This is a genomic window from Micromonospora sp. DSM 43699 (assembly GCF_055517075.1).
In genome coordinates this window covers 56,557-138,282 of sequence record NZ_JBTMMT010000011.1, presented here as the reverse complement: position 1 = coordinate 138,282, position 81,726 = coordinate 56,557, and the positions used below count along the sequence as shown (strand labels likewise).

Annotated in this window: 67 protein-coding genes, 5 pseudogenes and 1 riboswitch (1 of these 73 only partly in view); of the genes and pseudogenes, 38 read left to right on the top strand and 34 right to left on the bottom strand. The window is 72.8% G+C overall.

The genetic code is table 11. The features are described from left to right. The 3 genes and pseudogenes from AC0AIB_RS08760 to AC0AIB_RS08750 all read left to right on the top strand — a co-directional run. Positions 1 to 308, top strand: a pseudogene (locus tag AC0AIB_RS08760) (2-oxoacid:ferredoxin oxidoreductase subunit beta); the annotation flags it as partial. Beyond that, positions 305 to 943, top strand: a complete 639-nt coding sequence (locus AC0AIB_RS08755) for a 4'-phosphopantetheinyl transferase family protein (protein ID WP_328338384.1) — start codon at positions 305 to 307, stop codon at positions 941 to 943. The pseudogene AC0AIB_RS08760 and the gene AC0AIB_RS08755, both read left to right, overlap by 4 nt. A gap of 49 nt (positions 944 to 992) precedes the next feature. Further along, on the top strand, positions 993 to 1,832 hold the full coding sequence (locus AC0AIB_RS08750; RefSeq protein WP_328338382.1) for a metallophosphoesterase family protein: 840 nt from the start codon (positions 993 to 995) through the stop codon (positions 1,830 to 1,832). Positions 1,833 to 1,836: 4 nt separating this feature from the next. On the opposite strand, the gene AC0AIB_RS08745 is transcribed toward AC0AIB_RS08750, so the two are convergent. Beyond that, entirely contained in the window at positions 1,837 to 3,240 is a 1,404-nt protein-coding gene (locus tag AC0AIB_RS08745) for an acyl-CoA synthetase (protein ID WP_442930829.1), read from the bottom strand. 251 nt (positions 3,241 to 3,491) lie between these two features. Between AC0AIB_RS08745 and AC0AIB_RS08740 the strand changes: the two genes are divergently transcribed. From AC0AIB_RS08740 to AC0AIB_RS08725, 4 genes are all read left to right on the top strand, one after another. Continuing rightward, entirely contained in the window at positions 3,492 to 3,866 is a 375-nt protein-coding gene (locus AC0AIB_RS08740; RefSeq protein WP_328338378.1) for a VOC family protein, read from the top strand. A 131-nt stretch (positions 3,867 to 3,997) separates the two neighbouring features. Then, entirely contained in the window at positions 3,998 to 4,504 is a 507-nt protein-coding gene (locus tag AC0AIB_RS08735; protein WP_328338376.1) for a mycothiol transferase, read from the top strand. 101 nt (positions 4,505 to 4,605) lie between these two features. Next, positions 4,606 to 4,959, top strand: a complete 354-nt coding sequence (locus AC0AIB_RS08730) for an SCP2 sterol-binding domain-containing protein (RefSeq protein WP_328348860.1) — start codon at positions 4,606 to 4,608, stop codon at positions 4,957 to 4,959. Beyond that, positions 4,956 to 7,022, top strand: a complete 2,067-nt coding sequence (locus AC0AIB_RS08725) for an amylo-alpha-1,6-glucosidase (RefSeq protein WP_328338374.1) — start codon at positions 4,956 to 4,958, stop codon at positions 7,020 to 7,022. The genes AC0AIB_RS08730 and AC0AIB_RS08725 overlap by 4 nt, the downstream gene beginning before the upstream one ends. Positions 7,023 to 7,105: 83 nt before the next feature. On the opposite strand, the gene AC0AIB_RS08720 is transcribed toward AC0AIB_RS08725, so the two are convergent. After that, positions 7,106 to 7,369, bottom strand: a complete 264-nt coding sequence (locus AC0AIB_RS08720; RefSeq protein WP_328338372.1) for a hypothetical protein — start codon at positions 7,367 to 7,369, stop codon at positions 7,106 to 7,108. A gap of 184 nt (positions 7,370 to 7,553) precedes the next feature. Here AC0AIB_RS08720 and AC0AIB_RS08715 point away from each other — a divergent pair, with 184 nt between their 5' ends. Both AC0AIB_RS08715 and AC0AIB_RS08710 read left to right on the top strand, forming a co-directional pair. Continuing rightward, positions 7,554 to 8,024: a hypothetical protein gene (locus tag AC0AIB_RS08715; protein ID WP_328338371.1), complete on the top strand. Its 471-nt coding sequence runs from the start codon at positions 7,554 to 7,556 to the stop codon at positions 8,022 to 8,024. Between the two features lie 4 nt (positions 8,025 to 8,028). Beyond that, positions 8,029 to 9,075 carry a polyprenyl synthetase family protein gene (locus AC0AIB_RS08710; protein ID WP_328338370.1) on the top strand — a complete coding sequence of 349 codons (1,047 nt, stop codon included), beginning with the start codon at positions 8,029 to 8,031 and terminating at the stop codon, positions 9,073 to 9,075. A 9-nt stretch (positions 9,076 to 9,084) separates the two neighbouring features. On the opposite strand, the gene AC0AIB_RS08705 is transcribed toward AC0AIB_RS08710, so the two are convergent. Continuing rightward, positions 9,085 to 9,591 (bottom strand): DinB family protein, encoded by a 507-nt coding sequence (locus AC0AIB_RS08705; protein WP_328338368.1) that lies wholly within the window; start codon positions 9,589 to 9,591, stop codon positions 9,085 to 9,087. Between the two features lie 123 nt (positions 9,592 to 9,714). On the opposite strand from AC0AIB_RS08705, the gene AC0AIB_RS08700 reads away from it, so the two are divergent. Beyond that, positions 9,715 to 10,611, top strand: a complete 897-nt coding sequence (locus AC0AIB_RS08700) for a DUF72 domain-containing protein (RefSeq protein ID WP_465096369.1) — start codon at positions 9,715 to 9,717, stop codon at positions 10,609 to 10,611. A gap of 141 nt (positions 10,612 to 10,752) precedes the next feature. Here AC0AIB_RS08700 and AC0AIB_RS08695 read toward each other — a convergent pair whose 3' ends face one another. From AC0AIB_RS08695 to AC0AIB_RS08685, 3 genes and pseudogenes are all read right to left on the bottom strand, one after another. After that, positions 10,753 to 11,376: a hypothetical protein gene (locus AC0AIB_RS08695; RefSeq protein WP_465096368.1), complete on the bottom strand. Its 624-nt coding sequence runs from the start codon at positions 11,374 to 11,376 to the stop codon at positions 10,753 to 10,755. 149 nt (positions 11,377 to 11,525) lie between these two features. After that, positions 11,526 to 12,389, bottom strand: a complete 864-nt coding sequence (locus AC0AIB_RS08690) for an alpha/beta hydrolase family protein (RefSeq protein WP_328338362.1) — start codon at positions 12,387 to 12,389, stop codon at positions 11,526 to 11,528. A 176-nt stretch (positions 12,390 to 12,565) separates the two neighbouring features. Further along, positions 12,566 to 12,947 (bottom strand): annotated as a pseudogene (locus AC0AIB_RS08685) (globin domain-containing protein); the annotation flags it as partial. Between the two features lie 144 nt (positions 12,948 to 13,091). On the opposite strand from AC0AIB_RS08685, the gene AC0AIB_RS08680 reads away from it, so the two are divergent. Then, positions 13,092 to 13,544 carry an RrF2 family transcriptional regulator gene (locus tag AC0AIB_RS08680; protein WP_328338360.1) on the top strand — a complete coding sequence of 151 codons (453 nt, stop codon included), beginning with the start codon at positions 13,092 to 13,094 and terminating at the stop codon, positions 13,542 to 13,544. A 53-nt stretch (positions 13,545 to 13,597) separates the two neighbouring features. Here AC0AIB_RS08680 and AC0AIB_RS08675 read toward each other — a convergent pair whose 3' ends face one another. Next, entirely contained in the window at positions 13,598 to 14,854 is a 1,257-nt protein-coding gene (locus AC0AIB_RS08675) for an SGNH/GDSL hydrolase family protein (protein ID WP_328348859.1), read from the bottom strand. A 215-nt stretch (positions 14,855 to 15,069) separates the two neighbouring features. Between AC0AIB_RS08675 and AC0AIB_RS08670 the strand changes: the two are divergent. The 4 genes and pseudogenes from AC0AIB_RS08670 to AC0AIB_RS08655 form a co-directional block, all read left to right on the top strand. After that, positions 15,070 to 16,585, top strand: a pseudogene (locus tag AC0AIB_RS08670) (ATP-binding protein); the annotation flags it as partial. Then, a pseudogene (locus tag AC0AIB_RS08665) lies at positions 16,562 to 18,031 on the top strand (ATP-binding protein); the annotation flags it as partial. The pseudogenes AC0AIB_RS08670 and AC0AIB_RS08665, both read left to right, overlap by 24 nt. Positions 18,032 to 18,037: 6 nt before the next feature. Beyond that, positions 18,038 to 18,676: pseudogene (locus AC0AIB_RS08660) on the top strand (toprim domain-containing protein); the annotation flags it as partial. A gap of 41 nt (positions 18,677 to 18,717) precedes the next feature. Beyond that, positions 18,718 to 21,207: a DNA gyrase/topoisomerase IV subunit A gene (locus tag AC0AIB_RS08655; RefSeq protein ID WP_465096367.1), complete on the top strand. Its 2,490-nt coding sequence runs from the start codon at positions 18,718 to 18,720 to the stop codon at positions 21,205 to 21,207. Between the two features lie 26 nt (positions 21,208 to 21,233). Here the strand turns inward: AC0AIB_RS08655 and AC0AIB_RS08650 are convergent, their stop codons facing one another. The 7 genes from AC0AIB_RS08650 to pseB form a co-directional block, all read right to left on the bottom strand. Further along, the gene (locus AC0AIB_RS08650; protein ID WP_328338356.1) at positions 21,234 to 21,866 is read right to left on the bottom strand and encodes an alpha-ketoglutarate-dependent dioxygenase AlkB; all 633 of its coding nucleotides are present in this window, start codon (positions 21,864 to 21,866) and stop codon (positions 21,234 to 21,236) included. Between the two features lie 12 nt (positions 21,867 to 21,878). Continuing rightward, positions 21,879 to 23,060: a PseG/SpsG family protein gene (locus AC0AIB_RS08645; RefSeq protein ID WP_328348858.1), complete on the bottom strand. Its 1,182-nt coding sequence runs from the start codon at positions 23,058 to 23,060 to the stop codon at positions 21,879 to 21,881. After that, positions 23,057 to 23,800 carry a glycosyltransferase family protein gene (locus AC0AIB_RS08640; protein WP_328348857.1) on the bottom strand — a complete coding sequence of 248 codons (744 nt, stop codon included), beginning with the start codon at positions 23,798 to 23,800 and terminating at the stop codon, positions 23,057 to 23,059. Before AC0AIB_RS08640 ends, AC0AIB_RS08645 begins: the two co-directional genes overlap by 4 nt. Before the next feature lie 110 nt (positions 23,801 to 23,910). Then, the gene (locus AC0AIB_RS08635; RefSeq protein WP_442930454.1) at positions 23,911 to 25,719 is read right to left on the bottom strand and encodes a class I SAM-dependent methyltransferase; all 1,809 of its coding nucleotides are present in this window, start codon (positions 25,717 to 25,719) and stop codon (positions 23,911 to 23,913) included. Then, the gene (locus AC0AIB_RS08630; protein WP_328338354.1) at positions 25,716 to 26,552 is read right to left on the bottom strand and encodes a hypothetical protein; all 837 of its coding nucleotides are present in this window, start codon (positions 26,550 to 26,552) and stop codon (positions 25,716 to 25,718) included. Before AC0AIB_RS08630 ends, AC0AIB_RS08635 begins: the two co-directional genes overlap by 4 nt. 12 nt (positions 26,553 to 26,564) lie before the next feature. Further along, on the bottom strand, positions 26,565 to 27,722 hold the full coding sequence (locus AC0AIB_RS08625; protein WP_328338352.1) for a DegT/DnrJ/EryC1/StrS family aminotransferase: 1,158 nt from the start codon (positions 27,720 to 27,722) through the stop codon (positions 26,565 to 26,567). Beyond that, positions 27,719 to 28,702, bottom strand: coding sequence for a UDP-N-acetylglucosamine 4,6-dehydratase (inverting) (gene pseB / locus AC0AIB_RS08620; RefSeq protein ID WP_328338350.1), 984 nt, complete (start codon positions 28,700 to 28,702; stop codon positions 27,719 to 27,721). Before pseB ends, AC0AIB_RS08625 begins: the two co-directional genes overlap by 4 nt. A 361-nt stretch (positions 28,703 to 29,063) precedes the next feature. Here pseB and AC0AIB_RS08615 point away from each other — a divergent pair, with 361 nt between their 5' ends. Beyond that, the gene (locus AC0AIB_RS08615; protein ID WP_465096366.1) at positions 29,064 to 30,818 is read left to right on the top strand and encodes a hypothetical protein; all 1,755 of its coding nucleotides are present in this window, start codon (positions 29,064 to 29,066) and stop codon (positions 30,816 to 30,818) included. 113 nt (positions 30,819 to 30,931) lie between these two features. On the opposite strand, the gene AC0AIB_RS08610 is transcribed toward AC0AIB_RS08615, so the two are convergent. Beyond that, positions 30,932 to 31,441 carry a GNAT family N-acetyltransferase gene (locus AC0AIB_RS08610; protein WP_328338346.1) on the bottom strand — a complete coding sequence of 170 codons (510 nt, stop codon included), beginning with the start codon at positions 31,439 to 31,441 and terminating at the stop codon, positions 30,932 to 30,934. Positions 31,442 to 31,529: 88 nt separating this feature from the next. Here AC0AIB_RS08610 and AC0AIB_RS08605 point away from each other — a divergent pair, with 88 nt between their 5' ends. The 4 genes from AC0AIB_RS08605 (at position 31,530) to AC0AIB_RS08590 (ending at position 34,323) form a co-directional block, all read left to right on the top strand. Beyond that, the gene (locus AC0AIB_RS08605) at positions 31,530 to 31,781 is read left to right on the top strand and encodes an acyl carrier protein (protein WP_328338344.1); all 252 of its coding nucleotides are present in this window, start codon (positions 31,530 to 31,532) and stop codon (positions 31,779 to 31,781) included. Then, positions 31,778 to 33,016, top strand: a complete 1,239-nt coding sequence (locus AC0AIB_RS08600; protein ID WP_465096365.1) for an AMP-binding protein — start codon at positions 31,778 to 31,780, stop codon at positions 33,014 to 33,016. Before AC0AIB_RS08605 ends, AC0AIB_RS08600 begins: the two co-directional genes overlap by 4 nt. Next, positions 33,009 to 33,755: an SDR family NAD(P)-dependent oxidoreductase gene (locus tag AC0AIB_RS08595; RefSeq protein ID WP_328348685.1), complete on the top strand. Its 747-nt coding sequence runs from the start codon at positions 33,009 to 33,011 to the stop codon at positions 33,753 to 33,755. The genes AC0AIB_RS08600 and AC0AIB_RS08595 overlap by 8 nt, the downstream gene beginning before the upstream one ends. 193 nt (positions 33,756 to 33,948) lie before the next feature. Next, positions 33,949 to 34,323, top strand: coding sequence for a hypothetical protein (locus tag AC0AIB_RS08590; RefSeq protein WP_465096364.1), 375 nt, complete (start codon positions 33,949 to 33,951; stop codon positions 34,321 to 34,323). Between the two features lie 144 nt (positions 34,324 to 34,467). Here AC0AIB_RS08590 and pseI read toward each other — a convergent pair whose 3' ends face one another. The 3 genes from pseI to AC0AIB_RS08575 form a co-directional block, all read right to left on the bottom strand. Next, a complete protein-coding gene (gene pseI / locus AC0AIB_RS08585) occupies positions 34,468 to 35,520 on the bottom strand; it encodes a pseudaminic acid synthase (RefSeq protein WP_465096363.1) in 1,053 nt (350 codons plus the stop codon). A gap of 69 nt (positions 35,521 to 35,589) precedes the next feature. After that, positions 35,590 to 36,714, bottom strand: coding sequence for a glycosyltransferase family 2 protein (locus AC0AIB_RS08580; protein ID WP_465096362.1), 1,125 nt, complete (start codon positions 36,712 to 36,714; stop codon positions 35,590 to 35,592). Between the two features lie 89 nt (positions 36,715 to 36,803). Beyond that, entirely contained in the window at positions 36,804 to 38,129 is a 1,326-nt protein-coding gene (locus AC0AIB_RS08575; RefSeq protein ID WP_328348681.1) for a polysaccharide pyruvyl transferase family protein, read from the bottom strand. A gap of 179 nt (positions 38,130 to 38,308) precedes the next feature. Here AC0AIB_RS08575 and AC0AIB_RS08570 point away from each other — a divergent pair, with 179 nt between their 5' ends. The 4 genes from AC0AIB_RS08570 to AC0AIB_RS08555 all read left to right on the top strand — a co-directional run bounded on the left by AC0AIB_RS08570 (position 38,309) and on the right by AC0AIB_RS08555 (position 42,863). Beyond that, positions 38,309 to 39,577 carry an acyltransferase family protein gene (locus tag AC0AIB_RS08570; RefSeq protein ID WP_328348680.1) on the top strand — a complete coding sequence of 423 codons (1,269 nt, stop codon included), beginning with the start codon at positions 38,309 to 38,311 and terminating at the stop codon, positions 39,575 to 39,577. 146 nt (positions 39,578 to 39,723) lie between these two features. Further along, the gene (locus tag AC0AIB_RS08565; RefSeq protein WP_328348679.1) at positions 39,724 to 40,140 is read left to right on the top strand and encodes a hypothetical protein; all 417 of its coding nucleotides are present in this window, start codon (positions 39,724 to 39,726) and stop codon (positions 40,138 to 40,140) included. A 136-nt stretch (positions 40,141 to 40,276) separates the two neighbouring features. Then, positions 40,277 to 41,035, top strand: a complete 759-nt coding sequence (locus tag AC0AIB_RS08560; protein ID WP_328348678.1) for a hypothetical protein — start codon at positions 40,277 to 40,279, stop codon at positions 41,033 to 41,035. Between the two features lie 525 nt (positions 41,036 to 41,560). Further along, positions 41,561 to 41,704, top strand: a riboswitch (cyclic di-AMP (ydaO/yuaA leader). A gap of 304 nt (positions 41,705 to 42,008) precedes the next feature. After that, entirely contained in the window at positions 42,009 to 42,863 is an 855-nt protein-coding gene (locus AC0AIB_RS08555; RefSeq protein WP_465096373.1) for a C39 family peptidase, read from the top strand. Between the two features lie 72 nt (positions 42,864 to 42,935). Here the strand turns inward: AC0AIB_RS08555 and AC0AIB_RS08550 are convergent, their stop codons facing one another. The 4 genes from AC0AIB_RS08550 to AC0AIB_RS08535 form a co-directional block, all read right to left on the bottom strand. After that, positions 42,936 to 44,612, bottom strand: a complete 1,677-nt coding sequence (locus tag AC0AIB_RS08550; RefSeq protein ID WP_465096361.1) for a CDP-glycerol glycerophosphotransferase family protein — start codon at positions 44,610 to 44,612, stop codon at positions 42,936 to 42,938. A gap of 23 nt (positions 44,613 to 44,635) precedes the next feature. After that, on the bottom strand, positions 44,636 to 46,144 hold the full coding sequence (locus AC0AIB_RS08545; RefSeq protein ID WP_328348676.1) for a bifunctional cytidylyltransferase/SDR family oxidoreductase: 1,509 nt from the start codon (positions 46,142 to 46,144) through the stop codon (positions 44,636 to 44,638). Positions 46,145 to 46,314: 170 nt separating this feature from the next. Beyond that, the gene (locus AC0AIB_RS08540) at positions 46,315 to 47,133 is read right to left on the bottom strand and encodes an ABC transporter ATP-binding protein (protein WP_067303417.1); all 819 of its coding nucleotides are present in this window, start codon (positions 47,131 to 47,133) and stop codon (positions 46,315 to 46,317) included. Then, positions 47,126 to 48,019: an ABC transporter permease gene (locus AC0AIB_RS08535; protein WP_465096360.1), complete on the bottom strand. Its 894-nt coding sequence runs from the start codon at positions 48,017 to 48,019 to the stop codon at positions 47,126 to 47,128. The genes AC0AIB_RS08540 and AC0AIB_RS08535 overlap by 8 nt, the downstream gene beginning before the upstream one ends. Before the next feature lie 176 nt (positions 48,020 to 48,195). On the opposite strand from AC0AIB_RS08535, the gene AC0AIB_RS08530 reads away from it, so the two are divergent. The 5 genes from AC0AIB_RS08530 to AC0AIB_RS08510 all read left to right on the top strand — a co-directional run bounded on the left by AC0AIB_RS08530 (position 48,196) and on the right by AC0AIB_RS08510 (position 55,395). Continuing rightward, the gene (locus AC0AIB_RS08530; RefSeq protein WP_328348674.1) at positions 48,196 to 48,834 is read left to right on the top strand and encodes a TetR/AcrR family transcriptional regulator; all 639 of its coding nucleotides are present in this window, start codon (positions 48,196 to 48,198) and stop codon (positions 48,832 to 48,834) included. A gap of 179 nt (positions 48,835 to 49,013) precedes the next feature. Next, entirely contained in the window at positions 49,014 to 51,134 is a 2,121-nt protein-coding gene (locus AC0AIB_RS08525) for a DUF6077 domain-containing protein (RefSeq protein WP_328348673.1), read from the top strand. A gap of 212 nt (positions 51,135 to 51,346) precedes the next feature. Next, positions 51,347 to 53,101: a CDP-glycerol glycerophosphotransferase family protein gene (locus AC0AIB_RS08520; RefSeq protein ID WP_328348672.1), complete on the top strand. Its 1,755-nt coding sequence runs from the start codon at positions 51,347 to 51,349 to the stop codon at positions 53,099 to 53,101. Between the two features lie 199 nt (positions 53,102 to 53,300). After that, positions 53,301 to 53,957, top strand: a complete 657-nt coding sequence (locus AC0AIB_RS08515) for a response regulator transcription factor (RefSeq protein ID WP_328348671.1) — start codon at positions 53,301 to 53,303, stop codon at positions 53,955 to 53,957. Between the two features lie 10 nt (positions 53,958 to 53,967). Further along, entirely contained in the window at positions 53,968 to 55,395 is a 1,428-nt protein-coding gene (locus AC0AIB_RS08510) for a sensor histidine kinase (protein WP_328348670.1), read from the top strand. 2 nt (positions 55,396 to 55,397) lie between these two features. On the opposite strand, the gene AC0AIB_RS08505 is transcribed toward AC0AIB_RS08510, so the two are convergent. The 4 genes from AC0AIB_RS08505 to AC0AIB_RS08490 all read right to left on the bottom strand — a co-directional run bounded on the left by AC0AIB_RS08505 (position 55,398) and on the right by AC0AIB_RS08490 (position 59,709). Then, positions 55,398 to 56,300, bottom strand: coding sequence for a TAXI family TRAP transporter solute-binding subunit (locus AC0AIB_RS08505; RefSeq protein ID WP_328348854.1), 903 nt, complete (start codon positions 56,298 to 56,300; stop codon positions 55,398 to 55,400). Between the two features lie 204 nt (positions 56,301 to 56,504). Beyond that, the gene (locus AC0AIB_RS08500) at positions 56,505 to 57,173 is read right to left on the bottom strand and encodes a hypothetical protein (RefSeq protein WP_328348669.1); all 669 of its coding nucleotides are present in this window, start codon (positions 57,171 to 57,173) and stop codon (positions 56,505 to 56,507) included. A 96-nt stretch (positions 57,174 to 57,269) separates the two neighbouring features. Further along, positions 57,270 to 58,061, bottom strand: a complete 792-nt coding sequence (yaaA, locus tag AC0AIB_RS08495; RefSeq protein ID WP_465096359.1) for a peroxide stress protein YaaA — start codon at positions 58,059 to 58,061, stop codon at positions 57,270 to 57,272. Between the two features lie 22 nt (positions 58,062 to 58,083). Then, on the bottom strand, positions 58,084 to 59,709 hold the full coding sequence (locus tag AC0AIB_RS08490; RefSeq protein ID WP_328348667.1) for a hypothetical protein: 1,626 nt from the start codon (positions 59,707 to 59,709) through the stop codon (positions 58,084 to 58,086). A 272-nt stretch (positions 59,710 to 59,981) separates the two neighbouring features. Between AC0AIB_RS08490 and AC0AIB_RS08485 the strand changes: the two genes are divergently transcribed. Beyond that, complete coding sequence (locus AC0AIB_RS08485; RefSeq protein ID WP_328348666.1) at positions 59,982 to 61,025, top strand: App1 family protein; 1,044 nt, start codon at positions 59,982 to 59,984, stop codon at positions 61,023 to 61,025. A gap of 30 nt (positions 61,026 to 61,055) precedes the next feature. Here AC0AIB_RS08485 and glgB read toward each other — a convergent pair whose 3' ends face one another. The 4 genes from glgB to glgA all read right to left on the bottom strand — a co-directional run bounded on the left by glgB (position 61,056) and on the right by glgA (position 67,355). Next, positions 61,056 to 63,158, bottom strand: a complete 2,103-nt coding sequence (gene glgB, locus AC0AIB_RS08480) for a 1,4-alpha-glucan branching protein GlgB (RefSeq protein ID WP_328348665.1) — start codon at positions 63,156 to 63,158, stop codon at positions 61,056 to 61,058. After that, a complete protein-coding gene (locus AC0AIB_RS08475) occupies positions 63,146 to 65,362 on the bottom strand; it encodes an alpha-1,4-glucan--maltose-1-phosphate maltosyltransferase (RefSeq protein ID WP_328348664.1) in 2,217 nt (738 codons plus the stop codon). Before AC0AIB_RS08475 ends, glgB begins: the two co-directional genes overlap by 13 nt. 4 nt (positions 65,363 to 65,366) lie before the next feature. Continuing rightward, positions 65,367 to 65,762, bottom strand: a complete 396-nt coding sequence (locus tag AC0AIB_RS08470) for a hypothetical protein (protein WP_328348663.1) — start codon at positions 65,760 to 65,762, stop codon at positions 65,367 to 65,369. Positions 65,763 to 66,152: 390 nt separating this feature from the next. Next, positions 66,153 to 67,355 (bottom strand): glycogen synthase, encoded by a 1,203-nt coding sequence (glgA, locus tag AC0AIB_RS08465; protein WP_328348662.1) that lies wholly within the window; start codon positions 67,353 to 67,355, stop codon positions 66,153 to 66,155. A 95-nt stretch (positions 67,356 to 67,450) separates the two neighbouring features. Here glgA and glgC point away from each other — a divergent pair, with 95 nt between their 5' ends. The 5 genes from glgC (at position 67,451) to AC0AIB_RS08440 (ending at position 74,379) form a co-directional block, all read left to right on the top strand. Beyond that, positions 67,451 to 68,683, top strand: a complete 1,233-nt coding sequence (glgC, locus tag AC0AIB_RS08460; RefSeq protein ID WP_328348661.1) for a glucose-1-phosphate adenylyltransferase — start codon at positions 67,451 to 67,453, stop codon at positions 68,681 to 68,683. Between the two features lie 114 nt (positions 68,684 to 68,797). Further along, the gene (gene pgm, locus AC0AIB_RS08455; protein ID WP_465096358.1) at positions 68,798 to 70,435 is read left to right on the top strand and encodes a phosphoglucomutase (alpha-D-glucose-1,6-bisphosphate-dependent); all 1,638 of its coding nucleotides are present in this window, start codon (positions 68,798 to 68,800) and stop codon (positions 70,433 to 70,435) included. Positions 70,436 to 70,586: 151 nt separating this feature from the next. Next, positions 70,587 to 71,864, top strand: coding sequence for a hypothetical protein (locus AC0AIB_RS08450; protein ID WP_465096357.1), 1,278 nt, complete (start codon positions 70,587 to 70,589; stop codon positions 71,862 to 71,864). 23 nt (positions 71,865 to 71,887) lie between these two features. Then, a complete protein-coding gene (locus AC0AIB_RS08445; RefSeq protein WP_465096356.1) occupies positions 71,888 to 73,108 on the top strand; it encodes a hypothetical protein in 1,221 nt (406 codons plus the stop codon). After that, complete coding sequence (locus tag AC0AIB_RS08440; protein WP_328348657.1) at positions 73,105 to 74,379, top strand: MATE family efflux transporter; 1,275 nt, start codon at positions 73,105 to 73,107, stop codon at positions 74,377 to 74,379. The genes AC0AIB_RS08445 and AC0AIB_RS08440 overlap by 4 nt, the downstream gene beginning before the upstream one ends. A 73-nt stretch (positions 74,380 to 74,452) precedes the next feature. On the opposite strand, the gene AC0AIB_RS08435 is transcribed toward AC0AIB_RS08440, so the two are convergent. Genes AC0AIB_RS08435 through gmd form a run of 3 tightly spaced genes read right to left on the bottom strand, consistent with a single transcriptional unit; the run spans position 74,453 to position 77,786 of the window. Next, complete coding sequence (locus tag AC0AIB_RS08435) at positions 74,453 to 75,571, bottom strand: DegT/DnrJ/EryC1/StrS family aminotransferase (RefSeq protein WP_328348853.1); 1,119 nt, start codon at positions 75,569 to 75,571, stop codon at positions 74,453 to 74,455. A 2-nt stretch (positions 75,572 to 75,573) separates the two neighbouring features. Further along, positions 75,574 to 76,776, bottom strand: coding sequence for a glycosyltransferase (locus tag AC0AIB_RS08430; protein ID WP_328348656.1), 1,203 nt, complete (start codon positions 76,774 to 76,776; stop codon positions 75,574 to 75,576). Next, positions 76,773 to 77,786, bottom strand: a complete 1,014-nt coding sequence (gene gmd / locus AC0AIB_RS08425) for a GDP-mannose 4,6-dehydratase (RefSeq protein WP_465096372.1) — start codon at positions 77,784 to 77,786, stop codon at positions 76,773 to 76,775. Before gmd ends, AC0AIB_RS08430 begins: the two co-directional genes overlap by 4 nt. Positions 77,787 to 77,966: 180 nt before the next feature. Here gmd and AC0AIB_RS08420 point away from each other — a divergent pair, with 180 nt between their 5' ends. Continuing rightward, positions 77,967 to 79,208 carry a glycosyltransferase gene (locus tag AC0AIB_RS08420; protein WP_328348655.1) on the top strand — a complete coding sequence of 414 codons (1,242 nt, stop codon included), beginning with the start codon at positions 77,967 to 77,969 and terminating at the stop codon, positions 79,206 to 79,208. A gap of 63 nt (positions 79,209 to 79,271) precedes the next feature. After that, positions 79,272 to 80,396 carry a non-hydrolyzing UDP-N-acetylglucosamine 2-epimerase gene (gene wecB, locus AC0AIB_RS08415; protein WP_328348654.1) on the top strand — a complete coding sequence of 375 codons (1,125 nt, stop codon included), beginning with the start codon at positions 79,272 to 79,274 and terminating at the stop codon, positions 80,394 to 80,396. Here wecB and AC0AIB_RS08410 read toward each other — a convergent pair. Beyond that, complete coding sequence (locus tag AC0AIB_RS08410) at positions 80,325 to 81,098, bottom strand: NeuD/PglB/VioB family sugar acetyltransferase (protein WP_328348653.1); 774 nt, start codon at positions 81,096 to 81,098, stop codon at positions 80,325 to 80,327. The genes wecB and AC0AIB_RS08410 overlap by 72 nt on opposite strands. Positions 81,099 to 81,277: 179 nt before the next feature. Here AC0AIB_RS08410 and AC0AIB_RS08405 point away from each other — a divergent pair, with 179 nt between their 5' ends. Next, positions 81,278 to 81,726, top strand: the beginning of a protein-coding gene (locus tag AC0AIB_RS08405) for a glycosyltransferase family 4 protein (RefSeq protein ID WP_465096355.1). It continues 781 nt past the right edge of the window; only the first 449 of its 1,230 coding nucleotides appear in the window; the start codon lies at positions 81,278 to 81,280; the stop codon falls past the right edge of the window.

Sequence of the window (81,726 nt, the reverse complement as noted above, 5' to 3'; positions counted from 1 at the left end):
ACCCACCCCACGCCTTCGGCCTCGAAGTCCGCGACACCGCCACCACCCCACCCGAAGACATCGTCATCCACGACACCACCATCACCGACCCCGCCTACGCCTTCGCCCTCACCCGACTCCCCGGACCCCACCTCCGCAACACCCCCATCGGCGTCTTCCGACAAACCAACCGCCCCACCTACGACAACCTCGTCCAACAACAGATCACCACCGCCAAAGCCACCACCACCCACACCCCCGAACAACAACTCACCGACCTCCTCCACACCGGCGACACCTGGACGATCCGACCGCTGGCCGACGCATGATCGAGCAACTCGCGCCACCCGGAGCGGTCGCCGTCGAGGCGTTCGACGACACCGACACCGAGCCGCTGCACCCCGAGGAGGCCGCCCTGGTGGCCCGCGCCGTGGAGAAGCGGCGGCGGGAGTTCACCACCGCCCGCACCTGTGCCCGCCGCGCCCTGCGCGCCCTCGGCGAGCCATCCACGCCGATTCTCACCGGGGAACGCGGCGCGCCCGTCTGGCCCACCGGCGTGGTCGGCAGCCTCACCCACTGCGACGGTTACCGGGCTGCCGTGGTCGCCCGCCGGGACGACGTCCGGACCATCGGCATCGACGCCGAACCCGACGCACCGCTGCCCGACGGCGTCCTCGACGCGATCGCCCTGACCGACGAGCGGGCCATGGTGCACCGGCTGACCGCCGACACCCCCGGCCCGCACTGGGACCGGCTGCTGTTCAGCGCCAAGGAGGCCCTCTACAAGGCGTGGTTCCCGGTCACCGGCGTCTTCCTCGGCTTCGACGAGGCCCGGATCACCCTTCATCCGACCGCCCGCACCTTCACCGCCCGCGTCCTCGTCCCCGGTCGCGTTCGGGACTTCGAGGGCCGCTACCTGCACGACGCCGGCCTGGCCCTGGCCGTCGTCGCCGTACCGAACTGAGCCGCACCACGGGCACGGCAACCGGACCACCGAACGAGGGGACCAGACGATGAGCGCCGGCATCTACGCGGTAAGCGACCTGCACGTGGCGTACCCGGAGAACCGGAAGATCGTGGAGAGCCTGCGGCCCCACGCAGCCGGCGACTGGCTGATCGTCGCCGGTGACGTCGCCGAACTCTTCGCCGACGTGACCTGGGCGCTGAAGCTGCTCAGCGAACGGTTCGGCAAGGTCATCTGGGCACCCGGAAACCACGAACTGTGGACCCACTCCCAGGACCCCGTCCTGCTGCGCGGCGAGGCCCGCTACCAGGCCATCGTGCGGCAGTGCCGGAACCTGGGCGTGAGCACCCCCGAGGACGAGTACCCGTTGTGGACCGGGGCCGGCGGCCCGCTGCTGGTGGCCCCGCTGTTCGTCGGCTACGACTACTCGTTCCGCGAGCCGGGCGTCACCAGCAAGGAGCAGTCGCTGGCCCGCGCCCACGCCTCCGGGGTGGTCTGCGCCGACGAGGTCTTCCTGCACCCCGACCCGTACCCGAGCCGGGACGCCTGGTGCCGGGCCCGGGTGGCGCTGACCGAGGCCCGGCTCGCCGACTGCGACCCGGCCGTGCCGAAGGTCCTGGTCAACCACTACCCGCTGGTCCGGACGCCCACCGACATCCTGCGCTATCCCGAGTTCGCCCAGTGGTGCGGCACCGAGCTCACCGCCGACTGGCACCGCCGCTTCCACGCCAGCACGGTGATCTACGGCCACCTGCACATCCCCCGGGTCACCTGGCACGACGGGGTGCGGTTCGAGGAGGTCTCCGTCGGCTACCCCCGGGAGTGGCGGCACCGGGCCCGCACCGATTCGTGGCTGCGGCGGGTGCTGCCCGCACCCGCCCAGGTCTGACCGCTCAGCCCTCGACGAGGCGCTTCTTCTGCACCTTGCCCAGCGCGTTGCGGGGCAGGGCGTCGACCAACCGGACCTCACGGGGCCGTTTGTGCACCGACAGTTGCCGGGCGACGAAGTCCACCAGTTCCGCCCCGGTCACCCCGTCGGCGACCACGTACGCGGTGACCTGCTGGCCCAGATCCGGGTGCGGCAGGCCCACCACCGCCGCCTCGCGTACCGCCGGGTGGGTCAGCAGCGCCTCCTCCACCTCACCGGCCCCGATCCGGTAACCACCGCTCTTGATCAGGTCGGTGCTCGCCCGGCCGACGATCCGGTGCCACCCGTCCGGGCCGACGGTGGCGACGTCGCCGGTCCGGAACCAGCCGTCGGCGCTGCGGCTCGCCGCGTCGGCGTCCGGCCGGTTCAGGTAGCCGTCGAACAGGGTCGGGCCGGCGACCAGCAACTCGCCCATCGCCGTACCGTCGGCCGGCAGGTCCCGGCCCTGCTCGTCGACGATCCGGGTGCGGACCCCGGGAAGGGGGACCCCGACGGCACCCGGCCGGCGCGGGCCGTCCGCACGGGCACTCACCGTGATCAGGGTCTCCGTCATGCCGTACCGCTCGACCACCCGGTGCCCGGTCAGCGCCGCGAGGCCGTCGAAGACCGACGTGGGCAGCGCCGCGCTGCCCGACACCAGCAGCCGCGCCGACCGCAACGCCCGCGCGGCAGCCGGCGTCGCACCGATCCGCGACCAGATGGTGGGTACGCCGAAGTACAGTGTCCCGCCGGCTGCGGCGTACCGCTGCGGCTGCGGCCGGCCGACGTGGTGCAGTCGGCTGCCGACCCGCAGTGGACCGAGCACCCCGAGCACCAGCCCGTGTACGTGGAACAGCGGCAGCCCGTGCACCAGCAGGTCGTCGGGGGTCCACCCCCAGGCGTCGGCCAGCCCGTCCAGGCAGGTGGCGATCGCCGCCCGGGAGAGCAACGCCCCCTTCGGGGCCCCGGTGGTCCCACTGGTGTAGAGGATCAGCGCGGTCCGCTCCGGTGCGGGTTCCGGATGCGTGGTCGCCGACGTGCGGCGCAGATCGACCGGGACCACCGGCAGCCCGTCCCTGCCCGACGCGGTGGACCCGCCCGACGCCGCGTCCGCCGGGGCGAGCAGGGCCTGTGCGGCCGAGTCGCGGAGGATGTGCTCCCGCTCCCGGGGCCCCGCGTCCGGCGGCACCGGCACCACCGCCGTACCGGCCAGCAGCGCACCCACCACGGCGACGACGGTCTCCGTCGTGGGTGTGGTCTCGATCGCGACCCGGTCCAGGCCGTGCAGGTCGTCGGCGACCGCGGCGGCCAGCCCCTGCAGCCCGGACCGGGACAGCGACCGGTCACCCACCCGGACCAGGTCCGGGCGGTCGTCCATCGACGATGACATCGCGGCCAGCAGCGACACGATCCACGCCCTTCCGGTCGATCGGCGGGGCGCGGCGCGGCCCCCGTGCCGACGCTAGTGTGGCGAGCGGCCCGTCACCACCCCCCACCTCCGGGGTAGCCGCGCGGCCACCCCGCTGCCGAGCGCCGTCGACGGTCAGGGGTCGGTTAAGGGTGCCGGTACGACCTCCGCACCGCCTACCCTCGACCGAGACGGATCCATCGCCGGTCGACGGGGAAGGTGGCATCGACGTCATGACCTCCGCGCAACCATCAGCCGCGCCGCCGCACCTCGTCGTCACCGACGCGTCCGATGCCATCGCGTTCTACACCCACGTGTTCGGTGCGGTTCCGCAGCGGCAGGAGTGCCTTCCCGACGGACGGGTGCTCACCGCCGACCTCGTCGTCGACGGCCACCGGTTCACCGTCAGCGAGTGGGCCGACCCCGCCGCGGCGACGCCCCGACTGCCGGTGCTCACCGTGGAGTCCGCCGACCCCGACGCGGTGCTGCGCCGCGCCGTCGCGGTGGGTGCCCGGGTCGGTACCGCCAACGGCGTTCCCCACGAGGTGCTGCTGCGCGATCCGTACGGTCGGGGTTGGGCCATCGCCCGACCCGAACCGTCCGCCTGAGCCGGGTACCGCACCGCACGTCGTGCAGGGTCGTGCCGGGGGGCACCGACCACGCCATCACCCCGGAACGCGGTTTGGCGAGGTCCGTCAGCGGTATCTGGATCCGGTACGTCCGCGAGAAGGAGGAACCGGTGAACGTCGACGATCTGCTGACCGAAGCCTACGGGCGGCTGCCCGACCTGGTCCGTGCGGCGGTGGACGGGCTCAGCCCCGACGAGCTGTGCCGGGCGCCCGGCCCGGGTGCCAACCCGGTCGGCTGGCTGGTCTGGCATCTCACCCGGATCCAGGACCAACAGGTCGCCGAGCTGCTCGGGGTCGACCAGGTCTGGGGCACCGGCGGCACGGCGGCCCGGTTCGGGCTTCCCGCCGACCCCGCCGACACCGGTTTCGGCCACACCCCGGAACAGGTCGCCGCGGTACGCCCGGAGAGCGCGGAGGCGCTCGTCGGCTACCACCGGGCGGTGGCGGAGCGTACCCGCGGGTTCCTGACCGGGCTGCGACCGGCGGACCTGGACCGGATCGTCGACGAGAACTGGGATCCGCCGGTGACCCTCGGTGCCCGGCTGGTCAGCATCCTCTCCGACGATCTCCAACACGTCGGCCAGGCCGCCTACCTGCGGGGTCTGCTCCGGCCCTGACCGGGATCTCACCCGCTCCGGGTGACCCGACCTCACCCCGCCGGGCGGCATCCTGGCCGGGTAGGGAACGGCCGGTGGGGGGAGAAGACGTGGGTACGTCGATGGCGGGGTTCCTGGACCGGTGGGTTTCGGGCCGGCGGTCGGACCTGCCGGAGACCACCTCGGGCACCCTGCGCCTGGATGCCGCCGAGGGCGGACAGACCGCCCACTGGCGGCTCACCATCCACGACCAGCGGGTCGAGGTCAGCCGGTCCGCCGAGGACGCCGAGTTGGTCGTCCGTGCCGACCGGGAGGTGTTCGACCGGTTGGCGTCCGGCCGGACCCACCTCGCCACCGCACTGCTGCGCAACGACCTGTCGGTGCAGGGCAACATGCGGTTGCTGATGACGCTCCGACGGATCTTCCCCGGCCCGCCCGACGCCCGGCACCCCCGGGAGCGGGACGGCCGCCGGTGAGGGAGGAACGGGTCCACGTCGTCGCCGGCAACGCCTTCGCGGTCAGCGACGCCCACGGCGACATGGAGGTGGACCCGAGGACGCCGGTGGGGCTCTTCTCCTTCGACACCCGGTTCATCTCCCGCTGGGTGCTCACCATCGACGGGCAGCGGCTGCACGCCCTGTCCCGCGACGACATGACCTACTTCGAGACCCGCTTCTTCCTGGTCCCCGGCAGGGCGAGTCACTACGTCGACGCTGACGTGTCGGTGATCCGGCACCGCTCCATCGACGACAGCTTCACCGAGCAGCTCACCGTGCTGAACCACTCCGCCGTACCCGCCGAGTTCGTCGTCCGGATGGAGGTCGGTGCCGACTTCGCCGACACCTCGGAGATCGGCAGCCCGGTGCCCCGGCGGATCACCAGGGCCGCCCACCCGCCCCACGGGGTGCTACGGCTGCGCTACGAACGGGAGCGGTTCGCCCGGGAGGCGACCGTGTCCAGCACCGCCCCGGCCGACGTCGACGAGGGTGGCTTCACCTACCGGATCACCGTGCCCGGGCACGGAAAGTGGATCACCGACCTGCACGTGGGCATGACCATCCGGGGTGATGGCGGCCACGACCTGCGGAAGAGCCTGGAGTCACATCGGCTGCGGGTCCGCCACGACATGCGGCACGACCTGCGTGACTGGCTGGACCGGGCGCCCCAGTTGGTGACCGAGCAGGAGCGGCTGCCGGCGGTGTACGAGCAGGCGCTGACCGACCTGGCCGCGCTGCGGTACGTCCCGCTGGCGTACACCGGGCGGGTGCCGGTGGGCGGTCTGCCCTGGGCGATGGCGCTGTACGGCCGGGACGCGCTGATCACCTGTCTGCAGACCCTGCCGTTCACCCCCGAACTCACCCCGAGCACGCTGCGCATGCTGGCCCTGCTCCAGGGCGGCCGCCTCGACGACCAGCACGAGGAGGAACCCGGGAAGATCGTCGGTGAGTTGCGGTACGGCGAGTCGGCCGCCTTCGAGGAGCAACCGACCGGGCTCTACTACGGCGCCGCCGACACCACCCCGCTCTTCGTGATCCTGCTCGACGAGTACGAGCGCTGGTCCGGCGACGCGGCGCTGGTCCGGCAACTGCGCCACCCGGCCCGGATGGCGCTGGACTGGATCGACGAGTACGGCGACCTCACCGGCGACGGCTACCTGCGTTACCAGCGGCGCAACCCCCGCAACGGGTTGGTCAACCAGGGCTGGCGGAACTCGCCGGATGCGATCGTGGACGCCGCCGGCCGTCCGCCCGCCGGGCCGAGGGCCACCTGCGAGCTCCAGGGCTACGCCTACGACGCGAAGGTCCGCGGGGCCCGCCTGGCCCGGGAGTTCTGGGCCGACCCGGAGTACGCCGATCAACTGGAACGCGAGGCCGCCGCCCTGAAGGAACGCTTCAACCGGGACTTCTGGCTGCCCCGACGGGAGTACTACGCGCTGGCCCTGGAGCCGGACGGCACGCCGGTGGAGGCGTTGACGTCCAACCTGGGGCACCTGCTGTGGAGCGGGATCGTCCCCGAGGAGCGGTCCGCCGCCGTCGCCGCCCAGCTGCTCGGGCCGCACCTCTTCTCCGGGTGGGGGGTGCGCACCTTCGCCGACGGGCAGTTGGCGTACAACCCGGTGGGTGCGCACCTGGGCGCGGTGTGGCCGTCGGACAACTCGCTGATCGCCGCCGGGTTGCGGCGCTACCACCACGACGAGGAGGCGGCCCGGGTCGCGGCCGGCATCCTGGCGGTGGCGGAGCTGGTCGGCGGATCGGTGCCGGAGGTGATCGCCGGCTATCCACGGACGTCCACCAGGTACCCGGTGCAGTTGCCGATGGCCGGCCGGCCACAGTCGTGGTCCGCCGGGGCCGTGGTGATGCTGCTCGGCACCATCCTCGGGTTGCGGCCCTGCGCCGACAACCTGCTGGTGAATCCGGCGCTGCCCGACGGATTCGGCCGGATCGAGCTGCTGGACGTCCCCGGGCGGTGGGGGCATGCCGACGCGTACGGTCGGGACCGTTCGGCCGCCCACCGGGGCCACCGCCCCCGGCTGCGCTGACGGTGAGACCGGCCGGGTGGCGGGGCCGGAGCGCGATGCGCCCGATCCCGGGCACGGCACCCGGATCCCGGCCGGCACGCTGATCACGACGGCTCGGCGGGGAGCGCACCGCCGGGCAGGGACGGGGACCCGTCGGCCGGGGCGCGAGGTGTGGACGATGTCGCCCGGAGGAGGCCGGCCCGAGCTGCCCGGAACGCCGACATCGCGGCCGGCTCCCCGCGCAGTTCGGCCGGGTGCGGTGCGGCGCGGACCGCCGCCAGGAGTGCCCCGAGGTCGTCCGCCGGCCCGGCGACCGGCCCGCTGAGCAGCCGCTCGGCGGTCTCCGGGTCCAGGGGATGTCGGGTCATCTCGTGTTCCTCAGCGCCACCCCCGGGTGGGGCGTCACGCCGGCACGGGTGCCGGTGGCCCCGATCACACCAGGCCCGGGTGGTAACGGCGAAAAGTCCGTCGGCATCCCTACAGTAAGTGACGGTCCGGTTCGTTTCGGTGTCAGACTCCGCTGGACACGCTGCATCGAGGGAGGCTGACACCATGCCAGGACGCGACACGCACAGTGACGAGCGTTTTGATCAGGTCGGCGACGAGATGTCCGCCGCCGTCACCCGGGCGGCGTCGGTGCTGGAGGAGGAGCTGTCCGCCGGCATCGCCAGCGCCCGCCGCCTCCAGGAGAAGCTCACCGCCGACCGGCGGGTCGACCCGGCCGCCTTCGACGAGGTGTCCGGCCGGGTCCGCAAGGACACCCACTCGCTCATCGACATGGTGGTCGCCCAACTGCCGGCCGACGGTGAGCGCGGCGAGCTGACCCGCCGCTACGCCGCCGACGCGCACGACGTGCTGGACAGCCTGATCGACCTGGCCCGGCTCGCCCCGGAACTGGCCAACGGGCTGATCGAGCGGGTGTCCCAGCAGGGCCACCCGACGGCCTCCGGTGCGGGCCCGGCACGCGTCCGGCGGCCTGCCGGGGCTCCGCCGGCCGGTGGCGAGCCCGGCCCGGTGTCCTGAGCCGATGACTTCCCCCGGCCTCGACGACCAGGTCGAGGAGGTGCTGGACCGCTACCGGACCCGCACCATGGCGACCCTGCTGGCCCACCTGCCCACCGGTGGCCCCCGCTACCTCTACGACCTGGTCGCCGACTATCCGCGCCGCGCCGGCAAGGGGCTCCGGGCGGCGCTCTGCCTGGCCGCCTGCCGGCTCGCCGGGGACGGCACCGAGGTCGACGAGGCGGCGGTCAACGTGGCCACCACCGTCGAGTTGTTCCACAACGCCTTCCTCATCCACGACGACATCCAGGACGGCAGTGAACAGCGGCGTGGCGCACCCACCCTGCCCGCCCAGTACGGCGTCGGGGTGGCCCTCAACGTCGGCAACATGACCAACCTGCTCGCCCTGGACCGGCTGCTGGCCAACCGGGACGGCCTCGGCTCCGGCGCCGCCTGGCAACTGGTCGAGGAGAGCCGGCTGATGCTGCGCCACTCGCTGGAGGGCCAGGCGATCGAGATCGGTTGGATCCGGGACAACGCCTGCGACCTCACCCCCGACGACTACTACCGGATGTGTCTGAAGAAGACCTCCTGGTACACCTGCATCTATCCCTGCCGCACCGGCATCCTGGCGGCCGGCGACGGTCGGCTGCGTCGGGACCGGCTGGACCGCTACGGCTGGTATCTCGGCGCGGCCTTCCAGATCACCGACGACGTGTTGAACCTGGTGGGGGAGTACGCGGCCTACGGCAAGGAGATCGCCGGTGACCTGTGGGAGGGCAAGCGCACCCTGATCCTCATCGACTTCCTGGGGCGGTGCACCACCGGGGAACGGGAGCGGACGGTCGCCTTCCTGGGCACCCCACGCGCCGACCGCACCGCCACCGAGGTGCGCTGGCTGCACCGCCGGCTGATGGCGTACGACAGCGTGGAGGTGGCCCGCCGCTGCGCCCGCGAGCTGGCCGACGCGGCGTCGGCCGAGGCACAGGCAGCGCTCGGCGACCGGGCCGGCACCGAGGACGGCCGGTTCCTGCTCGGACTGACCCGCTACGTCGTCGACCGCCCCCGTTGACCGGCCGGGTCAGCCCATCGTCTTCGCGCCGTCGATCGACTCGCGGATGATGTCGGCGTGCCCGGCGTGCTGGGCGGTCTCCGCGATCACGTGCAGCAGCGTCCGTCGCACCGACCAGCTCGCGCCCGGCGTGAACCAGGGCGCCTCCGGCAGCGGATGGCTCACGTCCAGGTCGAGGGTGGCGATCAGTTCGTCGGTGTGGGCGGCGGTCTCGGCGTAGCCGTCGAGCAGACCGGCCAGGGTGTCGTCGTCGGACATCCGGAACAGACCGGCCCAGTCGACCGGCACGCTCTCCATCGCCCCGGCCCCGCCGACCATGAACCGCGCCCACCGCTGCTCCACCGCGGTCACGTGCTTGACCAGGCCGCCCAGGCACAGCTCGCTGACGGTGCTGCGGGTAGCCGCCTGCGCGTCGGTCAACCCGCGCACGGTGTGTCGTAGAAAGCCGCGGTGCAGGCCGATGGTCTGCGCCAGGTCGGCCCGTTCGCCGGTGAGCACCCGTTCCGAAGTGGTCATCCCCGCCTGCCTCCGTGGTCGATGTCGTCGAAGGCCACGCTAGGGCCACCCCCCGACAATCCGGTGGGCCACACCCGACGCCAGCGGTTGCCGATCCGGCGGCCGGGCGGTGGACTGGACCACATGGGAGTGATCAGGGTGGGTACCTCGTCCTGGGCGGATCAGACACTGCTGCGCGCCGGCTGGTATCCCCGGTCGGCACGCACCCCCGCCCAGCGGCTCGGCTGGTACGCCGGGCAGTTCGGACTGGTCGAGGTGGACACCTCGTACTACGCCGTCCCGGTGCCGGAGACCACAAGCGGATGGGCGGCGGCCACCCCGCCGGGTTTCACCTTCGACGTCAAGGCGTTCAGCCTCTTCACCGGCCACCCGACCCCGGTGCAGGTGCTGCCGAGGGACCTGCGACCGGCCACCGGGCCGTCCCGGATCCGCCGCCGGGACCTGCCCGAGGCGTCGTACGACGAGCTGTGGAGCCGGTTCCGGGCGGCGCTGGAGCCGCTCGCGGCGGCCGACCGGCTCGGCGCGGTGTTGTTGCAGTTCCCGCCGTGGGTGGTGCGCAGCGCCGGCGCCCGGCGGCGGATCGAGGAGTTGGCCGACCGGTGCCGGCCGTGGCGGGTCGCGGTGGAACTGCGCCACGGGTCCTGGTTCGACGGGGTGGCGGCGGCCGAGACGGTGACCTTCCTGCGCGACCGCGACCTCAGTCTGGTCTGCGTCGACATGCCGCAGGGCCACCCCTCCTCGGTGCCGCCGATCATGGTCGGTACGGCCGAGCCGGTGCTGGTCCGGATGCACGGTCACAGCGCGCACTGGGCGGACGGCAGCAAGGAGGACCGGTTCCGGTACGCCTACGCCGACGACGAACTGCGCCGGTGGGCCGACCTGCTGGCAGACCTGGCCGACCGGTCCGGGGAGCTGCACGTGCTGTTCAACAACTGCTGCGCGGGGCAGGCCCAGCGGGACGCCGCCCGGCTGGCGGAACTGCTCGGGGTGGTGTCCACGACGACGGCGGCCGGCCACTGACCCGGGTTCACCGCCCCACGGTGGCGCACCCCGGGTCACCGACCCGGTGAGGCACCCGCTCCGCTCGCCGACCTGCCGGTGCGGGGCGCGCCGTCGACGGCGCGACGGCAGGTCCCGCACCGGCCGGTCCCGGCCCGACGGTCAGCCGGCCATCGCCATCCGCCGACGGGCCCCCGTGGCGGCCAGCCGGCCCATCGTCGCCGGGGCGCCCATCAACCCACCGGCACGCCCGAGCATCCCCCGGAACACCTGGCCGGGCTTCTGCTGCTCGCCCATGTACGCCGTGACCACCACCAGGGCCCCGGTCAACGCCGGGATGGTCCACTGGAGGACCCGCATCTGCCGCTGCCGGTGCGCCACCTCGGTGGGCGTCTGGTAGTTGGGCTCGGTGGTCCCCGAGACCGGCGTGTTGCCGGCGTTCTGCAACTTCATGCCGACCAACCGGCTGTAGCCGGTCGCCGCGAGCGCGCCGACGGTCAGCGCCGTCTTCACCGCGCTCATCCGACCCACCCCGGACTGGGCCATCATCCGGGGGCTCTCGGTGGCCAGTTCGCCCACCGCGCCGGCCAGGTGCGCGCCGATCGCGGCCGCGTTGACCGGGGTCCACCGGGCCCAGCCGGCCGAGGCCACCGGGAGCCGTTGGGTCGAGTCGCTGATCCGTGCCGCCGCTCCGTTGACGCCCAGCGCTCCCATCAGGGAGCCACCGAACCAGGCCGCCAGGCCCAGATCGTGCATCGAGCGCAGTGCGGTGTGTCGTTCGGACATCTGATCCCCCTCCACCGTGTTCGGGCGCAGCGGCATACCCGTCCCGGCGGCGGCTACGCGCCCGACTTCCGGGCGACCCACCGGCAGAGCCGCCCGACGTGCTCCCGGCGGGGACCAGCGGCGGGGTGGCCCCGGCCGTCCGGTGCAGGTCAGCGGCGGGGCAGGCCCGCCGCGAAGTCGGCCACCCGGCGGGTCAACGGCAGCCCGGCCCGGACCCACCGGAAGTGGTCCAGCGGGGCGCCCGCCTCGGTCGCCGTGTACCGGTGACGGGTGACCGGCGCGGCGGTGAGCTTGGCGCAGAGGTGGTCGACGGTCGGGTGCGGGGTGTACTGGTCGTCGTCGACGCTTACCGCAAGCACCGGGACGGTCAACCGGCCCACCGCCGCCTCGCTGTCCACCCCGTCCAGGGTGGGGAAGCGGCCGGTCCGCGCGGTGCGCGCCCAGTCCCGGATCACCCCGCGCGCCTGCCGGCCGCCGAACCCCCAACCCGGCCAGACCCCGAGCGCACCGGCGACCGCCGCGATCCCCTGGGTGTACGGCAGGACGCCGTACCCGCGTAGGCCCGGATAGCTGCGCCAGTACGGGACACCGACGGCGAGCAGGGCGAGCCCGTCGACCCGGTCGACACCGTGCAGGGCCAGGTGCAGCAGGGCCGCCTGCCCGCCGAGGGAGTGCCCCAGCAGCAGCGTCGGGCGGCCGTCCAGCCGGGGCTTCAGCGCGTCGAGGACCGCGCCGACGTCGGCGGCCAGTTCCCGGTAGCCGTACCGGCAGGCACGTGACGGCGGGGGAGTGCTCTCGCCGGTGCCGCGCAGGTCGGCGACGATCACCGCCAGGCCGGCGTCGCGTAGCGCGGTGGCGAACGGCCGGTAGTACCGGGCCCGGACCCCCATCGCCGGCCAGATCACCACCACCGGAGCGTCGGGCGCCCCGTCGGGTTCCGGGTAGACCTGGATGCCGAGCCGGGCCCGGTCGACGTCGACGAACTCCTGCGTGTACTCCGTGTCCCCGCTCACCGCCCTATCCTACCGGCCGGTAATAACGGGTCCACCGTCAGGCGGCTGCCGGGGCGACCTGACCGACACCGCTCACCGAGGAGTAGACGGCGGGAAGCTGCTCGGCCCAGTGTCGCCAGGAGTAACAGACCCGGATCCGGTCCAGCGCCGCCGTGGCGTACGTGAACCGGCGTACCCGGTCGGCCGTCGGCCGGGACGAGGGTGAACGAGACGACGTCGGTGCCCTCCGGGGTCACCTCGACGACTCGCCAGTCGCGCCACACCGCGCCGTCCCCGGCAACCCCCGCGATGATGTACAGGCGGGACTCCCGGGCGACGAGTTCGCAGGCCATCAACCAGTACACCTCGCTCAGGCGGCGGCGACCTGCGGGGTGACCGCCGGGCCGAGCACCTCGCCGACGGCGGCCATCAGGTGCCGACACCCACAAGGGGGTACTGGCCGGCGGTGATGCCGAGCGAGGCGTGCTTGTGCGCGATCCGGCCGGTGATCTGGTCGGCGTGCGCCCGGACCACGGGCAGGGTGGCGGTGACGACGGCGGCTGACGACTCCGAGAGCACGGCTCCTCCTCCTGTTGGCTACAGAGGACACCTAAACAGGAATCTCAAAGTCCGCTTAAGGGCCGAAAGTCCCGCGTCCGGGGTCGCGGCGGTCCCGGCCGTCCGCCACTGTCCGCCGCCGACTGCCCTGGCTAGGGTCGGGTGGTGAAGCTCAACCGGTCGACGGACATGGCCCTGCGGATCGCCATGCTCGTCGCTCCCGCGTCGGCCCGGACCACCGTCGACGAGTTGGCCGACCGGCTCGACCTGCCGCGCAGCCACGTGGCCAAGGTGGTGCAGCGGTTGCAGCGGATCGGGGTGCTGGTCACCGTCCGGGGCCGCTCCGGCGGGGTGGCCTTCGCCGAGGGGGCCGAGCGGATCACCGTCGGGCGGGTGGTGCGCGCCTTCGAGGGGGAGGGGGAGGTGGTCTCCTGCGAGGAGTCCGGCTGTGCGCTGCGCGCCGGCTGCCGCCTGCGGGTCCAGCTCCGCCGCGCCCAGGCGGCCTTCCTCGCCGTCCTCGACGAGGTGCCGCTGGACGACCTGGTCGACGACCCGACGGCCGCCGTGCTGCTCACCCTGGCCCCACCCGCTGCGGCGACGGGAGCGACGGCGACCTGAGACGGTCCGGCCGGTGGGGGCGACCACCCGGGTCACCCCCACCGGCCGTCGGTTCAGCTGACCCGGACGGTGCCGTCCGTCGACCGGACGCAGGCGACCGTACGGGCGGCGGTAGCCGCCGCCCCGGTCAGGCACCGGCCGAGCACCTGGTGCCCGGCCGCGCTCGGGTGCCAGGACTCCTGGCAGGTCTGGAAGTACGTCCCGCAGGTGTTCGCGATCCGCTGGATGTCCAGCTTGTCGTAGCCGGAGAGGCTGGTGACGAAGACCCCAGAGGTGCCGTCCTGGAGCCGGATCGGGGTGGCCAGCGCGTTACCGGGACTGCCCGCCGACTCGCAGAGCCGGGCGCCGTCGAAGGCCCGCTGCACGTTGAGGTAGACCAGGTCGGCGGCCGGGAACTCGGCGGACAGCGTGCTGCGTACCGAGTTGACCAGGGTGCCCAGGCCCTGCGAGAAGCGCTGGCCGGGGGCGAGGCTGGCCCGGTGGATCGGGCAGCCGGCGGCGTACCGCTCGGCACCCAGGTCGCGGAACTTGTCCCGGGTGTCGTCCCGGCTGTCCTCCTCCCAGTAGGTCGAGGCCAGCTCCGGCGGCAACGGGTTGGTGTAGTCCTGGAAGACGATCCGGTGCTGGCCGTCGGCGTCGATCTGGTCGAGCGTGGTCAGGATCTGCCGGACCGCCGCCGTGGTCTCCGCGGTGGCCGCGCTGACCTGGGCGGCGGTGGCCAGGTCGGCGTCCGAGCAGGGCTCCTGCTCCACCGGCCCGCCCAGGTACGCCCAGAACTCCCACCACCCGGTCCAGGCGTCGGCGATGAACCGGTTCGCGCACTTCTCGGCGACGCTGCCGAAGGTGAAGGAGCTGTTGTTCGAGCCGAGGCCGACCAGCACCAGGTCGATGTCGTGGGTCTGCCCGACCGCGCGGAGCTGGTCGAGCTGGGCGGCGACCTGCCGGCCCTTGGCCCGGCTGGCCGAGGCGTTGGCGATGTCGTAGGGCTGGCCACCGGAGCAGGCGAGGTTGAACCGGGCGGCGATGCCCGGCAGGTCCGCCTTGAACAGTGAGGCGTTCGGTGATCGGTGGCAGAAGTAGGCGTTGTTGTTCGGCGCCGACCAGCCCGGGAAGGGCTGGGCCGTCCCGTTGAGGTCGGTCACCGGCGCGTACGCCCCGGCGCCCTCGCCGCTGATGAAGCTGTCCCCGAGGGCGACCGCGGCGGTGGGCAGCGCGGCGGCGGCCGGTGCGGGTGGGCCGACGGCGACCGGCAGGGCGGCCGTGGCGACGGTGAGGATCGCCGCAAGGGCGGTCCGGCGGAACCTGGACATGACGTCCCCCATCTGTCCATGGAAATGTGAAAGATCCTTCACGGCCGGATCAGATCACCTGGCGAGATGGGCGTCAATGCCTCTTAACACGATCGTCGAATGACGGAAATGGTGTTCTCCGGCGTGGCGTGGCCCCGACCGGGGAAGGCCCCGGCTCCCGGCGGCGTTGCCCCCGCAGGACGCGCAACCGCGGTCCGACGTGGGGCTGCACGTCGCTGTCGGGGCGTACGGCTACGCTCGCTGCGGCACGCCGCGCGTGGAGATCGAGGCGGTGAGCGGCACCACACCGCCGAGACCGGGGAGTACGACCAGTTGACCGCACAGCCTGAGACCCTCTACGGGGCAGACGACCTCACCCACCTGGAGGGCCTGGACGCCGTCCGCAAGCGTCCCGGCATGTACATCGGCTCCACCGACAGTCGTGGCGTGGGTCACCTCGTCAACGAGATCCTCGACAACTCCACCGACGAGGGTGTCGCCGGTCACGCCGGCACGGTCGAGGTGATCCTGCACGCCGACGGCTCGGTGCAGGTCGACGACGACGGCCGGGGCATCCCCACCGACGTGCACGCCAAGTCCGGCATTTCCGGGGTCGAGCTGGTGCTCACCCGGCTGCACGCCGGCGGCAAGTTCGGCGGCTCCGGCTACAAGACCTCTGGCGGTCTGCACGGCGTGGGCGCCTCCGCGGTCAACGCGCTGTCCCGCCGGTTCGACGTGACAGTCCGGCGTGCCGGCAAGGTGCACACGATGTCGTTCCGGCACGGCGTGCCCGGTGTCTTCGCCGGCGACGGGCCGGACGCCCCCTTCACCCCCGGCCCCGGCCTGCAGGTGGTCGGGACGATGAAGCGGGGGCAGCGCACCGGCACCTCGATCCGCTACTGGCACGACGCCCGCTACTTCGAGACCGGCGCGCGGCTGGACGTCGACGCCGTCCGGATGAAACTGCGCAACACCGCCTTCCTGGTCCCCGGGGTCGACTACCGGCTGCGCGACGAGACCGCCGAGGAGCCGGTCGAGGAGCGGTTCCACTTCCCCAACGGGCTCACCGACATGGTCGAGTTCCTGGCCCCGGCCGGTGACCGGCCGGTCTCCGGCACCCTGCTGGTCACCGGCGAGGGGACGTACCGGGAGAACGCCGCCGACGCCAACGGCGTGATGCAGTCCAACGTGCAGCGCCGGGCCGAGGTCGAGATCGCCTTCCGCTGGGGCACCGGCTACGAGCGCACCGTGGAGTGCTTCACCAACACCATCCGCAACGCGCACGGCGGCACCCACCGCAAGGGCTTCGAGCGGGCGCTGACCCGGGCCCTGGCCGACGCCGTCCGCAACACCCGGGGCCTGCTCAAGCCCAAGGAGGACCCGCCCACCCTGGACGACGTCCTGGAGGGGATGACGGCGGTGCTGCACGTCCGCATCCCCGAGCCGCAGTTCACCTCGCAGACCAAGGACGAGCTCTCCACCGCCGGCATCACCAAGGTCCTGCAGACCCTGGTCGAACAGCACGTCAAGGCGTGGCTGGAGGACAAGCGCAGCAAGGCCGAGGCGCGCACGGTGCTCCAGAAGATCGTCGACGCGGCCCGGGTGCGGCTGACCCAGAAGCAGCAGAAGGACGCCGCCCGGCGCAAGACCGCCCTGGAGGGCGCGTCGATGCCGGCCAAGTTGGTCGACTGCCGTGCCACCGGGGTGGACCGCAGCGAGCTGTTCATCGTGGAGGGGGACAGCGCCCTGGGGTGTTTTACCGGCGACACCATGGTCGCGCTCGCCTCCGGCGAGGCCCGATCCTTCGCCGACCTGGCAGCGGACTGGCAGCGCGGGGTGACCCATTTCGGCTACACCACCAACAAGGCGGGGCGCGTGGTGGTCGCTCCGCTGGTGGAGCCACGCCTCACCAAGAGCGCTGCCGGGCTCGTCCGGGTGAACCTCGACAACGGCGCGTCGGTCCGCTGCACACCGGATCACCTTTTCCGGCTGCGCGACGGTTCCTACCGACGGGCCGATGCCCTGACCCCCGGTGACTCACTGATGCCCCTGTACCGGAGCATCTCCAGTAAGGCCGAGGGGCACAAGCTGCACGGGTACGAGCGGATCTGGATGAACGACCGGGAGGAGTGGGTCTACACCCACTACCTCGCGGACGCCTGGAATCTTCGTCACGGTCGCGACAGCGCCACCAACGGCAACGTCCGTCACCACATCGACATCGACAAGCGCAACAACGATCCGCGGAACATCCAACGGATGACCTGGGCCGATCACTCGGCACTCCACGCCGCGATGATGGGCGAACACGTCCACGCGGGCTGGCGGGAGTGGTTTGCCAACGGCGGCCGGGAGTTCAAGTCGGCCATGCTCAGCGCGCAGTGGCGCGATCCCGCATTCCGTGAGGCGTGCCTCGCCCGGCTGTTCGCGCTCAACGAGTCACCCGCATTCCGGGCCAAGCTGAACAAGGGCTTTCAGGACTGGTACGACGCGCTCGGTGACGAGGAAAAGGCCGCTTATGCCGACCGGATGCGGGACCGGCAGGCCCAGTACTGGTCACAGCCCGAGCACCGCGAGGCCGCTGCGGAGCGCGTCCGGAACTATTTCGCGGACCCTGCTCGTCGTTCCGAACGGCGGGCGCGTTCGGTGCGGCAGTGGGACAACCCGGAGTTGCGTGCCTGGCGTTCACGGAAGACCGTCGAACAACTCAGCGATCCCGCCGAGCGGGAACGCCAGCGCAACGCGGTGCGGACCTGGCACGAGGAGAATCCTGAATTCGGGGCCCGACACTCACGGTTGATGAAGCAGCGACTGGCAGACCCGGGCACCGGTCACCTTGCCAAGGCGCAAGCCGGTCGGGCGGCCTACGTGGCCAACGTGCCCAGGGCAGAGCGGGTTGGACGCCAACAGGAGGGCAGGCGGCGGGCCGCGCTCAAGCGGCTCACTCCGCTGCTGGTGCTGCCGGATGCGGAACTGGCGGCGGCGTACGAGGCTGAGCGGCTGAGTTCCGCACGCACGGGACTCCGGTTCGATCGGCTCCTGGCGCTCTACGGCGGCGATTACGCCCGCCTCCGGGAGGCGGTCAATCTGGTGAATCACCATGTCGTGTCCGTCGAGCCGCTTGACGAGACAGCAGACGTCTACGACCTGACGGTCGAGGGCTACCACAACTTCGCCCTCGAAGCCGGCGTCTTCGTCCACAACAGTGCGCGGGTCGCTCGTACCTCGGAATATCAGGCGCTTCTCCCGATTCGCGGCAAGATCCTCAACGTGCAGAAGGCCAACCTCCAGCAGGTGCTGGACAACGCCGAGTGCGCGGCGATCGTTCAGGTGCTCGGGGCCGGTTCGGGGCGTACCTTCGACCTGTCCTCGCTGCGCTACGGCCGGGTGCTGATCATGGCGGACGCCGACGTGGACGGCGCGCACATCCGGACCCTGCTGATCACCCTCTTCGCCAGGTACATGCGACCGCTGATCGAGGCCGGCCGGCTCTACGCCGCGATGCCGCCGCTGCACAAGATCACCACGAAGGGGCGCAGCCCGCAGACCACCTACACCTACACCCAGGCCGAGATGGAGGCGACTGTCCGCAAGCTGGAGAAGGCCGGCAGGCAGATCGTCACCCCGATCCCGCGCTTCAAGGGCCTCGGTGAGATGGACGCCGACGAGCTGTGGGACACCACCATGAACCCGGCCACCCGGGCGGTCCGCCGGATCACCCTCGACGACGTCGACGCCGCCGAGCGCATCCTCGAACTGCTGATGGGCGAGAAGGTCGAACCGCGCCGCAACTGGCTGATCGACTCCTCCGACCGGGTCGACCGCGACGCGATCGACGCATGACGAGCACCGTGGCCGCCGCACACCCGGAAGAGAGCTGAACGATGGCACGCCGTAAGGACGACCGCGCCAAGGTGGACCTGTCCGCCTTCGACCAGGCCGGCGCGCGGGTCTTCGACAACCCGCTGGTCACCGAGGTCTCCGACTCCTACCTGGAGTACGCCTTCTCGGTCATCCACTCCCGCGCCCTGCCCGACGCCCGCGACGGTTTGAAGCCGGTGCACCGCCGCATCCTGTGGTCGATGCACGAGCAGGGCCACCGCCCCGACCGGGGGCACGTGAAGTCGGCCCGGATCGTCGGCGACGTGATGGGGAAGTACCACCCCCACGGCGACACCGCGATCTACGACGCGATGGTCCGGCTCGCCCAGGACTTCTCGCTGAACACGCCACTCATCGATGGGCATGGAAATTTTGGTAGCCCAGACGATGGCCCGGCCGCGGCGCGTTATACCGAGGCCCGGCTCTCCCGGGAGGCGATGCTGCTGGTCGGGGAGTTGGGCGAGGACACCGTCGACGTCGAGCCCAACTACGACGGCTCGCTGACCCAGCCGACCGTGCTGCCCGCCGCCTTCCCCAACCTGCTGGTCAACGGGGCGTCCGGGATCGCGGTCGGGATGGCGACCAACATGATCCCGCACAACCTCGGTGAGGTGGTCTCCGCCGCCCGCTGGCTGATCAACCACCCGGACGCCGACCTCGACAAGCTGATGGAGTACGTTCCCGGCCCCGACCTGCCCACCGGCGGCCTGCTGCTGGGCCTGGACGAGGTGCGCCGGGCGTACGAGACCGGGCGTGGCGTGGTGCGGATGCGCGGCCGGGTGGAGATCGGCCCGCTGGAGGGCAGCCGGGGCCGGCAGGCGATCACCGTGGTCGAACTGCCCTACGGCGTCGGCGCGGAGAAGGTCATCGCGGCGATCACCAACGAGGTCAACAAGACCAAGCGGCTCACCGGCATCGCCGACGTCAAGGACCTCACCGACCGGGAGAGCGGCACCCGGCTGGTCGTCGAGTGCAAGGTCGGGGTCAACCCGCAGGCGTTGCTGGCCGACCTCTACCGGCTCACCCCGCTGGAGCAGTCCTTCGGCATCAACAACCTGGTGCTCGTCGACGGCCAGCCGCGCACCCTCGGGCTGAAGACGCTGCTGGAGGTCTTCCTGGCCCACCGCTACGAGGTGGTGACCCGGCGCAGCGCGTACCGTCGGCGCAAGCGGGAGGAGCGGCTGCACCTGGTCGACGGCCTGCTGATCGCCCTGCTCGACATCGACCGGGTGGTCAAGCTGATCCGGGCCAGCGAGGACGCCCAGGCCGCCAAGGACGGCCTGATGCAGAAGTTCCGGCTCTCCGAGATCCAGGCGACGTACATCCTGGACACCCCGCTGCGCCGGTTGACGAAGTACGACCGGATCGAGCTGGAGGCCGAGCAGGAGAAGCTGCGCGGGGAGATCGCCGCGCTGTCCACGATCCTGGACGACCCGAAGGTGCTGCGGAAGGTCGTCTCCGACGAGTTGGCCGCGGTGGTGAAGCAGTTCGCCGCGCCGCGTCGCACCACCCTGGTCGACGGGGACCTCAAGGAGGTGCTCGCCGCGTCCGCACCGGCCGGCCCGCTGGAGGTGGCCGACGACCCGTGCCAGGTGATCCTCTCGGCGACCGGGCTGGTCGCCCGGACCGCGGCCGAGTCGGAGGAGGCGTCGGAGGGGCGTCGCCGCAACGGCCGGGTCAAACACGACACGGTACGCGCGGTCGCGCACAGCACCGCCCGGGGCCGGGTGCTCCTGGTCACCAGCGCCGGCCGGGCCTTCAAGGTCGACGTGCTGCCGCTGCCGGTGCTGCCCGAGCAGGCCGGCACGGTGTCGTTGCGCGGTGGCATGGCCGCCTCCGAGCTGGTCCCGCTGGAGGCGGGGGAGACGGTGATCGGCCTCGCCCCGCTCGGCCCGACCGCGCAGGGCTCCCCGGGGTTGGCGCTGGGCACCAGGCAGGGGGTGGTCAAGGTCTGCGCCCCGGAGTGGCCGGTCCGCTCGGACGAGTTCGAGGTGATCTCGTTGCGGACGGGCGACGAGGTGGTGGGGGCCACCTGGCTGGCCGACGACACCGAGACGCTGGCCTTCGTGACCAGTGAGGCGGCTCTGCTGCGGTTCGCCGCCGCGGTGATCCGCCCGCAGGGGCCCAAGGGCGGTGGGATGGCCGGGGTCAACCTGCCGGCGGGTGCCCGGGTGGTGTTCTTCGGGGCGATCCGCACCGACGACGCCGTACACGGTGAGCCGATGGTGGTGACCTCGACCGGGGCCACGGTCAAGGTGACGCCGTTCGGGTCGTACCCGGCGAAGGGGAGGGCGACCGGCGGGGTGCGGGCGCAGCGGTTCCTCAAGGGTGAGGAGGGCCTGGTGGTGGCGTGGGTCGGGCCGCGCCCGGTCGGGGCGACCGCGACCGGTGACCCGGTGGAGCTGCCGCCTGCCGATCCGCGCCGGGACGGTTCCGGCTTCGCCGTCATGCTCGGCCCCACCGTCGTCGGGCACCTCATCGAACGCGACTGACGGGTGGCCCGTCCGCCCCGGCGGCGTCAGGCGACGTCGACGGGGCGGAACTGGACGCTGACCCGGGGGCCGACCGGGCGGCTGGTCTTGGGGACGGCGTGTTCCCAGGTGCGTTGGCAGGAGCCACCCATCACCACCAGGTCGCCGTGGCCCAGCGGGAAGCGCAGCGTCTCACCGCCGCCGCGGGGGCGCAGCAGCAGCGGGCGGGGTGACCCGAAGGACACGATCGCCACCATCGTGTCGGTGTGCGCCGAGCGGCCGAGGGTGTCGCCGTGCCAGGCGACGCTGTCCCTCCCGTCGCGGTAGAGGCACATGCCGGCGGTGACGAACGGTTCGCCCAGCTCGGCCGCGTAGTGCTCGGTGAGCGCGGTGCGCGCCGTGGTGAGCAGCGGGTGCGGCAGCGGGCGACCGGCGCCGTACCAGCAGAGCAGGCGCGGGACGTCGACCTCGGTGTCGTACATGGTGCGGCGTTCGGCCCGCCAGGGCACTTCGGTGCGCAGGGCGTCGAGCACCGCGTCGGAGCCGCGCACCCAGCCGGGCAGGTGGTCGACCCAGGCGCCCCGGGTGAGCACCCGCCGGCGCAGCCCGGTCAGCGGGGTCAGCGTCGGGCCGGTGTCGGCGAGGTCGAGCATCGACGGCTGGTAGGCGGCCTGCGGCATGCCCGCACCCTATCAGGGCTTTAGTACACCCGTACGACTTGCGATCAGGGTGAGGACGGCGTCCGCGACCCGGGCCCGGCCGTGCCCGTCGACGGTGGCCCAGGCGCGGGCCGCGAGCGCCGCCCGTCGCTGCGGGGACGCCAACAGCGCGCGCAGCGTCCGGGCCGCCTCGGCCCGCGCGGTCCGTCCGGCCAGCCCCGGCGCGACCAGTTCCGGCAGCTCGCCGAGGCCGGCGGCGAGCCCGTGCGCCACCACCCGGCGGTACGAGTCACGCTGGTTGTCCACCACGCAGACAAGTGCGGCGGGTGCACCGAGACAGCAGAGTTCCCAGGTGGAGGTGCCGGCGGCGCTGACCACCAGGTCGGCTGCGCCGATCAACGTGGGCAGGGTGTCGGTCGGCGCGACGAGGTGCAGCGACTGCCCCCGCCCGGGGGTGACCCGGGTCAGCTCCGCCTCGATCTCCGGCCGCCCGACCACCACCGTCAACGTCATCGGATGGCCGGTGCCGAGCAGCACCCGGGCCAGCACCGGGGCCGCGCCGACCGCGTCGGTGCCGCCGAAGAAGGCGAGCACCCGGGGGCGGGCGGTGGGGGTGGCCGGCGGTGGGACGGCCGGCCGGGCGGCGGTCACCGAGCCACGCAGCAGCGCGTACCGGACCCCGGCCAGCATCCGCCTGTCGCCAGCGCCGGCCAGGACCCGCCTGTCGCCAGCGCCGGCCGAGCCCCGCCCGTCGCCGGGTGCGTCGGCGGTGGGCGCGCTGCGGGCCGGGACGGCGGGACGGCCATCCGCCTGACCGGTGGCGTCGGTGTCCGCGCCGAAGTTCTGGTCGAGGTAGAGGTCGGCGTCCTGGCCCCGGGTGTCGCCGTCGACGATGGCCAGGGTGACCACGCCGGCCGCCCGCAGCGCCCCGGCCCCGGCCGGATCCAGCTCGTACGAGTCGAGCACCAGCGCGTCCAGGGCGTGCCGGTGGGCCGTCTCCACCAGCCCGGCGGGGGTGTCCGGACCGGGGTGGACCGGGATGTCGCGCGTGGCCAGTTGGGCGGCGGCCCAGCCGACCCGGTGCACCGTGCCGAACAGTTCGACCCGGGCGCCCCGGGTCAGGAACTCCTCGCCGAGGGCCAGGCAGCGGACCAGGTGACCGACGCCGGTGCGCGGGCCGGCGTCGCAGCGTAACCCGATCCGTGGTGGGTTCAGGACTCCTCCAGCCGCTTCTGGCGTACCGAGGAGTTGAGGGTACGCAGGGTGGGTCGCCCGTCCAACCAATCGGCGAGTTTGGCAAGCGGCACGCTGACGTCGCCGAAGTGGTCGACGACCGCACTGACAAGCGTCCAGTCCTGCTCGGTGTCGAGGGTGAGCCGCAGCGCCGACCTGTCCGGGGTGAGGGTCACCCCGAGCACCCGGAACAGCTCCGGACGGGTGTACGCGTACGAGGTGACGTGCACCCGGTGGTGGTCGGTGGCGAGCCGGTCGAGGGTACGCAGCGTATCCGCCCGGATTATCTCCACGTCCAGCCCCCGGGGCAGGGTACGGGCGATCGAGGTGCTGGCGTAGTCGAGCCCGGGGACCGCCCGGTAGACCCCCGCCACCAGCGCGACGATCTCCGGGTCGAGCAGCGGGCAGTCCGCGGTGAACCGCATGACGGCGTCGCCGGGGTGGGCGTCGAGCGCGCCGACGAACCGGCTCAGCACGTCGTCCACCGGCCCCCGGTGCACGGGCACGTCGAGCCGTGCGCACTCGGCGACCACCGCGTCGTCGACCGGGTCGACGCTGGTGGCGACCACCAGGTCGGCGAGGACCCCGCTGTCGAGGGCGGCCCGGACCACCCGGCCGAGGACGCTGCGCCCGGCCAGTGGGCGCAGCACCTTGCCGGGCAGCCGGGACGAGCCCATCCGGGCCTGCACGATCCCGACGATGCGGGTGCCGGAGCCGGGCAACCCGGCCGGTGCGACCGCGCCGCGCCCGGGGGTGTCGGCCTTCCCGGGTCGGCCCGTCGCCGGGGTGTCGGCGCTGCCGGGCCGACCCGTCGGCTCAGTGTCCGGTCCGGTCACTGCTGCTCCTCCTGCGGCTTCGGGCCGAGCGCCTCGCGGGCCCGCCGTTTGGCCGCCCGGGCGCCCCGCTTGGCCAGCCGGGCGGGGGTGATGGCGAGCCGGCCCACCCGGTAACTGAGCGAGCCGCTGAGCAGGTTGATCGTGGCGTCGGACCGGCGCAGCGCCCGTTCCCGCGAGGTGAGCAGCTCCTCGGTCCACTTCAGCAGGGCGGCGAGCCGGGTCAGCTCCTCGCGCTGGCGTACCCAGGCCTCGCGCATCTGCTGGTAGCTGCGCGGACCGGCGGGCGGGTCGGTGGGGTCGACCGCGCGGAGTTCGGTGGCGAGCGCCCCCTGCCCGTCGGCGTCCAGGCCGCGCAGGGCGGCGGCGACCGCCGCCTCGGTCTCGACGGCCGCGTCGACGGTGGCCCGGTCCAGGTCGTGCCCGGCGACGCCGCCGAGGACCACTGTCAGCCCGGCCACGTCCAGGGTGGACGGCCACGGGTGTGCGTATCCGCCGGTGAGCAGGGCGACCGCGAACCGCCACAGCCCCCGGGCCAGCGTCACCTCGACGGGCAGCGGTCCGGTGGCCTGCCAGCTCGGGTCGAGCACCGCGAAGGCGTCCCCGTCGACGACCACGTTGTCCGGGTCGGCCAGCGCCGTCGCGCCGGCGAGCCGCCCCTCCGGGTCGGCCTGGCCGGCGAGCCAACCCGCGTAGCCGCGCAGCAGCCGGCGTAGGGCGTCCAGGTCGCGGCGCAGGCAGCCGTCGAGCAGCAGGGTGCGCAGCAGCCGGCCCGCAGGTACCGGTCCGGTGAGCGCGGCCGGGTCCCGGTGGGCCGCCTCCCGGCTGGCGAAGGGTGCCGCCCGACCCCGGGTGGCACCGCCGCCGGTGACCGCCCACTGCCAGCCGCCCGGCCCGTCGGTCACCTCGACCACGCCGACCCCGGGCGGCCCGGTCTGCACCAGCACCACCGGCAGTGGCGCGGCGACGGGTTCGTCGTGGCCGGCGGGGCGGTGGGCCGTCACCAGCCAGCCGGGGGCCAGCGTCGCGCCGAGCCCGGCGTGCAGCGCGTCGACCGCCAGCCGGGCCGGGTCCTGGAGCACCGGGCCACCGGCGAAACCACCGGCACACGCGCCGTGCAGCACCGCGTCGAGCAGCCCCGACGTGGGCCGGTGCGCCAGCGCGTCGGTGGCGACCAGCGCCGTCGCGGCACCCGGATCGGGGTACGCGGCGTAGTCGGCGGTCACCGTCAGCCCCGCCTCGACGAGCCGGTCACGCAGTTGCTCCCGGTTGGCCGGGCGGCCGGCGTCGAGCACCCCGCCGATGCTCCACGCCGCGTCGGCCCGGTCGGCGTACCAGGGGGAGGTGGCGACCAGCCGGGACACCCCCAGCGGGTTGTCCAGCCGCAGCAGCAGCGTGCCGCCGGGGCGCAGGGCGGCGGCCAGCCGGCCCAGCACCCCCGTCCAGCCCAGCCTGGTGCCCTCCACCGACTCGACGGCGTCCAGCCCGGCCCCGGCCACCACCACGTCGAAGGTGTCGGCCGGGTCGAGCCCGGCGGGTCCGCCGACGACCACCCGGGCGGCCCGGTCGGTGAGCGCCACCGCGTCGGGGTGGCTGCGCAGCAGGCAGGTCACCTCGGCGTGGGCGAGCCGGTCCAGCAGCGCCGGGTCGTGCGGCCCGGCCAGCAGCACCCGCGCCCCCGCCGGTACGACCCGGGCGGCCAGCGCGCCCAGCGGCCCACCGTCGGCCAGCCGTTGCTCCGGCAGGTCGGACCAGGCCAGCATCTCCCCGCCGGGCAGGACGACGGGGGCGGCGGTTCCAGTGGTCAACTCGTTCCTCCTGCGGGATGCGCCCAGCCGAGCAGTTCACGCAGCTCGGCCGGCGTACAGCGGTGGTCGGTGCCCAGCTCGGCGCGGGCGATCCCGACGGCGGTCGGCAGGTCCACCGACTCGCCGTGCAGCTCCGGCCACTGCCTGCGGATCCGGGCGGTGCCGCCGAAGGTGGGGTCCTCCTTGGCCAGGATCATCGGGTCGCCGTAGACGGCCGGTTCGCAGCCGGCGGCGATGCCGTAGAAGATGGCGCTGGTCAGCCGGTTGGACGCCACCCGGGCGTGCCGGCGCAGCTCGGTGAGCTGCTTGTCCAGGAAGAGCGGGTCGGTGTCCCGCCACCAGTGCCCCCGGTAGCCGTGGCAGATCACCCGGAAGCCGGCGTTCTCGTAGAGCCGGCGGACCCGGCGCATGCCGTACTCGTGCCAGTAGAGGCAGACGGTGACCGGGCCGGGTTCGGTGTCCCGGATCCGGGCGATCAGCTCCTTGTGGTCGCCCTTGACGTGCTGGCCCTCCCACCCGTGGAAGGGGTACCAGATGGTGCCCTCCCGGGCGGCCGGCGGCGGGTCGTCGGCGCGCAGGTCCAGCAGGTACGCGAAGGGCGCACCGGTGACCACCACGTTGCGTCGCCCCACCGACCAGGCCCGCCGTCGGGTCTGCTCCGACCACAGCAGGCTGGGGGTGCGTTCGGCGTACGGATGGCCGGGGGCGAGGCCGTCGCCGATGTTCCAGCCGTGCTGGACGTACCCGTTGATCCGGGGCGGGTGGCCGTCGCCCAGGCCGCAGTAGCGGGCCAGCACGTGGGCGTGCCCGTAGAAGTGGTTCGCGTGGTGCATCGGTTCCCCCGGTCAGGCGGCGGTGTGCGCCGTGACGCCGCGCAGCGCCGCGCCGAGCGCGTCGATCACCCGGTCCTGGTCGGCGTCGGTCAGGCTCGGATACAGCGGCAGCGAGAGCTGCTGACCGTAGAACGACTCGGCCACCGGGCAGGACCCGCGCCGGTAGCCGAGATCGGCGAACGCCGGGTGCCAGTGCACCGGCAGGTAGTTGACCTGTACGCCGATGCCGGCGGCCCGCATCCGGTCGTACACCTCGCGGCGGCGGCCGTCGAGGACCCGGACCGGGTAGAGGTGCCAGGCGGGGGCGGCCCACGACCGGCGGGTCGGGGTCAGCACCCCGGGCAGGTCGGCCAGCGCCTCGTCGTAGCGGGCCACCAGCCGGGCGCGGGCGGCCAGGAAGTCACCGAGCCGGCGCAGCTGACTGCGACCCAGCGCGCAGAGCACGTCCGGCAGCCGGTAGTTCAACCCGAACTCGTGCACCTCCTGGTGCCAGCCGCCCTCGTCCGGCTCGCGCAGCTCGGCGCGCTCCCGGACCAGCCCGATGTTGCGGAACCGGCGGGCCCGCTTCAGCAACTCCGGGTCGGTGGTGGCGACCGCGCCGCCCTCGGCGGTGGTGAGGTTCTTGGTGGGGAAGAACGAGAAGGTGGTCAGGTCGGCAAGCGACCCGACCGGTCGGCCGCGGTAGGTGGCCCCGATCGAGTGCGCCGCGTCGGCCAGCAGCAACGCGTCCGAGCCGGCCAGGGCGGTGCGCAGGGCGTCGTAGTCGGCCGGGTGGCCGGCGTAGTCGACGGCGGCGACGACCTTCGTCCGGGCGGTGGTCGCGGCGGCGGCGGCTGCCGGGTCCAGGGTGAACGTCTCCTCCTCGACGTCGGCGAAGACGATCCGCGCGCCGAGGGCGACCGCGCTGCTGGCGGTCGCCACGAACGTCATCGGCGGCACCACCACCTCGTCGCCCGGTCCCACCCCGGCCGCCGCGTACGCCACGTGCAGCGCCGCCGTGCCGTTGGCGACGGCCGCGCAGCCGGCCCCGCCGGTCCAGCCCGCGAGGTCCGCCTCGAAGGCGTCGACCTGCGGGCCGGTGGTGAGCCAGTCGCTGCGCAGGGTGGCGACCACGGCGGCGACGTCGTCGTCGGTGACCGACTGCCGCCCGTACGGGAGCATCGCCGTCACGCCGCGATGCCGAGCATGTCGCGCAGCTGTGGGACGGTCAACCACTCGTCGTTGCCGTCGGACTGGTAGGCGAAGCCGTCCGGGACCGGCTCGCAGTCGACAGGCGGCCGGTAACCCCAGGTGGCGATCGTCGGCTGGACGATGAACCTGTCCTTCGCGCGCAGCGTACGGCGGCTGTCGTCCGGGGCGATCATCTCCTCGTGCAGCTTCTCGCCCGGCCGGATGCCGATCTCGTGCGTGGTGGCCTCCGGGGCGACCGCCTCGACCAGGTCGAGGATGCGCATGCTGGGGATGCGTGGCACGAACAGCTCGCCGCCCTGCATCTGGTCGAAGCTGTCCAGCACGAACTGCACCGCCTGGTCCAGGGTGATCCAGAACCGGGTCATCCGCTTGTCGGTGATCGGCAGGCTCTTGCCCTCGTCGGCGAGCCGCCGGAACAGCGGCACCACCGAGCCCCGGCTGCCCACCACGTTGCCGTAGCGGACCACGGCGAAGCGGGTGGGGTGCTGGGCGGCGTAGTGGTTGGCCGAGACGAAGAGCTTGTCACCGACGAGCTTGGTCGCGCCGTACAGGTTGATCGGGCTGGACGCCTTGTCGGTGGAGAGCGCGATGACCTTCCTGACGCCGGCCTCGATGGCCGCGTCGACCACGTGCTGCGAGCCGGTGATGTTGGTGGCGATGAACTCCGAGGGGTTGTACTCGGCGGTGTCCACCTGCTTGAGGGCGGCGGCGTGCACCACGTGGTCCACCCCGTGCATGGCCCGGGTGAGCCGGTGCCGGTCCCGCACGTCGCCGATGAACCAGCGCAGCCGGGGGTCGTCGCCGAGCTGCTGGCGCAGCTCGTACTGCTTGAGTTCGTCGCGGGAGAACACCACCACCCGGGCCGGGTCGGCCACCTTGAGGACGTGCCGGAGGAACGTCTTCCCGAAGGACCCCGTCCCGCCGGTGATCAGAATGGAGGACCCATTCAACTCACTCAATTTGGTGCTCCCCAGCTCGTGGTTGTTGCGCCACCGGCTCGGGGCCAGGCGACCGGACGGACGCTAACCAGGTCGGGTTAACACCCCGACGCTCCCGGGTTAACCGCCCACGCTGCTCCCGTGAATGCCGGACCTCCGGCGGGCGAACACTTCCGACCCCCGCCAGATCCGGCTGACCAGCGGGGACGGTGCTGACTACAGTGGCCCGGCGCGGCCGGTGAGGACCCCGTCGGACCGGTTCTGTCCGGCGACGGCCCGGTCGCGCCGATGGCGACGGTGCACCCCCGCGAGCCCCGGTCGGGCTGACGGCGACCGGCGCACCCCACGAAGCAGGAGGCGACACATGGTGGCCGGCACCGAGGTGAGACACCCCATCGCCGACCCGTCCGGGCAGCCGGCCGGCCGAGGCCGTCGGCTGGTGCCGGTGTTGCTGGTGGTGGGCTGGCTGCTGGGGGTCGGCTGGCGGATGTGGTTGTCCCGGCATGTGCCGCTGCCCATCGCGCACACCGACGAGGACAGCTACCTGCACACCGCCCGCGCGCTGGCCGGTGGGCCGGGCGGGTTCAGCAGCGAGAACGGGCCGCTGCGCCGGATCGGCTACCCGCTGCTGATCTCCCCGGCGTTCCTCGGCGAGCGGGACTTCACCGACAGCTACCGGCTGGTGCAGCTGATCAACGCGGCGGTGAACGCGGCGGTGCTGCCGCTGGCGTACCTGCTGGTGCGTCGGCTGGTGCCGGTGCGCCGCGCGGTCGCCCTGGCCGCCGCCGCCGTCGCGGCCACCCTGCCGGCGACCGTCTTCTACGCCGGGGTGGCGATGATCGACGCGGTGCTGGCACCGCTGGTGCTGGCCTGGCTGCTGGCCGTGCACCACTGGGTACGCCGACCCGGCCCGCTGGTCGCCGCCGTGGTCGGCACGCTGGTCGGGGCGTTCCACCTGCTGCACTCCCGGGGCCTGGTGATCGTGGGGGTGCACGTCGGGCTGGTGCTGCTGCTGTTCCTGCGGCGGCGGACCAGCCCGGCGCAGGTGCTCGCCGCGGTGCTGCCGGTGCTGGCGCTGGCGCTGCTCAACGAGGCGGTCATCCGGCTGCTCGGCGACCGGGTCTACCTGCTGGGCGATCCGCCCGGCGGCGGCACCGTGCGGGCCGTCGCCTCCGGGCCGGGGCTGCTGCGGGTCGGCGCGGCGGTCGCCACCCAACTCTGGTACCTGGTCGTCGTCACCTTCGGGCTGGCCGGCGTCGCCTGGGCCGGTGCCGTAGGCATCCTGCTCCGCCCCGCCCCCGCTTCCGCCGCAGGCGCGACGGCCCCCGCCGGGAGTCAGGGCCCCGCCGGGGCGACCCGGTGGACGTTCGGGGTGGCGCTTGTGACAAGCGTCGGGGTGGCCGCCGGCGCGTCGGTGATCCTGGCCGGCATCACCAGCAAACCGCTGGACGCGATCTACGGCCGGTACGTGCAGATGCTCGCCCCGTTCTGGCTGCTGGTCGGGGTGGGGATGCTGGTGACCGCGACGCCCCGGCAACGGTGGCGGCGGGTGGCGGTCGCGGTGGGGGTGCTGCTGGCCGGCGCGACACTGATCGCCATCCGGCTGGCCTGGGTGGCGAGCCGGGGGCACGAGTTGCGCTACGGCGGGTTCGGCGCACCGGACCTGATGGCGCTGACCGGCGGCTGGCGGGAGTTCCGCCCGTTCACCGGGGCGGCCGTCGGGGTGGCCGGCTGCCTGCTGCTGGTCGCCGTAGTGCGGCTGCCCCGGTGGCGGGCGCCGGTGCTCGCCGCGCTGGTGGTGGTGAACCTCGGCACCATGCAGGTGATCACCGACCGGCTGGTCCGGCCGATGGTCGCCGCGACCGCACCCACCCCACGGGTGGCCGACGTCGGGGTACGCCCCGGCGACCGGGTCTGGGCGTCGCTCGGCGTCCAGTGGATCCTGCGGTTCAACCTCAGCCACCAGGTCACCTGGGCCGACGTGCGGTGGTTCGTCGACAACCCGCCGGCCGACGCCGACGTGGTCTTCGCCCGGTGGGCACCCGGCGAGCCGGACGACTGGGACGGCACCCGGCACGGGTTCGTCCGGTTGGGCGGCAACCCGGAGCAGCGCTGGGCCGCCTGGCGTCGCCGCTGATCCGGGTTGCCGGTCGGCCGCTGATCCGGCTGCCGAGCGGCGGACCGCGACGACGCCGGGCCGGTTAACGTCGGATGGCCGCCCCGTGAATGGTCGCCGGACAATTGTCGAAATTATCGTCGACGGCGGTTCTCCCGGGCCAGGGAAATAGGGACTATGTCGACTTCCTGCCCGTGGTGTGTCTCCCGGCGCGGGGTGCCCTCGACAAACCGGAAACGACGGTTCATCTGCCGTACGGCGGTATTGTGCGCCAAGACCTCGCCGTCGAGGCGGTCCAGTGCGAGCACGTCGAAGGCGTGATCCACCGCCGCCCGCATCACCCCCAGCCAGGCGGGCAGGGTGGCCCCCTGCTCGGCCAGCCCGTCGGCGTCCAGGTAGAACCCCCACGAGGCGGTCCGCGGCCCGTCCAGGCGCAGGTCGAAGAAGGTCACCACGCCGACCGTCAGACCGTCGTGGACGTACATCAGGATGCGGTGGGCCGGGTCGACGCGGACCCGGGACCACCAGGCCGCGTGCTCGTCCGCGGTGATCTCGTGGCTGGTCTTGCTGACCTGCCGGTTGGTTTCCTGATTACGCCAGGACAACATCAGGTTAACGTCGTCCGTGGTGGCCTCGCGCAGCACTCGTACCCCTTTGTGTCAACCCGGTGGATCCCTGCGGACCCTACCCGGTAAAGGGGGGAAGGAATTGCCGGGATGTACACTTCGCCGCATGGAAGAATTGAGTCGCGCGCAGATCCGCGACCTCATGGCGCAGGTGTTGCAGAACCAGGGCAGGGTGCTGCCCGACGACGACTCCGCCGACCTGCGGGAGATCGGCTTCCGCTCGCTGGACTTCTCGGAGCTCGCCCTGCGGGTGGAGGACGTCACCGGGGAGGAGTTGAACTTCGACGCCCCCGGCCTGCGACGGATCGCCACCGTCGGGGACGTCCTCGACTTCCTCGCCGAACTCCAGCGGCAGTGACCGTCGCGACGACACCGGCCGGGCTGGACAACCGGGTCGTCATCGCCGGGGTGGCCCGGAGCTGGCGGGAGCTGCCCACCCCGACGCTGCCCTCGCCCGGCGCGGTCCTCGCCACCGGTGCCGACGCGCTCGCCGTCGCCCGCCAGCACGCCACGCACGGCACCGAGCTGCTGCTCGCCGGCCCCGGCCGGGTCGACCCGACGATGCGCGACGAGCTGGCCGCCGCCGGCTTCGCCGTCACCGTGCTCGCCGACGGGGTGGCGCAGACCGTCCCGCCGGCCGTGCACCGGGCCCCGGACAACGGCCGGCTCTGGCTGCTCACCTCCGGCTCGACCGGCCGGCCCAAACGGGTCGGCCACACCCTCGACACGCTGACCACCGTGCGCGACGCCCAACCCGAGCGGACCTGGCTCTGTCCGTACGCCCCCGGCAGCTACGCCTGGTGGCAGGTGGTCACCCTGGCGCTCACCCAACCCGGTCAGCACCTGGTGGTGGTCGACCCGGACGAGCTGGACGACTGGCCGGTGCTGGCCGCCGCGCACGGGGTCGACGCCGCCTCCGGCACCCCGACCTTCTGGCGGCGCACCCTGCACCGCGATCCCGAGGCGCTGGCCCGGGTGCCGCTGCGGCAGCTCACCCTCGGTGGCGAACCCGTCGACCAGGCCGTCCTGGACCGGCTCCGGGAGATCTTCCCGGCCGCCCGGATCTCCTGGATCTACGCCTCCTCCGAGGTCGGTGCGTCGATCGTGGTGCACGACGGCCGGGCCGGTTTCCCGGTCGGCTGGCTCGACCGGGTGACCCCCGGCCGGCCCACCCTCTCGGTGCACGACGACGAGCTGGTGATCACCTCACCGCACCACGGCGTCGGGCTCGACGGGCCGGTACGCACCGGCGACCGGGTGCAGATCGTCGACGACCGGGTCCTGATCACCGGTCGACTCGACTCCGACGAGATCAACGTCGGTGGCAGCAAGGTCTCCGCCGGGCTGGTACGCGACATGCTCACCGCCCACCCCCGGGTCGCCTGGGCCCGGGTGACCGGCCGACGCGCGCCGGTGCTCGGCCGGATGGTGGTCGCCGAGGTCGTCCCCACCACCGCCGACGCGGACGCCCCGCTGGACGAGGGCGTGCTGGTGCGCTGGTGTGCCGAACGGCTTCCCGAGTACGCGGTACCGCGCCGGATCCGGCTGCTGACCGAGATCCCCGTCAAGGAGACCCTGAAGAGCGATGTCTGACTCCACACTCGTCCCACCCAGCACCGTCGTCCTCGTCTCCGGCGGGTCCCGGGGGCTGGGCCTGGCCATCGTCACCGACCTGCTCGACGCCGGGCTCACGGTGGCCGCCTTCGCCCGTACCGTCACCCCCGAGCTGGAGAAGTTGGCCGCCGAGCACCCCGACCGGGTGCACGTCGGTGCGGTGGACGTCACCGACCTCGCCGCAGCGCAGGGCTTCGTCCGGACGGTGGAGGCGCGGTTCGGCCCGGTCGACGGGCTGGTGAACAACGCCGCCGTCGGGCAGGACTCGATGCACACGCACACCGCCACCGGCGACATCGTCCGGATCGTCGAGACCAACCTGACCGCGCCGTTGCAGCTCACCCGCCTGGTGATCCGGCGGATGCTGGGCCAGGGCCGGCGCGGTCGGATCGTCAACGTCACCTCGATCTGCGCGCAGCGCGGCTTCCCCGGCCTGGTGGCGTACTCGGCCACCAAGGGCGGCATGGACGCGGCGACCCGCTCGCTGGCCCGCGAGCTGGGCGGGCGGATGCTTGTCAACGCCGTCGCCCCGGGCTTCTTCGCCTCGGAGATGTCCGCCGTGCTGGGCAGCACCCAGCTCGACCAGATCGTCCGGCGTACCCCGACCGGGCACCTGACCGAGCCCGCCGAGGTGGTACCGGTGGTGCGGATGCTGCTGTGCGAGCACACCAACATCAACGGCCAGGTCATCGTGGTCGACGGTGCCGCCTCGATCTGACCCCACCCGACCCGACCACCGACCCGGCAGCGTCCTGCCCGGGTTCGTGCCGGGCGGGGGTGGCCCGGTCGGATTCGTGCCGGGCGACACCGGGGTGAGTGGGACCGGGGTGGGCGGGGAGGTCCAGCCCACAGGTGGACCGGTTCAGTCGGCGGATGGCCCGGGTGAGCCGGCACCTGCGGGGACACGGCCGGTGCCGGCGCTGCTGCGCGCCGCCGAACGGCACCTGCGCGTCGGCACCCCCGCCGAGCTGCGGTACGCGGTGACCCGTAGCCACCTCGACGACGGGCGCTGCGTCGGTTGGTACGGCCCGGCCGACCACGGCTGGCGGGTGGCGATCGATGCCGAGCGGGCTGCTGCCAAGGTTCCGCCCGCGTTGGCCGCGCGGTTCGGGCCGGTCGACTTCTGGGCCCGCTGGACCCGAGCGGAGAGCCTCTGCAAGCTGGCCGAGTTGCCGGTGGCGGCCTGGTGGCGGCGGCACGGCCTGTCCGTACCGCCGCACACCCGCGCGGTCTGGCGCACCCTGCACCTGGCCGACCTGGTGATCACGGTCGCCTTCGCCCCCTGAGCGCCACCCCGCCCTGGCGTCCCACCCCGCTCCCCGCCACATCGACGCGCCGTGCCGTGGGTGGGAGCACCATGATCAGATTGCGGTTCCCCGGCGTGTCCTGCGCATTTTCGTCACCTGATCACTGGTGCGGGGTGGGCTCGGTCAGATGAGGTTCCAGGTGAGGGGGGTGCCCCGGGGGACGTCGGTGGTGAAGGCGCGGCCGAGGACCCGGTCGATCTCCACCGGGGGTAGGCCGCCGGCCGGTCGGATCGAGCGGACGTTGGCGCTGGTCACCTCGTCGCCGGCCCGCACGTCGTCCACCACGAACAGGGAGCGGCGGAACCGCAGCCCCTCCCGTTCGGCCGGGGTCGGCCCGATGGCGGTGCCGCCGAGCGCGGCGTGTGCCCGCGCCGACTCGACCACCAGGGCGGCCAACTCGTCGGGGTTCAGCGAGAAGTCGGAGTCGACCCCGCCGTCGGTCCGGTCGAGGGTGACGTGCTTCTCGATGAAGCAGGCGCCCAGCGCCACCGAGGCGACCGGCACCCCGATGCCGGGGGTGTGGTCGGACAGGCCGACCGGCACCCCGAAGGCGTCCGCCAGCACCGGGATCCGGCGCAGGTTGCTGTCCGCCGGTGGGGCCGGGTAGGAGGCGGTGCAGGCCAGCAGCACGATGCCACCGGCCCCGCCGTCGCGGGCGGTGCGCACCGCGGCGTCGATCTCGGCGACGGTGGCCATCCCGGTGGAGATGACGAGCGGCTTGCCGGTGCCCGCCACCAGCCGGATCAGCGGCAGGTCGACCAGCTCCGACGAGGCGATCTTGTACGCCGGGACGTCCAGCCCCTCCAGCAGCTCCACCGCCGACGGGTCGAAGGGGGACGAGAAGACGGTCAACCCCCGCTCCCGGGCCCGCGCGAAGATCGGCTCGTGCCACTCGTACGGGGTGTGCGCCCGCTCGTAGAGCCGGTAGAGGTTCTGCCCACCCCACAGCTCGTGCCCGCCGGAGATGCGGAACGCCGGGGTGTCCACGTCGATGGTGATGGTGTCCGGCCGGTACGTCTGCAACTTCAGCGCGTGTGCCCCGCTGGCCGCCACCGCGTCCACGATCGCCAGCGCCCGGCCCAGGTCGCCGTTGTGGTTGCCGGACATCTCCGCCACCACGAACGGCTGTTCGCCGGCCCCCACCACGTACGGCCCGATCTTCACTGTCGTCGTCATCCCCGCCCCTGTTCTCTGTGCTTGTTACTCGTACCCGTGGTCCCGCCGACCCCGACCCCGGCGCGTCGGTCACCGGCTGCCGCGACCCGCCAGCGCGTCCCGGTCGGCGGGGGAGTCCGCCGCGCGGGCCGGCTCGGTGGCCGGTGGGGGCGGCTCCGGCGCGGTGACCGGCCGGCGGAGCCAGCCGGCCAGCCGGTGCGCCTGGCGCAGCACCGCGTACGCGAGATAGTTGTCCCGGCCGACCAGCCGGTGCTTGAGCCCGGCCACCCCGCCCGGACGCGGGTAGCCGCCCGGCGGCAGGTGCCGACGGTAGTGCGCGGCGACCCGGTGGAAGAAGCGTCGGCGCAGGTGCGGATGGAGTCGGCCGTCGTTGCCGACCACCACCAGCATGTGGTTGACCATCAGGGTGAACAACTCGCCGTGCAGCCGCTCGTCCGGGTGCCGGCGGGCGACCCAGTCGAACAGCCTGTCGTACTGGTCGAAGGCGTCGAAGTGGCGACCGCTGCGGGTGGAGGTGATCGCGCCCTGCCGGCCCTGCCGGTAGAGGTAGCAGACCCGGTCCAGCACGGAGATCCGTTCCGCGCCGATGAGCAGTGGGTTGCTGAACGGGATGTCCTCGTACCAGCCGGGGTGGAAGCGCAGTTCCAGCGCGTTCAGGTACTCCCGGCGGACCACCTTGTTCCACGCGGTGTGCTGCACCCGCAGCAGCCCGGGGCGGTCGGCGAGGCGGACCACCGCGGGGGTGTCGCGCAGCAGGTGACTGCTCGCGTCCACCTCCCGCCGGCCGTCGTCGCGTACCCGCAGGTGGTCGAGCATCAGTACGTCGGGGCGGTGCGCGCGGAGCCGGTCGAGCACCGCCGGGATGGTGCCCGGCGGCAACCAGTCGTCGCTGTCGACGAACCAGACGTACTCGCCGGTGGCCACGTCCAGGCCGGCGTTGCGGGCGGGACCCAGCCCGACGTTACGGTCCAGGTGCACCGTGCGTACGCCCGGATGGGTGGCCGCGTACGCGCGCAGCAGTTCCCCGCACCGGTCCGGCGAGGCGTCGTCGACGGCGACGATCTCGACTGTGCCCACCGCGTCGGCCGGGACGTCCGTGCGCACCGAGTCGAGGCACTGGTGCAGGTACGCCTCCACCCCGTGGACGGGGACGACGACGCTGAGCAGCGGGGTGGGCGCGGGCTGGTTGACCACCCCGCCACCCTGGTGCACGGGTATGGACGGCCACGGAACGTGACGTATCCGGTGGAGATGGAGTTGCTGAACAGCGGCCGAGCGGCAGGTTAACGGTTCAGGATCCGCCGTACCGGTGCGGGGACCGCCCGCTTGACCCGGGCCCGCAGCCGCTGGTCGTGCAGCTCCCGTACGTCGTCGCCGAGGGCCGCGTTGCGGTCGCGCAGCCACTGGATGCGGGCCAGTAGCACCTCGGGCGGGCAGGCCCCGGCCGGTCGGACCGCCGGGGGGAACTCCGTCTCGCGGACCTGTGCGTCGAAGCGGGCCGCGCTGTCCCCGTCGTCGAACGCGTTGCCCAGGTCGTGTCGGGCCAGGAAGGCCCGCAGCACCTCGTAGCGGGCCCGGTGTCCGGCGTGCAGGGCGGTGTAGTCGGCCTCGGCGTAGAGCTGCGCCGCGTCCACGTCGGCCGGCACGTCCTTCATCAGCCGGTGCGGGATGTCGAAGTAGCGGGCCAGCTCCAGGGTGCGCGAGTCGTGCGCGAACAGGAAGCCGGGGGTGCCGGCGACAAGCGCGGTGATGGTGCCGTGGATCCGGGTGCCGAACGCGAAGTCGAAGCCGGCGAGGTAGTCCATCCAGGTCCACGGGTCGAGGAACATCCGCACCTTGTCCTCGGTGAACAACGGGTGCGAGGAGTGGATCGGGATGGCGCTGGTCCTGCCCCGGTCCTCCGGGGCGTCGCCGTAGAGCAGGGTGCCGAGCGTCCTGAGGTCCTGCGGCAGGTAGCGCAGGTGCGGGTAGCGGGCCTGGTGCGCGGCGATGATCTTCGCCATCGACTTGACGTACGGGGAGACGGTAAGCGCCACCCGGGCGTCGGGCGTCAGGACCGGTGCGGTCTTCTCCACCCGGAGCTGGTCGCCGTGCAGGAACATCGACGGGCAACCGATCACGTCGACGGCGGAGAAGCCCAGCGTGTTCAGGTACTGCGCCGTTATCTCCCCCCGGACGCCGATGCTCGGCCCCCGCTCCAGCGCCGCCCGCACGAACCGGGTGACCACGTCGTCGATCGGCCGCAGGTACTCCCGGTCACCGTGGACGTCGGTCTGCACCCCGACCCCGAAGACCACCACCGGGATCCGCAGCCGTTCGACAAGCTTCGTCATCAGCTCGATGCGGTGGGCGTAGCTGCGGCGGAAGGCGTTGGCCAGCGGGATGACGTACACGTCGTACTGCTCGTTGATCCGGTCGGCGTCGCGCAGGTCGACCTTGAACTCGGTGGAGGTGATCCGCGCGGTGGAGGTACGCAGCAGCTTGTGCGCGGCGTGACTGAAGACCAGGTTGCCGTTGTTCTCCCCGATCCAGTTCCCCTCGTACGCCTCCTCGGGGCCGCGCACGTCGAACGGGTCCTTCTTCGCCCGCATCAGGATCCGCTGGTGCACCAGTCTGCTCCGTTCCTCGTTCCCGGGCGCCTCCGACGGGTCGCCGGCCTACCCACGGGTGCGCCGACACCGACGGGTCCCGCGATGTTAAGGCAGTGGAGGGATTTCGTACACCTTCGGCACATCCGCACCACCCCGGCCCGTCACCGGTGGACGGGCGTGCCGGTAGGGTGCCCGGCGTGACCAGCGTGCCCACCACCGCGTCCCCCGCGCTGAGCCGACTGCCGTCGCTGACCGGGTTGCGCTGGATCGCCGCCATGCTGGTCTTCGGCTACCACGCCGGCACCATGCGGATCATCGCCCAGCCGGACGCCAAGGCGGTGGTCGACTGGTTGTTCACCCTCGGCCTGTCCGGGGTGCAGTTCTTCTTCATCCTCAGTGGCTTCGTGCTGGTCTGGTCGGCCCGCGACGGCGACCGGCGGCGGGACTTCTGGCGTCGCCGACTCGCCAAGATCTATCCCAACCACGTGCTGACCTGGGCGGTGGCGCTGCTGGTGATGTGGTGGTTCGCCGACCCGGTGGTGCCCCGCGCCGCGCTGGAGAACCTCTTCCTCGTCCAGGCCTGGGACCCCACCCCCGGTTACTTCTACAGCATCAACAACGTGAGCTGGTCGCTCTCCTGCGAGCTGTTCTTCTACCTCTGCCTGCCGCTGGTGCTGCCGGCGATCCGGCGGGCCCGCTCCGGAGTGCTCTGGGCGGTGGTGGTGGCGGTGCCGCTGGTGATCCTGTCGCTCTGGCCCGGCCAGCAGTTGCTGCCCGAGGGCACCAACTGGTGGTTCACCCAGGTCTTCCCGCTGGTCCGCTCCACCGAGTTCTGGCTGGGCGTCGCCGCCGCCGAGCTGCTGCGCCGTGGCCACTGGCGGGGCCCCGGCCTGCCGCTGGCCAGCCTGTTCTTCGTGGCCGTCTGGGTGGCGGCACACTGGATCCCGGCCGAGATGTGGGCGGCGCTGCTGTCGGTGGCGTACATCCTGGTCATCCCGGCGGCGGCCCGGGCGGACGTGCAGGGCCGCTGGTCGCCGTGGCGGCACCGCACACTGATCTGGCTCGGCGAGGTGTCGTTCGCCTTCTACCTGGTGCACGTGCTGGTGATGATGACCGTGCTGCGGCTCACCGGGCACTGGGGCGTGGGGCTGCCCGGCTGGTCGGGGCCGCTGGCCGTGCTCGGTTTCCTGGTGGTGAACCTGGTGCTGGCCGCAGCCCTGCACCGCTGGGTGGAGACGCCGATGATGCGCCGCCTCGCCCCCCGCCGCCGTACCCCACCCGCGCCGCCCACCCCCGACGGCGCTGTACCCGAGGGCGCTGTCCCCGGCGGTGCTGCTCCCGGCGGTGCCGACTCCGGCGGCGTGGTCGCCTGCGGCGCTGCCGCCGTGCCGGGGCCGAGAGACGCCGGCGACGGGTCGCGCGACGGGCGTCCCGTCGAGTACGCGGGACCGCGCGACCAGCACTGATCCCACTGCACCAGGTGCTCCGGCCACCCCTGCCGACCAGGGGTGTTCCCGGAAGTCCCCAGGCCGGGCGAGGGGCACCCGGTGGTCGGCGCGGCGACACGCCCGGCGGTGCTGCGGGCCGGTCACCTCGGCGGTAGCGTGGACACATGTTCCCGGCCGCGCCCGCCAGTCCCCTGTGGTGGGTCGCGCGCTGGTTGTCCCGGCTGCTGACCGGTCTCGCCGTCGCGATCGCGTTCGCCGTCGCCGGGCCGGCGCTGTCCGGCTCCGCGCTGTCCGACCCGGTGCTGCCCGACCCGGGGTCGCCCGCAGCCGCCCTGTCGATCGACGCGCCGGTGTCCTTCGACGCCGCTGCGGCCCTGTCCGCTCCGGGCGGTGGCCTCACCGGCATCCGCACCGGTGACCAGGGGGTCGACCTGGCCGGCGTGGTCGCCGCAGACCGGGTCGACGCCGTCACGCTCACCGTGCCGGCCGGTGCCGCGCGGAACGTCCCGGTCCCGCCCCCGGGGGCTACCGCCGGGCGGCTGCCCACCGTCGCCGGCCCACGGGCACCCCCGGCGGGCTGACCGCCCACGCGGGGGCCCACCCGCGACCGCCAGTGCGACGAACCTCACCCCCGCACCGCCCGGCCGGACGTCCTCCGCAACGGACCCGCCGCCGGTACGGCCTCCTCTTCCGCTTCCCGCCCGCGAGGTGCCGACCGTGAACACCGTGCTCTCCCAGTTCCTGATCGAGGTCCCGACCGCCACCGCCATCTGGTCCGCGCTGCTCGTCCTCGCCCTGACCGGGCTCACCGTCCTGGTGGCCCGGCCCGAGCGGGAGCACCCGACCGACGCCGCCGCCGTCGTGCCGCCACCCGACGCCCCGCCCCCGGTCGCCGATCTGCGCCGCTACGCCGAGGAGGTGGCCGTCGCCGCCACCGGGGCCGCCCAGACGGCGCACCGCCGTCGTACGGCCTGGCTGGCTGCCCAGGACGACCTGGACCGGGCCTGGCAGGCGTACGACGAGGCGGAGACGGTGGCCCGCCGGTTCGCCGGTGCCGGTGCGCTGCCCAGCCCGCGTACCCCCCGTACCCCCGTCGAGTACGCGGGCCGGGAACGGTGGCTGCACCAGGAGGCGGTGGCGGCGCACTGGCGGGGGGAGTTGTCGGTGGAGCGGCTGCGGGACGTCTTCGCCCACCGCGACGGCTGGGACCCGCGTCGGCACCCGGTCGAACACGAGGTGATGCTCGCCCGAGCCGTCCGCGGGGACCGGCGTACGGCGTACCGGGTCGCGGTCGGGCGGGAACGGGCGGCGTGGCGGGACGCCGAACTGGCCGCCGAGGCGGCCCGGTCCCTGGCCGTCGAGGCGTACGCGGCGGCGCAACGGCTGCGGCCGGGCCGGATTCCGTTGCCCCGCAGCGCGACGTCGGCGGCCCGTCCGGCACCCGCCGCCCGCTGGCACCCGGCCCGGGTGAACTGACCGGAGATGATCGGCTCGATGCCGCGCCGGTAGCGGTATCGGCTCGGCATGGACACCGCCACCACGGCCCCGCTTCGTCGCGGCATCGCGGTCCGGCATCGCGGTCCGGCATCGCGGTCCGGGGTCGCGGTCCGGGGTCGCGGTCCGGGGTCGCGGTCCCGTGTCGTGGTCCGGCGTCGTGGTCCGGTCCCAGCTCCGGGCCATCGGGGCTGCCTGGCGTCACGAGGGCGGAATTGTTATCCGGGCCGGCGTGGGTGGCGTCACCGTGCGTGGGGATTCGGACACCTGGTCACAGGTGGTCACATCGACTACGACGATCATCGGTGGTTGCTGGCGGAGCGTCCGGTTGTCGCCCCCGCGAGACGGACGCCCCGGTCGCCCCACGAGCGGCCAGTCGGTGCCCGAGTGCACCGGAAAACGGTGCGCCTCGACCATGTTTGCGCAGCTCACGGGGCTTGGCGAGGGAGAACCCGGCCAGTAGTGTCGCTGCGGTCCGGTGCGGTTCCCGTTCGCAGCAGGCGACGCCGCGCCGACCCGCTCAATCGTGCGAGTCACGAACCGGGGACCCACCGCACCATCTGGGGTGAATCCGCGGGCCACGGCCCGGGGTAGGGCGATCTTCCCGCCCGAATCCGTCAGCTAACCCGGTCGGCGGCAGCGGAAGGAGTTCCATCCTCGTGTACTACGACCCCACCCCCTCGGTAGTTCCGCCACCTCGGTGCCGGGGTGCCGCCGGACCGTCGCGCCTGACGCGCTGACCCGGCCGACAGCCCCCGCCGTCCGGTCTCGTCGGACGGCCCCACCGAACTGCCCGGCCTCTCGTCGGGCGGCCCACCGAGCTGCCCGGCCCCCGTCGGGCGGTCCCGACCGAACGAGCGGCCGAACACCCGATCCGCGCGTGGCGTACCGCCGCGTGCCGCTCCGGCGTGCCCGGCCGCCTCGCCCCGTGGAGGAACACCCTGTGAAGCACCACATGAAGCGACAGCTACGCCGGCTGACCACTCAGCGCCCGTACCAGCTGGTGGTCGGCTCGGCAGCGGTCGTCGTCCTGGCCACCGGCGCCGCCGCGCTGGCTGCCGGGGTCGACGACGCCCCGACCGACCAGCAGCGTTCGACCGCCGTCGCCGAGACCGCCCCCCGCCTCGACGACGTCGCCACCCGCGCCCAGGCCCGGGTCGCCGCCCCCGCCCCGACCAGCCCGTCGGCCACCCCCACGGCCAGCCCGTCGGCGAGCCCCACCCCATCACTCCGGGTCACCAGGGCGAAGACCAGGGCCACCGCCAACCCGGACCTGACCCGCACGGTGGCAGCTCCGAAGCCGCCGTCGTCGAAGGTCCTCCGCTACGAGTACCAGGCGCAGACCACCTACTACTACTGCGGCCCGGCGGCGGTGCGCAACGCGCTCAGCGCGGCCGGCATCGAGCGCAGCCAGGACGACCTCGCCGCCCAGTTGGGCACCACCGAGATGGGCACCAACTCGGCCGAGGACACCACCCGGGTGCTCAACGCCGTGGTGAAGGGCGACCCGTACCGGACCCGGATGTTCGCCGGCACCCCCAGTGACGCGCAGGCCGAGCGGCTGCGGGCCGACGTGGTCGCGACGGTCACCGACAAGCGGGCCGTGGTCGCGAACGTGGTCGGGGACGTCACCGATCTCGACGGCGGCTGGCACTCCTTCCCCGGCGGCCACTACGTCGCCGTGGTCGGCTACCAGGACAACGGCCGTACCGTCCGGATCGCCGACTCGGCCGACCCGTCGCTGCCGGCGTACTGGGTCAGCGTGACCACCCTGGCGAACTGGATCGCCACCCGGGGCTACTCCGCCTGACCGCCCGCCGCGCGTCGGCCGCAAGGTCGCGCTCGGACATGGTTGTAGTGGCCTCCTTCTCGAGGGAGGCCACTACAACATGGATCGAGCACGATCTTGCAGCGAGCGGTCAGGCTCCAGCTCCCGGCGGGCGGCGTCGAGGAAGCCGTCGGCGTACGCGTCGGCGGGGAAGTCGCCCAGGTAGCGACGGCGGGTCTGCCAACGGGCCGCCGCCAACGGGTCGGTGTCCAGCAGCCCGGTCAGCACCTCGTCCAGGTTGGCCATGTCCCGGCGCAGCACGTAACCGGAGCGGGCCAGCGGGAAGCGGGTCAGGAACTCGTCGCCGTCGACACCCAGGTCGGTCACCGCGTACGGCTTGCCCGAGTAGAGGTAGTCGGAGATGACCCCGGAGACGTCGGAGACCAGCGCGTCGGAGCGGTTGACGCAGTCGGTCAGGCTCAGCTCCCGACTGGCCGCCGCGCCCCACAGGTGCTGCCGGCCGGTGCGGGTCCGGTCGGCGGCGAGCAGCTCGGTCAGCCGCGCCAACTGCCGGGCCGAGGCCGGGTTCTGCCCGGTGTACGGGTGCGCCCGCAGGATCACCGTGGCGCCCCGGTCGAGCAGCCGGCGCAGCATCGGCTCGGCCACCGGCAGCGAGCAGTAGTTGGCGTCGGCGTGGTGGCCGGTCCAGGTGGGGGTGTAGAGCACGGTCGGGGCGGTCAGTGGCCGCACCTCCCGGCGTACCTCGATGGCCTCGACCTGGGGGCGACCTACCACGACGAACTTCTCGGCGGGGATCTCCACGCCGGCCCGCGCGTACCGCTCGATCGCCGCCGGACCGGCCACGAAGATCTTGTCGAAGATGGCCGAGACCGGGTTGGCGCTGGGCGCCTTGTCGCTGTCGCCGTGGTGCAGTTGCACGTGGGTGAGCTGGGTGAACCGGATGCAGTGGCTGTTCTTCGCCCCGTGGTTGACATAGAACGCCACCCGCAGGCTGGGCACCAGCGCCTCGTCCATCGCCTTGAGGGTGGGGCAGTAGACCACCGGGGCGCTCGTCGCGGCGGCGACCGTGGGCAGGAACTCCGGCTCCCGCAGCAGCACCAGGAACGGCCGGCCGAGCCGCTCCAGGTAGGGCAGCCACATGGTGACCTGGTATTCCGAGCCGGGCGGGGCGGAGAAGTAGAGCAGGAACTCCGGCTGGTGCGCCCGCAGCGCCCGGGTCACCGGGCCGCCTCCGCCCGAGGGCCGGAACCGTCGCCGGGCCAGGTCCAGGCCGACCGCGCCGCAGCCGGCGGCCACCAGCAGGACGACGACCAGCGCCAGCACGGCGGGCAGGGCGAACGCGGCGGCCACCGCCACCACGGCCAGCAGCCCCAGCAGTACGCCGCCGAGCCGGGCGGCGACCAGCGGGGTGCACGCCCGTACCGGCAGGTTCGCCGCCCGGATCTCCAGGTTGCCGGCGTCGCGCAGCGGCCCCACCAGCAGCACCAGGCCCAGCAGCACCAGCGCGGTCAGCGCCAGCACCGGGTCGAACCCGTCGTCGAGCCGGCGGGCGTAGCCGACCAGGATGCCGGCGGCCAGCAGGACCGTCTCGGCGACGATGTCGGCGTCGGGGCGGACCCGACGCTCGGCGGCAGCCGCCGCCAGCGCGGCCACCGCCAGGGCCAGGCCCCAGCCGGTGGCCCCGGTGAACGCCACCACCAGGAAGGCGACCACGGCCAGGCCGGTGGTCAGGCACCGTGCGATCAGTTTCCTGACCAGGTCACCACGCATGTCGTACCGTCTCCGGGGGTCGGTCAGCCGGCGTCGACGCCGCTGGGCAGCCGGTCCTGCGCGGCCGAGGTCGGCTGGGCCGGCACCGGGGCCGGCTCGCCGGGGGCCCGCCGGACGTCGATCACCTGGCCGGTGAGGTCGGAGATCAGCACGTCGAGCGAGGACTGGGCGACCGTCTCGGCGGCCAGCAGGGTGTGCTCCGGCTCCTCGCCGAACGCCTTTGTGCGCATCGGGGTGGCGGTGCGCTCCGGGTTGATGCAGTTGACCCGGACCCCGAACTCGGCCCACTCGTCGGAGAGCGCCTGGGTCAGGTTGACGAGCGCCGCCTTGGTCGACGAGTAGAGCGCGTACTGCGCCCGGCCCCGGGTGTACGAGCTGGACGTGTAGAGCAGCAGCTGACCCTTGGTCTGCTGGAGGTACGGCAGGGACTGCCGGGCGGCGATCACCGGGCCGACGAAGTTGACCTGGAGCACCCGGTCCATGGTCTCCTCGTCCATCTCGGCAAGCGCGCCCTTCTCCAGGATGCCGGCGGTGACCACCACGTGGTCGATCCGGCCGGTGGCCTCGAAGGCGGTCTTCAGCGCGGCCTCGACGTCGCCGGTCTGCTCGACGTGGGTGCCGGTGCTGGAGCGGCTGAACGGGAAGACCTGCGCGCCGTAGCCCCGGGCCAGCTCGGCCAGGTCGTGGCCGATGCCGTAGCTGCCGCCGAAGATGACGATCGTCCGACCGGCCAGCTCCTCGGTGTAGCTGCGGTGCGACAGCCGGGGCGCCTGGGCGGCGGCGAGCTGGAAGAGCTTGTCGGCGAGGTGCACGTCGACCGGGTGGGTGACCTTGATGTTCTCGTCCGACCCGTCGATCACCTTGATCGGCGTGCCGGGCAGGTAGCGCAGCACCACACCGCAGTCGTCGGTGGCGGCGAAGTCCGGGTCGCCCTCGGCCCGCCGGTACGCCTCCCGGATGGTGCCCGAGCGGAACGCCTGCGGGGTCTGCCCCCGGCGCAGCCGGGAGCGGACCGGGATGTCGGTGATGCACTCGTCCTCGTCGACCTGGATGATCGTGTCGGCCGAGGGGATCGCCACGTCGACGGCGGTGTAGCTCCACAGCGCGTTCACGCACTCGCGCACGATCCGGGCGCTGACCAGCGGGCGGACCGCGTCGTGGAAGAGGATGTTGACGTCACCCTCGCCGACCGCGTCCAGGGCGATCCGGGTGGTGGCGTTACGGGTCTCGCCGCCCTCGATCACCTTGCTGACCTTGCGGAACCCGGCCTTGTCGACGATCTGCTGGGCGTCGGCGACGTGGCCGGTGGCCATCAGCACGATGATCTCGTCGATCTCCGGGGCGCCCTCGAAGACGGCCAGGGTGTGCTCGATGATCGGCTTGCCGGCGATCTTCAGCAACTGCTTCGGGATGCCCAGGCCCAGCCGGGTCCCGGTGCCTCCGGCCAGCACCACCGCCACCGTCCGCGAGGGCCGCCACGGCGCCGGGGTCTCCGGTGTGGCGTCCGGGCCAGTGGTGTGGTCCTGCGTCATTGCCGATCCTCACTCTCGGGGAATGTCTGCACACGTCCCGGGGGTCACCCTGAACGGAAGATTGCGCCAGCACGGCGACGGGATGAACCTTAACGCGCGGACCGCGCCGCCCCAACGGGACGACGCGGTCCGTCGGGCACCGGGTCGATGCCCTACGTGCGCCCGGAATACTACTTGCCGTTGGCGAATGCCTCGTACGCCCGGATCACCTCGTCGGTGGGCCCGTCCATCCGGATCAGCCCCGACTCCAACCAGATCGTCCGTTCGCAGGTGTCGCGCACCGAGGAGAGCTGGTGGCTGACCAGGAAGACCGTGCCGGCCCCCTCGCGCAGCTCCCGGACCCGCTGCTCGCTGCGCTTGCGGAAGCCCTTGTCGCCGGTGGCGAGCGCCTCGTCGATCAGCAGCACGTCGTGCTTCTTGGCGGCGGCGATGGAGAACCGCAGCCGGGCCGCCATGCCCGAGGAGTACGTCCGCATCGGCAGGCTGGCGAAGTCACCCCGCTGGTTGATCCCGGAGAACTCGATGATCTCCGGGGTCATCCGGGCCACGTCGTCGGGCTGCATGCCCATCGCCAGGCAGCCCAGCGTGACGTTCCGCTCGCCCGACAGGTCGTTGAGCAGGGCGGCGTTCACCCCGAGCAGGGACGGCTGGCCCTGGGTGTAGACCGCGCCCCGGTTGACCGGGAGCAGCCCGGCGATGGTCCGCAGCAGGGTGGACTTGCCGGAGCCGTTGCTGCCGATCAGGCCGATCGCCTCACCCCGGTACGCGGTGAAGGAGACCCCCTTGACCGCGTGCACCTCCTGGATGTTCGGCGCGGAGGAGCGCTTTACCAGCCGGCGCAGCGCGGCCACCGGTGTGCTTCCGCCCCCGGCGCCCTTGTGCACCCGGTAGATCACGTGTGCGTCGTCGACCACCACGGTGGGGATCCGCTCGACGACCCTGGGCAGGGTCACTGTGACGTCGTTGGACGTCTCGTACCTGTCATCCACGGCCGTACTCCTGTTCGCCGCGCCAGAAGTAGACGAACCCGGCCACGCCACCCAGCACCGCCCAGCCGGCCGCCACCAGCCAGAGCTGGGTCAGCGACTCGTTGAGCAGTGGCGCCTGCTCCAGCAGGGCGTACCGGGCCAGCTCGATGTAGACCAGGATCGGGTTGAACTGGATGAGTGTCGAGGCCCACTCCGGCAACCTGTCGAACAGCTTGACGCTGTAGAGCACGCCGGAGCCGTACATCCAGGTGCGCAGGATGAACGGCATGACCTGCTTGAGGTCGCTGGCCTTGGAGCCCATCCGGGCGACCACCATCACGACCCCGGCGTTGAAGGCCGCCTGGAGCAGCAGTGCCGGCGGCAGCATCAGCCAGGCCGGGGTGAGCGGCTCGCCGGTCACCAGCACGATGCCGACCAGCACGATCATCGAGGCCAGCAGCTGCTGGAACTGGGTCAGCGTGGCGGCCAGCGGCAGGCAGGCCCGGGGGAAGTGCAGCGCCCGGATCAGCCCCAGGTTGCCGCTTATCGACTGGGTGCCGGCCAGCACCGCGCTCTGGGTGAAGTTGAAGATGAACAGCCCGGTGGTCAGGTACGCGATGAAGTTCGGGATGGTGTTCTGCCCGAGCACCACGCCGAAGATCAGGTAGTAGACGGCGGCGTTGGTGAGCGGGGTGAGCACCTGCCAGATCTGGCCCAGCTTGGCGTTGCTGTACGAGGCGACCAGTTTGGCGTTGGCGTACGCGGCGGTGAAGTGCCGGTAGGCCCACAGTCTGCGGCTGTACTCGGTCAGGGACGGGCGCTCGCCGGCGACCCGCAGTCCGTGCCGAGCGGCCAGCTGCGCCTGGGTCAGGCCCGTTTCGGGGTCGACCAGCGCGGTGGTGGCCATGGGAAGGGCGCTCCGATCTTTCGTACCAACGGGATGCGCGCGACGCTGGATTCGGTGGGCTGGCGCGGTGCCGGGCAGCCTCGTCGCTGCGTGGACGGTAGTGCAAAACACGTCGGGACGCAACCGTACCGTCGTTGCGCTACATTGGCCCACGTGACAGGTGCGAAGAGTCCCCGATGACCAGCGACAAGAGGCGTCCGCCGGCCGGCGCGGCGGTGCTGAGGGGCGACATCACCAGAGCCATCCGCCGCGCCCTGATGCAGGAACTCGCCGCGGTCGGATACGGGCGGCTCTCCATCGAGGCGGTGGCCCGCCGGGCCGGGGTGAGCAAGACCGCGATCTACCGCCGGTGGAGCTCGAAACTCGACCTGGTGATCGAGACCGTGGTCGCCGCCGCCGGCAGCAAACTGCCCGCGCTGGACACCGGCAGCCTGCGCGGCGACCTGACGCTGCTGTTCCAGGTGGTCGCCCACGCGCTGCGCCACCCGCTGGCCTCGCAGATCATCCCCGACCTGCTCGCCGAGGCGGCCCGCAACCCGACCATCGACGAGACCCTCCAGCAGCTGCTGCGGGCCAAGCAGCAGGAGATCGGCGGGCGGTTGATCGGCCTGGCGGTGGAACGCGGCGAGTTGCCCGCCGACACCGATGCCGACGCGGCGGTCGACCTGATCGTCGGCCCGCTGTACTGGCGGCTGGCCATCGCCCGTACCCCGCTCACCCCGACCTACCTGGACCAGTTGGTGGAGTCGGTGGCCGTCGGGCTGACCGCGAACGGCTCGGTGCCCCGCCAGCGGGAGGCTCCGATGCCCCGGTGAGCGGCTCCGCGCCCCGCCCGGCAATCTCCGCGACGCCGCCACGCCGCCCACCGGCCATCGGCGGAGGGTGGTTGCGGTTACCCTGCTCTCCGGACCGGAGCCGGGCGACCGTCGCGTACCGCCGCCCGCCCGCCGCACGACTCTCGCGCACCTTGCCCGTACGACGACAAGGACGACCCGTGCCGAACGCCGACCCCGTTGCCGTGGCGCCCCCGCCCGCCGCGCCCCCGCCCGCCGCGCCGGCCACCGGGCGACCGCAGCCCGCGCACCGGCTGCGGTCGGCGCTCGCCGCCGCCCCGGCCGTCATCACCGACGCGGCAGTGCTGGGCTTCGCGCTGTGGACGGTGCTCTACCACGCGTCCTTCCTGTTCGGGCTGCGCCCGTCGGTGACGTTCCTGATCTGGCTGGTCGGCTGCGTCCTGGTCACCGCCCTGGTCGGGGTGCGCGCCCTGCGCCGGGCCCGCGTCCCTGCCCCGGCGGGTGCGGCTTCCGACGCCGCCCCGGCGCCGGCGGCTTCCGACGCCGCCCCGGCGGGCGGCACGGGCCAGCCGCGCCGTTGGCTGCTGCCCGTGGTCGCCGCCGGGGTGGTCGCCGCCGTCACCGCCGGCCTCGCCGGCACCCCGGCCGGCGACGTGCTCTCCTGGTGGGTCCCGGCCGCCGCCGGCGCGGTCGCGGGCCTCGGTGCCATGCTGCTCACCCGGCGGGCGTGGCGGGCCGACGACGCGGCCCCGCCCGCGCCACCGGCCCCCACCGCCCTCCAGTCCGGGTACGCGCTGCTGATCTCGGTCGGCGTGGCGATCTCCTCGCTCTACCTGGCCCGCAACACCCCGGACGACGTCTACTACGTCGGCAGGACGGTCTGGGTGGCCGAGCGGGACCTGGTGCCCACCAACGACTTCCTGTTCACCGAGAACGTCGCCCCGGCGATGGGTTCGCTGCCACCCACCCCGTCGATCGAGGTGTTCGACGGCGCGCTCGCCCACGTGCTCGGCATCCACGGCGCGTCCGCCACCTGGTACCTCGCGTTGCCGGTGATGGCGGTGCTGGCCGTCCTCGCGCTGTGGCGGCTCACCCACCGGTGGGCCCCGCGCCGGCCGGTGCTCGCGTTCAGCGTCGCGGTCGCCTACCTCTACCTGGTGGCCGGCTCGGACGCCGCGCTCGGCACCTTCCACCTGCCCCGCCTCTACGAGGGCAAGGGGATGTTCGTCTCGGCGGTCATCCCGCTGATGTGGCTCTACCTCACCGAGTGGTTCGACACCCGGTCGCGCCGCTCGCTGCTGCTCGTCTTCGCGCTCTCGGTCACCGCGGCCGGGCTCACCACCACCTCGGCGATCATCCTGCCGATGCTGGTCGGCGCGGCCGGCTTCGCGATGCTGCTGGTCGGCCGGTGGAAGGACGCGGTGATCGGCGGGCTCGCCGCCGTGGCGTACCCGGTGGGGGCGATCGTGGTGTCCCGGCTCGTGCTGGGCGGGATGAACGCCGCCGGCGCGGACGACGCCTTCTTCGACGCCGAGTACACCTACCGGCGGACGTTGCTGGTCGGCATCGTCGGGGTGATCAGCGGCCTGGCGCTGTGGTGCGGCCCGCTGCTGGCCCGCCGCCGCACCCCGGCGCTGCTGGCCGCCGGTGCCGCCCTGGTGATGAGCGTGCTGCTGGTGCCCGGCGTGCTGGAGACGCTCGGCGCGCTGACCGGCATCTCCGTGGTGCTCTGGCGGGTGCCGTGGCTGCTCGCCCTGCCGACCCTGATCGGTCTGCTCTGCACGGTGTCCGTCCCGTCGCCGTCGCGGCTGCTGCGCGGCGCGGTGGGCGGGCTGGTCGCCGCCGCGATGGTCACCTCGTTCGCCGTCTGGGCCACCCCGATGTGGTCGCCGGACAGTTGGGTGGAGACGCACACCCGCCCCACCTGGAAGCTGCCCCAGCAGCGGCAGCAGATCGCCTTCTGGATCGCCGGGCAGGACCGGCCGGCAGGGCTGGTGCTCGCCCCCTCGACGATCATGCGAACCTCGCTGATCGTGACCAGCCGGGTCCGGGTCGTCCTGCCCCGCGACTTCTACCTGGTGGAGTACGACCTGAACTCCGACTTCGCCAAGGACCGGCTGCTGCTGGCCCACTTCGCCGACGGGCGCGAGAAACCCGGCCGGGAGCAGGTCGCCACCGCCCTCGACCGGGTCGGCGTCGGCACCATCTGCGTCTACAACGGCAACCGCTACGCCCGCGACATGGCCGTCGAGCTGGGCTTCGAGGAGTTCGCCTCGCGTCGGGGACCGGGCGCGACGACCTGCTACGGCAGGTCGGGCTGAGCAACTGACACCCGGTGTCGTCCGGGAGGTATCGTCGCGTCTGCCCGAAATGGAGCCGGATACCCGAGCGACACCGGGGCGTCCCCTCACGTTAAAGTCGCAGTCACCCGCAGGCCGCTCGGTCGGTCGCGGTGCTGCGGTCACCCAGTCGTTCGACGCGACGCCGACCGCCGGGCCCTGCCCGTCATCGATCTCGTAGGGAGCGTCCTCCTTTGTTCGGCACGTTACTGGAACGCACCGGCACCGCCGCCCGAGGCGCGCTGCTGGTGCTGACCTACCTGGTCATGCTCGTCGCGGGCGGCTTCGGGTGGGTGGTCCTGTTCGCCGTGGCCGGGCTGGCCGCCGTCGTCGGTGAGTTCGCCGTCACCCGCTGGTCGCCGCCGTCGGAGACGCTGCTCGAGAAGGTCGGCCTCAACCGGGGTTACCGGCAGCTCAGCCGGGACCTGGCGACCGTCCTGCTGGTCGCCGCCACGGTCCCGCTCACCGCTGTCGAGTTGACCTGGCTGCTGGTGCTCCCGGCGGCGGTCTGGGTGATCGCGGTCTTCGCGGGCGCGCTCAACACCATGATCGACCGCCGGAACCCGATCTCCGCGCTGGTCCGCAACATCGAGTTGGGCCCGATCCGCTCGGCGCCCCGCCCACCGGCCTGGATCGCCGACCTGGCCGGCGTCCAGCTCGCGGTGCTCAACGTGCTGCTGATCCCGGCCGCCGTGGTCGCCGCGGTCCGGGCCGACGCCGTCCCCGTCCTGGCGGTCGCCGCGTTGGCCGCCGGTCTCGCCGCGCTGGTCGGCGCGGTGGTCGCGGTGACCTGGCTGCGCGGCCGGGGCACCGGCAAGAGCCCGGTGCTGCCGGTGCTCCAGCGCTGGCTCGACAACCACCGCCCCGAGGTGGCGCTCTACTTCGCCGGCCCGGCCAAGGACGTCTACCAGGCCAACATGTGGCTGGCCCCGACCGAGGCGCTGCACCAGCGGGCGGTCGTGCTGATGCGCAGCAAGGAGGCGTTCTTCGAGCTGGCCGACACCCGGCTGCCGGTGATCTGCGTGCCGACCGGACCGGACTTCATGAACCTCGAACTGGGCACCGTCCGGGCCGCCCTCTACGCGGCGAACGTCGGCGCGAACATCCACATGCTGCGCGAGCCGGGCATGAAGCACGTCTTCGTCGGCCACGGCGACAGCGACAAGCAGGCCAGCGTCAACCCCTACAGCAAGGTGTACGACGAGGTCTGGGTCGCCGGTCTGGCCGGCCGGGAGCGGTACGCGCGCGCTGCGGTCGGCGTACGGGACGACGACATCGTGGAGATCGGCCGACCCCAGCTCGCCGGGGTGCACACCTTCGGTTCGACGGCCCCCGACCGGCCGTTCACCGTCCTCTACGCCCCCACCTGGGAGGGTTGGCTCGACGACGACCCCTACCACACCTCGCTGGTGCTGATGGGGGAGCGGATCGTCCAGGGCGTGCTGGCCACCCCGCAGGTCCGGCTGGTCTACAAGCCGCACCCGCTGACCGGCTCCCGGTCCAGGGAGGCCAAGGCGGTGCACGAGCGGTTGGTGTCGCTGGTCCGGGCCGCCGGTGGCGATCCGGACGCCGGGTCGCTGGACGGCCCCGGGCACCGGGTGGTCACCGGCCGGGTTCCCGCACTGTTCGACTGCTTCAACCAGACCGACCTGCTGGTCAGTGACATATCCAGTGTGGTCTCCGACTTCGTGCAGAGCCAGCGGCCGTACGTGGTGGCCAATCCCAGCGGGCTGCCGGAGGACGAGTTCCGGCGCGAGTTCCCCACCTCCCGGGGGGCGTACCTGCTCTCCCGGGACTGCGGTGAGCTGGCGAAGATCCTCGCGCTGACCCGGGCCGGCGACGACCCGATGACCGACGCCCGGCGGGACCTGAAGACCTACCTGCTCGGCCCGGCCGAGACCAACCCGATGGACCGGTTCCAGGAGGAGATCGGTCGGCTCTGCCACTGACCGGCTGTGCTGTGGGGCCCGGGACGACCACTCGTCCCGGGCCCCGCGCCGTTGACCGGACGGCGGCACCGGGCCGACGGTCGGGGTGGTCGAGGTGGTCGGAGTCCCACAGCCCGGCCCGGGGTTCCCCGCCGTTTCCACCGCACGGGTGTTTCTGCCACCATTCGCTCGTCATCCGTACGACGAATGGGGATCACCGGTGCGCATCCTGCTGGTCGAGGACGACCGACGGGTGGCCGCCGCCCTCGCCTCGGCGTTGACCCGACGCGGGTACGAGGTCGAGCACGCCGCCACCGTCGCCGCCGCGCTCTCCGCCGCCCCCTGCGATCTGGTCCTGCTCGACCTCACCCTGCCCGACGGGGACGGCACCGAGGTGTGCCGGGAGTTGCGGCGGCGCAGCAGCCAGCTCGGCATCATCGCGGTCACCGCCCGGGGCGAGGAACGTGACCGGGTGCTCGGGTTGCGACTCGGCGCCGACGACTACGTGGTGAAACCGTTCTCGATGGTGGAGTTGCAGGCCCGGATCGAGGCGGTGCTGCGGCGGGCGGCCAACGCGGTGCCGGCGCCGGACCTCATCGAGGCCGGTCCGGTCCGCATCGACGTGTCCGGCCGGACGGTCACCGTCGACGGCGAGCCGGTGGCGCTGACCCGTAAGGAGTTCGACATCCTGCTCTCGCTGGCCCGCCAGCCCGGCACGGCGGTGCCCCGGGACCGCATCCTGCTCGACGTCTGGGGCACCACCTGGGCCGACCGGCACACCGTCGAGGTGCACGTCGGCTCGCTGCGCGGCAAGCTCGGCGACCCCCGGTTGGTGGAGACCGTACGCGGGGTCGGGTACCGGCTCCGGGCGGCGTGAGGGGCAGCCGGTGCGTCGTCGACTGGTGATCAGCTACCTGCTGCTGATGGTGTTGGTGCTCCTGGCGTTGGAGACCCCGCTCGCGGCCACCCTGGCGTCCCGGGAGACCGACCGGGTGCGCGCCGACCGGCTCGCCGACGCGACCCGGTTCGCCTCGCTGGCCGGGCCGGCGTTGCGCGGGGGTGGTGCCGGGCCGCTGACCGGCGAGCTGGTCAGCTACGACCAGCTGTACGGCATCGGTGCGGCGGTGGTCGACCGGGACGGCCGGACGCTTGTGGTGTCGGCCAGCTGGAGCACCGGCCGGGACACCCGGGCGGCGCTGGACAGCGCGTTGGCCGGGCAGCAGTTCAACGGGTCGGACTCGGTGTGGCCCTGGGTGGACGGCCCGCTGGTGGTGGCGGTGCCCATCAACGACGGCGGTGAGGTGCTCGGTGCGGTGGTCACCGCCACCCCGGTGGAGAAGGTCCGCCGCACTGTCACCGCCTGGTGGCTGCTGCTCGCCGGGATCGGACTGCTCGCCGTGCTGGCCTGCGTCTCCACCGCGTTCGGGCTGGCCGGCTGGGTGTTGCGCCCGGTGACCGAACTGGACGCGGTGACCCATGAGATCGCCGAGGGGGACCGGGGTGCCCGGGTGCAGGACCGGTGGGGTCCGCCCGAGCTGCGCCGGCTGGCGGCCAGCTTCAACCACATGGCGGCGGTGGTCTCCGACGTGATGGACCGGCAACGGGCCTTCGTCGCGCACGCCAGCCACCAGTTGCGCAACCCGCTGACCGCGCTGCGGCTGCGGGTGGAGGAGTTGGGACCGAGCGTGGTCGACCCGGACGGACGGGCCGAGCACCGGCTGGCCCTGGAGGAGACCGACCGGTTGGCGCTGGTCCTCGACGGGCTGCTCACCCTGGCCCGCGCGGAGCGCGAGCAGAACGAGCGGGTCACCGTGGACGCGGCGGCGGTGGCCGCGTCCCGGGTCGCCGCGTGGGAGCCGCTGGCCCGGCACCGCTCGGTCACCCTGCGCCTGGCGGCGTCCGGCCCGGCGTACGCGCGGACCGTGCCCACCGCCGTCGACCAGGCGTTGGACGCGCTGATCGACAACGCGATCAAGTTCAGCGGTGACGGCGGGGAGGTGACCGTGGCGGTCCGGAACGCCGACGGGGGCACCGCCCTGGAGGTGCGCGACACCGGCCCGGGGATGACGCCTGGCCAGCTCGACCAGGCCACCGAACGGTTCTGGCGGGCCCCCGACACGCAGAACATCGAGGGTGCCGGCCTCGGCCTCACCATCGTGGCGGTGCTGGTGGACGCCTCCGACGGTCGGCTCACCATGCATCCCGGCGAACCGCGCGGCCTGGTCGCCGAGCTGTGGTTCCCTGCCCCGCCCGACACCGACACCGACCCCGGATCCGGTGCCCGGTCCGTCGACGCGGCCCTGCCCGCCGGCTGAGGTCAGGGTTTGGCGGACCGGTACCAGTCGGCCGCGCCCGGGTGCAGCGGCAGCGGGGTGGTGGCGATCGCCGAGCGGGGACTCATCCGGCCGGCTGCCGGATGTGCGGCGGCCAACTCTGCCCGACGCTCCATCAGCAGCCGGGTGACCTCCCGGACCAACGGCTCCGGCAGATCCGCCCGGACGATCAGATAGTTGGGGTTGGCGACAGTGGTGACCGGATCCACCCCGTACACCGAGCGGGGGATGTCCCGGGAGACGTACACCTCGCGGTAGCTACGGCGCAGCGGTTCGGTCCACTCGCCCAGGTCCACCAACCGGATCGAGATGGCGTCGGACAGCGCCGCCACCCCGCGTACCGGCAGGCCGCCGGAGAAGAAGAAGGCATCGATCCGGCCGGCCCGCAGTGCCGTCACCGAGTCGTCCAGGCCCAGGTGTTCCTGGCGGATCCGGTCGCCGCCGAGTCGGGCCACCTCCAGCAGGCGGGTCGCGGTGATCTCGGTGCCGGAGCCGGGGGCGCCCACCGAGACCCGCCGCCCGCGCAGGTCGGCGAGGTCGCGGATCGGACCGCCGGCGGTGGTGACCAGGTGCAGCAGGTCGTCGTAGACCCGGGCCACCGCGAGTACCTTCGGCGGGCTGGTCGGGGTGGTGTCGAGCACGTCGGCCTGGGTGAAGCCCAGTTCGGCGGCGCCCGAGCCGACCAGCCGGACGTTCTCGGCGGAGGCGGCGGTGACCACCACGCTGGCCCGTACCCCGGGCAGCTCGCGGTTGAGGACGGTGGACAGGGACTGGCCGAAGGCATGGTAGACGGCGGTCGGGCTACCGGTGGCGATCCGGATCCGGACCGGCTCGTCGGGGGAGTCCTGACAGGCGGCGAGCCCGCCGAGCGCGACGACCAGCAGCATCAGCAGCACCCCGCCGGCGGAGGCAGGCCGCCGGCAGCGTCCGGTCCAGCTAGGGCTCACGCGGTGCACTCTGCGCTGTCACCGCTCTCGGCGCAACCTCAGCCGGCCGGTCCGGGGCCCGGGTTCCGGGTCAGCTCGCGGCGCGGACAGCCCCGGTCCGGGTGAGCCGGCAGGATCCGGCCGGCGGCGTCGGCGGCACGGCGGTCAGGCGCCGGTGGGCAGGCGGACCGGGGCCAACGCGGCCCGTTCCATGATCCGTAGCCGGTCCGGGCCGTCCGCGACGCTCACCACCAGACAGCCGGCCCCCGGTCGCAGCAGTGCCGACACCTCCAACAGGGACGCCGACCGGACCAGCACGGCGGCCAGCTCCCGATCGGCCAGCCGGATGCCGAGGATGTGCCGGCGGACGTGCCGCCCGCCGGCCATCAGCGCCGAGCGCCAGGCCGCCGCGGCGAGCCGGGCCCGCCAGGCGGCCCGGGGGGTGGAGGAACCGACGGCCGGTCCGAGCAGCTCCCGCCGTCCCTGCCGCCAACCCGCCTCCCGCAACGTCGCGTACCCGGTGAGTCGGTCCGCCGGCACGTGCAACCGGTGCAGCTCGTACCGGCGGCGCAGGCCACCGGTGACCACCTCGTGCGCGACCGGCACGTCCAGCCGGACCAGCAACTGCCGCAACCGCAGCGCGGCGTCCTCCCGGTTGAACTCCACCACCCCCCGCTCGGATGGCGGTGTCGGTCCCGGCCTGGTGACCGCCGGGGCCGGCGTGCAGCGCACCAGGCAGGCCACCTCGAACGCGTCGGCCAGGGTCATCCAGTCCAGCGGTGGCGGGGTCGACGGGAGGCGCGGCCGGTCGAGCAGGCGGGGTTCGGGGGTCATCTGACCGTTCCTTCTCGGTTTCGGGTCCCCTTACCGTCACCTGCCGGTCCCTGCGTCTCCAGCCATCCGCACCGGAATTGAGGAAATCTTGCGTTCCTACAGTTCGGTCACCACCACCTCGACCAGCCGGGGGCGGCCCGCCGTCACCGGCTGCTGGTCGACCTGGTACTTCAGGTCACGCAGCGCGCCGACCAGGGCGGTGGCGCTGCGCGGCCGGGCGCCGGCGACCAGCAGGTCGCGGACCAGCCGTCCCTTGGTCGCCTTGTTGAAGTGGCTCACCACCGTGCGTTCCCCCGGCCGGCGTTCGTGCAGCACCCGCACGGTGACGGTCCGTGCGGCCAGCTCCGCCGGCGGCGTCCAGGTCGCCGCGTAGGCGGCGGAGCGCAGGTCCAGCACCGGGCCGCCGCCGGCCGCCGCCGTCAGCACCGGCGACAACACCCTTCGCCAGTACGCCGACAGCGCCCCCACCCCCGGCAACCGCGCCCCGATCGGGCACCGGTACGGCGGGATCCGGTCGGTGAGTCGTACCGCGCCCCACAGGCCCGAGCTGACCAGCACCGAGCGGCGGGCTGCCCGCAGCGCTCCCGGAGGCAGGGTGGCCAGACCGAGCGCCTCGTAGAGCACCCCGGTGTAGACCTGCCCGGCCGGTGCGGTGGCGGCCCGGTCCAGCCGGGCGTTACGGGCCAGTTCGCCACGCTGACCGACGGTCAACCCGAGAGCGGCCAGCGCGGCGTCCTCGGTACCGTCGGACCCGTCGAGGGACATCAGCGCGGTCAACACCTCCTCCCGGGCCGGGGTCAGCTCGGGCAGGGAGAGCCGGGACAGGTCGAGCCGACGACCGGTGCCGGCGTCGGCCTTTCCCTCGGAGGGCGGCAGCAGGATGAGCACCCGGAGAGCGTACGGGCCGAGGTCAGCGCCCCGGCCGCACGGCACTCGTCGGGTGGTACACCCGATAGCCTGACACCTCGACCAGCCGGGCGGTGTCGGCCCGGTCACCGAGCAGGTCACGCAGCCGACGCTCGGCCGGGGAGTCGACCGGCAGCACGTACCCGGGCCGCGCCGCCCGCTCCACCCGACGCCAGTACGGCCGGTAGCGGTTGTACCCCGGGCCGAGCTGCCCGTCGAGCACCGCGCAGACCACCCGTTCACCGGTGTCGAAGGTCAACCGGTTGCAGGTCCAGTAGTCGCCGTAGACCTCCCGCAGGCCGGTACGGCGTACCGCGTCGGCAAGTTGCCGGGCCCGCCGCTGGTCGGCCATGGGGCCGTCCAGGGCCACCAGGAACAGGCCGGTCGCCACCACTGCGGCGGTGGTCAACCCGGCCAGCACCGCCGTGGCACCCGCCCCGACCAGCCGGCCGGCCATCCCCACGGTGCCCCGCCAGCAGGCCGCCGCCGCCAGCCAGAGCGGCCAGAGCACCGCAGGCAGGGAGATCTGCAACACCGACAGGTAGCGGGCGTTGGCAAGCGGTTCGGTCGCGGCGAGCGGGCTGCGGACGTACGCCAGCAGGGTCAGGGCGGCACCGGCGAGCAGGGTGAGCTGGGTGACCGGCCGGACCCGCACGGCCGTCGGGCGGCGCGCGGCCCGGCGGTAGCCGACCAGCGCGAGCACGGCGGCGGTGGCCACCAGCACCGGGTAGAGCACGCCGAACCACTCCTGCCAGCGGGCGCAGCCGGTGGGCGGGCAGAGGCCGCTGGCCAGCGGCACCCCTTCCAGCAGCCCGCCCCGCAGCCGGTCCGCCCACGGTGGCGGCGGGCCGGTGCCGGCGCTGAGCTGACGCAGCACCGACAGCGAGTCCGCGCCCGGCGGCGCGGTCAGGTTGTCCCAGACCAGCGGGGCCACGCCGAGCCCGAAGCCGGCCACCAGCAACAGCCCCGGCCAGCCCGACAATTCCCGGCGGACGGCGTAGATCAGCAGCAGGCCGGCGACCGCCAGGTAGGGCGCGAGCAGCCAGTCCGACCAGAGCGCCGCCCCGGCGAGCAACCCGGCCAACCCCACCGCCGCCGCCCGCCGCCACCAGGTGCGCCGCCACCGGACCCGTGGCCCGGCCAGGCCCACCGCGATCAGCAGGATCGCCAGCACCATCGGCTTCCCCTCGGCCCGCCCACCGACCACGGTGAGCTGGTCGCGGACCACCCGTTCGGTGCCGAGTGCCAGCAGCCCCACGGTGAAGGTGGCGAACCACGGCCGGTAGAGCCGTCGGGTCAGCCGGTAGGACAACCAGAGGAAGACCGCGTACAACGCGACGAGTGGCAGTCGCAGCACCGGCCAGTCCGCCCCGGCCAGCGCCACCAGCGGGGCCGCCAGGTACGACTCGATCATGCCCATGTAGTGCTGCCCGTACAGGAAGACCGGGTGTTCCCGGCCGTCGGCGATGTGCATCGCGGCCAGCCCGAAGGTCGCCTCGTCGCTGTTCGCGGCGGGCACCGTCAGCAGGGTCAGGACCAACCGGTAACCCACCCCGGCCAGCCCGAGCAGCAGCGCGACCAGCGCCGGACGGTCGAACCGCGCGCGGTCGGGCGGTACAGGTGTCGACACGACCAACGCCTCCGTCGTCGTCCCGGCCGGAGTCTGGCACGCCGACCGGCACTCCCGGGCCGAAACGGGCAAAACGGCGACTGGCCGGCACTCCGGCCTGCCTGCAGTGTCGGCCCGTCGGGCACCTGCCGTGTTGGCCTGTCCGGCATCCGCCGCGCCGGCCCGCCGGTGCACGGTCGGCCGCCGAACCCGCCCGCCGACCTGGGCGCTCGTTCGCTGTGCTGCTGGTCGCTCGCCTGGCCGCTGCCGGGCTCCTGTGGCAGGGTTGCACCGTGCCCTCCTCCTCCACCACGAGCCAGTTGGCCGTGCCCACCCTGCACCGGGCGGCGCGGATCGAGGACGCCCTGCACCAGTTGGTGGAGCGCCGGCTGCGACGCACCGGATGGCAACCCAACATCGTCGCGTACGCCGGCTACGGCGCCCCCGGCTGGGCGCGGGTGCTGTGCCGGGTGCTGCTCAGCCGCCCCGACCGTCGGCAGGGCCGGCTGGAGAAGGTACGCGGCTGGCGTAGCTTCGCCACCCTGCCCGCCAAGCACGTCGAGGTCACCATCGAGGCGGGCGACGGCGTGCACACCGCCCGCGCCGACCGCAGCGGCTTCGTCGACACGGTGGTCAAGGCCGACTTCACCCCCGGCTGGGCCTCGGTGCGGCTGCGGGTGGCCGACGCCGAACCGGTCGAGGCACTGGTCCGGGTCATCGACCCGAAGGTGCGCCTCGGCATCCTTTCCGACATCGACGACACGGTCATGGTGACCGCGCTGCCCCGGCCCATGCTGGCCGCGTGGAACACCTTCGTCCTCGACGAGCACGCCCGCACGGCGGTGCCCGGCATGGCGGTGCTCTATGAACGCCTGGTCACCGCCCACCCGGGCAGCCCGGTGTTCTACCTGTCCACCGGCGCGTGGAACGTCGCGCCGACGCTTACCCGGTTCCTGTCCCGGCACCTCTACCCGGCCGGCCCGCTGCTGCTCACCGACTGGGGGCCGACGGCCGACCGCTGGTTCCGCAGCGGCCGGGAGCACAAGCGGGCCACCCTGGCCCGGTTGGCCACCGAGTTCCCCGACGTGCGCTGGCTGCTGATCGGCGACGACGGGCAGCACGACCAGGAGATCTACCGGGAGTTCGCCGCCGCCCACCCGGAGAACGTCGCCGGGGTGGCGATCCGCCGGCTCTCGCCGACCCAGTCGGTGCTCGCCGGCAGCCTGCCCGTGCCGAACGACAGGCCGTCGTCGGCGGGGCCGGTGGGGCAGAAGTGGCTCTCCGCCCCCGACGGCGCGGGGCTGTGGAAGCTGCTCCGCGACGCCGGCCTGGTCTGAGCTGCCCGACCGGCGTCCCGTGCGGGTGGTTCAGTCGCGGCGGAGCCAGAGTACGCCGAGCGGGGGGACCCGCAGCGCCACCGAGGCGGGCAGGCCGTGCCAGGGGACGTCCTGGGCGTGCACCGCGCCGAGGTTGCCCACCCCGGAGCCGCCGTAGTGCTGGGCGTCGGTGTTGATCACCTCGGTCCAGCTGCCGCCGGCCGGTAGGCCGACCCGGTAGTCCTCCAGCGGGCTCGCGGAGAAGTTCGCCACGCAGACCAGGGTCGCGCCGTCCGGGGCGATCCGGACGAAGGAGGCCGCGTTGTTGGCGACGTCGTCCCCGGCGATCCAGCGGAACCCGGCCGGGTCGGTGTCCTGCGCCCACAGCGCCGGGGTGTCCCGGTAGGCGGCGTTGAGGTCGGCGACCAGCCGCTGCACCCCGGCCCGCGCCGGATCGTGCAGGAGATACCAGTCCAGCCCGCGTTCCTCGCTCCACTCCCGGTCGTCGCCCAGCTCGCAGCCCATGAAGAGCAGTTGCTTGCCCGGATGCGCCCACATGTACGCCAGCAGCGCCCGTACGTTTGCCAGCCGTTGCCAGGTGTCGCCGGGCATCTTGCCGGCCAGTGAGCCCTTGCCGTGCACCACCTCGTCGTGGCTGATCGGCAGCACGTAGTTCTCGCTCCAGGCGTACGCCAGGGAGAAGGTGAGCTGATGGTGGTGGTGCTGCCGGTAGATCGGGTCCTTCGCGGTGTAGAGCAGGGTGTCGTGCATCCAGCCCATGTTCCACTTGAAGCCGAAGCCGAGCCCGCCGTCGGCGGTGGGCCGGGTCACCCCGGGCCAGGCGGTGGACTCCTCGGCGATCATCACCACCCCGGCGTGGTGCTTGTAGACGGTGGCGTTGACCTCCTGCATGAAGGCGATCGCCTCCAGGTTCTCCCGGCCGCCGTGCTGGTTGGGCAGCCACTGCCCCTCGGGGCGGGAGTAGTCCAGGTAGAGCATCGAGGCGACCGCGTCCACCCGCAGGCCGTCGATGTGGAACTCGTCGCACCAGTAGAGCGCGTTGGCGACCAGGAAGTTGCGCACCTCCCGGCGGCCGAAGTCGAAGACGTACGTGCCCCAGTCGGGGTGCTCGCCGCGACGCGGGTCGGGGTGCTCGTAGAGCGGGGTGCCGTCGAAGCGGGCCAACGCCCACTCGTCCTTGGGGAAGTGCGCGGGCACCCAGTCCAGCAGCACCCCGATGCCGGCGGCGTGCAGCCGGTCCACCAGGTGCCGGAAGTCGTCCGGGTCACCGAACCGGGAGGTGGGCGCGAAGTAGCCGGTGACCTGGTAGCCCCAGGAACCGCCGAACGGGTGCTCCATCACCGGCAGGAACTCCACGTGCGTGAAGCCCATCTCGGTGACGTACGCGGTGAGCTGCTCGGCCAGCTCCCGGTAGCCGAGGCCGGGCCGCCACGAGCCGAGGTGCACCTCGTACACGCTCATCGGTTCCTGGTGCGGCTGCCGGCGGGCCCGGCGCTCCAGCCATCGCGCGTCGGTCCACTCGTAGCGGGACCGGTGCACCACCGAGGCGGTGGCGGGCGGCACCTCCGCGTAGTTGGCAAGCGGGTCGGCCTTGTCCCGCCACTGCCCGTCGGCACCGAGGACGCGGTACTTGTAACGCGCCCCCTCCGGTGCGCCGGGCACGAAGATCTCCCAGACGCCGCTGGACCCGAGGCAGCGCATCGGCCAACCGTCGTCCGGCCCCCAGCCGACGAAGTCGCCGATCACCCGCACCCCACGGGCGTTGGGTGCCCACACCGAGAAGGCGACGCCGTCGTCGCGCACCCGCGCGCCGAGCGCCTCCCAGAGCCGCTCGTGCCGGCCCTCGCCGATCAGGTGCAGGTCCAGCTCGCCGAGGGTCGGCGGGTGACGGTACGGGTCGTCGGTGAGCCAGCCGTCGACCTCGACCCGGTAGTCGAGCACGCTGCCCTCGACGCGGGCCTCGAAGACGCCGACGTCGTGCACCCGCTTCATCGGGTGCCGGTCGTCGCCCACCAGCAGCACCACGTCACCGGCGCCCCGCCGCATGGTGCGGATCGTGGTCCACCCGTCGGCGGGGTGCGCGCCGAGCAGGGCGTGCGGGTCGTGCGTCGCGCCGGCGATCAGCTGGTCCATCTGGCGTCCTTCGAGGCGGGGTCGGTCGGAGTACTGCCGTGCGGGGTCCGGCCGGTCCTGGTCCGGCCGTTCTTGAATTTGCGGCCGGTCCCGGCGGTGCGGGTCGTGGTGGGGTCGGGCGACCGGGCGACCTCAGGGGCGGGCGCGGTCGGCGCGGTGCCGCCGGAGAGCTCGCCGGGCACGTCCTCGACGGTCAGCGCGGCCGGTTCCGTACCGGCCGGCATCGCGGTGGGCGGTGTCGGCGGGCGGCGGATCGTCAGCACGTGCGCGGGTTGCAGGTACGGGTCGAGCCGGACCGCGTTGCGCTGGCCCCACTCGTAGCCGGCCCCGGTCAGCTCGTCGTGCACGGTGAACCGCTCGTGCCAGTCGAAGCCGAGCGCCGGCATGTCCAGGGTGGTGTTGCCCCACTGCACGGTGTGCGAGTCGAACGAGCAGACCACGATGACCGTGTCGCCGGTGTCCGGGTCGCGCTTGGACCAGCAGAGCAACGCCGGGTTGTCGATGTCGTGGAAGACCAGGTTGCGCAGCCGGTGCAGGGCCGGGTGCTCCCGGCGTACCCGGTTGAGGGTGGCGACGAACGGGGCGAGCGAGCGGCCGTGCGCCTGCGCGCCGGCCCAGTCCCGGGGGCGCAGCTCGTACTTCTCGTTGTCGAGGTATTCCTCGGCGCCGGGGCGGGCGACGTGCTCGAACAGCTCGAAACCGGCGTAGATGCCCCAGGACGGGCTGAGCAGCGCGGCCAGCACCGCCCGGATCTTGAACATCGGTGGCCCCCCGTGTTGCAGGGACTCGTGCAGGATGTCGGGCGTGTTGGGCCAGAAGTTCGGCCGCATCCAGTCGACCGAGGCGACCAGCTCCTCGCAGTACTCCCGCATCTCGGCCGCCGTCGTACGCCAGGTGAAATAGGTGTACGACTGGGTGAAGCCGATCTTGCCGAGCCCGTGCATGATCGCCGGCCGGGTGAACGCCTCGGCCAGGAAGAGCACGTCCGGGTCGGTCCGCTTGACCTCGGCGATCAGCCGGTGCCAGAAGTCGAACGGCTTGGTGTGCGGATTGTCCACCCGGAAGATCCGGATGCCCTCGCCGACCCAGTGCCGCACCACCCGCAGCACCTCGGCCCGGATGCCGTCGGGGTCGTTGTCGAAGTTGACCGGGTAGATGTCCTGGTATTTCTTGGGCGGGTTCTCCGCGTACGCGATGCTGCCGTCGGCGCGGGTGGTGAACCACTCCGGGTGCTCGGTCACCCACGGGTGGTCGGGGGCGCACTGCAACGCCAGGTCCATCGCCACCTCCAGGCCCTGCTCGGCGGCGGCGGCGACGAACTCGCGGAAGTCGGCCGGCGTACCCAGGTCGGGGTGGATGGCGTCGTGGCCGCCCTCGGCCGCGCCGATCGCCCACGGCGAGCCGACGTCGTCCGGCCCGGCGGTCAGCGCGTTGTTGCGGCCCTTGCGGTTGACCCGGCCGATCGGGTGGATCGGCGGCAGGTAGAGCACGTCGAAGCCCATCGCCGCGACCCCGGGCAGCCGGTCCAGCGCGGTGACGAAGGTGCCCGAGCGGGCCGGCGCGTCGACGGTGGCCGGGACCGCGCCCTCGGAGCGGGGGAAGAACTCGTACCAGGCGGAGAAGAGGGCCCGGGGGCGGTCCACCCAGAGCAGGTGCGGCGTGCCGGCGGTGACCAGTTCCCGCACCGGGTATGCCCAGAGCAGGTCGGCCAGGTCGAGCGCCGGGGTTACCCGCCGGGCCAGGTCGGCCTCCTTGTCGCCCAGTGCGGCCACCGCCGCCTCGACCCGCCCGGCCTCACCTGCCGGTACGAGTGCCAGGGCGGCGGTCAACACCCGGACGCCCTCGGCCAGGTCGTTGGCCAGTTCGGCCGCCCCCTGCCCGGCGGCGACCTTCTTGGTCACCGCGTTGTGCCAGGTCAGGTACGGGTCCTGGAACGCCTCGACGGTGAAGGTCCACTCGCCGACCGCGTCCGGGCGGATGGTGGCGTGCCACTGGTCCTGCCCCGGTTCACCGGGGAGCATCCGGGTGAACGGGCGGGTCGCGCCGTCCGGGCCGTGCCAGACCACGTTGCAGCCGAGCGCGTCGTGCCCTTCCCGGTAGGCGCGTGCCGACACCGGTACTACCTCGTCGACCACCGCCTTGGCCGGGTAGCGACCGCAGGCGACGATGGGGGAGACGTCTTCGATCGGGAACCGTCCGCTCACCCGCTCAACCTACTGTGCGAGATCCCCTCGCGCTCGGCCCGGCCGGTCCGCCACCCGCTGGAAGGCCGGGTTTCCGCCTCTGACGGTGATCGCCGTCCAGGTCGCCGACGCGGTCGAGGGCTATCCACCGACGACGCGATGGGCCGAGGTCAGGCAATCTGACGGAGGTCGCTGCCGTAGTCGAAGATGATCCGGGCGTCACGTCCAGCGCGTCGTCGTCGCCGTCGTCGCCGTCGTGTAGATCGGCGCGGATGTCGTCCCAGTCATGGAGGTCGCTCATCAGCCCTCCCTCCGTTTCCTCTCGACGGCAGGCCAACCGGCTCTCCGGTGGGTACTCGCCCTGCTGGATGCGGGCGTGCAGGTCGGCGGCTATCTTCCGATAGCCCATCGGGATGGTCATGGACCTGGCTTCGCTCGGCAGCACTTTCGTCGTAGATCGGTATGCCTGTCAGGCATATTTATGCCTGACAGGCATACGACTCTCTGGGGAGTGGTACCCCCGTCGGGGTGACGCACCGGCCAGGCGCTCGACCGGTACTGCTCGCGCTGCCGGTGGGTCGCCGGGGAGTCGGCGCGACCGGAACCCGTCACCGACGTCGAGCCGGTGCTGGCCGCGCTGGCCCGTTGCCACGTCGAGGCACCGGGGGTACGGCCCGGTCGCGCTGGTGCTGCTCAAGGTCGACCGGCCGGAGGTGGCCTGGCTGGCCGCCGACCCGCCCGCCCTGGCCCGCCTCGCCGCCACCCTCCGCGTCAGCCGAGAGCAGCCGACATGGTCGAGGAGGACGGGGCCCTATGCCAGTAGCGAGCGGTACAGCTCCAGGGTCTGGACGGCGATGGCGTCCCAGGAGAAGTGCTCCACGGCCCGTCGTCGGCCGGCGAGACCGAACATCCCGGTGCGCTTCGGGTCGGCCAGCAGCTCGTTGATCGTCTTGCCCAGGTCGGCGACGAACCGGTCCGGGTCGAGCGGGTTGCCGCTGCCGTCGCCGGCCTGCTCGATCGGCACCAGCAGCCCGGTCTCGCCGTCGGCGACGACCTCGGGAATGCCGCCGGTGGCGGTCGCCACCACCGCCGTCTCGCAGGCCATCGCCTCCAGGTTGACGATGCCCATCGGCTCGTAGACCGAGGGGCAGACGAAGATGGTGGCGTGGGTGAGCACCTGGATCACCTCGGGCTTGGGCAGCATCTCGGCCACCCAGACCACCCCGGACCGGTTGGCCCGCAGCTCGGTGACCAGCCCCTCCACCTCGGCGGCGATCTCCGGGGTGTCCGGGGCGCCGGCGAGCAGCACCAACTGGGTGTCGGCGGGCAGCTCCCGGGCCGCGCGCAGCAGGTAGGGCAGGCCCTTCTGCCTGGTGATCCGCCCCACGTACACCACGCTGGGGCGGGCGGGGTCGATGCCGAGCCGGTCCAGCACGTCGGTGCCGTGGTCCGGGGCGTACTGGGCGGTGTCGATACCGTTGTAGACCACCCGGACCCGGTCCGGGTTCACCGCCGGGTAGGCGGTCAGCACGTCCCGCCGCATCCCCGCACTGACCGCGACGATCGCGTCGGCGGACTCCATGGCCGTCCGCTCGCACCAGGAGGAGAGCGCGTAGCCGCCGCCGAGCTGTTCGGCCTTCCACGGGCGCAGCGGTTCCAGGCTGTGCGCGGTCACCACGTGCGGCACCCCGTACAGCAGCTTGGCGGTGTGCCCGGCCAGGTTGGCGTACCAGGTGTGGCTGTGCACCACGTCGGTGCCGGCGCACCCGGCGGTCATCGCCAGGTCGACGCCCATGGTGCGCAGCGCGGCGTTCGCGCCGGTCAGGCCGGCCGGCTCGGGGTACGCGGTGACGCCCGGCTCGGTGCGCGCCGCGCCGAAGCAGTGCACCCGGACCTCGGCGAGCCGGCGCAGCTCCCGGGCCAGGTACTCGACGTGCACCCCGGCGCCGCCGTACACCTCCGGCGGGTACTCCCGGGTCAGCAGGTCCACGCGCAGCGGGGCGGAGTCGGTCATGCCCGGCACCCTAGTGCAGAAACCGGCCGCGCACCCGGCACGGAACTGTGCCCGTACGAGTGGTGAAGTCGCAGCGGTATGGATAGCGTCTGGTCATGGCTGCCAAGGTGCTCGCGATCGTCCTGGCCGGCGGAGAGGGCAAGCGCCTCATGCCGCTCACCGCGGACCGGGCCAAGCCGGCCGTCCCGTTCGGCGGGATGTACCGCATGGTCGATTTCGTCCTGTCCAATCTGGCGAACGCCGGCTTTCTCAAGATCGTCGTGCTGACCCAGTACAAGTCCCACTCCCTGGACCGGCACATCACCAAGACGTGGCGGATGTCGACGCTGCTCGGCAACTACGTCACGCCGGTGCCGGCCCAGCAGCGACGGGGCCCCTGGTGGTTCGCCGGCTCCGCCGACGCGATCTACCAGAGCTTCAACCTGATCAACGACGAGCAGCCGGAGCACGTGATCGTCTTCGGCGCCGACCACATCTACCGGATGGACCCCCGGCAGATGGTCGACGACCACATCGCCTCCGGCGCGGCGGTCACCGTCGCCGGCATCCGGCAGCCGCTGTCGATGGCCGACCAGTTCGGCGTGATCGAGGTCGGCGAGGACGGCAAGCGGATCCGGGCCTTCCGGGAGAAGCCGACCGACGCGGTGGGCCTGCCCGACGCCCCCGACCAGATCTACGCCTCGATGGGCAACTACGTCTTCTCCACGCGGGCGCTCTGCGAGGCCGTCGAGCGCGACGCGGCCGACAAGACCAGCAAGCACGACATGGGCGGCAGCATCATCCCGATGCTCGTCGAGCGGGGCGAGGCCAACGTCTACGACTTCCAGGACAACGAGGTGCCCGGCAGCACCGACCGGGACCGGGGGTACTGGCGGGACGTGGGGACGCTCGACTCGTTCTACGACGCGCACATGGATCTGATCAACGTGCACCCGGTGTTCAACCTCTACAACTTCGACTGGCCCATCTACACCGACCAGCCGCCGTACCCGCCGGCGAAGTTCGTCCACCAGTGGGGCGAGCGGGTCGGCCGGGCGGTCGGGTCGATGATCTCGCCCGGCGCGGTGATCTCCGGCTCGCTGGTGGAGAACTCGGTCGTCTCGCCCAAGGTCAAGGTGCACTCCTGGGCGCAGGTCGACGGCGCGGTGCTGATGGAGGGCGTCGAGATCGGCCGGCACGCGGTGGTCCGCAACGCCATCCTCGACAAGAACGTCTTCGTGCCCGAGGGCGTCGAGATCGGCGTCGACCTGGAAAAGGACCGGCAGCGTTACACCGTCTCCGACAACGGCATCGTCGTCATCGGCAAGGGCCAGCGCATCGAGCCCTGAGCCGGGTGCGGCCCGGCCCCTGAGCCGGGTGTGGCCCGGCCCCTGAGCCGGGTGTGGCCCGGCCGTCGCCGGGGAAGACAGCGCTCCATCCGTACCATCGAGGAGGTTTCCGCAGTGGCCCACCCCCGTGCCGGACAGCCCGCCGGTCCCGCCGACCTGGTCGACGTGCCCCGGCTGGTGACCGCCTACTACGCCGAGCACCCGGACCCGGACGACCCGGCGCAGCAGGTCTCGTTCGGCACCTCCGGCCACCGGGGGTCCAGCCTGCGCAACGCCTTCAACGAGGATCACATCCTCGCGGTCACCCAGGCGCTCTGCGACTACCGCCGGGAACAGGGCCTGACCGGCCCGCTCTTCCTGGCCCGGGACAGCCACGCGCTCTCCGCCCCCGCCGAGGTCAGCGCGTTGGAGGTGCTCGCCGCCAACGACGTCACCGTGCTGCGGGACAGCCGGGACGGCTACACCCCCACCCCGGCGCTGTCGCACGCCGTGCTCACCCACAACCGGGGGCGCACCGACGGGCTCGCCGACGGCATCGTGATCACCTCGTCGCACAACCCGCCGGACGACGGCGGCTTCAAGTACAACCCGACCAACGGCGGGCCCGCCGACACCGACGTCACGAAGTGGATCCAGGACCGGGCGAACGCGATCCTGGCCGCCGGGCTCAAGGAGGTCAGACGCATCCCGTACGCGCGGGCGCGGGCCGCCGACACCACAGGCACCTACGACTTCCTCGCCGGCTACGTCGACGACCTGCCGTCGGTGCTCGACATCGACGCGATCCGCGACGCCGGGGTGCGGATCGGCGCCGACCCGCTCGGCGGGGCCAGCGTCGCCTACTGGGGTGAGATCGCCGAGCGGCACCGCCTCGACCTCACCGTGATCAACCCACTGGTCGACCCGACCTGGCGGTTCATGACCCTGGACGGGGACGGCAAGATCCGGATGGACTGCTCGTCGCCGAACGCGATGGCGTCGCTGATCGCCGCCCGGGACCGGTTCCAGGTCTCCACCGGCAACGACGCCGACGCCGACCGGCACGGCATCGTCACCCCCGACGGTGGCCTGATGAACCCCAACCACTACCTGGCGGTGGCGATCGGCCACCTGTTCCGTACCCGGTCGCGGTGGAACCCGGCGGCGGCCGTCGGTAAGACCCTGGTCTCCTCCTCGATGATCGACCGGATCGCGGCCGACCTGGGCCGGCCGCTGCTGGAGGTGCCTGTCGGCTTCAAGTGGTTCGTCCCCGGGCTGCTCGACGGCACTGTCGGCTTCGGCGGCGAGGAGAGCGCCGGGGCGTCGTTCCTGCGCCGCGACGGCAGCACCTGGACCACCGACAAGGACGGCATCCTGCTCTGCCTGCTCGCCGCCGAGATCATCGCCAGCACCGGCCGGACCCCGAGCGAGCACTACGCCGCGCTGACCGAACGCTTCGGCGCACCCGCGTACGCCCGGATCGACGCCCCGGCGAGCCGGGAGCAGAAGGCGGTGCTCGGCCGGCTCTCCCCGGAGCAGGTCACCGCCACCGAGCTGGCCGGTGAGCCGATCACCGCCACGCTGACCAGCGCCCCGGGCAACGGGGCGTCCATCGGTGGGCTGAAGGTGACCACCGAGTCGGGGTGGTTCGCCGCCCGGCCGTCGGGCACCGAGGACGTCTACAAGATCTACGCCGAGTCGTTCCAGGGGCCGGAGCACCTGGCCCAGCTTCAACAGGAGGCGAAGGCCCTGGTCGACGCCGTGCTGGCGTAGTCCCGGAGGCTGCCCTGCGCCCCGTCCGGCCACCGGGCGGGGCGCACGCCGTGCTGCCCCCGGTACCCGGAGTTTCCGCTCCGGAGCGTTTCGTGATCTCGACTCGATCGTTGCGCATGAGGCGACCGAAAACGGGTGAGGGGGGCGGACGATGACCTGGTCCAGGGCGGTCTCCGACCCTGGCTCCGAGATCGGTGTCGTCGACCCCCGGGCAGCCCGTCCGGCCCGTGCAGCGTCGTCGGGACGTCAGCGGGAACTGGTCGGCCGGCTGCTGCGTTGCTATCCCGTGAGCTTCCTGGTGCTCGCCCCGTACGCGCTGCTGATCCTGCCGATGGCGGTGGTCAACGACAATCCGCGCACCGGCTTCATCGTGTTCCTGGTGGGCCTGGCGTTGCTGGGCACCGTCACCGTGGAGACGTTCTGCCTGCTCCTCGGGCGGCCCGATCCGCAGTGGCGGCGCGGCATGCGCCAGGCGACCGCCCGGCACCCCGGGATCTATCCGGTGGCCCGCCTGGTCGTGCTGATCAGCATCGGGGCCGAACTGCTGGGGGCGCACCTCGGGGAGGGGAACCTCGTCGCGCAGATCTCCGGGGAGACGGCCGACACGCCCATGGTGGCGGTGACCAAGTTGTTCTCCGGTTGGGCGGCGCTCGGGTTCGCGCTGCTGGTCGCCAGCCACCTCGGCGGTTACCTGTCCAAGGCGAAGCTGTGCGTCTGGCTGGGCGCGCTCGTCGTCAGCAAGGCCGTCGTCACCGTGCTGACCGCCCTCACGGCGCCACTGATCGCCTTCGTCTTCTTCGCGGTCACCGCCGGGGTGGTCTGCGGCGTGTTCCGGTTGCGGTACCTGATGGTCGGCACGCTGATGCTGGTGCTGCTGTGGCCGGCCATGTTCGACTACCGCAACGGGCTGCGGGAGGACCAGGGCGTCGCGGTGGACGACGCGGTCACCGCGACGGACCGGATGCGCCTGGACCGGCAACTGACTGTCGTCTCGGAGACGGAGGTTCCCGTCGACCTCGGTCAGCCCGAGGGCGTCGACTACCTCAGATACGGTCTGGTGCCACGGATCCTGGACCCCGACCGGCCGGCTCTGACGACCGGACAACAGATCAACCAGTACCTCGGCGGTAGCCGGACGTCGGCCTCCAACTTCCTGTTGCTGGGCAACATGTGGTTCTTCGACGGTCCCGACGGGGTGGTGGCCGTGCACGCCTTCTGGGCCGGGTTCGTGGCGCTGTTGATGCGCTGGCGGGGACGGCCCGGCCCGGCCCGGTTGAGTCTGGTCTGTCTGGTGTTCTCCGACGCGTTGCTGTGGTCCGGCACCTATCCCGACTCGATGATCGGGTTCGTGCAACACGTGGTGTCGGCGATGGCGGTCTTCTCTCTGCTGTGGTTGGCCCGGAGCTTCCCCGGCCGGACGCGCGCATGACCCGACCGGGGCGAAGTGCCCGGGTGGAACGTCAGCGGGAGTTCGTCGGCGGGCTGCTGCGGTGTTATCCCGTCAGCTTCCTCGTGCTCGCCCCGTACGCGGTGTTCATCGTTCCGATGGCGGTGCTCCACCACAACCCGCGTACCGGTTTCCTCGTGTTCCTGGTGGGCCTGGCGTTGCTGGGCAGCGTCTGTGTGGAGACGGCCGGCCTGGCCTTCGGGCGTCCCGATCCGCAGTGGCGGCAGGGCATGCGACAGGCGACCGCCCGGTACCCCCAGATCTATCCGGTGGCCCGGCTGGTGACCCTGACCGGCATCGCGGCGAACATCGTCGGGGCCCACCTCGGTCGGGGGACCGTCGTCGCCCAGGTGACCGGCGACCTGTCCGACACACCTCTGGGGATGGTGTGTGCGCTCTTCTCCGGCTGGGGCACGCTGGGCTTCGCCCTGCTGGTGGGCAGCCGACTCAGCGGTCGGCTCTCGCAGCCGAAGCTGTACTGCTGGCTGACCGCTCTCGTCGGCGTGGAGGCGTACGTCGCAGCGCTGACCGCCCGTTCCGCGCCACTGGTCGCGCTGGTGTTCTTCGTGGCTGCCGCCGGGGCGGTCTGCGGCGTCTTCCGGCTGCGTCATCTCCTGCTCTGGGCGGTGGTCCTCCTGCTCGCCTGGCCCGCCATGTTCGCCCAGCGCAACACCATCCGGGAGGAGCACGGAGTCGTGGTGGACACCCAGGTCACCGCCGCCGACCGGATCCGTCTGGACAGTCAACTCACGGCGGTGGCGGGCTTCGAGGTGCCGGTCGAGATCGGCCAGCCCGGTGTCGTGGACTATATCCGGTACGGGCTGGTGCCCCGGGTGCTTGATCCGGACCGGCCGGCGCTGTCCACCGGGCAACGGATCAACCAGTTCCTCGGCGGCGGGCCGACGTCGGCCTTCAACTTCCTGTTGCTGGGCAACATCTGGTTGTTCGACGGTCCCGTCGGGGTGGTGGCCGTGCACGCCTTCTGGGCCGGGTTCGTGGCGCTGCTGCTGCGCTGGCGGGGTCGACCGGGCCCGGCCCGCTTGACGTTGTTCTGCCTGGTCTTCTCCGATGTGCTGCTCTGGTCCGGGACCTATCCCGACTCCACCATCGGCTTCCTGCAACACCTGATGTCGGCGGTACCGGTCTTCCTCCTGCTGTGGCTGACCCGTCGCGCCCCCGTCGGGCGGGACGACCGGGTGCCACTGCTGGTGGGTGCCGCCCGGTGACCGTTCGGGCCCGCTCCCGCGTCGGTCGTGGCGACGCCCCGGTCGTCCCCCGCAGCGGTGGTCGGGCCGTGCTCGCCCTGCTCGTCGGAGGGTTGTCCAGCGGCGGCAACCTGCTGGTGGCGATCACCGTCACCCGGCTGGAGTCGATCGGCGGGGTGGGCGAGTTCGCCCTGGCCTTCTCGTTCTACGTTCTCGGCTCCGGGCTGGTCCGCAGCATGGTGACCGACGCCGTCCTGGCGGCGGGGACGGGCGTCACCTCCGCCGCCAGGAGGGTCACCCTGCTCGGCACGGTCTGCGGCACAGTGCTCGGGGCCGCGGGCGCGGCGTACGGCTCGCCCTATCTGGTGTGCGTGGGCCTCGCCCTGCCGGGTCTGGTGCTCTACGACTACGCGAAGGCGATCGCCGTCGGCGTCGGCACCCCGTCGGGGGCGCTGTTCCAGGAGACCGCCTGGGCGGCGGTGACCGGCTGCGCCGCGCTGTGCGGCCTGCTCCGGCTGCTCGACGCGCCGTACGTGGTCGGCATCTGGGCCTTCGCTGGTGGGCTGATCGGCGTGGTCGTCGGGGTCCGCCGCGGCTACGTGGTGCGACCCGGCTGGCGCATCGGTAGGGCGGAGAGCCGCGTCGCGGTGGGGTTCGGCACGCAGTTCCTGCTGACCACCGGATCGGCGCAGTTGTCGCTGAGCGCGGTGGCCGCCTTCGCGGGCACCTCGGTGGTCGGTGCGTTGAGCGCCGGAAGGACGCTGCTGGGGCCGGTGAACCTGGTGCTTTCCACCGCCGCCACGCTGACCCTGCCGTACCTGGCCCGCAGCCGCACCGAGTCCCGGGAGGTGCGGTCCAGGGCGGCCGTTCGGGTCTCGCTGCTCGTGGCTGCCGGCATCCTGCCGATGACGGCTGCGGTCGCCCTCCTGCCCGACGCGGTCGGCAGGACGCTGCTCGGCGGCAACTGGGACCTGGCCCGCAGCCTGCTGGTGCTGCTGTCGCTGGAGAGCCTGTTCGCGGTGCCGGCTGCCGTCGGCTTCGCCGGGCTGCGGGTGGAGCAGGCGAACCGGCGGGCGATTCTGCTCGGCATCCTGCTGGGCGGATTGCGGGTGCCCGTGGTCGTCGGCGCGGCGGTGCTGTTCGGGGCCACCGGTGCGGCCGGTGCGCTCGCGGTCCTCGCTCTGGTCAGCGCGGTCGCCTGGGCCAGCAGCTACCTGCTGCTGCTGCGGCACCGTGCGGCGCACCGCGCGCCGGCACACCGCCGGCTCGACCCGGTCCCGCCCGGCCGGTGAGCCGGGGCGGGACCGCCCGGTGGGTGAGCCGGGCGCGGGCCGACGGGCGGGCCGCAGGGGGCGGGCCGACGGGTCAGGCGACGGTCGACAGGGCGGCGCGGACGCGCTCCACCACCGTCTTGACCCCCGCGTCGGTCAGCTCCGGATAGGTGGGCAGGTTGATGCCGCGCCTGCTCAGGTCGACGGTCACCGGGCAGTGCGCGCCCGGATCACGGTGCGCCGGCAGGTCGGGGATCGGCACGAAGAAGGGCCGGGTCTCCACGCCGAGCCGGTCGAGCACCCGCGCCACCGTGTCCCGGGAGGTGGCGTCCCCTTCGGGCCCGACCAGGAATGCGGCCATCCACGGTGCCCGGTGGACACCGGCGACCACCGGCTGCGCCGACAGCGCCAGCTCGTCGGCCAGCTGCGCCTCGTAGCCGGCGATCACCGCGTCCCGCCGGGCGATGATCTCGTCGGCCCGGTCCAGCTGGGCGCAGAGCAGCGCGGCGGCCAGGTTGGTCATCCGGTAGTTGTAGCCCAGCACCGGGAAGTAGTACCGCCGCTGCGGGTCCATGCCCTGGTTGCGCAACAGCCGCATCCGGTCGGCCAGCGCCTCGTCGGACGTGGTGACACAGCCGCCCTCACCTGCGGTGATCACCTTGTTGCCGAAGAACGAGAAGGTGGTGGCGTCGGCCAGCGAACCGGTCGGGTGCCCGTCGACAGTGGCCCCGAAGGACTCCGCCGCGTCGGCCACCAGGAGCAGGCCGTGCCGGTGGCACAGCGCGCGCAGGGCGGGATAGTCGGCGGGGTGGCCGTACAGGTCGACGGCGATGACCGCCCGGGTGCGTGGCCCGATCGCGGCCCGGACCGCGGCGGGATCGACGCACCAGCTCTGCGGCAGCACGTCCACACAGACGGCGCGCGCCCCGCAGTACGCGACGGCGTTGGCGGTCGCCACGTAGGTGAGCGCGGGGACGATGACCTCGTCGCCCGGACCGATGCCGGCGGCGGCGAGGACCAGGTGCAGGGCGACCGTGCCGTTGGCGGTGGCCACCGCCGTGTCGGCGGCACACCGCCGGGCGAAGCGGCTCTCGAAGTCGTCGAGGTAGGGGCCCCGGGAGGAGACCCAGCCGCTTCTGAGGGCGTCGACCACGTACCGTTCCTCCAGGTCGGAGAGGCTCGGCCGGGCCACCGGATAGCGGTCGTCCGCCATGCTCACGGTGCTTCCTCCCTGGTGAGTTCGGCGGCGAACGTGGATCGGGGCATCGGCCCCGGTCGTCCCTGCGCCGCCCAGCGCAGCACGTCGAGGTAGTCGGCACCGGTCGCCGCCCAGGTGCGGGTGACCAACCGGCCGTTGGCCTGCCGGGCGGCGGTGGCGTAGTGCGCCCGGTCGGCCAGCAGCCGCTGGACCGCCCCGGCCAGGGACGCCGGCTCCGTGGCCCGGAAGACCGTCGCCTCGGCGCCGGTGAACTCCAGCTGTGCCAGCAGCGGCTCGGCGTCGGCACAGGCGACGGGCAGCCCCCAGCTGAACGCCTCCAGCATCGCACCGCTCGCCGCCTCCCAGAGCGACGGGATCACCACGGCGTCGGCGCGGGCGTAGAGGGCGTTCAACTCGTCGAGGGTGACGAACCCGGGGAAGGACACCCGGCCCCGCAGGTCGGGCAGCGCGGCGCGGGCGAGCAGGCGACTGGCCTCGGGCTCGACCAGCGGGCCGGGACAGACCAGCCGGCACTGCGGGAGCAACGCCATCGCCTCCAGCAGCGTCGCATGGTTCTTGTGGGCCGCGGTGGAGGACGGGTAGACCAGCAGGCCCGGTTCCGGTCGCGCGGCGGCGCGGGCGGGCGCGGGCTGGAACGTCGGGGTCGGGATGAGCGCGGTCCGCTCCGCCGCCTCGGGAAACAACCGCAGGGTCTCCCGGTACGGGTGGGGCCAGGTGACCACGAGGGCGGACGCGCGGGCCACGTTCTCCCGGACCACGGCGGCGAAGCCGGGGGCGTGGAAGGCGGCGTGCAGGTGGCGCAGGTCGTGCACGACGACGACCGACGGGCCGGGCCCGATCGGGGCGCTGTGGAACGGGTACAGCGTGACGTCCGATCCCCGCTGCCGGGGGACCGAGCGCTGCCGGACCGCGTTGACCGCCCTGCGGACGGCGAGGGAGTCGCGGACCCGGGTCGGTGTCCAGCGGCGCAACAGTTGCCCGGGAGGAGTGTCCGAGCGCAGTGGCTGGGCGACCTCGGTCCAACCGACCTGATCGGTGGGCACCTGGTCACGCCACTGGTCGAGGGTGCCCCGCAGGATGTTCACCCGCAGGTCGTGGGAGGTGTCGGCGGCCATGCCGGTCAGCAGGCCGTAGGTGAAGGCCTCGACCCCGGCGGCGTGGCCGGGGCGGATCGGGGTGGCGTCGACGGTGATCCTCATCGGTCCACCCGCACGAGGCGTCCCATCCGCTCGTCTTCCAGGAGTTGTCGGTCGGCGTCCACCATCACCCGTACCAGGTCGCCGAACAGGGTCTTCGGTGCCCAGCCCAGGTGCCGCCGGGCCTTGGAGTAGTCGCCGATGAGCGCGTCGACCTCGGCGGGCCGGAAGTAGGCGGGGTCGATCTCCACGTACCGTTGCCAGTCCAGCCCGACCCGGTCGAAGGCGGCCTGGACGAACTCGCGTACGGTGTGCCCCTCGCCGGTGGCCACCACGTAGTCCTGCGGGGTGTCCTGCTGCAGGGCCAGCCACATCGCCTCGACGTACTCCGGGGCGTAACCCCAGTCCCGGATGGCGTCGAGGTTGCCCAGGTAGAGCTTGTCCTGGATGCCGGCCTCGATCCTGGCCACCGCGCGGGTGATCTTGCGAGTGACGAAGTTCTCGCCCCGCCGGGGGCTCTCGTGGTTGAACAGGATGCCGTTGACGCAGAACATGTCCCACGACTCGCGGTAGTTGACCGCCGACCAGAAGGCGTAGACCTTGGCGCACGCGTAGGGGCTGCGGGGGTGGAACGGGGTCTGCTCGCGCTGCGGGGGCGGGGTGGAGCCGAACATCTCCGAGGAGGACGCCTGGTAGAAGCGGCAGTCGAGGTCGGCCGCCCGCGCCGCCTCGAGCATCCGCAGGGCGCCCAGCCCGGTGACGTCCGCGGTGTAACCCGGGATGTCGAAGGAGACCCGCACGTGGCTCTGCGCGCCGAGATTGTAGATCTCGTCGGGCCGGATATCCCGGATCAGCGAGGTCAGCGAGGCCGGGTCGGACAGGTCGCTGTAATGGAGGAAAAGGCGTGCGTCGCCACTGCGGGGATGGACGTCGACTCCGTCGATCCGTTCGGTGTTGAACGAGGACGACCTTCGCTTTATTCCGTGCACCGTGTATCCCTTGTCGAGCAGGAACTCTGCCAGGTAGCTGCCGTCCTGGCCGGTGGTGCCGGATATGAGTGCCACTCGCGACATGGAGATCCTCTCGTGCTGCGCCAGGGACTTTTTCCGCGACATCCTTATACCTTGATTCGGGCGGCCGGCCGCCATTATTCGGGCCGTGGCGGCGAATTGGATTAAATTGCGAGGCGCAGTCACTGAATGGCCGTTCGCTCGTTGGCCCACTCAGTTCCACCTCTTGAGCGAGGAGCGAGGATGGCCAGCGACACCACCCCCGCGGCGGACGTGAGAACACGGTCGGCGGGTGTCGGCAGGGGGAAGTTCCGAGTCCTGGTCACAGCGAGCTACTTCAGCCCGGGCTGGCGTGCCGGAGGCCCGGTCCGCTCCATCTCCGACGTGCTCGCAACGGCCAGCGCCGACGTCTCGACGACCCTGCTGACCCGGGACCGCGACCTCGGCGCCAGCGATCCCTACTCCGGGCTCTCCGGCACCTGGGTGCGACGTGGCCGGACGAGCATCTTCTACCTCGGTGTCCGACACCCGGCGCACTGGCGGACGCTCTGGCGTTCCCTGCGGCCGGTGCGATTCGACCTGCTCTACGTGAACAGCGTCTGGTCGACCTTCTCGATCCTGCCCATCGTCGCGGCCCGGCTCGGCCTGTTGCGGGTGGATCGCATCCTGGTGGCTCCACGGGGCGAGTTCGGTGTGGCCGCTCTCGGCCTGCACCGGGCCCGTAAGCGGATGTTCCTGGCCGGCTGGCGGTGGATGCTGCGGGGGCCCAGGGTGCTGTGGCACGCCAGCACGCCGCTGGAGGCCGTCGACATCCGGCGGGCGCTGCCCCGGGCCCGGATCGGTGTCGTCGCGATCGCCAGTGGCCCGGAGCCGCGTCACGCGCCGGCCGAACTGCCGGCGACCGACCACGCGCGACTGGTCTTCATCGGACGGATCTCACCGATAAAGAACCTGGACCTGCTGCTCGCCGCACTCGCCCAGGTGCGGGCCCGGGTGCGGCTCGACATCTACGGCCCGTTGGAGGACGCGAAGTACTGGCAGCGCTGCGTGCAGCTACGAGCGGCCCTGCCGGACCCGTCCGTGGTCAGCTACCGGGGAGAGTTGCGCCCCGAGCAGGTAGGCGAGACCTTCTCCCGGTATGACGCGTTCGTCCTGCCCACCCGGGGTGAGAACTTCGGCAACGCCATCGCGGAGAGCCTGGCGGCGTGCTGCCCGGTGATCTGCTCGGACCGGACACCGTGGACGTCCGTGCTGCGCGACGGTGGCGGGCAGGTCCTCACCGAGCTGACCCCGGCGGCGTTGGGCGCGCTGGTCACCCGGCTCGCCGCAGCCTCGCCCGCACAGCGGCAGGCGGCCCGGGTGGCGGCGGGGAACGCCTACCGCCGGTGGCGGGCCAGCCGGCCGCTGATCAGCGTTCTCGACCAGGCACGGCAGGCGATCGACGACCCGGTGTGCCGGGTGCCTCCACAGGGCCGATCGTCGTGAGACCGACCCGCCGCCCGCCGGGCGGCGCTCCGAACCCCACCATCGACTACGAGGAGGCGTGCAGTGACCCGGGTGATGACCGTCGTCGGGACCAGGCCGGAGATCATCCGGCTGGCCCGGGTGATCGACACGTTGGACCGGACCGTGGAGCACACGCTGGTGCACACGGGACAGAACTGGGATCCCGCGCTGTCCGACATCTTCTTCACCGAGTTGGGCGTCCGGCCGCCCGACCGATTCCTGCGGGCCGACACCCGGTCGCTCGGCAGCCTGCTCGGTGCCGTGCTGGTCGGCACCGAGCAGGCGATCGGTGAGCTGCGTCCGGACGCGCTGCTGGTGCTCGGCGACACCAACAGCGCCATCTCGGCGCTGATGGCGCGACGGATGAAGGTTCCCGTCTATCACATGGAGGCGGGCAACCGCTGCTTTGACCTGAACGTCCCGGAGGAGACCAACCGCCGGTTGGTCGACCATGTCGCCGACTTCAACCTGGTCTACTCCGAGCACGCCCGGCGCAACCTGCTCGCCGAAGGGCTGCATCCCCGCCGGATCCTGCACACCGGCTCACCCATGCGGGAGGTGCTCGCCCACTACCGCCCGCAGATCGAGCGGTCCACCGTCCTGGCGCAGCTCGAACTCGAACCGGGCGGCTACTTCGTCGTCAGCGCGCACCGGGAGGAGAACGTCGACCACCCGGACCGACTCCGCCGGCTGCTGGACTGCCTCTGCGCCGTACGGGACGAGTGGCGACTGCCGCTGCTGGTCTCCACCCACCCGCGTACCCGCAAGCGCCTGGAGTCGCTCGCCGTCGACGGCACGCTCCTGGACGGCATCACCTTCCACGAGCCGTTCGGCTTCTTCGACTACGTCACCCTGCAACAGCACGCCCGGTGCACGCTGTCCGACAGCGGCACCGTCAGCGAGGAGGCGGCGATTCTCGGGTTTGCGGCGGTGACCCTGCGCGAGTCCATCGAGCGCCCCGAGGCGCTGGACTGCGGGGCGATCGTGATGACGGGTCTGGACCCGGCCGGTGTGGTGGAGGGGGTGCGGGTCGTGGTGGCCCAGGTGACGGCCGGCCCGGTCACCTGCCCGCTCGACTACCAGGTCCCGGACACGTCACGCCGGGTGGTCGACTTCATCCTCTCGACCGTGCGCAGGCACCACGACTGGGCGGGCATCCGCCGCTGACCGGTCCACCGGCCGGGCCGGCACGCCGGTGACCACCGCGCCCGCCGGGACGTCCCGGGTCACGCACGCGCCCGCGCCCACCACGGCGTCCCGGCCGACCGTCAGCCTCGGCAGGACGGCGGCGGTGGTGCCCACCATGACGCCGTCACCCAGCCGGCAGTAGCCGGAGACCGCGGCGAGGGGGTTGACCGAGACATGGTCGCCGAGGACCGCGTCGTGGCCCACGGTGCAGTTCTGATTGAGGTGCACATGCCGGCCCAGCACCACGTTCGTCGTCACCCTGGCACCGCCCGCCGCGAACAGGCCCTCCCGGAAGACGCAGTCCGGGCCGATCTCCGCAGCCGGATGCACCACTGTGGCGGCGGGCAGCCCGTACCGGGCGAGGACCTGGTCGGTCTCGCGACGCAGCCGGGGGTGTCCCACGCCCAGCGCCACCCGGGTGGTGGACGGCTGTCCGGCCAGCCAGCGGGTCGGCCCGAGGAAGGGGACACCGAGCCGTCGCACGAGTTCCACGTTGGGCTCGGTGGGGTGGTCGTCGACGAAGCCGAGCACCCGCCATCCGGTCCCGTCGACCGGCCGGGCGTTCAGCAGTCGAATTACGCCGTATATCTCACGGCCCATCCCGCCCACACCTACGATTACCACGTCGGTAGTCAACCGCTGCTCCTTCGGCCACGGAGAACGCCTGTCGCTCTCCGTCATCCGGACCCCCCCGCGGCACCGACCGCGCCGGCAGGGCAGCGGTGGCCGGTGTCCGTAGGTCGCGAGGGCATCCGGTACGGGCCGCGCCCGACGGCTTCCGACGCCCTCCTCGCTGTCATTGCGTTCCCGATACTCAGGTGGAGTGCCGATCCGCGGACGGCACGGTGAAGGTGGGCCCGATGGTGAAGCTGACAAGAACCCGCCCCCGCGACGACGCCGCTGCGACGTCGCCGAAGCGGGCGGTCCGGCCCGCCGGGACCACGGGCAACTACCGGGTGGTCGCGACCGCAGGTGTGTTCGAACCGGGCTTCCGTGGTGGTGGCCCGATCCGTTCCCTGCGGTTCATCCTGGACACCCTGCCGGGGGACCTCGACGTCACCCTGATCACCCGGGACCGGGATCTCCACTCGCCAGCACCCTACCCCGGGCTGTCCGGACGGTTGCTGCGGCGCGACGACCGCTCCGCCGTGTTCTATCTGGACCCGCGGGCACCGCGGCACTGGGTCCGACTGATCCGGCATGTCCGCTCCCGCCCGATCGACCTGCTCTACGTCAACAGCATCTGGTCGCCGTTCTCGGTGGTGTCGATCCTGGCGGTGGCGCTGCGTCTGGTGCGCGTCGGGGCCAT

Coding starts and splice junctions, on each gene's coding strand:
- AC0AIB_RS08420 (WP_328348655.1), top strand. CDS start 77,967: ATGGCCAGCGACACCACCCCCGCGGCGGACGTGAGAACACGGTCGGCG.
- AC0AIB_RS08605 (WP_328338344.1), top strand. CDS start 31,530: ATGGAAGAATTGAGTCGCGCGCAGATCCGCGACCTCATGGCGCAGGTG.
- AC0AIB_RS08740 (WP_328338378.1), top strand. CDS start 3,492: ATGACCTCCGCGCAACCATCAGCCGCGCCGCCGCACCTCGTCGTCACC.
- AC0AIB_RS08705 (WP_328338368.1), bottom strand. CDS start 9,591: ATGACCACTTCGGAACGGGTGCTCACCGGCGAACGGGCCGACCTGGCG.
- AC0AIB_RS08695 (WP_465096368.1), bottom strand. CDS start 11,376: ATGTCCGAACGACACACCGCACTGCGCTCGATGCACGATCTGGGCCTG.
- AC0AIB_RS08630 (WP_328338354.1), bottom strand. CDS start 26,552: ATGCACCACGCGAACCACTTCTACGGGCACGCCCACGTGCTGGCCCGC.
- AC0AIB_RS08565 (WP_328348679.1), top strand. CDS start 39,724: ATGTTCCCGGCCGCGCCCGCCAGTCCCCTGTGGTGGGTCGCGCGCTGG.
- AC0AIB_RS08595 (WP_328348685.1), top strand. CDS start 33,009: ATGTCTGACTCCACACTCGTCCCACCCAGCACCGTCGTCCTCGTCTCC.
- glgC (WP_328348661.1), top strand. CDS start 67,451: ATGGCTGCCAAGGTGCTCGCGATCGTCCTGGCCGGCGGAGAGGGCAAG.
- gmd (WP_465096372.1), bottom strand. CDS start 77,786: ATGTCGCGAGTGGCACTCATATCCGGCACCACCGGCCAGGACGGCAGC.
- AC0AIB_RS08755 (WP_328338384.1), top strand. CDS start 305: ATGATCGAGCAACTCGCGCCACCCGGAGCGGTCGCCGTCGAGGCGTTC.
- AC0AIB_RS08650 (WP_328338356.1), bottom strand. CDS start 21,866: ATGCCGCAGGCCGCCTACCAGCCGTCGATGCTCGACCTCGCCGACACC.
- glgA (WP_328348662.1), bottom strand. CDS start 67,355: ATGACCGACTCCGCCCCGCTGCGCGTGGACCTGCTGACCCGGGAGTAC.
- AC0AIB_RS08750 (WP_328338382.1), top strand. CDS start 993: ATGAGCGCCGGCATCTACGCGGTAAGCGACCTGCACGTGGCGTACCCG.
- AC0AIB_RS08505 (WP_328348854.1), bottom strand. CDS start 56,300: ATGCTGCTGGTCGTCGCGCTCGGCGGGCTCGCCGCCTGTCAGGACTCC.
- AC0AIB_RS08675 (WP_328348859.1), bottom strand. CDS start 14,854: ATGTCCAGGTTCCGCCGGACCGCCCTTGCGGCGATCCTCACCGTCGCC.
- AC0AIB_RS08410 (WP_328348653.1), bottom strand. CDS start 81,098: ATGACGGAGAGCGACAGGCGTTCTCCGTGGCCGAAGGAGCAGCGGTTG.
- AC0AIB_RS08715 (WP_328338371.1), top strand. CDS start 7,554: ATGCCAGGACGCGACACGCACAGTGACGAGCGTTTTGATCAGGTCGGC.
- AC0AIB_RS08470 (WP_328348663.1), bottom strand. CDS start 65,762: ATGACCATCCCGATGGGCTATCGGAAGATAGCCGCCGACCTGCACGCC.
- AC0AIB_RS08450 (WP_465096357.1), top strand. CDS start 70,587: ATGACCTGGTCCAGGGCGGTCTCCGACCCTGGCTCCGAGATCGGTGTC.
- AC0AIB_RS08700 (WP_465096369.1), top strand. CDS start 9,715: ATGGGAGTGATCAGGGTGGGTACCTCGTCCTGGGCGGATCAGACACTG.
- AC0AIB_RS08555 (WP_465096373.1), top strand. CDS start 42,009: ATGAAGCGACAGCTACGCCGGCTGACCACTCAGCGCCCGTACCAGCTG.
- pseI (WP_465096363.1), bottom strand. CDS start 35,520: ATGACGACGACAGTGAAGATCGGGCCGTACGTGGTGGGGGCCGGCGAA.
- AC0AIB_RS08745 (WP_442930829.1), bottom strand. CDS start 3,240: ATGTCATCGTCGATGGACGACCGCCCGGACCTGGTCCGGGTGGGTGAC.
- AC0AIB_RS08730 (WP_328348860.1), top strand. CDS start 4,606: ATGGCGGGGTTCCTGGACCGGTGGGTTTCGGGCCGGCGGTCGGACCTG.
- AC0AIB_RS08430 (WP_328348656.1), bottom strand. CDS start 76,776: ATGAGGATCACCGTCGACGCCACCCCGATCCGCCCCGGCCACGCCGCC.
- AC0AIB_RS08535 (WP_465096360.1), bottom strand. CDS start 48,019: ATGGCCACCACCGCGCTGGTCGACCCCGAAACGGGCCTGACCCAGGCG.
- AC0AIB_RS08550 (WP_465096361.1), bottom strand. CDS start 44,612: ATGCGTGGTGACCTGGTCAGGAAACTGATCGCACGGTGCCTGACCACC.
- AC0AIB_RS08710 (WP_328338370.1), top strand. CDS start 8,029: ATGACTTCCCCCGGCCTCGACGACCAGGTCGAGGAGGTGCTGGACCGC.
- glgB (WP_328348665.1), bottom strand. CDS start 63,158: ATGGACCAGCTGATCGCCGGCGCGACGCACGACCCGCACGCCCTGCTC.
- AC0AIB_RS08500 (WP_328348669.1), bottom strand. CDS start 57,173: ATGACCCCCGAACCCCGCCTGCTCGACCGGCCGCGCCTCCCGTCGACC.
- AC0AIB_RS08530 (WP_328348674.1), top strand. CDS start 48,196: ATGACCAGCGACAAGAGGCGTCCGCCGGCCGGCGCGGCGGTGCTGAGG.
- AC0AIB_RS08545 (WP_328348676.1), bottom strand. CDS start 46,144: ATGACGCAGGACCACACCACTGGCCCGGACGCCACACCGGAGACCCCG.
- AC0AIB_RS08720 (WP_328338372.1), bottom strand. CDS start 7,369: ATGACCCGACATCCCCTGGACCCGGAGACCGCCGAGCGGCTGCTCAGC.
- AC0AIB_RS08655 (WP_465096367.1), top strand. CDS start 18,718: ATGGCACGCCGTAAGGACGACCGCGCCAAGGTGGACCTGTCCGCCTTC.
- AC0AIB_RS08435 (WP_328348853.1), bottom strand. CDS start 75,571: ATGGCGGACGACCGCTATCCGGTGGCCCGGCCGAGCCTCTCCGACCTG.